50 protein-coding genes and 2 pseudogenes (2 of these 52 running past the window's edge) are annotated in these 115,343 nt (G+C 71.0%); 28 read left to right on the forward strand and 24 right to left on the reverse strand.

The window, feature by feature from the left end; genetic code table 11:
* The 5 genes from ED92_RS32810 to ED92_RS43465 all read right to left on the reverse strand — a co-directional run.
* Positions 1–1,915: the 5' portion of a tetratricopeptide repeat protein gene (locus tag ED92_RS32810; protein ID WP_037345098.1), read on the reverse strand. It extends 533 nt beyond the left edge of the window; only the first 1,915 of its 2,448 coding nucleotides appear in the window; the start codon lies at positions 1,913–1,915; its stop codon lies off the left edge, out of view.
* Between the two features lie 84 nt (positions 1,916–1,999).
* A complete protein-coding gene (locus tag ED92_RS32815; RefSeq protein ID WP_037345100.1) occupies positions 2,000–2,323 on the reverse strand; it encodes a helix-turn-helix transcriptional regulator in 324 nt (107 codons plus the stop codon).
* A gap of 193 nt (positions 2,324–2,516) precedes the next feature.
* Positions 2,517–3,347 carry a peptidase inhibitor family I36 protein gene (locus ED92_RS32820; RefSeq protein ID WP_235213419.1) on the reverse strand — a complete coding sequence of 277 codons (831 nt, stop codon included), beginning with the start codon at positions 3,345–3,347 and terminating at the stop codon, positions 2,517–2,519.
* 158 nt (positions 3,348–3,505) lie between these two features.
* The gene (locus ED92_RS32825) at positions 3,506–4,780 is read right to left on the reverse strand and encodes a threonine/serine exporter family protein (protein ID WP_081975975.1); all 1,275 of its coding nucleotides are present in this window, start codon (positions 4,778–4,780) and stop codon (positions 3,506–3,508) included.
* 96 nt (positions 4,781–4,876) lie between these two features.
* Positions 4,877–5,101, reverse strand: a complete 225-nt coding sequence (locus ED92_RS43465) for a hypothetical protein (RefSeq protein WP_235213420.1) — start codon at positions 5,099–5,101, stop codon at positions 4,877–4,879.
* Positions 5,102–5,765: 664 nt separating this feature from the next.
* Between ED92_RS43465 and ED92_RS32835 the strand changes: the two genes are divergently transcribed.
* The 4 genes from ED92_RS32835 to ED92_RS32850 all read left to right on the forward strand — a co-directional run bounded on the left by ED92_RS32835 (position 5,766) and on the right by ED92_RS32850 (position 11,073).
* Positions 5,766–6,308, forward strand: coding sequence for a hypothetical protein (locus ED92_RS32835; RefSeq protein ID WP_052121003.1), 543 nt, complete (start codon positions 5,766–5,768; stop codon positions 6,306–6,308).
* Positions 6,305–7,414, forward strand: a complete 1,110-nt coding sequence (locus ED92_RS32840; protein WP_037345103.1) for an MAB_1171c family putative transporter — start codon at positions 6,305–6,307, stop codon at positions 7,412–7,414. The genes ED92_RS32835 and ED92_RS32840 overlap by 4 nt, the downstream gene beginning before the upstream one ends.
* 165 nt (positions 7,415–7,579) lie before the next feature.
* Positions 7,580–8,041, forward strand: coding sequence for a helix-turn-helix domain-containing protein (locus tag ED92_RS32845; RefSeq protein ID WP_037345104.1), 462 nt, complete (start codon positions 7,580–7,582; stop codon positions 8,039–8,041).
* A 227-nt stretch (positions 8,042–8,268) separates the two neighbouring features.
* Positions 8,269–11,073: an AAA family ATPase gene (locus tag ED92_RS32850; RefSeq protein WP_161791129.1), complete on the forward strand. Its 2,805-nt coding sequence runs from the start codon at positions 8,269–8,271 to the stop codon at positions 11,071–11,073.
* 57 nt (positions 11,074–11,130) lie between these two features.
* Here ED92_RS32850 and ED92_RS32855 read toward each other — a convergent pair whose 3' ends face one another.
* A complete protein-coding gene (locus ED92_RS32855) occupies positions 11,131–11,946 on the reverse strand; it encodes a class I SAM-dependent methyltransferase (protein WP_037345106.1) in 816 nt (271 codons plus the stop codon).
* Between the two features lie 182 nt (positions 11,947–12,128).
* On the opposite strand from ED92_RS32855, the gene ED92_RS41490 reads away from it, so the two are divergent.
* Positions 12,129–12,818, forward strand: coding sequence for a VC0807 family protein (locus ED92_RS41490; protein WP_052121006.1), 690 nt, complete (start codon positions 12,129–12,131; stop codon positions 12,816–12,818).
* Between the two features lie 108 nt (positions 12,819–12,926).
* Positions 12,927–14,588, forward strand: coding sequence for an NAD(P)/FAD-dependent oxidoreductase (locus ED92_RS32865; protein WP_037345108.1), 1,662 nt, complete (start codon positions 12,927–12,929; stop codon positions 14,586–14,588).
* A 63-nt stretch (positions 14,589–14,651) separates the two neighbouring features.
* On the opposite strand, the gene ED92_RS32870 is transcribed toward ED92_RS32865, so the two are convergent.
* Positions 14,652–15,191 (reverse strand): DUF1453 family protein, encoded by a 540-nt coding sequence (locus tag ED92_RS32870; RefSeq protein WP_037345110.1) that lies wholly within the window; start codon positions 15,189–15,191, stop codon positions 14,652–14,654.
* A gap of 177 nt (positions 15,192–15,368) precedes the next feature.
* Between ED92_RS32870 and ED92_RS32875 the strand changes: the two genes are divergently transcribed.
* Positions 15,369–16,037, forward strand: coding sequence for a response regulator transcription factor (locus ED92_RS32875; RefSeq protein ID WP_037345111.1), 669 nt, complete (start codon positions 15,369–15,371; stop codon positions 16,035–16,037).
* On the opposite strand, the gene ED92_RS32880 is transcribed toward ED92_RS32875, so the two are convergent.
* The gene (locus ED92_RS32880) at positions 16,034–17,173 is read right to left on the reverse strand and encodes a sensor histidine kinase (protein ID WP_052121008.1); all 1,140 of its coding nucleotides are present in this window, start codon (positions 17,171–17,173) and stop codon (positions 16,034–16,036) included. The two genes, ED92_RS32875 and ED92_RS32880, sit on opposite strands and share 4 nt — an antisense overlap.
* A 200-nt stretch (positions 17,174–17,373) precedes the next feature.
* On the opposite strand from ED92_RS32880, the gene ED92_RS32885 reads away from it, so the two are divergent.
* Positions 17,374–18,129, forward strand: coding sequence for a thioesterase II family protein (locus ED92_RS32885; protein ID WP_037345113.1), 756 nt, complete (start codon positions 17,374–17,376; stop codon positions 18,127–18,129).
* Positions 18,130–18,363: 234 nt separating this feature from the next.
* Here ED92_RS32885 and ED92_RS32890 read toward each other — a convergent pair whose 3' ends face one another.
* A complete protein-coding gene (locus tag ED92_RS32890; protein ID WP_037345115.1) occupies positions 18,364–18,852 on the reverse strand; it encodes a DUF1453 family protein in 489 nt (162 codons plus the stop codon).
* Positions 18,853–19,156: 304 nt separating this feature from the next.
* Between ED92_RS32890 and ED92_RS32895 the strand changes: the two genes are divergently transcribed.
* The 11 genes and pseudogenes from ED92_RS32895 to ED92_RS32945 all read left to right on the forward strand — a co-directional run.
* The gene (locus tag ED92_RS32895) at positions 19,157–20,497 is read left to right on the forward strand and encodes a UDP-glucose/GDP-mannose dehydrogenase family protein (RefSeq protein WP_037345116.1); all 1,341 of its coding nucleotides are present in this window, start codon (positions 19,157–19,159) and stop codon (positions 20,495–20,497) included.
* 35 nt (positions 20,498–20,532) lie between these two features.
* Positions 20,533–21,756, forward strand: a complete 1,224-nt coding sequence (locus ED92_RS32900) for a glycosyltransferase (RefSeq protein ID WP_037345117.1) — start codon at positions 20,533–20,535, stop codon at positions 21,754–21,756.
* A 4-nt stretch (positions 21,757–21,760) separates the two neighbouring features.
* Positions 21,761–23,326 carry an AMP-binding protein gene (locus ED92_RS32905; RefSeq protein ID WP_052121010.1) on the forward strand — a complete coding sequence of 522 codons (1,566 nt, stop codon included), beginning with the start codon at positions 21,761–21,763 and terminating at the stop codon, positions 23,324–23,326.
* Positions 23,323–24,531, forward strand: coding sequence for a 5-aminolevulinate synthase (hemA, locus tag ED92_RS32910; protein WP_037345118.1), 1,209 nt, complete (start codon positions 23,323–23,325; stop codon positions 24,529–24,531). Before ED92_RS32905 ends, hemA begins: the two co-directional genes overlap by 4 nt.
* Before the next feature lie 12 nt (positions 24,532–24,543).
* Complete coding sequence (locus ED92_RS32915) at positions 24,544–26,079, forward strand: long-chain fatty acid--CoA ligase (RefSeq protein ID WP_037345119.1); 1,536 nt, start codon at positions 24,544–24,546, stop codon at positions 26,077–26,079.
* A gap of 210 nt (positions 26,080–26,289) precedes the next feature.
* The gene (locus ED92_RS32920; protein ID WP_037345120.1) at positions 26,290–37,812 is read left to right on the forward strand and encodes a type I polyketide synthase; all 11,523 of its coding nucleotides are present in this window, start codon (positions 26,290–26,292) and stop codon (positions 37,810–37,812) included.
* Positions 37,813–37,834: 22 nt separating this feature from the next.
* Positions 37,835–54,985: a type I polyketide synthase gene (locus ED92_RS32925; protein ID WP_052121012.1), complete on the forward strand. Its 17,151-nt coding sequence runs from the start codon at positions 37,835–37,837 to the stop codon at positions 54,983–54,985.
* Between the two features lie 3 nt (positions 54,986–54,988).
* On the forward strand, positions 54,989–60,199 hold the full coding sequence (locus tag ED92_RS32930; RefSeq protein WP_037345122.1) for a type I polyketide synthase: 5,211 nt from the start codon (positions 54,989–54,991) through the stop codon (positions 60,197–60,199).
* Positions 60,200–60,433: 234 nt separating this feature from the next.
* Positions 60,434–70,222, forward strand: coding sequence for a type I polyketide synthase (locus ED92_RS32935; RefSeq protein ID WP_037345124.1), 9,789 nt, complete (start codon positions 60,434–60,436; stop codon positions 70,220–70,222).
* 25 nt (positions 70,223–70,247) lie between these two features.
* Positions 70,248–85,550: a type I polyketide synthase gene (locus ED92_RS32940; RefSeq protein ID WP_052121014.1), complete on the forward strand. Its 15,303-nt coding sequence runs from the start codon at positions 70,248–70,250 to the stop codon at positions 85,548–85,550.
* Between the two features lie 25 nt (positions 85,551–85,575).
* Positions 85,576–91,332 (forward strand): annotated as a pseudogene (locus tag ED92_RS32945) (SDR family NAD(P)-dependent oxidoreductase); the annotation flags it as partial.
* 339 nt (positions 91,333–91,671) lie between these two features.
* On the opposite strand, the gene ED92_RS32950 reads toward ED92_RS32945, so the two are convergent.
* From ED92_RS32950 to ED92_RS32975, 6 genes are all read right to left on the reverse strand, one after another.
* Complete coding sequence (locus ED92_RS32950; protein WP_081975976.1) at positions 91,672–92,595, reverse strand: ACP S-malonyltransferase; 924 nt, start codon at positions 92,593–92,595, stop codon at positions 91,672–91,674.
* A 5-nt stretch (positions 92,596–92,600) separates the two neighbouring features.
* On the reverse strand, positions 92,601–94,031 hold the full coding sequence (locus ED92_RS32955) for a class I adenylate-forming enzyme family protein (RefSeq protein ID WP_037345127.1): 1,431 nt from the start codon (positions 94,029–94,031) through the stop codon (positions 92,601–92,603).
* 16 nt (positions 94,032–94,047) lie between these two features.
* Positions 94,048–94,257, reverse strand: coding sequence for a DUF5988 family protein (locus tag ED92_RS42925; RefSeq protein WP_037345129.1), 210 nt, complete (start codon positions 94,255–94,257; stop codon positions 94,048–94,050).
* A 13-nt stretch (positions 94,258–94,270) separates the two neighbouring features.
* Positions 94,271–95,035, reverse strand: a complete 765-nt coding sequence (locus tag ED92_RS32965; RefSeq protein ID WP_037345130.1) for a thioesterase II family protein — start codon at positions 95,033–95,035, stop codon at positions 94,271–94,273.
* 128 nt (positions 95,036–95,163) lie between these two features.
* Positions 95,164–95,760 carry an NADPH-dependent F420 reductase gene (locus ED92_RS32970; RefSeq protein ID WP_037345132.1) on the reverse strand — a complete coding sequence of 199 codons (597 nt, stop codon included), beginning with the start codon at positions 95,758–95,760 and terminating at the stop codon, positions 95,164–95,166.
* 25 nt (positions 95,761–95,785) lie between these two features.
* Complete coding sequence (locus tag ED92_RS32975; RefSeq protein WP_037345134.1) at positions 95,786–96,595, reverse strand: inositol monophosphatase family protein; 810 nt, start codon at positions 96,593–96,595, stop codon at positions 95,786–95,788.
* Positions 96,596–96,699: 104 nt separating this feature from the next.
* On the opposite strand from ED92_RS32975, the gene ED92_RS32980 reads away from it, so the two are divergent.
* Positions 96,700–97,605: a LysR family transcriptional regulator gene (locus ED92_RS32980; RefSeq protein ID WP_037345136.1), complete on the forward strand. Its 906-nt coding sequence runs from the start codon at positions 96,700–96,702 to the stop codon at positions 97,603–97,605.
* Positions 97,606–97,610: 5 nt separating this feature from the next.
* Here ED92_RS32980 and ED92_RS32985 read toward each other — a convergent pair whose 3' ends face one another.
* The 4 genes from ED92_RS32985 to ED92_RS33000 all read right to left on the reverse strand — a co-directional run bounded on the left by ED92_RS32985 (position 97,611) and on the right by ED92_RS33000 (position 100,641).
* Entirely contained in the window at positions 97,611–98,192 is a 582-nt protein-coding gene (locus tag ED92_RS32985; protein ID WP_037345137.1) for a dihydrofolate reductase family protein, read from the reverse strand.
* Positions 98,193–98,256: 64 nt separating this feature from the next.
* Positions 98,257–99,078: a helix-turn-helix domain-containing protein gene (locus ED92_RS32990; protein WP_037345785.1), complete on the reverse strand. Its 822-nt coding sequence runs from the start codon at positions 99,076–99,078 to the stop codon at positions 98,257–98,259.
* Between the two features lie 58 nt (positions 99,079–99,136).
* Positions 99,137–99,955, reverse strand: coding sequence for a hydrolase (locus tag ED92_RS32995; RefSeq protein ID WP_037345139.1), 819 nt, complete (start codon positions 99,953–99,955; stop codon positions 99,137–99,139).
* Positions 99,956–100,002: 47 nt separating this feature from the next.
* The gene (locus tag ED92_RS33000) at positions 100,003–100,641 is read right to left on the reverse strand and encodes a LysE family translocator (RefSeq protein WP_037345141.1); all 639 of its coding nucleotides are present in this window, start codon (positions 100,639–100,641) and stop codon (positions 100,003–100,005) included.
* Positions 100,642–101,458: 817 nt separating this feature from the next.
* Here ED92_RS33000 and ED92_RS33005 point away from each other — a divergent pair.
* On the forward strand, positions 101,459–102,109 hold the full coding sequence (locus ED92_RS33005; protein WP_037345142.1) for a hypothetical protein: 651 nt from the start codon (positions 101,459–101,461) through the stop codon (positions 102,107–102,109).
* Positions 102,109–102,342: a hypothetical protein gene (locus ED92_RS33010; RefSeq protein WP_037345143.1), complete on the forward strand. Its 234-nt coding sequence runs from the start codon at positions 102,109–102,111 to the stop codon at positions 102,340–102,342. Before ED92_RS33005 ends, ED92_RS33010 begins: the two co-directional genes overlap by 1 nt.
* A 27-nt stretch (positions 102,343–102,369) precedes the next feature.
* Here the strand turns inward: ED92_RS33010 and ED92_RS33015 are convergent, their stop codons facing one another.
* Positions 102,370–103,341, reverse strand: coding sequence for a nuclear transport factor 2 family protein (locus tag ED92_RS33015; protein ID WP_152611077.1), 972 nt, complete (start codon positions 103,339–103,341; stop codon positions 102,370–102,372).
* A 104-nt stretch (positions 103,342–103,445) separates the two neighbouring features.
* Between ED92_RS33015 and ED92_RS33020 the strand changes: the two genes are divergently transcribed.
* Positions 103,446–104,408: a GlxA family transcriptional regulator gene (locus tag ED92_RS33020; protein ID WP_052121018.1), complete on the forward strand. Its 963-nt coding sequence runs from the start codon at positions 103,446–103,448 to the stop codon at positions 104,406–104,408.
* A gap of 18 nt (positions 104,409–104,426) precedes the next feature.
* Complete coding sequence (locus tag ED92_RS33025; protein ID WP_037345146.1) at positions 104,427–105,170, forward strand: DJ-1/PfpI family protein; 744 nt, start codon at positions 104,427–104,429, stop codon at positions 105,168–105,170.
* Here ED92_RS33025 and ED92_RS33030 read toward each other — a convergent pair.
* Both ED92_RS33030 and ED92_RS33035 read right to left on the reverse strand, forming a co-directional pair.
* Positions 105,167–106,393, reverse strand: coding sequence for an FAD-dependent monooxygenase (locus ED92_RS33030; protein ID WP_037345154.1), 1,227 nt, complete (start codon positions 106,391–106,393; stop codon positions 105,167–105,169). The genes ED92_RS33025 and ED92_RS33030 overlap by 4 nt on opposite strands.
* A gap of 31 nt (positions 106,394–106,424) precedes the next feature.
* Entirely contained in the window at positions 106,425–109,415 is a 2,991-nt protein-coding gene (locus ED92_RS33035; protein ID WP_037345156.1) for a BTAD domain-containing putative transcriptional regulator, read from the reverse strand.
* A 671-nt stretch (positions 109,416–110,086) separates the two neighbouring features.
* Between ED92_RS33035 and ED92_RS33040 the strand changes: the two genes are divergently transcribed.
* Both ED92_RS33040 and ED92_RS33045 read left to right on the forward strand, forming a co-directional pair.
* The gene (locus ED92_RS33040) at positions 110,087–111,718 is read left to right on the forward strand and encodes a cytosine permease (RefSeq protein WP_037345157.1); all 1,632 of its coding nucleotides are present in this window, start codon (positions 110,087–110,089) and stop codon (positions 111,716–111,718) included.
* Between the two features lie 87 nt (positions 111,719–111,805).
* Complete coding sequence (locus tag ED92_RS33045) at positions 111,806–113,539, forward strand: sodium:proton antiporter (protein ID WP_037345791.1); 1,734 nt, start codon at positions 111,806–111,808, stop codon at positions 113,537–113,539.
* Between the two features lie 6 nt (positions 113,540–113,545).
* On the opposite strand, the gene ED92_RS43470 is transcribed toward ED92_RS33045, so the two are convergent.
* Positions 113,546–113,776 (reverse strand): hypothetical protein, encoded by a 231-nt coding sequence (locus tag ED92_RS43470; RefSeq protein WP_235213421.1) that lies wholly within the window; start codon positions 113,774–113,776, stop codon positions 113,546–113,548.
* On the opposite strand from ED92_RS43470, the gene ED92_RS43475 reads away from it, so the two are divergent.
* Together ED92_RS43475 and ED92_RS33055 are read left to right on the forward strand one after the other, a co-directional pair.
* Positions 113,754–114,050 carry a hypothetical protein gene (locus ED92_RS43475; protein WP_235213422.1) on the forward strand — a complete coding sequence of 99 codons (297 nt, stop codon included), beginning with the start codon at positions 113,754–113,756 and terminating at the stop codon, positions 114,048–114,050. The two genes, ED92_RS43470 and ED92_RS43475, sit on opposite strands and share 23 nt — an antisense overlap.
* 141 nt (positions 114,051–114,191) lie before the next feature.
* Complete coding sequence (locus tag ED92_RS33055) at positions 114,192–115,289, forward strand: Vms1/Ankzf1 family peptidyl-tRNA hydrolase (RefSeq protein WP_037345159.1); 1,098 nt, start codon at positions 114,192–114,194, stop codon at positions 115,287–115,289.
* A 6-nt stretch (positions 115,290–115,295) separates the two neighbouring features.
* Here the strand turns inward: ED92_RS33055 and ED92_RS43480 are convergent.
* Positions 115,296–115,343: pseudogene (locus ED92_RS43480) on the reverse strand (Prokaryotic metallothionein); it runs 208 nt beyond the window's last position.

Below are 115,343 nucleotides of genomic sequence, written 5' to 3' on the forward strand. Positions count from 1 at the left end.
GGTAGCAGTCGAGAGCGGCGTCCAGCTCACCCCGGCGTTCGTGGACGAAGCCGAGATTGGACAGCGCGCGCCCCTCGTTGAGGCGGTCGCCGTTGTCCCGGGAAACCGTGACCGCCCTGCTCAAGTGGTCCGCCGCGTCGGCGTAGCGGCCCAGTTGCCCGTACACGGTGCCGAGGATGTTCAGTGCGCGACCGGTGACGACCGGGCTCGCGTCGACGTCGAGGCAGCGGGTCAGATGGGTCACCGCCTCGTCGAAATGGCCGAGCCTGGCGCAGATCGCGGCCAGGTCGACGAGTGCCTGCTGGATGCCGATGGCGTCGCCCGCCCGCTGTGCCTCGCTGAGCGCGAGACGGTGCAGTGTGCGCAGCTCGCCGTAGTGACCGTGAACCCGCAGCACCTGCCACAGCACGGTCGAGAGGTCGCGGGCGTAGGTGTCGCCGGTGGCCGACGACTGTTCCGCGATGGCGATCAAGGTGGGCATCTCCGCCGCCAGCCAGGTCGCCGCGTCGTCGGCGTCGGTGAACCTGACGTTCTCGGCGATCGGGGTGAGCAGCGGTCTTCGGTTGGGGTCGCCCGCCCCCATCGACCCGGCCGCGTCGGCCGCCCCGGCCACACAGTGCTCGGCGAGCCGGCGCAGGGCCGCCGATCGCCGCCGCGCCGGTTCCTCGTCGGCGCGGCCGCGCGCGTAATCGCGGACCAGATCGTGGAATTCGAACCGGCCGTCCGCGCGGTGCGCGAGCAGCAGGTGACTGTCGACGAGCGCGTCGAGGAGCCGGCGGGTCTCCGGCGGATCGGTGCCCAGCAGAGCCGACGCGGCGGCGGTGTCCCAGTGCGGGCCGGGGTGGAGCCCGAGCAGACGCAGACCCGAGGCGACGTCGCCGGGCAGCGCGTCGTAGGACCAGGACAGCACGGAGGGCAGGGAGGTGGTCTTCTCTTCGGTGGTCAGTGCGGCGAGCCGGCCCCCGGCCGAACGCATCGAGGCCGCCACGTTCGCCAGGTTCCGGTGGTGCGCGAGCCGTTCACCGACGATGCGCAGGGCGAGTGGCAGGCCGCCGCATCCCGACACCATGTCGGCGAGCGCGGTGCGGTCGGTGAATCTTCGCCCGTCGCCCGCCAACCGGTCGAGCAAGGAGAACGACTCCCGCTCGGTCAGCAACGGCACCGGCACCCGGTGGGCGTCGGCGCTGATCGTCAGCCCATGCAGGGCCGCGCGGCTCGTCACCACCACCGCGCAGCCCGCGTGCCCGGGCAGCAGCGGCCGGACCTGGTCCGCCGAGCGGGCGTTGTCCAGCACGATGAGCACCGAACGGCCGGCCAGCACACTGCGCAGCGACGCGGCCCGGTCGTCGAGGTCGGCGGGCACGTCCGCCACGGGCACGCCGAGCGCGCGCAGGAACGACCGCAGCACCTCTGCCGGATCGACGGGCGCCCCCGGCCCGTACCCACGCAGGTTCGCGAACAGCTGCCCGTCGGGGAAGTCCTGCTTGACGCGGTGCGCCCACTGCACGGCCAACGAGGTCTTGCCGACCCCGGCCATGCCCTCCACCACCGCCACGAGTACACCTGCGCCGGCCCTCTCGCGGTGGAGGGCGTCGAGCGCGTCGATCTCCCGCTGCCGCCCGATGAACGACGTGATGCCCGAAGGGAGTTGCGCGGGCACGGAAACGGCCGCCGTTCTCGGGGACGACACCGCGTCCGGGCAGTAGTGCCGCACGAACCGGCTCGCCTGTTCGCCCTGGAGACCCAGCCCCAGCGCCAGCGCCTCCACCGAATGGCGCCGTGGCCGGGCGACCCGGCCGTGCTCGATGTTGCTGATGCTCCGCACCGTCAACCCGGTGCGTTCCGCCAGCTCCTCTTGCGTCAGCCCGGCATCCCGCCGTGCCTCACCCAGCAGCGAACTCGGCTCACGGTCCATTTCGCGGATGTTAGAGCGGGTGTGACGACGAAAAACGGTGGTTCGGGGAAGACTTTGATCGAAATTGGTCGAAAACGCCGGGGATCAGAGTCTCAAGAGACGGTGTGCCACTGGGGCTGACGTGCCGTCGGCCGTGGCGGACCGCTCCGCCGCTCGTTCGAAGTCGGCGCGGGCCTGACCGGACAGGCCCAGCCCGGCCGCGATGAGCCGGACGGTGTCGCGGCGGGGCCGGTCGACGCGGCCGTGCTCGAGATCCCTGATCGCCCGGACGCTGACCGTCGAGCGGGCGGCGAGAAGCCGCTGGGTCGCGCCGAGGCTGGTCCGGTGGCTGCGCAGCAACCTGCCGAAACGGGCCGGCCCCTCGTCCGCCGGGGTCGTCGTGTCCGGCGCGGGGGCGGCGCCGGACACTTGTCCGAGGTATCGGGGCAGGGTCGGTCCCGTGTGCACGACTTGAGTCACTGGCGTCCTCCGCTTCGCTCAGCGATGCCGCCTCATGGTCGGCAGGCGGCGAGGGGAGGAACAACCGGAAACTTCCCCGAAGAAGTGCCGGTCCACCGGGGAAGCCCGTTCGGCTCAGGCGAGCCGAACGGGCCCGGCGGCGTTATCCGCAGCAGATGTTGTAACCGTGGTTCCGCCAGAACAACGAGGGACTCGGATTGTCGAGAACCGGATCGCCGGTGCTGTCCGACGCGCTCTCGTGCCTGCCCGGCCGGTACTCGACATGCGTGTGCGCGGAGCTCGCACCGCGATACTCCTCGGTGCCGATCTGCCGGCCACGGCCGACGAATTCACCGACCGCGAGCCCGTTCGACGGATTGAGATGCAGGTAGATGATGGTGAAATCCTGATCCCGGTTGTAGATCGCCAACGTGGACAGGCCGCCGCTGCCGTTGCTGCCTTCGGTCTTCCTGATGACCTGGCCCTGGGTCATCGAATACACGGAAACGCCGAAGCCCCGGGCGAAGTCGATACCCTCGTGCCTTCCCGACGTACTCACGTAGCCGTCGAAATAGGAGCTGATACGGCCGGAGTCGCTGTGGTAAAGCCCGGTCTCCAGCCATTCGTTCCCCGGCAGGCCGAGCAGATGACCGACGTTTTCGTTGTACGTCGAGGTCAGGTTTCCTTTGGCGCCGTGCGGGAACGAGTCGATCGGGCCCGTCCAGCCGTTCTTGAAGAAGACGGTGACCACCGCGTCCCGCCGGTTCCACACCGAGGTCGCGTTGTTCCTCACGCACAGGCCCTTTCCCGCCCCCGCGCCGAGGAAGTGATAACAGTCGGCGCCCGTGCCGTAATTGCCGACCGACGCGTCGAAATCGCTGACCGATCCCTGTTGGTTGCTGTTGTAGTAAAAACAGAATTCGCCGTCTTCGCAGACGCCGTTCCGTGCCGTCGCGGCTTGCGCGGCCGGGGTGATCAGGAGAGTGCCACTCAACGCCAATACCATGCCGAACAGTGCGATCATCACTCTTCTCAACGACGTTCCCTTTCCCTTTGAACGCGGCGGATCAGCCAGTGCGCGACGGTACGTACGGGAAGGACGCCAGGGAAGTCGTGAAGGGAAAACTGCCGCTCATTCGGCGACCTTGATCCTCAGTTCAGTTCGGGAGCGCGGCTTTCGGTGCGACGTAGTGCCGCGAGTTGCAGGCCTAGCACGACACCGACGCCGATGGCCGCGGTGGACACGATCGCTTCGGCCACGGCGGTCCACGATCCGGGGACTTGGGCGAAGACCTGCGACAGGCTCAGGTACATCGCGGGTCCCGGCAGGACGGCGCCGGTCAGTCCGGGGATGGTGACGACGGCGGTGGGGACGCGCAGTGTCCTGGCCGCGGTGCCGGCGAGGATGCCGAGCACCGTGGTCGCGAGGAAGATCGCCAGCGGGGTGGCCAGACCGAGCGCCGAATGCCCTACCCAGTTCACCAGGGAGGTGGCGACCCCGGCGCCGCAGGCGAGCGGCCACCACCGGGCGGGCGTGCCCATCAGGATCGCGTTCCCCAGCGACCCGACCAACGCCGTCACCGGCACCAGGGCGAGCGGCAGCGCGGCGAGCTGGACCCGGCCGGCCTCGCCGAGGATGTCGAGACCGTTGGCCACCGACACCACGACCATGACCCCGGAGAGGATCGCGCCGGTGAGCAGCAGGACCGTGACCATGCGCGCGGCCGCCATCAGATGGAAATCGCCGACGGCGTCTTCGACCAGCGAAACCAGGGACAGGATCGGCAGGAGCAGCACGAGGTTGGCCGCGGAGAGGCTCGCGGCTTCGTGTCCGTCGAGCAAACCCAGTGACAGCAACGCGATCGCGGCCACGAGTACGGTGCCCGCCTTGGCGGCGACCTGGAAGAACTCCGCGATGCCGATCAGCCCCAGTGCCCAGCCGACGCGGTTGGCGAGCACGAACAACGCCGCCGCGGCCAGCGCGGCGAGGACGGTGCCGTTCGCCTGCAGGCAGATCATCGCCGCGAGCAGGCAGCCGCCGAGCAAGCTGACGTACCACGGCCAGGTCGGGCCCGCCGCGGAGAGTTCCTCGACCGACCGCTCGGCTTCTTCCGGTGAGATCTCGCCTGTGCCCGCGCGGACGGCGAGCGTTTCCAGATCTCCCATCCGGCCGATGTCGCGCGTGTCGTTCGCCTCGATGCTGCCCAGCAGCACCACCGGCTCGCCGCCGTCGCTCGGGCAGTACTGCACGTGGATGGCCCGCACCGCGACCGAGATCCGCGGATCATCGATGCCACCCGCGCTCGCCAGGCGTCGAACCGTGCGGACGACGACCGCGGTCTCGATGCCCTGACGGAACATCTGCATCGCCACGTCGAGAGCGAAGGTCAGCACACGTCGCGCCCGTGCGCGCTCGTCCTCCGACATGGCGGGAACTGTAAAGGGCCGACCCGCCCAGGAGAGTGATCGCGAGCGGGACGGCCACCCGGCTTGACCCGATCGTGGCACGATCGGCCGGTGCCGTCACCGCGGAGGCTGCCGGTACTTCCGCGTGAACTTGGCCTCGCCGATCCGCACGCGATCGCGTCGTTCGTGCGGCTGCCGGGCGACCAGCCAGTGGATCGGGTCGGGGGAGTCGAGCCGGGCGGCGGCTTCGTTGTACACCTCGTCCCAGTCCGCGCCGACCTTGCCGAGCAGGAACCGGAACAGCGGCGTGTAGTCCAGGCCCCGGCGCGCCCGCCGCCTCATGGACCCGCGTGTCCGATCGGAGGCGAGTTCTCTCTTCGTGTTGCGCTGGTGCCGGTGATCCCCGCCGTGATCATGGTGGACGAGTCTGGCGCGGGTGTTCACACGACGGTACAGCGGTTCCCTCATCGCACCTGCTTTCTTTGTCTCGGCGAGTGTTCACGCGCGCCTTCAAGACTAACGTCAAGAAAGGACTCCCGATGACTTTTCGATTTTCGCGGCCGGCGCGAAGAATTGACGTGTCCAAGCGGTCGAGTGAAGCCGTGGTGTGATTGGCCCTTGTGTTCGACTGGTGGGATCCCGACGTCAAAGGGTCTGTCTGACGCTTCGCAATCGATCGATTACCTAGTGCCAATAGGGACAATGGTGTCCGGACAACGGACGCCCGGTAAGGGGTGGCGGCCCTGTTCCCGCTTTGGAGACGGAGGCTCTTCCTCCTGTTCGCCGTGGGTTCGGCGGCGAATATTTTCCGGAGTTGATCCGTTCAGGTGATGCGCTGACGCGAACTGATCACTCGTGTTAGCCTGCCGCTGGTTGCTCGCGAGGGTCTGGCGTTTCGGATGTGAAGTCCGCGTCATCTGGGGAAGCGAAACAACCGCGGTGCGGCATTTCCTTCTTCGCCACGGGTCTGTGCGGACCCGTGGTATCGAGTGGTCCTGGGGGTCGGGTGAAAGCGATTCATGGTTTCGTCGAGACCATTGCCGCTGAGCGGAAACTTCGTCGTGGCCTGCGTAAAGAATTTGTCAAGTTCGGGATCGACGGGCCGGTCGAAATGTCCGAACTCTGCCGCCGCATCGGGGAAAGCCGAGGTCGGCCGATCAAACTCATCGCGTTCCCGATGGAGGTTCCCGGCCCGTGTGGAGCGTGGCTGAGCGCGTCTTCCGGCGACTACATCGTCTTCCAGTCGGAGACCACCCGAATTCACCAAGAGCACATCATCGCGCATGAGCTGGGTCATATCCTGTCCGGCCACCAGGCCGAACCGGATGAAGAGGAAATATGGTCCCGGTTCATGCCCGACCTCGACCCGGGGGTAATTCGCAGGCTGTTGAAAAGAACGCAGTACGACTCGGTCAGGGAACGGGAGGCCGAGACGATCGCCACCCTCCTGCTCGAACGGTCCGTGGTCGTCCGGCAGCTCGCCGGGCCGGGTTCGTCGCGGACCAGGCGGATGCGGCACGCCCTCGACGAGGCGCGGGGCTGGCTGTGAGCCTGGCCAAGGAGTTCGTGATCGCGGCGCTGGTGTGGTTCTCCTTCCGGCTGGCTCGATCGCCGCGCGACCCGGCGATCTGGGCGCTGGTCGGCTGCCTGGTGCTGCGGTTGCTGACCGCGCCGTCGAGCATGGTGGCACTGCACGAATTCACCGGCGGGGCGCTCGACGTCGCCACCTTCCGCCTGGTCCAGACGATCGCGCTCGACGCCAGCCTGTTCTGCCTGCTGGTCTTCTTCCTGCTCTCCGCCGGCGGCTCACGGCGGCGGGTGACCCTCGACGCCGGGCTGCTGACGCTGGTCTGCGTGACCTTGGCGGTGGCGATGTTCGTGGTCCCGGCCGCGTCCCGCGAGCAGGCCTTCGGGGTCGGTGCGGCGCTGCCGTCGGTGGTGACGGAACCGGGGGTGGCGTTCTTCTACCTGGTCGACGCGGCTTACAGCACCTATGCGACGGTGCAGGCGGCGAGCTGGGCCCTGCGCGACGCCGCGGGGAACCCGCTCCGGGTCCGCTGGGGACTGCGGATCGCCGCCTGCGGCCTGATCGTGCTCGCGGTGACCTCGGTCGCGCGGTTCGGCACGATTCTCGTGCGCTGGTCCGGTGGCGACGTGCCCTCGGCCGTCCCGGTCGTGACGGCCGTGCTGGTCCACCTGGGAATCATCCTGTTCATGGCCGGGATCACCCTGGTCGGGGTGCTCGCCGTGGTCGCCGCGGCCCGGCTGTGGCTGCGGCACCGGCGGCGGTACGAGGATCTGCGTCCCTTGTGGGGGCAACTCCACGACGTCTTCCCCGGCGACGCGCTGTACTCCGGGCAGCGGCACGGGTGGCTGGAGGAACTCGCGTTCTGGCGGATGCACCGCAGGTATTGGCGAAGAGTCGTCGAGATCCGCGACGGACTGGTCCGGCTGAGCCCGTACCTGGCCGACAGTGGTTTCGTCGAAGGCCGGGAACGGGTTTCGCCCGAGGTCTTCCGCGAGGCGCTGGCGCGATTGCGTGCGGGGGAGCGGCCGACCTCGCGTACCGCGGTGGCGGTGGCGCGCCCGGAAGGGCCGGACATCGAGGCCGATGTCGGGGCGCTCGTCACGCTGTCGAAGACCCTGCGCGCCTGATCGCCCGTTTTTTCCTCAGTTGTACGGAACCAGGAGCGACTCATTCACGTCAGTTGATGAAAGGGAGGTGGCCGCCTATACTCCGGTACTCGGGGGGACCTGCACCGCCATACGGCAGCGCGGCACGGGTTCGTGAGGAACTCGGCGGTGTTCTTGGGAGGCAGCATGTCCCGGCAGGACGAACCAGGCCGGAGCCTGGCCGAAAAACTCGACCACCTGTTCGCGCACGTCACCCGGCGCAACGGCAGCGAATTCACCTACGAAGAGGTCGCGTCCGCGATCACCGCCGAAGGTGTGACGATCTCCCAGAGCTACGTTTGGCAGCTGCGCAAGGGAAAGAAGGACAACCCGACGCTCAAGCACCTGCAGGGGCTGGCCGATTTCTTCGGCGTCCCGGTCACGTACTTCTTCAACGAGGGCGTGAGCGATCGGGTGGACCGGCAGCTGGAGTACCTGCGCGCGGAGCAGGCACGGTTGCGTGAGCTGGCCGACACCGACGAGGTCCGGCTGATGGCCATGCGCGCGGGCGAGCTCACGACCGACCGCCGCGAGCTGGTGAAGAACCTGCTGGACGTCGTCTGGCGGGATCAGCAGGCCATGCGGGAGCGTGGGTCCAAACAGGACTGACGCATCCGGCGTCGCCGAATGTGCTTGTCGTGTCTGGGTTTTCGGTTCGTCCACAGTGTCCGTCCACTGAGAAAAACGGACGAACCTCTCATTTGTTCTCTTGGGTCGACACGATAGGGTGAAGTCCTCTAGGCTCCTCGGCAAGAGTTCCTGTGTGGAACGGACGACGTCGGTTCGCCACCGGACTCCACATTGCGGGTTTGCCATGGGGGCGACGAAGAATGCACGTGAAATCATCGAGCAGAGCGGACGGCGACGTCCGTGCGGGGGCGTACCCCCGCGCGGAGCTGCTGGTCCTGCGAGACTTCTTGAAGGAAACCGAACAGGGAAACGCCGTCGCGGCGGTGGTCACCGGGACCGCCGCGAGCGGGAAAAGTGAACTCCTGCACGCATTCGGGCAACAATGCGCTGAAGCGGAAGCAACGGTATTGAGCGCGCTTTGCGTGGAAGCGGAGAAGGATCTTCCGTTGACCGCGCTGTTCCAGCTTTTCCGCGGCCCGGCACTGCCGGAAGACCTGCGCGCGAAGGCCACGGATCTGCTCACGCGAGCCGAGCGGACGGGGCTGACCGGGCGGCCCAGCACGCACCTGATGCTCGACCTGCTGGAGCTCGTACGCGAGCTCGCCGCGCGCCGACCGGTCGTGGTACTCGTCGACGACTTCCACCATGTGGACACCCCGTCGTTGCACTGGCTGATGTTCCTCATGCGCCGCATGCGCACGATGAACGTGCTCATAGTGCTGACGGAGTCGTTGTCCGCCAAGCAGACGTTGCCCTTGCTGGGCGCCGAGTACCTCCGGCTCCCGCACTGCCGCCGGATCCGGCTGAAGCCGCTGGGCCGCGACGAGGTGGCCCGGTTCGTCCCGCCCGGCCAGGACGACACCCTGGTACAGGGCCTGCACGAGCTCAGCGGCGGGAATCCGTTGCTGGCACAGGCACTCCTCGAAGATCTCCGTGCCTCGGGCGTACCCCTCGCGCCCGAGACCCGGCCGATCCCCGGGGATCACTACTGCCAGGCGGTGGCGGCGTGCCTCCAGCGCGGCGACCAGGACACCCGGACCCTCGCCGGGGTCCTCGCGGTGCTGGGCAAGGGCGAAACGGTCTGTCTCGCCGTCCGGGTGGCCGGGATGGACCAGCGCACCGCCGGCCGCGCGATCACCCTCCTGCACCAGGTCGGTCTGCTCGACGCGGGCCGGTTCCGGCATCCGATGACGGTGACCGCGGTGCTGGCCGACGTCCCGGTCCCGGAACGCGCTCGGCTGCACGAACGTGCCGCCGTGCTCCTGCACCACGACGGCGCCAGTGCGCTCGAGGTCGCCCGCCACCTCGTCGCGGCCGACCGGGCCGAGCGGCCGTGGGCGGTGCCCGTGCTGCGCACCGCGGCCGAACTGGCCAAAGTGGACAACCAGACCTCGTTCGCGGTCCAATGCCTGAAACTGGCCTGCCGGTCGTGCGGGGACGAAGCGCTCGAGGTCGAGATGGTGACCCAGCTCGCCGGTCTGGAGTGGCGGAACAACCCGGCCATCGGCGCCGTGCACACCGACCGCCTCTACGAGATCTTCCTCGCCGGGCAACTCCCGGTACGGGCCGCCGCCATCCTGGTGCGGTTCCTGCTGTGGCACGGCCGCACCGGGGAAGCGGGCGAGGTGCTCGACAAACTCGCCGTCATGGAACCTTCGGCCGACGATCGCACCGAAGCGGAACTGCGCATCACCCGGCTGTTCATCCTCTGTTCGTATCCCGTTCTGCGCGACAAGCTGCCCGCCCCGGCCGCGAAGGATCGCGTTCCCGCGCAATCCTTCGACCCCAACGTCCAGGCCGCGATGGCGTTGAGCCGGATCGTCACCAACGGCCCGGACGACGACGCCATCGCCTCGGCCGAGAACGTGCTGAAGAGCATCCAACTCGGCGACACGATGGTCGAATCCGTGCGCAGCGCGCTGTTCGCGCTCATCTACGCCGACCGTCTCGACAAGGCGGTGCCGTGGTGCGAGCTGCTGCAGCAGGAGGCCGCCGACTGCGACGCGCCCAGCTGGCAAGCGGTGTTCGCGGCCGCGAGGGCGGAAATGGCTCTGCGCCAGGGAGATCTGGTGACGGCGGAGAAGCAGGCCAAGGCGGCCTTGACGTTCATCACGCCGCAGAGCTGGGGTGTGGCCGTCGGAGTCCCGCTGGCGACGCTGTGCCTCGCCGCCGTCGGGATGGGCAAATTCGAGGAGGCGGCCGCGCATATCAACCAGCCGGTACCCGCCTCGATGCTGCAGACCCGGTTCGGTCTGCATTACCTGCGCGCCCGCGGCAGGCTCTACCTGGAGACCGACCGGGTGCACGCGGCGCTCGGCGACTTCGTCCTCTGTGGGGAACTCAGCAAGAGCTGGGATTTCGACCTGCCGGTGCTGGTGCCCTGGCGCGGTGACACGGCCGAGGCGTACCTCCGGCTCGGCATGCCGGAGAAGGCCAAGTCCCTTTTGGACGAACAACTCGCGAAACTCGCCGGCTCGACGTCGCACGTGCGGGGAATCTCGTTGCGGCTCAAGGCCAAGATCGCGGAACCGCACAAGCGGCCCGAATTGCTGCGTGAAGCGGTGAAGATCTTCCAGGCGGGCGGTATCCGCCTCGAACTCGCCCGCGCGCTCGGCGATCTCAGCCGCGCGCACTACACCCTCGCCGAGTCGGGCCGTGCGCGCACGGTGGCCCGCCAAGCGTGGCACATCGCGAAGGGTTGCCACGCCGAGGTGATCTGCCGGGATCTGCGTCTCGACGGAACGGCCGACGAGGGGAAGCCGGTCTCCACCACGGCGGACATCGCCGCGTCGGGCGTCGAACGCGAGCTCATCGAATCGCTGAGCGAGGCCGAACGACGGGTCGCCGGGCTGGCCTCCCTCGGGCACACGAACCGGGCGATCGCGAGCAAGCTCTACATCACGGTGAGCACGGTCGAGCAACATCTGACCCGTGTCTATCGCAAGCTGGACGTCAACCGGCGCCGGGATCTCCCGTCTTGGCTCCAGGTCTCGGTCGTCAACAGCGCCTGAACGTGAACGACGAAGGTCTCCTTACCCGGTCGGGTAAGGAGACCTTCGTCGTTTCGTCTACTTGACGGCGGTCACGGCCGCCATCGTGCCCGCCCACCAGTAGGTGCAGTCGGCGGGCGGCTTCAGGCCGCGGACGACCTCCACCCGGAACGAGCTGAAATGGTCGAGCAGGGCACGCTGGTGCGCCCGGCTCAGTGAGTCGATTTCGTTGGTGTAGTAGGAGAAGACGCCGCCGGGGCGAAGGTGGGCGGCGGCGTGCTCGAAGAATTCGGCGGCCAGCACGATGGCCTTCGGGCCCAAGGTCCTGGCGAATTCCCGTTCATCGGTCGGGTAGGTGTCGTAAAGGATCGCGTCGTACTGGCCGAGGCCGCCGAGCACGTCCTGCCAGGCGCCGAGTTCCAGCCGGATATCGCGATCCGGCCACTGGGAACGCCATTTCTCGAACTCGGCCTTCACCTCGGAGTTGATTTCGATCAGGGTGTGCGACCGGACGCCGGCGTCCTGGACGTAGGTGGCCGAAATGCCCATCCCGAAACCGACTTCGAGCAGATCGCCGCCGTTCGCCGCGGCGTTTTCCGCCAGCACCTTCATCAGTGGCCGCTCCCAGTTCTGCATCACCTGCTGGCCCTGGATGAGCAGCTGCGTCGGATCGCTGTAGTCCGCGGTGCTGTCCTGCCAGTTCCGGCGGATCAGCGGCCGGTGCGAGCCTTCGACGAATTCCTGCTGGATGGTGTCGAGGTGTTCCAGATCGCTCGCGAACTCGAACACCGCGCGGCCGAGAAGGAGGTTGCGCTGGCCGGGCCCCTTGGCCCGCAGGAAGTCGTCCCTGACGGGGTCGACCGTTATCTTGAATTCCTTGAAGTTCCGTTGCATTCTGGTATATCTCCTACGGTCACGCGAGTTCCTTTCACCCTCACGGTATCGGTGATCTTGGTGTCGTGCCGAAATGCAGGGGGTGACTTGACCACTGAACGACACTGACGTCGGGAATAGGGGTTCACGAATAGGGGGTGAACTTCTCCGCACGGGTGGTTTCCCCGTGATAGGAACTTCACATGCCGGGGGAAACGAAGAACCAGGAAACCGACGGACGCGGCGCGCGCACGCGCTCCCTCGTCTCGCTGATCGCCGACGTCACCGTGCCGGTCGTCGTCTACTACGTACTGCTCGCCTTCGGGTGGAGCAGCGGCTCCGCCTTGGTGGCGGCCACGATCGCCATCGGCGTCCTCGTGCTCGCCGTCGCGGTGAAGGAACGCAAGGTCGACGGCTTCGGGGTGTTCGTCCTCGTCGTCTGCGCGGTCACCCTGCTGGTCTCCCTGGTGAGCGGGGACGAACGCCTGCTGCTGGCCAAGGATCCCTTCACCAGCGGCCTGGCCGGGATCGCCTTCCTCGGCAGCCTCGCCTTCGGGAAACCGGTGACCTTCTTCATCTCCCGGCGGATCCGGGCGCTGACCCCGGCTCGCCGCGCGGGCTGGGACCGGCTGTACGACACGGAACCCGAGTTCCGCAAACTGCACCGGATCTCGACCGCGGGCTGGGGCGTGGTCCTGGTCGCCGAGTCGGCCGCGCGGCTCGTCCTGATCTACCTGCTGCCCGCGTCGGTGATGGTCGGCCTGTCCACCGCGATCGAACTGACCGCGATCACCGGCGTGGTCGCGTGGACCGTCTGGTACCGGCGGCGCTCCGCCGGCCGCGGCCTGGAAAAGGCGCTTCACACGGCGGATACCGCGCCCGCCGGTGTCTAAAATGGACTAGGGGCGAGTAGGGGAAAGTGAGGGGTTGGTCCCCGCCGGACCCCGTCGTACGTTTCGGTCGAGACAGTGTGGCCCCGATGACCAGGGAGATCCGCCACGATGACCGCAGCCGATTTCGCGCCCCCGCTGACCACTCTCTGCCCCGATTTCCCGTTCGCCTACGACGATTGGCTCGCGCATCCGGCCGGGCTCGGCGAACTGCCACCGGACCGTCTCGGCCAGGAGGTCGCCGTCGTCGGCGGCGGGATAGCGGGTGTGGTCGCGGCCTACGAACTGCTGCGTCTCGGCTTGAAACCGGTGGTCTACGAAGCGGGCCAGATCGGCGGCCGGATGCGCTCGATCCCGTTGGCGGGTGAGGACGGCGCGGTCGCGGAGATGGGCGCGATGCGGTTCCCGCCCTCGGCCACCACCCTGTACCGGTACATCGACGAGGTCGGCCTGGAGACCAAGCCGTTCGCGAACCCGTTGTCCCGCAGCACTTCCACCACGGTGATCAACCTCGACGGCGTGACCTATCGCGCGCGGACCCCGGCGGATCTCCCGTCGGTCTTCCACGAGGTCGACGACGCCTGGCACAAAGCACTGCAAGAACTGGCCGATCTGTCCACCATGCGCGACGCCATCCGGATGCGCGACACCGCCATGGTGAAGGCGATCTGGAACCGGCTGCTGCCCGAACTCGACGACCAGTCCTTCTACGGTTTCCTGGCGCGGTCGACGGCGTTCGCCTCGTTCCGCCATCGCGAGATCTTCGGCCAGGTCGGCTTCGGCACCGGCGGCTGGGACACCGACTTCCCCAATTCCGTGCTGGAGATCCTCCGCGTCATCTACACCGGCGTCGAAGAGGGGCCGCGGCAGATCATCGGCGGTTGCCAGCAACTCCCGCGGCGGCTGTGGCACCACGCGCCCGCCTCGGCACGCTTCTGGCCGGCCGGTACCTCGGTCGCGTCGCTGCATGACGGGTCGCCGCGTCCGGCCGTCCTCGGGTTGCGCCCGGCGGCGGACGGGTTCGCCGTCGAGGACGAAAACGGTGACGTGCGGACCTACCCGGCCGTGGTCTTCACCGCGCAGCACCGGGTGCTGCTCACCAAGATCGCCGGGGTGCGCCCGCTGCTGCCCGCGAACGTGTGGACCGCACTGGAACGCACGCACTACATGGGGGCTTCGAAGTTGTTCGTCCCGGTCGACCGGCCGTTCTGGCACGACGTCGATCCGCGCACCGGTGAGGAACTGATGGGGATGACCCTGACCGACCGGACCCCGCGCAGCGTCTACCTGTTCGACGACGGACCGGACGCGCCGGCCGCGCTGTGCCTTTCCTATACCTGGAACGACGATTCGCTCAAATTCGCCACACTCGGCCCGGCCGAGCGGCTCGAACTCGCGCTCGACGCGCTCGCCGACATCTACCCGGGCGTCGACATCCGCTCCCACATCACCGGCGACCCGGTCACCGTCACCTGGGAGAACGAGCCGAACTTCCAAGGCGCGTTCAAGGCGAACCTGCCGGGGCAGTACCGCTACCAGCGTCGCCTGTTCACCCATTTCCGTCAGGACGACCTTCCCGCCGCCCAGCGCGGCCTCTTCCTCGCCGGTGACGACATCTCGTGGATGGGCGGCTTCGCCGAAGGGGCGGTCACCAGCGCGCTCAACGCGGTGTGGGGGACGCTGCGCCATCTCGGCGGGGCCACCGACCCGCGCAATCCCGGACCCGGCGACGTCTTCGACCACATCGCGCCGATCGAACTGCCCGAGCCCTGAACGGGTCGAGGCCCGGTCCGGCGACTGGGGGATAGTCGACGGACCGGGCAGGCGAGACAGTGCTCAGCTCGCGTAACTGGGGGTTCGCTGAGCCTGCCTGAGTACCTTGGCCCGGTACACCCAGACCCCGGCGGTGCGGAAGATGACCATCGTCAGCGCCATGGTGACGAAGAAGGCGGAGACGCCGCCGGCGTCGATCCCGGTGTCCATCAGGAACTTGCCGAAGTCGGCCGCGAACGAGTGGCTGTGCTCCAGCGTGTAGACGAAGATGAGCCGTCCCACCAGGACCAACAGCCACAGTCCCAAGTAGACCCAGCCCGCCCTGGTGTAGACGGCGGATTTCTCCTGGTCCCACTCGACCTTCGTGCCCTTCAGCAATCCCCAGCCGATCAGGACACCCGCCGCGATGCCGACCAGGCCGGCCAGTGAGTTCGGCGTGGTCAGCTTGAGGTCGTAGAGGACCGCCCAGCCCACCAGCGCGCACGTGAAGAACGGCAGGATCAGGATGACCAGGTGGGCCTTGTGGCGACCGATGTGCGTGAACAGCACCAGCGCCAGCAGTACGCCGCTCAGGATGAGGGCGTTTCGCATGGCTTCACTCATCAAAACTCCTTCGAAAGACTCCCCATCCGGCAGTTCGATGCCGGTTGTCCCGAAATCTAGGGCGAACGGCCGCGCCGATCATCGGCGCGCGGGTGGGAATCCGGTTGGAGATCGGCGTCCACCTCGAGGTGGAGTGCCGTGTGGCGCGGACCGGTGAGGGCAGGAGATGATGCAGACATGGTCGAAGAAGTGCCCCCGGTCCGGATCGTGATCGCCGAAGACCAAGCGGCGGTACGCGAAGGGCTGGCCCTGCTGGTGGGGACGGTCGCGGGGATCACCGTGGTCGGCCAGGCGCCCGACGGCGAGGTCGCCGTGCGGCTGGCCGGGGAACTACGCCCGGACGTCGTGCTGATGGACCTCTCCATGCCCCGGTGCGACGGCGTCGAGGCGACCCGGCGGATCAAGGAACAGCATCCGGAGATCGAGGTCGTCGTGCTCACCACCTACGCCGACGACGACTGGGTGCTGCGCGCCTTGGAGGCCGGAGCGTTGGGATACCTGACGAAATCGGCGAACAAGCACGAAATCGGGCGCGCGGTGCACGCGGCCGCGGCGGGGCAGGCCCTGCTCGACCCGCGGGTGCAGCGGCGAGTGCTCGGCGCCGCCCTCTCGCCCGCGCCCGCTTCGGCGCCGCAGCCCGAGGACGACGCGAAGCTCACGAAACGGGAAGCCCATGTGCTGACGCTGATCGCGGCGGGGCGCAGCAACAAGGAGATCGCCGCGGAACTGTTCGTCAGCGAGACAACGGTCAAGAGCCATATCAACCGGATCTTCGCCAAGACGGGGAGCCGGGATCGGGCGCAGGCCGTCCGTTATGCCTACCAAGCCGGTTACGTGCGGGACTAGCCCGGCACGCGGGCGGTGACGTCCCAGAACCGGCCGTCCGGACCGGTGACCAGGGTGCCGTCGACGAGTTCGATCCGTTCGCGCATCCCGGTCAGGCCGTAGCCCGGCGTGTGCCCGGGGTCCGGTGCGGCGGCGAGGGGGTTGCGGACGTGCAGCCGGACCTCGTCCGGCGGGTACTCCAGTTCGACGCTCACCGCCTCGCCCGCGGCGTGCTTGGCCGCGTTCGTCAGCGCCTCCCGGCAGATCCGCAGCAGCGCGATCGTCTGCGCCGACGGCAGATCGCGGTGCTCGCCCAGCATGGTGAACTCCGCCGGGGTGTCGTGTTCCCGGCCGAAGGTCCGCACCAGTTCGTTCAGCGCGTCCGGCAGGGCGCGGACGTCCTCGCGCAGCGCCGCCACGGCGTCCCGGACGTCGCTGAGCCCTTGGTCGGCGAGACTTCGCGAAAGCGCGAGCGAACGCAGGGCGCCTTCGGTGTCGTCCTCCTCCACCAGCAGGGTGTGCATCACCTCCAGCTGGACCCGCAGCGCGCCGAGGGAATGGGCGACGACGTCGTGGATCTCGCGGGCGATACGGGTGCGCTCGTCGAGCGTCGCGGCCCGGACGCCCCGGGTGTGCGCCAGCCGTTCCTGGTGCAGCAACCGTTCCGCCTGCGCGACCCTGGTCAGATGCCCGCGGCGGGTGAATCCGATGAGGACCACGATGACGACCGCGCCCAGCGCGCCCAGCCACGCCTCCGAAGGGCGGTGGCCGAGCAGGCTGGAGGCCACGATGGCGGCGGCGTCGAAGACCATCAGCGCGATGATCGCGACGGTGTCCGGCTCCAGCCGTGAGGCGAACGCGGCGAGGGTGATGCAGGTCATGATCACGGCGGTGCCGTCGGTGGCGGCGCCGGTGCCGAAGGCCGGGACCGCGCTCGCCGCGGCCAGCGGGAGCAGGGCGGCGCGGGGGAAGCGCTCGCTGATCCCGATCCACAGCAGCCAGCTCGCCGACGACACGGCGTAGAGCACCCACAGCCAGCCGGCGCCCGCCGGGACGGTCGCGGTCATCTGGGTGACGGCCAGCAGCGCCGTCCCGGCCGCGGGCGCGGCCCATCGCCAGCGACGTTCCTCGACCTCTTCGGACACTGCTTCGGTCATACGACGATCGTAGGGCCACCACGACTTTCCGCTCGCGGGCGATCATTCCGAGGGTGGAAATACCGTCACCGTTGGTAGGAGGTCGCTCTCTCGCGGTTGTTTCCGCAGGAAGCGTCCGGCTAGTGTTCGCCGAGGCGAAAGAAAGCGGTCTCTCCGACCCTCCGCCGAACAATTCCCATCCCTTTCGGAGGAATCCTGCGATGACCGCTCCAAGCGGCGATGCCGGGGACTGGGTCCGTGTTTTCCGGCCCGGAGGACCGTCGGTACCGCGTCTGATCTGCCTGCCCGACGCCGGTGCGGCCGCGAATGCGTTCTTCCCGCTTTCCGCCGCGCTCGCGCCGGGGATCGAGGTGCACGCGGCGCAATATCCGGGACGTCAGGATCGGGTCGCGGAACCGTGCGCCGAAGACATCGGGGAATTGGCCGACCGGGTCACCGGGGCGCTCGCGCTCTGGGAAGGCGCGCCGTTCGCGGTGTACGGCCACGGAATGGGCGCGGTCGTCGGTTTCGAGGTGGCCAGGCGACTGGAGCAGGTGCTGACCGGCAGCCCGGTCGCGCTGATCGTGTCCGGTTGCCCGGCCCCGTCCCGGTCCGGCTCGCTCGGGCTCCACCTGCTGCCGGATCAGGACCTCGTGGCCGAGCTGTACTCGCTTCGCGACGCCGGCTCGCCTGGTGCGCGGGACGCGGAGCTGCTCAAGGCCACTTTCCCGGCCATCCGGGCCGATTTCCGGGCGCTGGCCGCCTACCGGCCGGAGCCCGCGCCCGCGCTGCGCTGTCCGGTCACGGTGCTCGTCGGCGACAGCGATCCGACGGTGTCCCTCGACGAGGCGCGCGCCTGGCACGAGTACACCACCGGCCCGTTCGACCTCCAGGTCTTCCCCGGCGGGCACGGTTTCCCGGAGGCGCGGCCCGAGGAGTTCGCCGAGGTGGTCACCGCCGCGGTCCTGCGGCGGTGAAGCGGCATCGTCGTCCGGCACCCGCTGTACCGATCGGCCGCACTCGCGTGATCACAGGCGGTACATCCCGAGTGCGGCCTCCAATCACGCGAGTCACGCCTCCGCTCACGCCGCGCTTGGGTGCCCAGTCCGTGAAGGCCTCCTTGAGGGACCCAGGGTCCTCAAGGAGGCCTTCACGGACTTCGGTTCTAAGCCGCCACTCACGACCCGATGCACCAAGCGTGACGTCCGGGGTCAGCGCTGCGGGCTGCCGCCCGGGATCTTGGCGCCGCCGAGACGGGCGGACAGCACGAGCGTCATCGCCATCAGGTTCGCGCCCAGCGAGAGCAGGATGGTGCCGCCCCCGGAGGTCAGCGTCGCGCCGGCGAAATGCCCGATCACGCCGAGCACGCCGCGGACGAGCAGCAGGCCCACCCAGACGGCGAGGCCGAGCGCGCCGATCCGCTGGTAGACCTTGTCACCGCGCCGCTGCAGCTGCGTCATCGCGCCCATCGCGGCGCCGCCGAGGAGTGAGACCAGCAGGCCCACCCCGAGGAAGACGATGTCGGTCACGCTGATGGTGGTGTCCAGATGCCGCATCTGGATGACCCCGATGGCGACCAGGGTGAGCGGCCCGCCCCAGATTTCCACGTTCTCCAGCGGCTTCCAGCTCATGCGCTGGTAGATCACGTAGACGACGACGGCGATGGCGACCGCGATGTTGATCAGCGTGCTGGTGTCCACTGCGCACTCTCCTCGGCTGTGGGCGACCTGTTCGTTCGGTATCGATCACGAGCGTAGGAGCAGGCACCCGGCGCGGCGACCAACCACGGGTTGACGTCCGGGTGGAATTCCCCGATCCACCCGAACCGGGGATCCGGCGATTAGGGGTGGGCACCGGTCGCTAGGGGTTGTTGGCGCTTCGAGGCCGATCCTACTGTCGGGTTCATCGGCCGGACCGCCAATTCCCGGCCCGATCGGCTCTCGCTTCCGAATCCCCTTTCCCGGAATTCGGAGCCGGATTTCGCCGACTGAAAGGTGTCTCACGTTGCATTCCTACCAAGTGGCCGTCGTCGGCGCCGGATACGTCGGGCTGACCACCGCGGCGTGTCTCGCCTCGCTCGGACACCGGGTCCGGTGCACCGATTCCGATCGCGGCAAATTGGCCCGGCTCCAGCGCGGTGAGGTCGACATCCTGGAAAAGGGCCTGCCCGGTCTGGTCGCCGAGGGAATCGCCGCCGGACGGCTCGGTTTCGTCGAATCGGCCGCGGAGGCCGTCGAGACCGCGGAAGCCGTGTTCCTTTGTGTACCCACCCCGATGGGCGAGGGCGGGATGGCCGATCTGTCGGCCGTCATCGACGTCGCGACCAAGGTCCGCGACGTGCTTTCGCCGGGTTGCGTGCTGGTGAACAAGTCGACCGTGCCGGTCGGGACCGCGGCCAGGGTCGCCGCGCTGCTCGGCCGGGACGACGTCGCGGTGGTGAGCAATCCGGAGTTCCTCCGCGAGGGCACCGCCGTCCACGACTTCCTCAACCCGGACCGGATCGTCGTCGGTTCCGACACCCGCGGCCCGGCGGAACGCGTCGCGGCGCTCTACGCCCGGCTCGGCGCCCCGACGGTGCTGACCGACGCGGCGAGCGCGGAGATGGTCAAGTACGCCGCCAACTGTTTCCTCGCCACGAAACTGTCCTATGTGAACGCCATCGCCGAACTGTGCGAGCGGCTCGACGCCGACATCGGCGACGTCACCGAAGGCATGGGTTACGACCGACGGATCGGCCCGACGTTCCTCTCGCCGGGGCCGGGCTGGGGTGGTTCCTGCCTGCCCAAGGACACCATGGCGCTCAAGCAGGTCGCCGAGGTCGCGGGTTTCGAGTTCGGCCTGCTCGACGAGGTCATCTCCGGGAACGCGAAGCAGGCGTCCCGGGTGGTCGAACGGATCGCCGTGGCCTGCGGGCTGGCCGCGGACGCGGATCTCACCGGCCTGCGGATCGGCCTGCTCGGGCTGACCTTCAAGGCGGGCACCAACGATCTCCGGGATTCCCCGGCACTGAGCGTCGCCCGGCTGCTGGCCGAGCGCGGCGCGGAACTGACCGGATACGACCCCGGCCTCACCGGCGCCGAACCGCCGATCCCCGGCGTCCGGGTCGTCGACGACCCCTACTACATCGCGAAGGACGCGCACGCGCTGGTCCTGCTGACCGATTGGCCGCAGTTCCGTGCCCTGGACTGGCCGCGGATCGCCGGCCTGCTCGAAGGACCGGTCGTCATCGACACCCGCAACCACCTCGACCCCGACGCGCTCAGCCGGTCCGGCATCGCCTGGCGCGGCTTCGGCAGGCCGCCGGTCGACCCGGTGCGCACGCCGTCCCTCGATCCCGTTCCCTGACCGTCCTCAAAGGACAGAAACGAAAGGTGGACCCCATGCGGGTTTTGTGCACCGTGACCGGCTCGCAGGGCCACGCACGGGCGGTGCTGCCCTTGGCCAGGGCGGCGGCGAAGGCGGGCCACGACGTCCTCGTCGTGACCCCGCCGGAACTGGCCGACGTCTTCGAGCCCGGGCTCATGCGGATCGAACCGGTGCTTCCGGGCATGGTCGAGGCCATCGGCCGGATGGTGCAGGAACGTCAGGAGGCCGAAGCGGCCGGGACCCCGCGCCGGGTGCTGGACACACGCGACCAGCTGATCGCCACCGCGAGCGGCCCGCACGTCACCACCGCCTACCAGAAGCTCTACCCCCTGGCCAAGGAGTTCCAGCCCGACATCGTGGTGCGTGACGGCGCGGAGCTGTCCGGCGCGCTGGTCGCCGAGCAGCTCGGCGTCCCGTACATCAGCGCGCCGTCGGGTGCGGGCAACCTGATCGACCCGGCGGGTCTGGTGGAGCCGCTGAACGAACGCCGCCAGGAGCTGGGGCTCGCCGCCGAACCCGACGCCGGGATGGTGCACCGCTACGGCCGTTTCGACTGCCTGCCCGCCGACACCTCGTTCGCCGCCTTCGATCTGCCGACGCCGTTCACCTACCGCCAGCCGTCGGAGGTGGCCACCGGCGAGGTCCTGCCGCCGGAGATCGCCGCGCTGCCCGCGGACCGGCCGCTGGTGCTCGCCTCGGTCGGCACCGCGCTGCCCATGCTCGGCGCGTTCAAGGCGTTCGGCATCGACCCGCCGGAGGAGATGGAAGACCCCGACGTCACGGTGCGCGCCCTGATCGAAGGACTGTCCAGTGTGGACTGTTCGGCGGTGGTGGCGACGGCCGGGTTCCCGATCGGCGACGTCGAGGTCGGTGACAACGTGCTCGTCGTCGAACGGATGCCGCAGCCGCTGCTGCTCGAATGCGCGCAGCTGTTCCTGACGCACGCCGGGTACAACAGCATCCGTGAGGCGCTGCGCGCCGGAGTGCCGATGGCCACGCTGCCGCAGTTCGGCGACCAGCCGCACAACGCGCGCCGTATCGAGGAGCTCGGGTTCGGCAAGCAGATCCCCGCCACCACACCGGAAGCGGTCGCCGAGACCTGCCGCGCGGTGCTGGCCGACACCCGGATCGCGGCCACCGTCGCGCGGGCCCAGCGGCGGAGCCTGACCATGCCGGGCGTGGAGTCCGCCGTGGCCCACCTCGAAGAGCTCGCCGGCCGGGCCGCGGGAACGGAGTAGCGCGGTGCAGATCGACCACTACGTCAGCCAGCTGCTGGACGTGCTTTCCACGCGGCCGGACGAGATCGCGTTGCGCCACGGCGACGAAGCGCTGACCTCGGCGGAACTCGCGGCGGCCATCACCGGTGCCGCCGCCGCGCTGCGCGACCGCGGGACCGGCGAGGGCGGGGTGGTGGCCCTGCTGACCGTGGGGAACAGCCCGGCGACGCTCATCGGCCGGTACGCCGCCAACCTGATCGGCGCCACCGTGGTGCACCTGCGCGGGATCAACGCCGCCGATCCGCTGGACGAACTCCCGGTCGCCACCCAGGTCGAGATCGTCGACGACACCGGCACCACGGTCCTGCTCACCGACGCGGCGAACCTCGACAGGGCCAGGAAGATCCGCGACGACATGGCGGAACCGGCGGCGTTGGCGGCTTTCGGGGACTTCGGTGACGACGTCGCCGACATCACCGGGACCGCGAGCGAGGTCGAGCCGCGAGCCGAGGGCACCGCGGTGCTGACCTACACCAGCGGGACCACCGGCAGGCCCAAGGGCATCGGCCGCGGGTTCGGCGGGCTGGGCGCGGTGGTCACCAAGGCCCGGCACATGACCGAACGCTGCACGATGCTGGTCACCACGCCGCTCAGTCATTCCGTCTCGTCCACAGTGGACGACGCGGTCGCCTCCGGCGGGATGATCGTCCTGCACGAGGGATTCGACGCCGGCGCCGTGCTCGAAGCCGTGGAACGCCACCGGGTCAACCGGGTCTACCTGGCCACCCCGCAGCTCTACGACCTGCTCGACCATCCGGCGCTGGGCACCACCGACCATTCCAGCCTGCGCGAGCTCTACTACGGCGGGAGCCCGGCCTCGCCGGTGCGGCTCTCCCGGGCCGCGGAGGTGTTCGGCGCGAAGCTGATCCAGATCTACGGCACCACCGAAAGCTGGGTGATCGCCGCGCTTTCGCCGGAAGAGCACCTGAAGCCGGAACTGCTCACCACGGTCGGCAAGGCGGTCCCGTTCGTCCAGGTCGGCATCCGCGACCCGCACGTGCGGCACGAGCTGCCCGCCGGGAAGACCGGGGAGATCTGCGTCCGGTCGCCGATGATGATGGACGGCTACTGGAAGCGGCCCGACCTGACCTCGCGGGTCCTCATCGACGGCTGGCTGCACACCGGCGACGTCGGCTACCTCGACGAGAACGGCTACCTGTACCTGGTCGACCGGCTCGCCGACATGATCAAGACCAACGGCATCAAGGTGTACCCGGCCGAGGTCGAGAACGCGCTGCTGGCCCATCCGGACGTCGCGCAGGCCGCGGTGTTCGGGGTCGCCGACGAGGACAACGTCGAGTACATGCACGCGATCGCGGTGCCGCGCCGGGGCAGGGACGTGGATCCCGCCGACCTGGCCGCGCATGTCGCGCGGGCGCTGTCACCGAGCCACGTGCCGGCGGAGATCCGGCTCCGCGCCGAGCTTCCGCTGACCGACGCGGGGAAGCCGGACAAGCTCCGCCTCCGCGAGGAGGCGAAACCCGCCACCAAGTCCAGCCACGCCAAGCCAGAGAGCGAGTTGACGTCATGACCACCTATCTGGAGTCCTTCCAGCGCACCCTGCAGGGCGAAGTGCTGCAGAAACGCGACTTCCTGGAGATCGGGCGGCAGGCGGGCCGGTTCCCGACCGCCAGCCGGTACGAGGAGGCCGAAGCGGTCGCCGAGATCAACGTCTGGTGCAGCAACGACTACCTCGGCATGGGCCAGCACCCGGACGTGCTCTCCGCGATGAAGGAGGCCGTCGAGCGATTCGGCGCCGGGGCGGGCGGGTCGCGCAACATCGCGGGCACTAACCACTACCACGTGGCGCTGGAACGCGAACTGGTCGAACTGCACGGCAAAGAGGACGCGCTGCTGTTCACCTCCGGCTACACCGCCAACGACGGTTCGCTGACCGTGCTGGCGGGCCGCCCCGAGGACTGCATCGTGTTCTCCGACGAGAAGAACCACGCCTCCATCATCGACGGGCTGCGGCACAGCGGCGCGGAGAAGAAGATCTTCCGCCACAACGACGTCGCGCATCTGGCCGAGCTGCTCGCCGCCGCTCCGGCCGACCGGCCGAAGATGATCGTGTTCGAATCGGTCTACTCGATGAACGGCGACGTCGCGCCGCTGGCGGAATTCGCCGCGCTGGCGAAGCAGTACGACGCCATGACCTATGTGGACGAAGTGCACGCCGTCGGGATGTACGGCCCCGAAGGCGCCGGGATCGCCGCGCGCGAGGGGATCGCCGACGAGTTCACCGTCGTGATGGGCACGCTGGCCAAGGGTTTCGGCACCACCGGTGGGTACATCGCCGGGCCCGCCGCGCTGATCGACGCCGTGCGCACGCACTCGCGTTCGTTCATCTTCACCACCGCGCTGCCGCCCGCCGTGGCCGCCGGGGCGCTCGCCGCCGTCCGGCACCTGCGTTCGTCGGAGCGGGAGCGCGAGATCCTCGCCGACAACGCGCAGCTGCTGCACAAACTGCTCGCCGAACGCGGCATCCCGTTCCTTTCGGACGAGTCGCATATCGTGTCGATCCTGGTCGGCGACGACGCGCTCTGCAAGAAGGTGCACGAACTCCTGTTGCAGCGGCACGGGATCTACATCCAGTCGATCAACGCGCCGAGTGTCCCGTTCGGACAGGAGATCCTGCGCACGGCCCCGTCGGCGGTGCACACCGGCAGCGACGTGCAGAAGATGGTCGAGGCGCTGGACCAGATCTGGCTGGATCTCGGTCTGCCCCGCGGCTGAGAGGGGAGTCCGGTGTCCTTGTCCCTCGCGGCCGTCCTCGCCGATTCGGCGGGCAGGCGGCCGGACCACCCCGCGCTCGTGTTCGACGGGGAACCGTTCTCCTACCGGGAACTCTGGGCCGGGGCGAAGAGGTACGCCTCCGCGCTCCGGGACCAGGGGGTCGCCGCCGGCGACCGGGTCGTGCTGCTCCTGCCGAACACGCCGGAGTTCCCGATGGTCTACTTCGGTGCGCTGGCGCTCGGCGCGGTCGTCGTGCCGGTGCACACGTTGCTCGTCGCGGAGGAGATCCACTACATCCTCGGCGACTGCGACGCCAGGGTGCTGATCTGCGGAGCCGCCCTGCTGGAGCAGGGCGGCGAGGCCGCCGACGCGGCCGGTGTCGAAGTCCTGACGATGCTGGAGGACGTCGACACCGGCCGCGTCCGCCTCGACGTCCTCGCCGGGGCGGCCACCGAGATCGAGCGGTACGAACCGCGCGAACCCTCGGACCTCGCGCTGATCCTCTACACCTCGGGGACGACCGGCAAACCCAAGGGCGCGATGCTGACCCATCTGAGCATCGTGCTGAACGTGGCCACCACGATGCTGTCGCCGTTCGACTTCCACGCCGACGACGTGCTGCTCGGCTGCCTGCCGCTGTTCCACACCTTCGGCCAGATCTGCGGGATGGCGACCTGTTTCCGTGCCGGTGCGACGATGGTGCTGATGTCGCGGTTCGACGCGCGTGCCGCGCTGGACCTGATGGTGGAACAGAACTGCTCGCTGTTCATGGGCGTGCCGACGATGTACGTCGCGTTGCTGGAGGCCGCCGAGGACGAACCTCGGCGGCCTAAACTCGACCGGGCCTTCTCCGGCGGTTCGTCGTTGCCCGTGGCGCTCTTGGAGCGGTTCGAGGCCGTGTTCGACTGCCCGATCTACGAGGGGTACGGCCTCACCGAGACCTCGCCCGTGGTGGCCTACAACCAGCGCGCGTGGCCGACCCGCGCGGGCACCGTCGGCAAACCGATCTGGGGCGTGGACGTCGCCATCGCGCGTGCCGAGACCGAAGACCGGATCGAACTCGTGCCGCCGGGCGAGGTCGGCGAAATCGTCGTCCGGGGGCACAACGTGATGGCGGGCTACCTGAACCGCCCCGAGGCGACGGCCGCCGCGATCGTGGACGGCTGGTTCCGCAGCGGCGACCTCGGCTTCCTCGACGACGACGGTTATCTGTCCATTGTGGATCGCAAGAAGGACATGATCCTTCGCGGCGGCTACAACGTGTACCCCCGTGAGATCGAAGAAGTGCTGACCAGGCATCCCGCGATCGCCCAGGTCGCCGTCGTCGGCGTGCCGGACGACCGGTACGGCGAGGAGGTCTGCGCCGTCGTCGTGGCCGCTTCCGATCGGGAACCCGGGCCGGAGCTGGCGGCGGAGCTCGTGGCGTGGAGCAAGAAGCGCGTCGCGGCCTACAAGTATCCGCGGCGGGTGGAGTTCCTGGACGCGATGCCGCTCGGGCCCAGCGGCAAGATCCTCAAGCGGGAGCTGGCGGACCGGCTCGGTCACTGACTCCTGTCCGACCCGCGCGCGACAGTGCCCCGGTCGTGAGTGGCGTTTCGGGTTAGAACCCGAAACGCCACTCACGACCCACTCGCCGTCTTCGGAACCGCCGCGCCGACCCCTGCCTGCACCCCGCGCGCGACGGTGAACAGGGGCACGTAGGGGTGCGAAAGGGGTCCGTTCCCGCACTAGCTTCGGAATCCCATCCTCGAACCCGAAATGCGGACCATGCGAGACGAACTGATTCTGCGAACTCGACGTGTTCGGCCGGACTGGGCCACGGTGCTGGCCGCTTTCGACGAAACCCCGGACGGGGAGCGGCGGCGGGCGCTCGCCGCGCTGGTCGTCGCCGAGACCGAAGCGGTGCTGGAGGCGAAACCGGGCGCGGGGACCGCGGCTCCCGGCACGCCCTTCGCCGAACTCGGGTTCGATTCCCTCGCGGCCGTGGAGCTGCATCGGCGGATCTCGGCGGCCACCGCGCTGGAGCTGCCGGTGACGCTCGTCTTCGACCATCCGACGCCGTCGGCGCTCGCCGGTCACCTGCGTGACCTGCTCGCCGGGGAGGCCGTGGCCGAGGTCGAGGACTACCAGGCGATCGCCGACGACGAACCGATCGCGATCGTCGGCATGGCCTGCCGTTACCCCGGCGGGATCGGTTCGCCGGAAGACCTCTGGCGGCTGGTCACCGAGGGTGGGGACGCGACGTCGGACTTCCCGGCCGACCGCGGCTGGGACGTGGAGTCGCTGTACGACCCCGACCCCGGGGTGCCGGGCAAGACCTACACCCGGCGAGGCGGTTTCCTCGACGGCGCAGGGGAGTTCGACGCGGGGTTCTTCGGGATCTCGCCGCGTGAGGCGCTGGCGATGGATCCGCAGCAGCGGCTCCTGCTGGAGACGTCGTGGGAGGCCTTCGAGCGGGCGGGGATCGATCCCGCCACCTTGCGGGGGAGCGCGACCGGCGTGTTCGTCGGCGCGGAGACCCAGGAATACGGACCGCGTCTCGGTGGTGCGGAAGAAGGCCTCGAAGGCTATCTGCTGACCGGTAACGCGGCGAGTGTCGCGTCCGGCCGCGTCTCGTACGCCTTCGGGTTCGAGGGTCCGACGGTCACCGTGGACACCGCGTGCTCGTCGTCGCTGGTCGCACTGCACCTGGCAGGGCAGGCACTGCGGCTGGGGGAGTGCCCGATCGCGGTGGCAGGCGGCGTCGCGGTGATGTCGAGCCCCGGCGGTTTCCTCGCCTTCAGCCGTCAGCGCGGGCTCGCGCCGGACGGACGCTGCAAGCCGTTCTCCGCCGCGGCGGACGGCACCGGCTGGTCCGAAGGTGTCGGGATGCTGGTGTTGGAACGGCTTTCCGACGCCCGGCGCAACGGGCACCGGGTGCTCGCCGTCGTCCGCGGCACCGCGATCAACTCCGACGGCGCCAGCAACGGCCTCACCGCGCCCAACGGTGCCGCACAGCAGCGGGTGATCCGGCGCGCGCTGGCGAACGCCGGGCTCGCACCGTCCGAAGTGGACGCCGTCGAAGCACACGGCACCGGTACCGTCCTCGGCGACCCGATCGAGGCGCAGGCACTCCTGGCGACCTACGGCCGCGACCGCGAGCGCCCGCTGCTGCTCGGTTCGGTCAAGTCGAACATCGGGCACACCCAGTCGGCCGCCGGGGTGGCCGGGGTGATCAAGATGGTGCAGGCGATGCGGCACGGTGTGCTGCCCAAGACCCTGCACGCCGACGAGCCCACGCCGAAGGTCGCCTGGTCGTCCGGCGCCGTCGAGCTGCTCGGTGAGACGGCCGCCTGGCCGGAGACCGGGGCGCCCCGCCGCGCGGCGGTGTCGTCGTTCGGGATGAGCGGGACCAACGCGCACGCCGTCCTCGAACAGGCCCCCGCCGAGGAAGAGACCGAGCCGGCGCCGGAAGCCTGGTCCACCTGGCTGTTCCCCGTCAGCGGCCGCGACGAGAACGCCTTGCGCCGTCAGGCCGCCCGGCTGCGTGAAGACCTGCCCGGCGACGACCTCCCGGCCGTCGCCGCCGCGCTCGCCACCACCCGCTCCGCCCTGGAGCGGAGGGCCGTGGTGACCGCCGCCGACCGCGAAGGACTGCTGGCCGGGCTGGACGCGCTGGCCGCCGGTGACGCTCTGCCGAACCTGGTCCACGGGACCGCGGCCGGGACGGCGCGGGTCGGGATCGTCTTCAGCGGCCAGGGCAGCCAACGTGCCGGGATGGGCCGCGAACTGTACCGCCGGTTCCCGGTGTTCGCCGCCGCCTTCGACGACGCCTGCGGGCACCTCGACCTGCAACTGGACCGGCCACTGGCCGAGATCGTGTTCGCCGACGAGGGCACTGAGGAAGCCGGGCTGCTGCACCGCACCGAATACGCGCAGTGCGCGCTGTTCGCCGTCGAGGTCGCGCTGTTCCGGCTGTACGAGCACTGGGGCCTGCGCCCCGATTACGTCGCCGGTCACTCGATCGGCGAGCTGGCCGCCGCGCACGTCTCGGGCATGCTCTCGCTGTCCGACGCCGCCGCGCTCGTCGCCGCGCGGGGACGCCTGATGCAGGACACGCGCGAGGGTGGCGCGATGCTCGCTGTGCAGGCGACGGAGGACGAGATCCTGCCGCTGCTGGGCGACCGTCTCGCGATCGCGGCCGTCAACGGCCCGCGGTCGGTGGTCGTCTCCGGCGACGAGGCCGCGGTCGAGGAACTCGCCGCCGCGTTCGCCGGGCGCAAGACCAAACGGCTCAAGGTGAGCCACGCCTTCCACTCGCACCACATGGACGGGATGCTCGACGAATTCCGCCGGTTCGCCGAGATCCTCACCTTCCGGAAACCGGCGATCCCGCTGGTGTCCACTGTGTCCGGTGACCTGATCGCCGAGGCGACGGCACCGGAGTACTGGGTGGAGCACGTGCGCCGCCCGGTGCGGTTCGCCGACAGCGTGCGGCGTCTGGACGAGCTCGGCGTCGACGTGCTCCTGGAGCTCGGCCCGGACGCGGTGCTGACGCCGATGGCCGCCGAGGTCCTCGACGGTGAGGGCCCGGCGCTGGTGCCGAGCCTGCGCGGGTCGCGGCCGGAGGCGGAGGCGCTCGCCGCGTCGCTGGCCGAGCTGTGGGTCCGTGGCGCCGAACCCGGCTGGCGCCAGGTGTTCGGCGAGCACCCGAAGGCCGATTTGCCGACTTATGCCTTCGAGCGGCAGCGATACTGGCTGATCGACCGGGACACCGCCGGGGATCCCGGCGCCTACGGTCTGGGCGACACCGGGCATCCGCTCCTGCGGGCGTCGGTCACCACGGCCGAAGACGGTGCCCTGCTGCTCTCCGGCAGGTTGTCCCCGCTCACCCAGCCCTGGCTCGCCGACCACGTCGTCGGCGGTGACGTGGTGCTGCCGGGTACCGCGCTGCTCGAACTGGCGTTGCGGGCCGCGGAGCTCGCGGGCTCCGGCGGCGTCGACGAACTGACCCTCGAAGTGCCGATGGTGCTTTCCGAAGCGGGCGTTCAGGTTCAGGTGTCGGTCCGGGACGGCAGGCTTCTGATCTTCTTCCGCGACACGGAGGACGAAGAGTGGACGCGGTGCGCTTCGGGCACCCTCGGCGCGGCGGCACCCGCTCCCGATTTCGGGGCGTGGCCGCCCGCCGGTGAGGCTCTCGACCTTTCCGATCTCTACGACCGGCTCGCCGATTCCGGCCTCGATTACGGGCCGGCGTTCCGGTGCCTGCGCGCCGCGTGGCGGTCCGGTGACGACCTCTACGCCGAGGTCGCCGCCGTGCCGGAGACCCAGGGCGGGTTCGGTGTGCATCCGGCGTTGCTGGACGCGGCCCTGCACGTGCTCGAACTCGGTTCCGGGGGAGGTGGTCCCGCGGCGCTGCCGTTCGCGTGGTCCGGCGTGACCCTGCACGCACGCGGCGCCGACGTTCTGCGCGTCAAGCTCGAGAACCACGTCGCGGGTGCCGAAGCCGGGACGTACTCGGTGTCCCTGAAGGTCGCCGACGGCGCGGGCGAACTCGTCGCGTCGGTGGAATCCCTGGCACTGCGACCACTTTCCACCGCGCCCCGTGCGCAAGATGGCGCGCTCTACGGTGTCGACTGGATTCCGCTTCCCGAGACGCCGGGCGCCGCTGAGTACCGGCTCTACCCGGATCTCACCGCCGTCGACGACGTGCCCCCGGTCGTCGCCGTCCGTTGCACCACTCTCGAAACCGTGCTGGACCTCGTGCAGGCATGGCTCGCCGAAGACCGGTTCGCCCCCGCCCGCCTGGCGCTGCTCACCGATGGCGCCGTCGCCACCGAAAACCCCGATCCCGCCGCGGCCGCCGTCTGGGGGCTCGTGCGTTCCGCGCAGGCCGAGCACCCGGACCGGCTGGTACTGGCCGACGTCGCGGGAGAAGACGGACTCGCCGCCGGTCTGGCTTCCGGGGAACCCGAGTTCGCCGTCCGCGACGGCGCGGTGCTGATCCCCAGGCTGACGCGCGTTCCGAGCCCGGCCCCGGCCTCGTTCACCACCGGCGGCACGGTGCTGATCACCGGCGGGACCGGCGGCCTCGCCGGGCTGCTGGCCCGGTATCTGGTCGAGCGGCACGAGGTGCGCAGCCTGCTTCTCGTGAGCCGTCGCGGTACCGCGGGCCCGCTCGTCGACGACCTCACCGCGCTGGGTGCCGACGTCACCGTCGCTGCCTGCGACATCGCCGACCGCGAGGCCGTCGCGGCACTGCTCGCCGAGCATCCGGTGTCGGCGGTCGTTCACGCCGCCGGCGTCCTCGACGACGCGACCATCACGACGCTCGACCACGAGCGGCTGGCGGCCGTCCTGCGGCCGAAGGTCACCGGCGCGCTCGTCCTGGACGAACTCACCCGCGACCTCGACCTGTCGGCGTTCGTGCTGTTCTCGTCGTCCGCGGCCACCTTCGACGGCGCCGGCCAGGCCAACTACGCGGCGGCCAACGCCTTCCTCGAAGCACTCGCCCTTCGCCGCCGTGCGGAAGGCCGCCCCGGCGTCGCACTGGGCTGGGGTCTGTGGTCCACCGGGATGGGCGAACGGCTCGACGAGGCGGGATTGCGCCGGATCGCCCGCTCCGGTCAGCGGGCACTGTCCGAAGTGGACGGACTCGCGTTGTTCGACGCGGCGCTGGCGGCGGACCGGCCGGTGCTGCTGCCGATGCGGATGGACCGTGCCGCGTTGCGCGCCCGCGCCTCCGCCGAAGGTCTTCCGGCAGTCCTCAAGGGACTCGTCCGGGTCACCCGCCCGGCGCCGTCGGCCGCGCAGCGCGGCGGGCTGGACGAGGCCGCTCTGCTCGACCTCGTCCGCACGACGGTCGCCGCCGTCCTGGGGCACCCGGACGCCCACGCGATCGACCCGGACCGCGCGTTCACCGAGGTCGGTTTCGACTCGCTCGCGGCCGTGGAACTGCGCAACCGGCTGATCGCGGCCACCGGGCTGAAGATCGCGCCGACTCTGGTGTTCGATCACCCGAACCCGCGTGCGGTCGCGACGTTCCTCGCCGCCGGATCCGGTCCCGTCCGGGACGACGTGCCCGCTCCGGCCGAAGCCGACGAGCCGATCGCCATCATCGGCATGGCCTGCCGCTATCCGGGCGGGGTGAGCACACCCGACGACCTGTGGCGCCTGGTCGCCGACGGGAACGACGGCATCACCCGGTTCCCCGAGAACCGCGGCTGGGACACCGACGGCGTCTACCACCCCGACGCCGACCACCGCGGCACCACCTACGTGCGCGAGGGTGGTTTCCTGCACGACGCAGGGCAGTTCGATCCGGGCTTCTTCGGGATCTCGCCGCGGGAGGCGCTGGCGATGGACCCGCAGCAGCGGCTGCTGCTGGAGATCTCCCACGAAGCCGTCGAACGGGCCGGGATCGACCCGAAGTCCTTGCGCGGCAGCGGGACCGGTGTGTTCGCCGGGGTGATGTACCACGACTACGCGACGGGGCTGAACCGCGTGCCCGACGACGTCGAGGGCTACCTCGGCAACGGGACCTCGGCCAGCATCCACTCCGGCCGGGTCGCCTACACCTTCGGCCTGGAAGGCCCGGCGGTCACGATCGACACGGCCTGTTCGTCGTCGCTGGTGGCACTGCACCTGGCCGCGCAGGCGTTGCGCCGCGGTGAATGTTCGATGGCGCTGGCGGGCGGGGTGACCGTGATGGCCACGCCCGAGGTCTTCGTGGACTTCAGCCGTCAGCGCGGCCTCGCGCCCGACGGCCGCTGCAAGTCCTTTTCGGACGACGCCGACGGCACGGTGTGGAGCGAAGGTGTCGGGATGCTCCTGGTGGAGCGCCTTTCCGACGCGCGCCGCAACGGTCATCGCGTCCTCGCGATCATGCGGGGGAGCGCGGTCAACCAGGACGGCGCGTCCAACGGCCTCACCGCCCCGAGCGGTCCGTCGCAGCAGCGGGTGATCCGCCGGGCGCTGGCGGACGCCGGCCTCGAACCGTCCGAAGTGGACGCTGTGGAGGCGCATGGCACCGGGACGCCGCTGGGCGACCCCATCGAGGCGCAGGCGGTGCTCGCCACCTACGGCCAGGATCGGGACCGGCCGCTGTGGCTGGGATCGCTGAAGTCCAACCTCGGCCACACCCAGGCCGCGGCCGGCGTCGGCGGGATCATCAAGATGGTGCAGGCGATGCGCCACGGTGTGCTGCCCCGCACGCTCAACCTCGGCACACCGTCGACCAAGGTCGACTGGACGGCCGGGAACGTGTCCCTGCTGGCCGAGCCCGTCGCCTGGCCGGAAACCGGCGGGCCCCGGCGCGCCGCGGTCTCGTCGTTCGGGATCAGCGGGACCAACGCGCACGTCGTCCTGGAGCAGGCGGAGCCGATCGAACAGTCCACTTCGGACACCTCGCCGCTCGGTGGAGACGTGCTGTCGTTCGTCCTGTCCGGAAAGACGTCCGCGGCCTTGGCCGCGCAGGCGGGCCGGCTCGCCGGGCACCTGACCGACGACGTCTCCCTGCCCGCCGTGGCCCGCGCGCTCGCGGTGACCAGGTCCGCGCTGGACCACCGTGCCGTGGTGGTGGCCGGTGACCGCACCGGGTTGACCGCCGGGCTGCGCGCGCTCGCCGACGCCGCTCCCGCGCCCCACGTGGTCGATGGGGTCGCCGAGAGCGGCAAGGCCGTCTTCGTCTTCCCCGGCCAGGGTTCGCAGTGGACCGGGATGGCGGTGGACCTGCTCGGCTCATCAGCCGTCTTCGCCGAAGCGATGGCCGACTGCGAGACCGCTCTGCTGTCCCATGTGGACTGGAAGCTGACGCACGTCCTGTCCGACGCGGCGGCGCTGGAACGGGTGGACGTCGTCCAGCCGGTGCTGTTCGCGGTGATGGTGTCGCTGGCCCGGCTCTGGCGGGCGTGCGGGATCGAACCCGCCGCCGTGGTCGGGCACTCGCAGGGCGAGATTGCGGCCGCGTGTGTCGCGGGCGCGCTGTCTCTGGAAGACGCCGCCCGCGTGGTTTGCCTGCGCAGCAAGGCGATCCTGGCGCTGTCCGGACTGGGCGGGATGGTGTCGGTCGCGGCATCGGAGGACCGCGTCCGGGAACTGCTGCCCGACGGTGTTTCCGTGGCCGTGGTGAACGGCCCGGCCTCCGTCGTCGTGTCCGGTGACGTCGCCGGGCTGGAGGCACTGCTCAAGCGGTGTGAGCTGCTCGACGTGCGGGCGAAGCGGGTTCCGGTGGACTACGCGTCGCACTCGGCTCACGTCGACGCGATCGAACACGAGGTCGTGACGGCGCTGAGCGGAATCACACCGCGCGAGGCCGAACTTCCGATGTATTCGACCGTCACCGGTGAGCCGATCGACACGGCCACCCTTGACGCCGCCTACTGGTTCCGCAATCTCCGGGCCACCGTCCGGTTCGACCAGGCGGTGCGGCGGCTGATCGCGGACGGGTTCCGGTTCTTCGTCGAGACGAGCCCGCATCCGGTGCTGGTCGCCGGGCTGACCGAACTCGTCGAAGAGGCCGCCGTGCCCGCCGTCGCGCTCGCGAGCCTGCGCCGCGACGAGGGCGGGCCGACCCGGTTCGTCACCTCCCTGGCGGAGGCGCACGCCCACGGCCTGAGCCCCGACTGGGCCGCGCTGCTGCCCGAGGCGGGCTGGGTGGATCTGCCGCCCTATGCCTTCCAGCATCAGGAGTTCTGGCTCACCGACGCCGGGGAACCGGGCGACGCCGCCGGATTCGGACTCGGCGCCACCGGGCATCCGCTGCTCACCGCCGCGACCGCGCTGCCGGGTTCCGGTGGGCTCCTGCTCACCGGCCGGATCTCGACGGCCGCGCAGCCGTGGCTGGCCGACCACGCGGTGCAGGGCACCGTGCTGCTGCCGGGTACCGCGTTCGTGGAACTCGCGCTGCAGGCCGGAACCCACGCGGGCTGCGGCCGGATCGACGAGCTGACCCTCGAAGCCCCGTTGCCACTTCCCGAGCAGGGCGGCGTCCGCGTCCAGGTCGTCCTGGGGTCCGAAGTGGACGGACGCCGCGAGGTCACCGTGCACTCCCAGGCCGAATCCGGTGACGACAACTGGGTGCGGCACGCGTCCGGCTTCCTGACTTCGGAGGAGAACCCGGGAGAGGGCCTGACCGACTGGCCGCCCGCCGGCGCGACGAGCGTCGACCTCGACGGCTTCTACGCCGACGCCGAGGACCAGGGGTACGGCTACGGCCCGGCGTTCCAGGGGCTGCGAGCGGCCTGGACCCTGGGTTCCGACGTCTTCGCCGAGGTCGTCCTGCCCGACGCCGAGGGCGCGGACCGGTTCGGTCTGCACCCGGCGTTGCTCGACGCCGCGCTCCACGCCCTCGGCACCGTCCGGTCCGGCGACGGCGCGGAACTGCCGTTCGCGTGGACCGGGGTGACCGTGCACGCCGTCGGCGCCACCGCGCTGCGGGTCCGGCTCGCCGTGGGGGCGGACACCGTCGCGGTGACGGCGGCCGACCCGGCGGGCGCGCCGGTCGCGACCGTCGAAGGCCTGGTCACGCGGCCCGCCGCCCTGGCCGGCTCGCGCCGCCCGGACTCGCTGTTCCGCGTCGGCTGGACGCCGGTGACCACACCGGAAGCCATCGGGACGCCGACCGTCACGGTCCTGCCCGACGGCGATCTGGCCGCCCTCACCGAGGTTCCCGACGTGGTGCTGGTGCCGGTGGGCGCCGAGGACGGCGACCTCACCGAGAGCGTCCATCGCACGACCGCCCGGGTGCTGGACCTGGTCCGGACCTGGCTGGACGACGAGCGGTTCGCCGACGCGCGGCTGGTGTTGCACACCCGCGGCGCGGTCGCCGACGAGGACGTCCGCGACCTCGGGGCCGCGGCGGCCTGGGGCCTGGTCCGGTCCGCGCAGGCCGAGAATCCTGACCGGATCGTCCTCCTCGACAGCGACACCGACCTTCCGCCGGCGTTGCCCGCCGAGGTGCTGGCCACCGGGGAGGCGCAGCTCGCGTGGCGCGACGGGGAACTGCTCGTGCCGAGGCTCGCCAAGGTCTCCGCCGACGGCACGCTGACCCCGCCCGAGGGGCCTTGGGTGCTGGACGCGCCCCGTCGCGGCACGCTGGAAGCGCTCGCGCTCGTCCCGGCGCCCGCCGCGGCCCGGCCACTTGCCGACGGCGAGGTCCGGATCCAGGTCCGGGCCGCCGGGATCAACTTCCGCGACGTGCTCATCACGCTCGACATGTATCCCGAGGACAACGCGGTGATGGGCAGCGAGGGCGCGGGCATCGTCACCGAGGTCGGTCCGGGCGTGACCGGCCTGAAGCCGGGCGACCGGGTCTTCGGCCTGTTCGACGGCGCGTTCGGCCCGGTCGCGATCGCCGACCGGCGGACGGTCACGGAGATGCCCGTGGACTGGACGTTCGCCGAAGCCGCGGCTCTGCCGGTCGTCTTCCTCACCGCCTACTACGGGCTGGTCGACCTCGGCGGGCTCCGGCCGGGGGAGAAGGTGCTGATCCACGGCGCGACCGGCGGTGTCGGCATGGCCGCGGTCCAGCTGGCCCGCCACCTCGGCGCCGAGGTGTTCGCCACGGCGAGCCCCGGCAAGTGGGAAGTGCTGCGGAGCCTCGGGTTCGACGACGAGCACATCGCCTCCTCACGCACGCTGGACTTCGAGGACCGGTTCGGCCGGATGGACGTCGTCCTGGACTCGCTCGCCAAGGAGTTCGTCGACGCGTCGCTGCGGCTGCTGGGCGAGGGCGGGCGGTTCGTCGAGATGGGCAAGACCGACATCCGTGACGCGGACGAGGTCGCGGCCGCCCATCCCGGCGTCACCTACCGCGCGTTCGACCTGCTCGACGCCGGACGGCCGAGGATCGGCGAGATCCTGGCGGAGCTGCTGGAGCTGTTCAGCACCGGGTCGCTCACCGTGCCCCGGCCGACGGTGTGGGACGCGCGCCGCGCGCCCGAGGTGTTCCGGTTCATGAGCCAGGCCAAGCACATCGGCAAGAACGTGCTCACCATCCCGTCCACAATGGACGAAAACGGGACGGTGCTGATCACCGGCGCCACCGGGACACTCGGCGCGCTGGTCGCCCGGCATCTGGTCACCGTGCGCGGAATCCGGCACCTGCTGCTGGTCGGCCGCCGGGGCCGCGCCGCGGCCGGGATGACGGAACTCGAAGCGGAACTGACCGCCGCCGGGGCTTCGGTGACCATCGCCGCCTGTGACGCGGCGGACCGGACGGCGCTGGCCGCGTTGCTCGCCACCGTCCCGCCGGAGCATCCGCTGACCGGGGTGGTGCACGCCGCCGGTGTCCTGGACGACGGCCTCGTCGCCACGCTGACCCCCGAGCGGCTGGCGAAGGTGCTGCGGCCGAAGGTCGACGCCGCGGTCAACCTGCACGAACTGACCCGCGACGCGGATCTCGCCGAGTTCGTCCTGTTCTCCTCGGCCGCCGGTGCGTTCGGTGACGCCGGGCAGGGCAACTACGCCGCCGCCAACAGTTTCCTCGACTCGCTCGCCCGGCACCGTCGTGCGCAGGGGTTGCCCGCGGTCTCGCTCGCGTGGGGTTTCTGGGCCCAGCTGAGCGGGATGACCGGCCACCTGGGCGAGGCGGATCTCGCCCGGCTCAAGCGGTCCGGGATGAGCCCTCTGTCCACTGAGGACGGATTACTGTTGCTGGACGCCGCCCGTGCCGGGTACGAACCGGCGCCGCTGCCGATGCACATCGACCTCGCCGCCCTGCGGGGCGAGGAAGTGCACCCATTGCTGCGGGGGCTGGTGAAGGCGCCGGTGCGCCGGGCCGCCGCGGCCACCGGCACACAGTCCGAGGGACTCGCCGACCGGCTGGCCGGGCTCGCCCCGGCCGCCCGCGGCCGGGCCCTGCTGGACCTGATCCGCGCGAACGTCGCCGCGGTGCTCGGCTTCGGCTCACCGGAGCAGGTCGGGGTCCGGCAGGCCTTCCGGGAGCTCGGGTTCGACTCGCTCAGCGCGGTCGAACTCCGCAACCGGCTCAACGCGGCGACCGGTCTGCGGCTGCCCGCAACGGTCGTGTTCGACCATCCGACGCCCACCGCGCTCGCCGAAATCCTCGGCGACCGGCTGGCACCCGCCGAAGAAGCCGTTGACGACGAGGTCGCCCGTATCGGCGCGGTCCTCGCTTCGGTGCCCGCCGACCGGCTCCGCGAAGCCGGCGTGCTGGACCTGCTGACCCGGCTGGCCGATCCCGGCTACCGCCCCACCGAGTCGCCCGACGGCGCGGACATCGACGAGATGGACGCCGACCGCCTGATCGCACTCGCTTTCGACGCTTCCGACCCCGCCTGACGTGAAACACCCTGGAGCTGCGATGTCCACATCCGAGAACAAGGTCGTCGAGGCCCTGCGGGCGGCGCTGAAGGAAGCCGACCGCCTGCGCGGGGAGAACCGGCGCCTGACCGGCGAGCCCATCGCGATCATCGGCATGGCCTGCCGTTACCCGGGCGGGGTCCGCTCGCCGGAAGAACTGTGGGACCTGGTCGCCGGGGAACGCACCGGCCTCACCGGATTCCCGGTCGACCGCGGCTGGGACCTCGACGGGCTCTACGACCCCGAGCAGGGCAAACCGGGCAAGAGCTATGTCCGGGAAGGCGGCTTCCTGCACGACGCCGCCCGGTTCGACCCCGCGTTCTTCGGTATCTCGCCGCGCGAGGCGCTGGCGATGGACCCGCAGCAGCGGCTGCTGCTGGAGATCTCCTGGGAGGCGATCGAACGCGCGGGGATCGCCCCGGATTCCCTGCGGGGCAGCCGGACCGGCGTGTTCGCGGGGGTCATCCACAACGAGTACTCGGCCATCGCGGGCACGCCGCCCGCGGATCTCGAGCCGTATCTCGGCAACGGGAGTTTCGCGAGCATCGCCTCCGGGCGCGTGTCCTACACCTTCGGGCTCGAAGGCCCGGCGGTCACGGTCGACACGGCGTGTTCGTCTTCGCTGGTGGCGCTGCATCTGGCGGCGCAGGCGCTGCGGCAGGGCGAATGCTCTCTGGCGCTGGCGGGTGGGGTGACCGTGATGGCCAACCCGGCGGCGTTCGTGGACTTCAGCCGTCAGCGCGGGCTCGCGGCTGACGGGCGGATCAAGGCGTTCGCCGAGGCCGCTGACGGCACCGCCTGGGGTGAAGGCGCGGGCATGCTGCTCGTCGAGCGGCTCTCCGACGCCCGCCGCAACGGGCACCGCGTCCTCGCCGTCGTGCGCGGATCCGCGGTGAACCAGGACGGCGCGTCGAACGGGCTCACCGCGCCCAACGGTCTTTCCCAGCAACGGGTCATCCGGCAGGCGCTGGCGAACGCGCGGCTCACACCGTCCGATGTGGACGCAATGGAAGCGCACGGCACGGGGACCCGGCTCGGTGACCCGATCGAGGCGCAGGCTTTGCTGGCCACCTACGGCCAGGATCGGACCACGCCGCTTTGGCTCGGCTCGGTGAAGTCGAACATCGGGCACAGCCAGGCCGCGGCCGGGGTCGCTTCGATCATCAAACTCGTCGAGGCGATGCGGCACGGTGTGCTGCCGAAGACCTTGCACGTCGACGCGCCGACGTCCCATGTGGACTGGTCCGAGGGCGCGGTCTCGCTGCTGACCGAGGCCGAACCGTGGCCGAAGACGGATCGCCCCCGCCGCGCCGCGGTGTCCTCGTTCGGGATCAGCGGGACGAACGCGCACGTCGTCCTCGAACAGCCCGCCGCGGAGGACGAACAGCCGTCCACGCTCGCGGGGCCGGTGCCGTTCGTGCTGTCCGGCAAGACCGAAGCCGCCCTGCGCGAGCAGGTGGCACGCGTGCGGGAACTCGCGCGGGATTCGGACGTCACCGCGGCGGACCTCGCGTTCTCGCTGGCCACCACGCGGACCGCCCTGGAACATCGGGCCGCCGTCGTCGGCACGCTGGACGACCTGCTCACCGCCACTTTGGTGGAAGGGCGGGCGACGGACGGCGGGACGGCGTTCCTGTTCACGGGCCAGGGCAGCCAGCGGCTCGGGATGGGCCGTGAGCTGGCCGAGCGTTTCCCGGTGTTCGCGGAGGTCTTCGACGACGTCTCCTCGCGATTCGAGCGACCGATCAAGGACCTGTCCGCCGAGGAGCTGAACCAGACGGCGAACACGCAGTGCGCGTTGTTCGCGTACGAGGTCGCGCTCTTCCGTCTGGTCGAGAGCTGGGGCGTCCGGCCGGACTTCCTGGCGGGGCATTCCGTCGGGGAGATCGCGGCGGCTCATGCCGCGGGTGTGCTGTCGCTGGACGACGCGGTGACGTTGGTGTCGGCTCGTGGTCGCCTGATGCAGGCATTGCCGACCGGTGGCGCGATGGTGGCTCTTCAGGCGAATGAGGCCGAAGTGACTCCGTTGCTGACGGAGCGGGTGTCGCTGGCCGCGATCAACGGCCCGGAGTCGGTGGTCGTCTCGGGTGACGAAGAAGCCGTCGCCGCGGTGGTTTCCCAGTTCGAGGGGCGCAAGAGCAAGCGCCTTGTGGTGAGCCACGCGTTCCACTCGCCGTTGATGGAGCCGATGCTCGACGACTTCCGCGCGGTGGTGGAGGGCCTGACCTTCGCCGAGCCGCGGATCCCGATCGTGTCCGGCGGCTTGGCTGAAGTGTCCACTTCGGACTATTGGGTCCGGCACGTCCGTGACGCGGTGCGGTTCCACGATTCGGTCGAATTCCTGAAGGCCGAGGGCGTCACCCGGTTCCTGGAGATCGGACCCGACGCCGTCCTGACCGCCATGACCAAGGAAAGCGCCGAGGACGCCGTCGTCCTCCCGGCTTCGCGACGGGATCGCCCCGAGGTGACGACCCTGCTGACGGCGGTCGCCGGACTGCACGTCCATGGGGCCGAGGTCGACTGGGCGCCGCTGTTCGCCGGTGCCCGGCCCGTCGATCTGCCGACGTATCCGTTCCAGTACGAGCACTTCTGGCTCGAATCCGGTGCCGCTCACCGCGACGTCTCCGCCGCCGGGCTGGACGCGTCGCCGCACGCCCTGCTCGCCGCCGCCGTCCGTCCGGCGGGCGAGGACGAGATCCTCCTGACGGGCAGGATCTCGCTGAGCGCACTGCCGTGGCTGGCGGACCACGTCGTCGGCGGAAACGTGCTTCTGCCCGGTACCGCGTTCGCGGAACTCGCGCTCGCGGCCGCCGACGAGGCCGGTTGTGAGGCCGTCGAGGAACTGAACCTGGAAGCGCCGCTGGTGCTGCCCGAGAAGGGCGGCGTCCAGCTGCAGGTCGCGGTCGGGGCCGCGGACGACCAGGGCAGGCGCTCGGTCACCGTGCACGCCCGGCCGGAGGACGACGACCTCTGGGTGCGGCACGCCTCCGGCGTCCTCGGTGCTGCACTGTCCACACAGGACGAGATGACCGAGTGGCCGCCCACGGGAGCGGAGCCTGTCGACCTCGAAGACTTCTATCCGAACCTGGCGGCCGAAGGGCTCGGCTACGGTCGCGCCTTCCAGGGTGTCCGTGCCGTCTGGACCCGCGACGGCGATGTGTTCGCCGAAGTCGAGGTGGACGACACTTCTGGCACCTTCGGGATTCATCCCGCGTTGTTCGACTCCGCCCTGCACGCCATCGGTATCGGAGAGTCGCGGGGGCTGGAGATCCCCTTCGCCTGGTCGGATCTCCGCCTGCACGCCGACGGCGCGACGGTGCTCCGAGTCCGTCTCAGCCCGGCGGGCGACGGCGCCGTCTCCGTCTTCGCGACCGATCCCGCCGGAGCTCCGGTGTTGTCGGTCGGCTCGCTCAGCCTGCGGGCTCCGGTCGCCGCGGCCGCCTCGCTTCCCCGTGACTCGCTGTTCCGTGTCACCTGGACGCCGGTGACGGTGCCCGCCGGGGCCGGGGAACCGCCCGTTGAGTCCTTTGTGGACTTCGCGGACGTCCGGCACGCGACGGCGCACGCCTGGGAGATCGCCGTGGAGCCGGGCGAAGGCCCCGTGGTGTTCCTGACCAGCGGCGCGTTCACCGATCCGGCGCAGGCCGCGGTCTGGGGGCTGGTGCGTTCGGCGCGGGAGGAGTACCCCGGCCGGTTCGTGCTCGTCGACGCCGACGACCCCACCACGCTCACGGACGGCCTGCTGGCCGGCATCGTGGCCTCAGGCGAGACCGAAGCCGTCGTGCGCGAGGGCGAGGTCCGCGTCCCGCGGCTCACCCCGGTGCGCGGGGGTGAAACCGGACCGGGCTGGGATCCGGACGGAACGGTCCTGATCACCGGCGGCACCGGCGCGCTCGCCGCCGAACTCGCCCGTCACCTCGTCACGCGACGCGGTGTGCGGAACCTGATCCTCGCCGGCCGCCGCGGTCCCGCCGCGGAAGGCGCGGACGAGCTGGCCGCCGAACTGGCGGACCTCGGCGCTCAGACACGGATCGTCGCCTGCGACGTCGCGGACCGCGACCAGTTGACGGCGCTGCTCGACGGCGTTTCGCCGGCTGCGGTCGTCCATGCCGCGGGTGTGCTCGACGACGGCCTGCTCGCCGACCTGACCCCGGAGCGGTTCGAAACCGTGTTCAGGTCCAAAGTGGACGGCGCGCTCCTGCTCGACGAACTGGCCGGCGACGCCCACCTCGTGTTCTTCTCCTCCGCGGCAGGTGTGCTCGGCAGCGCGGGGCAGGCGAACTACGCCGCCGCCAACGCCGCCCTGGACGCGGTGGCCGCGCGCCGCCGCGAACGCGGACTGCCCGCGACCTCGCTTGCGTGGGGACTCTGGGAGACCGGCGACGGGATGGCGGGAGCGCTCGCCGGGACCGATCGCGCGCGGATGGCGGGCTCCGGTCTGCTGCCGCTGCCGGTCGGCGACGCCTTGACCTTCTTCGACTTTGCCGTGGGAGCGAAGGAAGCGCTGTTCGTGCCGATGCGGCTCGACGTGCCCGCCCTGCGCACGGGTGTCACGGACGTCCCGCTCCTGCGGGCCTTCGCCGGGAAATCCCGGCGGACCGCGTCGGCCGCCCCCGCCGCGCGGGAACTGCGTGACCGGCTGGCTTCGCTGCCCGTCGAGGAACGGGACCGGGAACTGCTCGCGCTGGTGCGCGGCCAAGTCGCCGACGTGCTCGGCCATCGGGACGCCGGAGCCGTCGAACCGGCCCGCCCGTTCCGGGAACTGGGTTTCGACTCGCTGACCGCGGTGGAACTGCGCAACGGCCTCAACGCCGTTTCCGGGCTCCGGCTGCCCGCGACCGCGGTGTTCGACCACCCCACCCCGAAGGCGCTCGCGGAGTTGCTCGCCGCCGAACTGTTCGGCGTCGCGCCCGACGTCCCAATCCGGCGGTCCGCGACCGTGGCCGACGAGCCGATCGCCATCATCGGCATGGCGTGCCGTTACCCCGGCGGCGTCGCGTCGCCGGAGGACCTCTGGCGGCTGGTCGCGGAGGGCCGCGACGGCATTTCGCTCTTCCCGGCCGACCGCGGCTGGGACGTCGAGGGCCTCTACGACCCGGACCCCGGCAAGGCGGGGAAGAGCTACGTGCGCGAGGGCGGATTCCTCCACGAGGCGGGCGATTTCGACGCCGGTTTCTTCGGGATCTCGCCGCGTGAGGCACTGGGCATGGACCCGCAGCAGCGGCTGCTGCTGGAGGTCTCGTGGGAGGCCTTCGAACGGGCCGGGATCGACCCCGGAACGCTGCGGGGCAGTGACACCGGCGTCTTCGCCGGGCAGATGTACCACGACTACCTCACCGGTGCCACGGTCGTTCCCGACGACGTCGAGGGTTACCTCGGCACCGGCAACTCCGGAAGTGTGCTGTCCGGGCGGGTTTCCTACACCTTCGGCCTCGAAGGCCCGGCCGTCACCGTCGACACCGCGTGTTCGTCGTCGCTGGTGGCCCTGCATCTGGCAGCTCAGGCGCTGCGGCGCGGCGAATGCTCGCTCGCACTGGCCGGCGGGGTGACCGTGATGGCCACCCCGGAGACCTTCGTCGACTTCAGCCGTCAGCGAGGCTTGGCGCCGGACGGCCGCTCGAAGTCCTTTTCGGACGGTGCGGACGGCACGTCCTGGTCCGAAGGCGTCGGCATGCTGCTCGTGGAGCGGCTCTCGGACGCCGAGCGCAACGGGCACCGGATCCTGGCCGTCGTCCGGGGTTCCGCGGTGAACCAGGACGGTGCGTCCAACGGGCTCACCGCGCCGAACGGTCCTTCGCAGCAGCGGGTGATCCGGCGGGCCTTGGCAGACGCGCGTCTGCAACCGTCCGAAGTGGACGCCGTCGAGGCGCACGGGACCGGCACCACGCTGGGCGACCCGATCGAGGCGCAGGCGCTGCTGGCGACCTACGGCCAGGGCCGGGAGGACGCCGCGCTGTGGCTCGGGTCGATCAAGTCGAACATCGGGCACAGCCAGGCCGCCGCCGGGGTGGCGGGCGTGATCAAGATGGTCGAGGCGATGCGCCACGGGGTGCTGCCGAAGACGTTGCACGTCACCGAACCGTCGTCTCATGTGGACTGGACCGCGGGCGCGGTCTCCCTGCTGACCGAGGCGCGTCCCTGGCCGGACGCCGGGCGGCCCCGGCGTGCGGCGGTGTCGTCGTTCGGGATCAGCGGCACCAACGCGCATATCGTCCTGGAGCAGGGGCCCGCTCCGGTGGAGGCCGCCGAATCCGGTGAGGGACCGGCGCCGTTCGTCCTGTCCGCCGGGAGTGAAGCGGCCCTGCACGACCAAGCGTCGCGGTTGAGGGACTTCCTGGCCGAGACACCTGCCGCCTTGTCCGACGTCGCGTTCTCGCTGGCGACCACCCGCGCGGCCTTGGAGCACCGGGCCGCCGTCGTGGCCGCAGACCGGGAAACCCTGCTGGCCGGGCTGGAAAACCTCGCCGTCACCGGTCGCGCGACGGAGGGCCGGGCGGCGTTCCTGTTCACCGGTCAGGGCAGTCAGCGGCTCGGGATGGGTCTTGAGCTGACTGAGCGCTTTCCGGTGTTCGCCGAGGCTTATGACGAGGTGTGTTCCCGCTTTGAGCAGCCGCTCAAGGACTTGTCGGCAGATGAGCTGAACCAGACGGCGAATACGCAGTGTGCGTTGTTCGCTCTTGAAGTGGCGCTGTACCGGCTGGTGGAGAGCTGGGGCATCCGGCCGGACTTCCTGGCGGGGCATTCGGTCGGGGAGATCGCGGCCGCCCACGTCGCGGGCGTGCTTTCCCTCGATGATGCCGCCAAGCTGGTGTCGGCGCGAGGCCGGTTGATGCAGGCCTTGCCCACCGGCGGCGCGATGGTGGCGTTGCAGGCGACCGAAGCCGAGGTGACACCGCTGCTCACCGAGCGGGTGTCGCTGGCGGCGATCAACGGTCCGGAGTCGGTGGTGGTATCGGGTGACGAGGACGCCATTGGCGCGGTGGTCTCTCGGTTCGAGGGACGCAAGAGCAAGCGCCTCACCGTCAGCCATGCGTTCCACTCGCCGCTGATGGAGCCGATGCTGGACGAGTTCCGCGCGATCGTCGACGGTTTGTCGTTCGCGGCGTCGCAGATTCCGATCGTGTCCGGTGGTTTGGCGGAGGTGTCCACTTCGGACTATTGGGTCCGGCATGTCCGTGACACGGTGCGGTTCCACGATTCGGTCAGGTTCCTGGAGGCCGAGGGTGTCACGCGGTTCCTGGAGATCGGCCCGGACGGTGTCCTGACCGCGATGGCCAAGGAAAGCGCCGAGGACGCGGTCGTCGTCCCGGCCCTGCGGCGCGACCGGCCGGAGGTGGAGACGCTGCTGACGGCGGTCGCGGGCCTGCACGCCCACGGCGTGGACGTCGATCTGGCGGCGCTGCTCGGCGGCGGGAAGCTCGTCGACCTGCCCACGTACGCCTTCCAGCACCGCCGTTTCTGGCTGTCCTCGGCAGGCGGCACGGCGGGCGACGTCACCGCAGCCGGGCTCGGCACCACCGACCACCCCCTGCTCGGCGCGGCCGCGGCCCTGCCCGGTGACGGCGGATTCCTGCTCACCGGCCGGTTGTCCGGACACGCCCAGCCGTGGCTGGCCGGACACCGGGTCGGCGGCGTGGTCCTGCTGCCGGGCACCGCGTTCGTCGAGATCGCCCTGCGCGCGGGGGACGAGGCGGGCTGCGGCCACCTCGAAGACCTGACGCTCGAAGCGCCACTCGTCCTGCCCGAGCGCGGCGCGACGCAGCTGTCCGTACTGGTCGGCACGGCCGACGACACCGGGCACCGGACCGTCGAGATCCACTCGCGCCAGGAAGGCGAAGAAGAGTGGCAGCGGCACGCCACCGGTCTGCTTTCCGCCGCTGGAGCCGTCGAACCGGCCGGGTTGACGACCTGGCCGCCGCAGAACGCCGAGGCCTTCCAGGTGGGTGACGTCTACGAGCGCCTCGCCGCCACCGGCCTCGAGTACGGTTCGGCGTTCCGTGGCCTCCGGGCGGCGTGGCGAGCGGGTGAAGACCTGTTCGCTGAGGTCGAACTCCCGGAGGAACACCACGCCGACGCGGCTCGGTTCGGCGTGCATCCGGCGCTGCTCGACGCCGCGCTCCACACTCTCGGTCTCGCGGGCGGCGACGACGGCAGGCGGCTTCCGTTCGCCTGGTCCGGGGTACGCCTGCACGCCGCGGGCGCGACCCGGCTCCGGGTCCGGCTGCGGCCGTCCGGTCCCGACGGGTTCGAGGTCCTGGTCGCCGACGGCACCGGCCGCCCGGTCGTCTCGGCGGAGGAACTGACACTGCGCGAGATCTCGGGCGACGCCTTGGCGCGCAAGGGACACGACTCGCTCTACCGGGTCGGCTGGCGTCCGGTCCCGCTCCCGGAGACCGGCGAAGCCCTGCCCGCGGAGTCCGTTTTCTCCGTGCCACGCGGCGGCGACTCCGCCGAGCGTGTCCACGAGACGACGGCCGCGGTCCTCGGAATCGTCCAGCGGTGGCTCGACGACGAGCCGGACGGTCCGCTCGTCGTCCACACCCGGGGCGCGGTCGCCGCGGTCGACGGCGAAGCGGTCACCGACCTCGCGCACGCCGCGGTCTGGGGACTGGTGCGTGCCGCGCAGTCGGAGAACCCCGGGCGGTTCGTGCTGGTCGACGCCGAGACCTTGCCCGACGGGCGGATCCTGACCGTCGACGAGCCGCAACTCGCTCTACGCGACGGCCGGGCACTCGCGCCGCGGCTTGCCACCACCGCCTCGTCCACGGAACTGACCCCGCCCGAGGGCGCCTGGCGGCTGGACACCACCGGCCGCGGCACCCTGGAGAACCTCACGCTGGTGCCGTCGCCCGAAGCGGTCGCGCCACTGGCCGAGGGCGAGGTGCGGATCGCGGTGCGGGCCGCCGGCCTCAACTTCCGCGACGTCCTGATCGCGCTGGGCATGTACCCGGGCGCGGCCACGCTCGGCAGTGAAGGCGCGGGCGTGATCACCGAGATCGGGCCCGGCGTCACCGGCCTCGACGTCGGCGACCGCGTGTTCGGCCTGATGTCGAACGGCTTCGGGCCCCAGGTCGTCACCGACCACCGGACGCTGGCGAAGATGCCGGAGGACTGGTCGTTCGCCACGGCGGCCTCGGTCCCGATCGTGTTCCTCACCGCCTACTACGGCCTGTTCGACCTCGCGCGGCTCGAAGCGGGGGAGTCGATCCTGGTGCACGCGGCGGCGGGCGGCGTCGGCATGGCGGCCACCCAGCTGGCCCGTCACGCCGGGGCCGAGGTGTTCGGGACCGCCGGTCCGGGCAAGTGGGACACCTTGCGTGCCAACGGTTTCGACGACGCCCACCTCTCGTCCTCCCGTGACCTCGGCTTCGAGGAGAAGTTCCGCGCAGCCACCGCCGGACGCGGGGTCGACGTCGTCCTGAACTCGCTGGCCGGCGACTACGTCGACGCGTCCCTGCGGCTGCTGGCCCCGGGCGGGCGGTTCGCCGAGATGGGCAAGACCGACATCCGCGAACCGGGGGAGACCGGGGTGGAGTACCACCCCTTCGACGTGATCGACGCCGGGCCGGAGCGTATCCACGAGATGCTCGCCGCGCTGCTGGAGCTGTTCGCGGCCGGGGCGCTGACGCCGTTGCCGGTCACCGCGTGGGACGTCCGGCGCGGCCCCGACGCGTTCCGTTTCCTCAGCCAGGCCAAGCACGTCGGCAAGAACGTGCTGACCATGCCCGCCGCCCTCGATCCCGACGGCACCGTGCTCGTCACGGGGGGAACGGGCGCCCTCGGCGCGCTCTTCGCCCGGCATCTGGTGCGCGAACGCGGCGTCCGGCGGCTGCTGCTGACCAGCAGGCGCGGGCACGACGCGCCGGGTGTCTCCGAGTTGGTCGCCGAACTCACCGAGGCGGGCGCGTCGGTGACGGTCGAGGCGTGCGACGCGGCGGATCGCGACGCGCTCGCCGCCGTCCTCGCCGGGATCCCGGCCGGGCATCCGCTGACCGGTGTGGTGCACACGGCGGGTGTCCTCGACGACGGCCTCGTCGGCTCGCTGACCCCGGAGCGGCTGGCGAAGGTGCTGCGGCCGAAGGTCGACGCGGCGCTGAACCTGCACGAACTGACCAAGGGCGCGGATCTCGCCGAGTTCGTCGTCTTCTCGTCGGCGGCCGGGGTCTTCGGCAACGCCGGGCAGGCGAACTACGCCGCGGCGAACGGTTTCCTGGACGCGCTCAGCGTCCGGCGCACCGTGCACGGGCTGCCCGCGCGATCGCTGGCGTGGGGTCTGTGGGCCGAAACGGGCGGGATGGGCGGGACGCTCGGCGAGGCCGAGCTGGCCAGGATGGCCCAGAGCGGTACCGCCGCACTGTCCACACAGGACGGTCTGGAGCTCTTCGACGCCGCGGGCGCGCTGGCGGAACCGGTGCTGGTGCCGATGCGCCTGGACGTCGCCGCGATGGGCGCGGACGGCCTTCCGCCGTTGCTGCGCGGTCTCGCCCGCGGCCCGGTCCGCCGCGCCGCGTCCGCCGGGACCACCGGTGACGCGGACTCGTTGCGGGACCGGCTCCTCGCCGTGCCCGCCGCCGACCGGGGAACCCTGCTGGTCGACCTCGTGCGCACCCATTCCGCGACCGTGCTCGGGCACACCGCGGCGGACGCGGTCGAGGCCACGCGGTCCTTCCAGGAGATCGGGTTCGACTCCCTGACCGCCGTCGAACTGCGCAACCGCCTCACCGCCGCCACCGGGCTGCGGCTGCCGGCGACGCTGATCTTCGACTACCCGACCCCGGAAGCGCTCGCCGCCCACATCGGCGAGGGCGTCCTGGGAGCGCAGGGCGGGCCCGAGACCGGACAGGCGGCGGTGACGGCCGACGAGCCGATCGCGATCGTCGCGATGAGCTGCCGCTTCCCCGGTCACGCCGACACTCCCGAACGGCTCTGGGCCCTGCTGGCCGAGGGCCGGGACGCGCTGGGCGAATTCCCCGCCGACCGGGGCTGGGACCTGGAGCGGCTGTTCGACACCGACCCGGACCGCCGGGGCACCTCCTACACCCGCCAAGGCGCCTTCCTGGAAACCGCCGGGGACTTCGACGCGGGCTTCTTCGGGATCTCGCCGCGTGAGGCGCTGGCGATGGATCCGCAGCAGCGGTTGCTGCTGGAGACGTCGTGGGAGGCGTTCGAACGGGCCGGGATCGATCCGGCCACCCTGCGCGGCAGCCGCACCGGCGTGTTCGCCGGAGTGATGGACAACGAATACGTGTCCGGTTCGGCGGAGGTGCCCGACGGGGTCGAGGGCTACCTGGCCACCGGCACCTCGGCGAGTGTCGCCTCGGGCCGTGTTTCGTACACCTTCGGGCTCGAAGGCCCGGCGGTCACCGTCGACACGGCGTGTTCGTCGTCGCTGGTCGCGCTGCATCTGGCGGCGCAGGCGCTGCGGCAGGGCGAATGCTCGCTGGCCTTGGCCGGCGGGGTGACCGTGATGGCCACGCCGGGCACGTTCGTCGAGTTCAGCCGTCAGCGCGGGTTGGCCGCGGACGGTCGCTGCAAGGCGTTCGCCGACGGCGCCGACGGCACGGGCTGGGGTGAAGGCGCCGGGATGCTGCTCGTGGAGCGGCTTTCCGACGCCCGTCGCCACGGGCATCCGGTGCTCGCGGTGCTGCGGGGCAGCGCGGTCAACCAGGACGGCGCGTCGAACGGCCTCACCGCGCCGAACGGTCCTTCGCAGCAGCGGGTGATCCGGCAGGCTCTCGCGAACGCACGGCTCGAACCGTCCGAAGTGGACGCCGTCGAAGCGCACGGCACCGGGACCACGCTGGGCGACCCGATCGAGGCGCAGGCGTTGCTGGCGACCTACGGCCAGGACCGGGAACGGCCGTTGCTGCTCGGTTCGGTCAAGTCGAACATCGGGCACACGCAAGCTGCGGCGGGCGTCGCCGGGGTGATCAAGATGGTGCTCGCGATGCGGCACGGGACGCTGCCGCGCACGCTGCACGTCGACACGCCGACATCGCGGGTCGACTGGGCGGCGGGCCGGATCGAGCTCGCGACCGAGCCGACCCCGTGGCCGGAGACCGGCGGCCCGCGCCGGGCGGCGGTGTCGTCGTTCGGGATGAGCGGTACCAACGCGCACGTCGTCCTCGAACAGGCCGAGGTGGCCGAGACGCGGGACGAACCGGCATCGGGGCTGCTCGGGGACGTCGTGGCCTGGCCGTTGTCGGCCAAGGAACCCGAGGCCGTGGCCGCGCAGGCGGCACGGCTGAAGTCCTTCCTCGCCGACGAACGTCCGGTGGATGTGGCGCATTCGCTGGCGACCGCGCGGACCACGCTGGAGCATCGGGCCGTCGTCGTCGGCGAAGACCCGATCGCCGGGTTGGCGGCACTGGCCGCGGGTGAGCCGTCGGGTTCGGTCGTGACCGGGACCGCGACCAGCGGGAAACCGGTGTTCGTCTTCCCCGGTCAGGGATCGCAGTGGGCCGGGATGGCGGTGGAACTGCTGGCGTCCGCGCCTGTGTTCGCCGACTCGATGGCCGAGTGTGAAGCGACCTTGCTGTCCTATGTGGACTGGAAGCTCACCGAGGTGCTCTCGGACGCGACCGCGCTGGAGCGGGTCGACGTCGTGCAGCCCGCCTTGTTCGCGGTGATGGTGTCGCTGGCCAGGTTGTGGCGTGCCAGTGGCATCGAGCCTGCCGCCGTGGTCGGGCACTCCCAGGGCGAGATCGCGGCGGCGTGTGTCTCCGGCGCGCTGTCGCTCGACGACGCGACGCGGGTGGTCTGCCTGCGCAGCAAGGCGATCACGGCGCTTTCGGGCCGGGGCGGCATGGTCTCCGTCGCCGCTGCCGAAGACCGGGTCCGCGAACTGCTGCCTGAGGGTGTCTCGCTCGCCGCCGTGAACGGTCCCGCGTCCGTGGTGGTGTCGGGTGACGTCGCCGGTCTGGACGCGCTCATGGCCGCTTGCGAGACGAGCGGGCTGCGCGCGAAGCGGATCCCGGTGGATTACGCGTCGCATTCCGCACATGTCGACGCCATCGAACAGGACGTCCTGACCGCGCTCGACGGGATCGAGCCGCGGGTGCCGGAGATCCCGTTCTACTCGACGGTGGCGGGGGAGCCGCTCGATCCGGTGGTGGACGCGGTGTACTGGTTCCGGAACCTGCGCGGGACCGTCCACTTCGGACAAGCCGTCCGGCGCTTGCTCGACGACGGGTTCCGGTTCTTCGTCGAGACGAGCCCCCATCCGGTCCTGGTCACCGGGATCGCCGACACCGCCGAGGACGCGGGAGAACGCGCCGTCGCGGTCGGCAGCCTGCGCCGGGACGAGGGAGGTCCGCTCCGGTTCCTCACCTCGCTGGCCGAAGCCCATGTCCACGGCCTCAGCCCGGACTGGGCGGCGTTGTTCCCCGGATCCCGTGTCGACCTGCCGACCTACGCCTTCCAGCACGAGCACTACTGGCTGCGGACGCGGACTTCCGCCGACCCGGGGCAGGCCGGTCTGGACGACGGCGGGCATCCGCTGCTCGGGGCCGTCGTCCCGCTGGCCGGCAGCGACGGCCTGGTGGCCACCGGCCGGATCTCGGCGCGGAACCAGACCTGGCTGCCCGATCACGCCGTCGGAGGCGCCCTGCTGCTGCCCGGCGCGGCGCTCGTGGACCTGGCGCTCACGGTGGGGGAGCGCACCGGCTGCGACCGGATCGCCGAACTGACCATCGAGGCACCGCTCGTCCTCGGGGAGTCCGGCAGTGCGCGGCTCCAGGTGACCGTCGGGGCATCCGCTGACGACGGCACCCGCGAGGTCGCCGTGTACTCCCGGGACGAAACCGGTGGCACGGACTGGATCCGGCACGCGACCGGCCTGCTCGCCGCGGACGGGGAAACGTCGGTGGCGGATCTGACCCAGTGGCCGCCCGCGGGAGCCGAACCGATCTCCCTCGACGGCCATTACGAAGGCCTCGCGGAACTGGGCTACGGCTACGGTCCGGCGTTCCGCGGGCTGCGTGCCGCGTGGCGCCGGGGCGACGACGTGTTCGCCGAGATCGCGCTCCCGGAGGACCGGATCGCCGAGGCCGCCGCGTTCGCCCTGCACCCCGCGCTCCTCGACGCCGCCTTGCACGCACTGGGCTTCGGGCTGCTCCCCGACGACGGACAGTTGCGGCTCCCGTTCGCGTGGAACGAGGTCTCGCTGTCGGCCGTCGGAGCGCCGAGCCTGCGCGTCCGGCTTTCCCCCGCCGGGGAGGACGCGGTGACGGTGGACCTCGCCGACACCGCCGGGGCGCCGGTCGCCTCGATCGGCTCCGTGGTGTTCCGGCCGGTGGCCGAGGCGCAGCTCGCCGGTGCCCGGCGGGACCCGGCGGATTCGCTGTTCCAGGTCCAATGGACGGATCTGTCCACAAAGGATGTCATCGCGCCGTCGATCGTCGTACTCGGCGAGGACTGCGCAGACCTCGCGGAGCTCGCCGCGGATCTCGACGCGGGCAGGCCGGAACCCGACGTGGTCGTCACGAACTGCGCCCCCGTCACCGGCGACCTCGCCGAGGGCGCGCACGCCGCCGCGAGGGACGCGCTGGCGCTCGTCCAGAACTGGCTGGCGGACGACCGGTTCTCCGGCGCCAGGCTGGTGTTCCGGACTTCGGGCGCGGTCTCGGTGGCCGCGGACGAACCGGTGTCCGACCCGGCTACCGCGACGGTCTGGGGTCTCGTGCGCACGGCGCAGGAGGAGAATCCCGGCCGGTTCGGTCTTCTCGACACCGACGGCTCCGAGGCTGGGTTGGCCGAGGCGCTCGCGCTCGACGAGCCCCAGCTCGCGGTGCGGGCCGGAACGGTGCTCGGTGCCCGGCTGGTCAAGGCGTCCGCCGACACCGCGCTCGTCCCGCCCTCGGGCAGCCGCGCGTGGACCGTCGACACCCTCGGCGGCGGCACCCTGGAGAACCTGGTGTTGCGGGACCGGCCCGATCTGCTGGCCCCGCTCGCCGAGGGACAGGTCCGCATCGCCGTGCGGTCGGCCGGGCTCAACTTCCGGGACGTCGTGGTGGCCCTCGGGCTCGTCCCCGGGCAGGAAGGCATCGGCGGGGAAGGCGCGGGCGTGGTCACCGAGACCGGCCCCGGCGTCACCGACCTGGCGCCGGGCGACCGCGTACTGGGTATGTTCGACGCGTCGTTCGGCCCGGTCGCCGTCGCCGACCGGAAGCTGATCGCGCCCGTCCCGGACGACTGGTCGTTCACCGAAGCCGCGTCGGCGCCCGTCGCGTTCCTCACCGCGTACGTCGGCCTGGCCGACCTCGGTGAGCTGCGGCCGGGACAGACCGTGCTGATCCACGCCGCCGCCGGTGGCGTCGGGATGGCCGCGGTCCAGCTGGCCCGGCACTTCGGCGCCGAGATCTACGTGACCGCGAGCCCCGCGAAATGGGACACGCTGCGGGCGATGGGCTTCGACGACGACCACATCGCTTCCAGCCGGACCCTCGATTTCGAGGACAAGATCCGCGAAGCCACCGGCGGCCGAGGGGTCGACCTGGTGCTGGACTCGCTGGCCAGGGAGTTCGTCGACGCGTCGCTGCGGCTGGTGCGCGAGGGCGGGCGGTTCGTCGAGATGGGCAAGACCGACATCCGTGACGCGGACGAGGTCGCGGCCGCGCATCCCGGCGTCACCTATCGCGCGTTCGATCTGATCGACTCCGGGCACGACCGGATCCAGGAGATCCTCGGCGAACTCCTGGCCCTGGCGGACAAGGACGTGGTGCGGCCGCTGCCGACCACCGCGTGGGACGTACGGCGCGCCCCCGAGGCGTTCCGGTTCCTCAGCCAGGCCAAGCACACGGGCAAGATCGTGCTGGAACCGCCCGCCGTCCTCGACCCCAAGGGCACGGTGCTGATCACCGGTGGCACCGGCAAGCTGGGCGGTCTGTTCGCCCGGCATCTGGTGACCACGCGCGGCGTCCGGCGGCTGCTGCTCACGAGCAGGCGCGGGCTCGACGCCGAGGGCGCGCGGGAGCTGGTCGCGGACCTGACCGGGCTCGGGGCCACGGTGACCGTCATGGCCTGCGACGTCGCCGATCGCGCCGCCGTCGCCGGACTGCTCGGCTCGGTGCCGCCGGAACATCCGCTGACCGCCGTGGTGCACACCGCCGGTGTGCTCGACGACGGGCTGATCCCGGCGCTGACCCCGGACCGGCTCGACACCGTGTTCCGCCCGAAGGTCGACGCCGCGGCCCACCTGCACGAACTGACCCGCGACCTCGGACTGGCCGCGTTCGTGCTGTTCTCCTCGTCCGCGGCGACGTTCGGCGCCGCCGGACAGGGGAACTACGCGGCGGCCAACGCCTTCCTCGACGCACTCGCCCAGCACCGCCGGGCCGACGGCCTCGCCGGGCAGGCGCTGGCGTGGGGTTTCTGGGCCGAGCGGAGCGCGATGACCGGCCACCTCGACGAGGCGGACGTGGCCAGGATGAAGCGATCCGGGGTCAGCCCACTGTCCTCTGTGGAGGGTCTCGCGCTGTTCGACGCGGCGGGGGAGCGGGACGTCGCGGCGCTGGTGCCCGTGCACCTGGACACCGCCGCGCTCCGAGGCCAGCCCGAAGTGCCCGCCCTGCTGCGTGTTCTCGCGGGCGCTCCGGCAAAGCGGGTCGCGGGAGCGGCCGCCACGAGCGGACCGTCGCTCGCCCAGCGGCTGACGGCACTGCCCGCCGCGGACCGGGAGCCGTTCTTGCTGGACCTGGTGCGCTCGCACGCCGCGGCCGCGCTCGGCCACGCGTCGGTCGCCAAGGTCGGCCCGGAGCTGGCGTTCCGCGACCTCGGCTTCGACTCACTGACCGCGGTCGAGCTGCGCAACCGGCTCGGCGCGGCGACCGGGCTGCGGCTGCCGTCCACGCTGGTCTTCGATCAGCCGAGCCCGGCCGCGCTGGCCCGGCATCTGCTGGCGGAACTGGGCGAACCGGTGGGCGCCGAGCCCGAGGTGGCGGTGCTGGCCGACCTCGACCGGCTGGAGACCGCGCTGGCCGCGGCGGTCACCGACGACGAGACCGCGGACCGGATCACCGACCGGCTGCGCGCGGTGCTCGCCCGGTGGACCGAATCCCGCGGCCCGGCCGGGGACGAGGGTGACGGCGACCTGGCCGACGCCAGCGCCGACGAGCTGTTCGACATCTTGCACAAGGAATTCGGAAGGTCGTGACCCGTGTCGGGCGATGAGAAACTGCTGGAGAACCTGAAGTGGGCGACCGGTGAGCTGCGGCGCGCGCGGCGCAGGCTGGTCGAGCTGGAGGAGGCCGGGCACGAGCCGATCGCCGTCGTCGGGATGAGCTGCCGCTTCCCCGGCGGGGTCCGCTCGCCCGAACAGCTGTGGGACCTGGTCGCCTCCGGGACCGACGCGCTGTCGGAGTTCCCCGGCGACCGGGGCTGGGATTTGGGCGGGCTCTTCGATCCCGACCCCGACACCCCGGGCAAGACCTACGTCTCCGAAGGCGGATTCCTCTACGACGCCGGGGATTTCGACGCCGCGTTCTTCGGGATCTCACCGCGTGAGGCCCAGGCGATGGATCCGCAGCAGCGGCTGCTGCTGGAAGCGGCCTGGGAGGTGCTGGAGCGCGCCGGGATCGACCCGGCGACCCTGCGTGGCAGCCGCACCGGCGTCTTCGCCGGCGTCATCCACAACGACTACACCGGCGTGCTCACCGACATCCCACCGGAGCTGGAGCCCTATCTCGGCAACGGGAACTTCAGCAGCGTCGCCTCCGGCCGCATCGCCTACACGCTCGGTCTCGAGGGGCCGGCGGTCTCGGTCGACACGGCGTGCTCGTCTTCGCTGGTCGCGCTGCACCTCGCCGCGCAGTCTTTACGTCGCGAGGAATGCACGCTCGCCCTCGTCGGCGGGGTGAACGTGATGACCCATCCCGCCGCGTTCGTCGACTTCAGCCGTCAGCGCGGGCTCGCCGCCGACGGCCGCTGCAAGGCCTTCGCTGAGGCTGCCGACGGCACCGGCTGGGGTGAAGGCGTCGGAATGCTGCTGGTGGAACGGCTTTCCGACGCCCAGCGCAACGGCCACCAGATCCTCGCCGTACTGCGGGGCAGCGCCATCAACCAGGACGGCGCGTCGAACGGGCTCACCGCGCCGAACGGTCCCGCTCAGCAACGGGTCATCCGCCAGGCGCTCGCCGACGCCCGGCTCGCGCCGGGGCAGGTGGACGTCGTCGAGGGACACGGCACCGGCACCACGCTGGGCGACCCGATCGAGGCGCAGGCGCTGTTGGCGACCTACGGCCAGGATCGGCAACGCCCGCTGCTGCTGGGTTCCCTCAAATCGAACATCGGCCACACGCAGGCCGCCGCCGGGGTCGGCGGGGTGATCAAGATGGTGCAGGCCATCCGGCACGGCATCGCGCCGCGCACCCTGCACGTCGACGCTCCGTCGTCGCATGTGGACTGGTCGGCGGGCGAGGTCTCACTGCTGACCGGGGAACAGCCGTGGCCGGAGACCGGGGAACCACGCCGGGCCGGGGTCTCGTCGTTCGGGATCAGCGGCACCAACGCGCACGTGATCCTGGAGCAGGCGCCACCCGTCGAAGCAGAGTCTCTTGTGGACACTCGGGTGCTCGATTCCGCCGCTTTGCCGTTCGTGCTCTCCGGTCGCAGTGAAGAGGCTTTGGCCGCCCAGGCGTCGAAGCTGGCGGCACATCTGACAGGCGAGTCCTCGCCGAAGGCCATTGCGCGAGCTCTCGCCGACACGCGGTCGGCGTTGCCGCATCGGGCGGTCGTGCTCGCCGAAGACCTCGGCGAACTGCTCGGCGGCCTGCGTTCCCTCGCCGAGGGCGAACCCGCCGCGCGGGTCCTGACCGGTACCGCCGAGGCGGGTAAGGCTGTTTTCGTGTTCCCGGGTCAGGGTTCGCAGTGGGTGGGGATGGCGGAGGAGTTGTTGTCGTCGGCTCCGGTGTTCGCGGAGTCGATGGCTGAGTGTGAGACGGCTTTGTCGTCCTTTGTGGACTGGAAGTTGTCCGAGGTGTTGTCTGATGCGGCTGCGTTGGAGCGGGTTGATGTGGTGCAGCCGGTGTTGTTCGCGGTGATGGTGTCGTTGGCGCGGTTGTGGCGGGTGTGTGGTGTGGAGCCTGCTGCGGTGGTGGGTCATTCGCAGGGTGAGATCGCTGCGGCGTGTGTGGCGGGTGCGTTGTCGTTGGATGACGCTGCGCGGGTTGTGTGTTTGCGGAGTATGGCGATTTTGGCGTTGTCGGGGCTCGGTGGCATGGTGTCGGTGGCCGCTTCGGAGGATCGTGTCCGGGAGTTGCTGCCGGAGGGTGTGTCGGTGGCAGCCGTGAACGGTCCTGCGGCGGTGGTGGTGTCGGGTGACGTCGCTGGGTTGGAAGCGCTGATCAAGCGATGCGAGCTGCTGGACGTGCGAGCGAAGCGGATCCCGGTGGACTATGCGTCGCATTCGGCGCATGTCGATGCGATCGAGCAGGACGTCTTGGCAGCGTTGGCGGACGTGACACCGCAGGCGCCGGTGATCCCGTTCTATTCGACGGTGACCGATGAGCCTTTGGAATTGGATGCGGCGTACTGGTTCCGGAATCTGCGGGGGACGGTGCAGTTCGCGGCGACGGTGGATCGGTTGCTGGAGGACGGTTTCCGGTTCTTCGTGGAGACGAGTCCGCATCCGGTGTTGGTTCCTGGGATCAGTGAAGATGCTGTGGCGTTGGGGAGTTTGCGTCGGGGTGAGGGTGGTGCGGAGCGGTTCGTCGCGTCGCTCGCCGAAGCCCACACGCAGGGCCTGAGCCCGTCGTGGTCCGCCGTGCTGCCGCCGGCCGAGCGGGTCGACCTGCCGACCTATGCCTTCCAGCGCAAGCGGTTCTGGCTCGAAGCGGGGGCCGCGAGCGGCGACGCGTCGGCGTTCGGGCAGACGGTGGTCGACCACCCGCTGCTCGGCGCCGCCCTGCCGCTCGCGGACGGCGACGGCCTCGTCCTCACCGGCCGGATCTCGCCGGAAACCCAGCCCTGGCTCGCCGATCACGCCGTCCTGGACACCGTGCTCCTGCCGGGTACAGGGTTCGTCGAACTCGCCTTGCGCGCGGGACGCGAGGTGGGCTGCGACAGTATTGACGAACTGACTCTGGAAGCCCCGCTCGTCCTCGACGGGCCTGTGGCGCTGCAGGTCGTGCTCGGGGAGCCCGACGAGCGTGGCCGCCGTGCCGTGTCCGTGCACTCACGGCCGGAGGACTCCGCCGAACCGTGGATCCGCAACGCACAGGGAACGCTGTCCGCGGGCGCGCCCTCGACGGTGTCGCTCGCCGAGTGGCCGCCTCCCGGCGCCTCCGAGGTGCCGGTGTCCGAGCTCTACGACCGTTTCGCCGAACTCGGCCTTGCCTACGGTCCGGTGTTCCAGGGGCTGCGCGCGGCGTGGCGTCAGGGTGACGATGTCTTCGCCGAGGTCGACCTGCCCGCGGGCGAGGAGGCGGACCGCTTCGGCGTGCATCCGGCCTTGCTCGACGCGGCCCTGCACACCCTTGGCCTCGGCGCCCGGGACGAAACCGTGCGCTTGCCGTTCACTTGGTCCGGCGTGACCCTTCACGCCACGGGCGCGGCGAAACTCCGGGTCCGGCTGACCCCGGCCCCCGACGGTGGCTCGCTCACCGTGGCCGACGAGACCGGCGCCCCGGTGCTGACCGTCGGGGAACTGGGCCTGCGCCCGATCTCCCCGGCCCAGCTCGGACGCCACCGGGATTCGCTGTTCCGGCTCGACTGGGTCCCCGCTCCGGTGGGGGCGCCGTCGCCGGAAGAGCCGGTGGTGTGGCGCTGCCCCGAAGGCGAACTGCGGCCGGTCCTGGAGGAGGTCCTGAAGCGGATCCAGGCGGATTCGACGGCCACGACCGTCGTGCTCACGTCGGGCGCGGTGGCGAGTGCGTCGCCGGATCCGGTGACGGCCGCGGTCTGGGGTCTGGTGCGGTCGGCCCAGGCCGAGCATCCGGGCCGGTTCGTGCTGATCGACGCGCGGACCGACGACGAGGTCCGGACCGCGCTGGCGACCGGGGAAGCGCAGGTCGCCGTCCACGACGGCAAACCGCTGGTTCCCCGGCTCGCGCGGGTGGCGGCCGCCGACGCGGGTGAACCGGACTGGACGCCCGACGACGTCGTGCTGATCACCGGTGGCACCGGGCGGCTCGGGCAGGCGCTGGCCCGGCATCTCGCCATCCGGCACGGTGTGCGCGGACTGGTGCTGACCGGGCGGACGGGCACCGGCGCGGAAGACCTGATCGCGGACTTGGCGGAGCGGGGCACCCAGGTCACCGTCACGGCCTGCGACGTCGCGGACCCGGCGGCGGTGCGGGCACTGCTGGCCGCCCATCCGGTGACCGCGGTGGTGCACGCCGCCGCTGTGCTCGACGACGGGCTCGTCGACGGCCTGACCCCCGATCGGCTCGGCACCGTGCTGGCCCCGAAGGCCGACGGCGCCCGCGTGCTGCACGAACTCGCCGGGCCGGTCCGCAAGTTCGTCGTGTTCTCCTCGGCGGCCGGTGTGTTCGGCAACCCGGGGCAAGCGGGCTACGCCGCGGCGAACGCCTACGCCGACGCCCTCATGCTCCAGCGTCGCGCCGACGGGCTGCCGGGTGTGTCCCTCGCCTGGGGTTTCTGGGCGGAACGCAGCAAGCTGACCGGCGAACTCGACGACACCGACGTCCGCCGGATGGCCCGCGCGGGTGTCACCGCGCTGTCCACGGAGGAAGGCCTGGCGCTGTTCGACGCCGCCGTGGCCGGCGCGGACGGGCTGCTCGTCCCCGCCAAAATCGATCTGACCGCTTTCCGGGGCCGCCCGGCCACCGAGATCCCCGCCCTGCTGCGCGGCCTGGTGCGCGTTCCCGCGCGCCGGTCGGGGGAGACGTCGGGCACGGCCGAGGCACTGAAACGCGACCTCGCCGGGAAACCGGAGGCCGAACGTGTCCGGCTGCTGCTGGAGGTGGTGCGGGTCCGGGTGGCGGCCGTGCTCGGGCACGAATCGGCCGACGCGATCGCCGAGGACCGCGGGTTCCTCGAACTGGGCTTCGACTCGCTGACCGCCGTGGAACTGCGCAACCGGCTCGCCGAGGCGACCGGCCTGCGGTTGCCGCCCACGCTCGTCTTCGACCGGCCCAACGCCGGAGCGCTCGCGGCCCACCTGGCGGCCGAACTGGCCACCGAGTCCGCCGGTCCGGGCCTCGACGCCGAACTCGACCGGTTCGCCGCCGCACTGACCGCGGCCGACCCCGGAGAGGCCGAACGGGCCCGGCTCACCGCCCGGCTGCGGGCCCTTCTGGGCACGCTCCAAGGCGGGGAAGACCCGGCCGAGGAAATCGACGGAAAACTCGAATCGGCGGACGACGAGGAAATGTTCGCTTTCATCGATAATGTGCTTAAACCTTCTTGAGTGGTAAGAATGCTTTCTGCATGTCGGCTGGCGCGGGTCGTGAGTGGCGTTTCGGGTTAGAACCCGAAACGCCACTCACGACCCGCTGAACCGGCATCTCGAAAGTGCCCCTGGTCGTCGCCTATTCCCTAAGGGGACGTAGGGGCGGCTAGGGGTTGTCCGCCTCTTCGCAGCTCACCTAGCTTTTCCTCGAGTGGCATTTCGTTTTTCCCGGCGCGAAGAGGTTGGCTACTGATGCTGAACGAGGAGAAGCTGCGCGACTACCTCAAGCGGGTGTCGGCCGACCTGCATCGGACCCAGGCCCGGCTGCGGGAGGCCGAGGCGCGGGAGCACGAGCCGATCGCGATCATCGGGATGGCCTGCCGGTACCCGGGCGGCGTCCGCGGCCCGGAGCAGCTCTGGGACCTCGTGGCCGCGGGCACCGACGCGGTGGGCGGCTTCCCCGCCGACCGGGGCTGGGACGTCGAGGCCCTCTACGACCCCGACCCCGCGCGGCACGGCAAGACCTACACGCGCGAGGGCGGTTTCCTCTACGACGCCCACGAGTTCGACGCCGCGTTCTTCGGTATCAGCCCGCGCGAGGCGCTCACGGTCGACCCGCAGCAGCGTCTGCTGCTGGAGACCGCCTGGGAGGTCTTCGAACGCGCCGGGATCGACCCGCTTTCCGTGCGCGGCAGCCGGACCGGCGTGTTCGCCGGGGTGATGTACAACGACTACGGCTCCAGGCTCGACCCCCGCGCCGAGGAACTGCGCGAGTTCGAGGGCTACCTCGGCAACGGCAGCGCCGGGAGCGTCGCCTCCGGCCGCGTCGCCTACACCTTCGGTCTCGAAGGCCCCGCCGTCACCATCGACACCGCGTGCTCGTCTTCGCTGGTCGCGTTGCACCTCGCCGCCGAGTCGCTCCGGCGCGGGGAATCCACGCTCGCGCTGGCGGGCGGGGTGACCGTGATGGCCTCGCCCGAGACCTTCGTGGAGTTCAGCCGTCAGCGCGGGATGGCGCCCGACGGCCGCTGCAAGCCCTTCGCCGACGCGGCCGACGGCACCGGCTGGGCCGAGGGCGCCGGGATCCTGCTGCTCGAACGGCTTTCCGACGCTCGTCGCCACGGGCATCCGGTCCTTGCCGTGGTGCGCGGTACCGCGGTCAACCAGGACGGCGCGAGCAGCGGGCTCACCGCGCCGAACGGCCCGTCGCAGCAGCGGGTGATCCGGCAGGCCCTCGACAGCGCCGGCCTCGCGCCGCACCAGGTCGACGTCGTCGAGGCGCACGGCACGGGGACGACGCTCGGCGACCCGATCGAGGCGCAGGCCCTGCTTGCCGCGTACGGGCAGGAGCGCGTCCGTCCACTGTGGCTCGGTTCGCTGAAGTCGAACGTCGGGCACACTCAGGCGGCCGCCGGGGTCGGCGGCGTGATCAAGATGGTCCAGGCGATCCGGCACGGGATCGCCCCGATGACCCTGCACGTCGACACCCCGTCGTCCAAAGTGGACTGGGAAGCGGGTGCGGTCGAACTGCTCACCGAAGCCCGCCCGTGGCCGGAGACCGGGGAACCGCGCCGCGCCGGGATCTCGTCCTTCGGGGTCAGCGGCACCAACGCGCACGTCATCGTCGAACAGGCGCCGGAGGCCGAACCCGCCGAGCGTGACGGCGAATCACCGCTCGGCGACGGGGCGACGCCGTTGCTCCTGTCCGCCCGGAGCGCCGAGGCTCTGCGCGCGCAGTCCGCCCGGCTGCGTGAGCACCTTCGCCAGACGGAATCCCTGACCGACACCGCTTTCTCGCTCGCGACGTCCCGTGCCGCGTTGGAGCACCGCGCCGTCGTGGTGGCCGATGCGGAAGCGTCGCTCGACGCCTTGGCTGCCGGGGCGCCCGCGGCGGGGCTGGTCGAAGGTATCGCCCTGCCGCCGGGCAAGGTCGCGTTCGTCTTTCCCGGGCAGGGCTCGCAATGGGCCGGGATGGCGCTGGAGCTCAAAGACTCTTCGCCGGTCTTCCGGGCCGCGCTGCTCGACTGCGAGCGTTCCCTTTCGTCCTTTGTGGACTGGAAGCTCACCGACGTGCTCGGCGACGCGACGGCGCTGGAGCGCGTCGACGTCGTGCAGCCTGCCCTCTTCGCGGTCAACGTGTCGCTGGCGGCGCTGTGGCGGGCGTGCGGGGTTGAACCCGACGCCGTGACCGGGCACAGCCAGGGCGAGATCGCCGCCGCGTACGTGTCCGGCGCGCTGTCGCTGGCCGACGCCGCCAAGGTCGTCGCCTTGCGGGCCAAGGCGATCCTCGCGCTTTCGGGCGCCGGGGGAATGGTGGCGGTCGCCCTCGGCCGCGACGACGTGCTCCCGCGGCTGACGGAATGGGGTGACCGGGTCGCAGTGGCCGCGGTCAACGGACCCGCGTCGGTAGTCGTCTCCGGCGACCCCGAGGCGCTCGACGGCCTCGTCGCCGCCTGCGAGGCGGACGGCGTGCGCGCCCGCCGGATCCCGGTGGACTACGCCTCGCATTCACCGCAGGTGGACGTCCTGCGCGAGGAACTGCTCGACCTGCTCGCCGGCGTCGAACACCGCGCGTCCACCGTGCCGTTCTACTCGGCGGTGACCGGGGAACCCCTCGACACGGCCGGGCTGACCCCCGAGTACTGGTTCCGGAACCTGCGGGCCACCGTCCGGTTCGACCGGTCCGTCCAGCGGCTGCTCGACGACGGTCACCGGTTCTTCGTCGAAGCCAGCGCGCATCCGGTGCTGACCGGCAGCGTCACCGAAACCATCGAGGAACGCGGAGCCCACGCGGTCGCGTTCGGTTCGCTTCGCCGCGACGAGGGCGGCCTCCGCCGGTTCCTGACGTCGCTGGCCGAGGCACACGTACGCGGCCTCCGCCCGGATTGGGCCGCCCTGTGGCCTAGCGCCACCAGGGTCGACCTGCCCACCTACGCCTTCCAGCGGGTGCCGTACTGGCTCGACGCCGCCGTCGCCCGGCAGGGCGGGACGGAGGCCGAACTGCGCTTCTGGGCGGCCGTCGACCAGGCCGACACCGGAGCCCTCGACGCCGCCGTGCCCGCCGGGGAGGGGGCCTGGGACGCGGTGCTTCCCGCGCTTTCGGCCTGGCGCCGTTCCGGCCTCGAAAAGTCCACAGTGGACGGCTGGCGGTACCGGATCGACTGGATCCCGGCCACTGGGGCGGCCGCGGCCACCCTCGACGGGACGTGGCTGCTGGTCGTCCCGCCCGGCCCGGTGCCGCCCGTCGCGGAGGCGCTCACCCGGCTCGGCGCCCGTGTCCTGCTCGCCGGCCTCGATGACGAACTGCCGCACGAGCCGGTCGACGGCGTGCTTTCCCTGCTGGCCCTAGACGAACGGCCGCATGCGGACCATCCGGTGGTACCCGCCGGGCTCGTCGCGACCACGGACCTCGTGCGAAAGCTCGACGGACTCGACGCTCCACTGTGGATCGCCACCACCGGCGCGGTCGCCGTAGGCCGGTCGGAGGTCCCGAACGCGCAGGCCACGGTGTGGGGCCTCGGCCGGGCGATCGGCCTCGAACACCCCGAACGCTGGGGCGGCCTCGTCGACCTTCCGGAGGAACTCGACGAACGCGCCGCGGCCCGGCTCGCCGGAGTGCTCGCGAGTGGCCAGGAGGACCAGGTCGCCGTGCGGTCGTCCGGGGTCTACCTGCGGCGGCTCGTGCGGGCGCCGCTCGGGGACGCCGTCGCGCCGGAATGGCGACCGCGCGGAACCGTCCTGGTCACCGGCGGCACCGGTGCGGTGGCCGCCCATGTCGCGCGGTGGCTCGCCGGGAACGGCGCCGAACACCTGGTGCTCACCAGCAGGCGCGGGGTGGCGGCCGAGGGTGCGGAGGAATTGCGCGAAGAACTCGCCGGACTCGGTGCGCGGGTGACCTTCGCCGCCTGCGACGTCGCCGATCGTGACGCGCTGGCCGCGGTGCTGGCCGAGTATCCGCCGAACGCCGTCGTGCACACGGCGGGGGTCGGGACCACCGCGTCGCTCGCCGAGACCGGCCCGGCGGAACTCGCCGACGCGCTCGCCGCCAAGGCGGGCGGTGCCGCTCACCTCGACGAACTCCTCGAAGGCACCGAACTGGACGCCTTCGTGCTCTTCTCCTCCAACGCGGGTGTCTGGGGTGGCGCCGGACAGGGTGCCTACGGCGCCGCGAACGCCGCGTTGGACGCGCTCGCCGACCGCCGTCGTGCCCGGGGCCTGCCCGCCACCTCGGTGGCTTGGGGCCTGTGGGGCGGCGGCAGCGGGCTGGCCGGTCAGGACGACGTCGACCGCTTGCGCCGTCTCGGGCTGGCCGCGATGGACCCGGCGCTCGCCGTCTCCGCGCTCGTCCAGGTCGTTTCGCACGACGAGACCTTCGTCGCGGTCGCCGACGTCGACTGGGCGCGGTTCGCCCCCGGATTCGCCCTCGCCCGGCCCCGGCCGCTGCTGGACGCGTTGCCCGAGGTCCGCGAGGCGCTGTCCGCCGACACCGCCGGACCGGGCGGCTCCGAATTCGCCGCCGGACTGCTGGCCGCCCCCGAGGCCGACCGGGCCCGTATCGTGCTCGACCTGGTCCGCGCGCAGGCCGCCGCCGTCCTCGGCCACGGTGGCGCCGCCGCCGTCGAGCCGGACCGGGCCTTCCGCGACCTCGGTTTCGATTCCCTGACCGCGGTCGAGGTCCGCGACCGGCTGGCCGCCACCACCGGGCTGCGGCTGCCCGCGACCCTGGTCTTCGACCACCCCTCCGCCTCGGCGCTCGCCGGTCATCTCGTCGCCGAGCTGACCGGCGACGTCACCGGGACCCACGCCGCCCCGGCCGTGGCGGTGACCGACGACGAGCCGATCGCGATCGTCGCGATGAGCTGCCGGTTCCCCGGCGGGATCACGGATCCGGAGAAGTTCTGGGAGTTCGTCGCGGACGGCGGGGATGCGATGGCCGCCTTCCCCGGTGACCGCGGCTGGGACCTCGACGCGCTCTACGACCCGGACCCCGCGCACCTCGGCACCACCTATGCCCGTGAAGGCGGCTTCCTCGACGACGCGGGCGGTTTCGACGCGGCGTTCTTCGGGATCTCGCCGCGTGAGGCGCTGGCGATGGATCCGCAGCAGCGGTTGCTGCTGGAGACGTCGTGGGAGGCGTTCGAACGGGCCGGGATCGACCCGGCGACCCTGCGGGGGAGCGCGACCGGCGTGTTCGTCGGCGCTTCCTTCCAGAACTACGGCTTGGACGCCACCGACGCGCCCGAAGGCACCGAAGGCTACTTCCTCACCGGAACCGCCACCGCGGTCGTCTCCGGGCGCCTCTCCTACACGTTCGGGCTGGAAGGCCCCGCGGTGACGATCGACACCGCGTGCTCGTCTTCGCTGGTGGCACTGCATCTCGCGGCGCAGGCGCTGCGGCGCGGCGAATGTTCGCTGGCGCTGGCGGGCGGCGTGACCGTGATGGCCAACCCCGCCGCGTTCGTGGAGTTCAGCCGTCAGCGCGGGCTCGCGCCGGACGGGCGCTGCAAGGCGTTCGCCGACGCCGCCGACGGCACCGCGTGGTCCGAGGGCGCCGGGATCCTTTTGGTGGAACGGCTTTCCGACGCGCGCCGCCTCGGCCATCCCGTGCTGGCGCTGGTGCGCGGCTCGGCGGTGAACCAGGACGGCGCGTCCAACGGGCTGAGCGCGCCGAACGGGCCGTCTCAGCAACGGGTGATCCGCCAGGCGCTGGCGAACGCCGGTTTCGCACCGTCCGATGTGGACGCGGTCGAGGCACACGGCACCGGAACCAGTCTGGGCGACCCGATCGAGGCGCAGGCCTTGCTCGCCGCGTACGGCGGGGAACGCGAGCACCCGCTGTGGCTCGGTTCGGTCAAGTCGAACCTGGGGCACACGCAGTCGGCGTCGGGTGTGGCGGGTGTGATCAAGATGGTGCAGGCGATCCGGCACGGTGTCCTGCCGCGGACCCTGCACGTCGACGCGCCGACCACGGAGGTGGACTGGACCGCGGGTGACGTCCGGTTGCTCACCGAACCGGTGGACTGGCCGGACACCGGACGTCCGCGCCGGGCGGGTGTCTCCTCCTTCGGGGTCAGCGGGACCAACGTGCACACGCTGATCGAAGAGGTCCCGGAGAGCGCGCCACCGCCCGCCGCCGGGGACACGTGGGTGCCGTGGGTGCTCTCGGCCAAGACCGAGGAAGCGTTGCGAGCTCAGGCTTCCCGACTGCACGCGCGCCTGGAAGAGCACCCCGGGGACGACTCCGACGTCGCGTACACGCTGGCGACCGCCCGGGCGGGACTGGAGGTCCGGGCCGCGGTGACCGGGCCGGACCGGCTGCGCGAACTGGCTCTCCTCGCCGAGGGGACGCCGAGCGCGGCGGTGCTGCGCGGCGCGCTCACCGCCGGGGCTCCGGGGTTCCTGTTCACCGGTCAGGGCAGCCAGAAACCCGGGATGGGCGCCGAACTCGCGGCCCGCTTCCCGGTGTTCGCCGCCGCGTTCGACGAGGTGTGCGCCCATCTGGACCCGCGCCTCGGGCTGTCGCTGCGCGAAGTCCTCGAAACCGAACGAGTGCACGAAACGGCGTTCGCGCAGTGTGCCCTGTTCGCCGTCGAGGTCGCGCTGTTCCGGCTGCTGGAGAGCTGGGGTGTCCGGCCGGCGCTGCTGCTCGGGCATTCGGTCGGCGAGATCGCGGCCGCGCATGTCGCCGGGGTCCTGTCGCTCGCGGACGCGGCCACGATGGTCGAGGCGCGCGGCAGGCTCATGGGTGCCCTGCCGTCCCGCGGCGCGATGATCGCCTTGCAGGCCAACGAAGACGAAGTGACCCCGCTGCTCACCGAGCGCGTGTCGATCGCCGCCGTCAACGGCCCGGAAGCGGTGGTGCTGTCCGGGGACGAGGACGCCGTCACCGCCGTGCTGGACCGGTTCGCGGACCGCAAGAGCAAGCGGCTCGTGGTCAGCCACGCGTTCCACTCGCCGCTGATGGAACCGATGCTCGCGGACTTCCGCCGGGTCGTGTCCGGGCTCTCCTTCAGCGAGCCGCGGATCCCGATCGTGTCCACGGTGACCGGCCGTCCCGATCCCGAAATCGCCTCGCCCGGGTACTGGGTGCGGCACGTCCGCGAGGCGGTGCGGTTCCACGACGCGATCCGGTTCGCCGAAGCCGAGGGCGTGCGCGCCTTCGTCGAACTCGGCCCGGAGGGCGTCCTTTCCGCCATGGCCAAGGACTTCCTCGAAGACACCGTGCTGATCCCGACCCTGCGCGGGGAGCGCCCCGAGGTCGCCGCGCTGGCGACCACGCTCGGCCGCCTGCACGTCCACGGCGTCGGGATCGACTGGGCGGGCGTGTTCAACGGCGTCCAGGCGAACCGGGTCACGCTGCCCACGTATCCCTTCGAGCACCGGCACTTCTGGCTGGCGAGCACCGGCGCGACGGCGGGCGACGCGGCCGCGTTCGGGCTCGGCGAGGCCGGGCACGCGCTGCTCGGCGCCGCCGTCCCGGTACCCGGCGGAAGCGGGATCTCGTTCACCGGAAGGCTTTCGCTGCGGACCCAGCCCTGGCTCGCGGAGCACGTCGTGCTCGGTACGGCTCTGCTGCCCGGCACCGCGTTCGTCGACCTCGCACTGCATGCCGGTGACCGCGCCGGCTGCGGAACCGTCGCCGAGCTGACCCTGGAAGCCCCACTGGCGCTGCCGGAGAGCGGCGACGTCCGGCTGCACGTCACCGTCGGCGAGCCCGGCGAGGACGGCGAGCGCACGATCGAGATCCATTCCCGCCCCGGAGCCGCGGCCGACGACGAACCGTGGACGCGGCACGCCACCGGCCTCCTGGCCACCGGAACCCCGGCTGCCAGCGGGAACCTGGCCAGCTGGCCACCGGAGGGCACCGAGATCCCGGTCGGGGATTTCTACGACCGGCTCGACGGCACCGGTTTCGAGTACGGACCGTTGTTCCAGGGCCTGCGCGCGGCGTGGAAGGCCGGGGACGACGTCTACGCGGAGGTTTCGCTGCCCGAGGACCGCTTCCGTGACGCCGAAGGCTTCGGCGTCCACCCCGCGCTGCTGGACGCCGCGCTGCACGCGTCGAAACTCCGGCTGGAGGGTGACAGCGAGGGACCTTTCCTCCCGTTCACGTGGAAGGGTGTCTCGCTGGCCGCGACCGGGGCGCGGACGTTGCGGGTGCGGCTGTCCTCGCCCGCTGCGGACACGATCTCGCTGCTGCTCACCGATGGCGAAGGCGCTCCGGTGGCCGCGGTCGATTCCCTGGTCTTCCGCCGGATTTCGCCGGAGCAGCTGGGAAACCGGCAGGGGAGCAGCTCGCTGTTCCACGTCGAGTGGACCGAGGTGCCCGCCGAGGAAGTGTCCACAGAGGGCGTCAGGGTCGGCACCGGGGAGTCCTATGTGGACGTCGCTGCCTTGCTTGCCGCCAAGACGCCGGAAGTCGCGCTGCTGGTCTGCCCGTCCGGGGAGACCGCCGAGGCGGTGCACGACGCGACCGCGTGGGCGCTGCGCCAGGTGCGGGACTGGCTCGCAGACGAGCGGCTGGACGCGCATCGGCTCGTCCTGCTGACCGACGGAACCGACCTGGCCCAGGCCGCGGTACGGGGACTGTTCCGGTCGGCCTCGTCCGAACACCCCGGCCGGTTCGGCATCGCCGAGACCACCGGGGATCCGGTCCGGGTGTCGGCCGACGATCCCGAACTGCGGCTGGAGAACGGCGTCGCGTACGCACCGAGGCTGGTCCGCAAGACCGCCGCGGCCGCTCCGGTCGCGCTCGATCCCGGCAAGACGGTGCTGGTCACCGGCGGTACGGGCGCGCTCGGCGCGCTGGTGGCCCGGCATCTGGTGGCCGCGCGCGGCGTGACCCGGCTGCTGCTGGTGTCCCGGCGCGGACTCGAGGCCGATGGTGCCAAGGATCTGGTTGCCGACCTGACGGCCGCGGGTGCCGACGTCACCGTCGAAGCCTGCGACGTCGCCGACCGCGCGGCGCTGGAAGCGGCCCTCGCCGGGCATGAGCTGACCGCCGTCGTGCACACGGCAGGCGTACTCGACGACGGTCTGGTCGATTCGCTGACCCCGGAGCGGCTGGCCAAGGTGCTGCGGCCGAAGGTCGACGCGGCACTGAACCTGCACGAACTCGCGGGTGACGTCGACGAGTTCGTGCTGTTCTCCTCGGCGTCGGCCACGTTCGGCAATCCCGGGCAGGCGAACTACGCCGCGGCCAACGCGTTCCTCGACGAGCTCGCCCGCCACCGCCACGCACAAGGGCTTCCGGCCACGTCGCTCGCCTGGGGACTGTGGGCGACCGACGGCGGCATGACGGGCGAACTGAGCGACACCGACCTGGCCAGGATGGGCCGCACCGGTATCGCCGCGCTGACCCCGGAAGCCGGGCTCGCCCTGTTCGACGCGGCGTCCGGCGCCGGGCCAGTGGTGCTGCCGATGGCGCTGACGCCGTCATCGCTCCGCGATGTGGAACCCGCGGTGCTGCCCCCGTTGCTGCGGGGACTGGTGCGGGCTCCGTCCCGGCGCGCCGCGTCCGCTCCCGCCGGCCCGGCGTTGCAGGACAGGCTTTCGGGCCTGACCGGCGCCGAACGCGACGACGCGGTGCTGGAGGTGGTGCGCGAGCAGGTCGCCGCCGCGCTCGGTCACGCGGGCGCCGGAGCGATCGATCCGGGCAAGGGCTTCGTCGAACTCGGGATGGATTCGCTCAGCGCGGTCGAACTGCGCAACCAGCTGTGCGCGCTGAGCGGGCTGAAACTCTCGACGACGGTGGTGTTCGACCACCCCAACCCGGCCGCGCTCGCCGGGCACCTCGCGGCCGAACTGCCCGCCGAAGGCGTGGCCACCACCGCGTCGGTGCACGCCGGGCTCGACCGGCTCGAAGCGCTGCTGGCCACCGCCGCCCCGGCGAACGGGGACCGCGCCGGGGTCACCGCGCGCCTGCGCACGCTGCTGGCGGCGTGGACCGGCGAGCCCGCCGCCGAGGCCGACGACTCGCTGGAGTCGGCCACCGCGGACGAACTGTTCGACCTGCTCGATCACGAACTCGGCGCGTCCTGAACCGCCTGACCTGGGAGACCCTTCCGTGGCGAACGAAGACAAGTACCTCGACTACCTCAAGCGCGCGACCGCCGACCTGCGGGAGACCCGGCGACGGCTGAAGGAGGCCGAGGACCGCGGCCACGAGCCGATCGCCATCATCGGGATGGCCTGCCGGTTCCCCGGGGGCGTGCGGTCGCCGGAGGATCTGTGGGAGCTGGTCGCCGAGGGTCGCGACGGGATCTCCGGGTTCCCCGCCGACCGCGGCTGGGACCTGTCCGCGCTGTACGACCCGACGGGGGAGAAGCCCGGCACCTCGTACTGCCGCGAGGGCGGTTTCCTCGACGGGGCGGGCGAATTCGACCCGGCCTTCTTCGGGATCTCGCCGAGGGAAGCGCTCGCCATGGACCCTCAGCAGCGGTTGCTGCTGGAGATCTCCTGGGAGACCTTCGAACGCGCGGGTATCGACCCCGGCTCGCTGCGGGGCAGCCGGACCGGGGTGTTCGCCGGGGTGATGTACCACGACTACGTCTCCCGGCTCGCCGCCATCCCGGAGGAACTCGAGGGCTACCTCGGCACCGGGAACTCGGGCAGCGTCGTTTCCGGGCGCGTCGCCTACACTTTCGGGCTTGAGGGCCCGGCGGTGACGATCGACACCGCTTGCTCGTCCTCGCTCGTCGCGCTGCATCTGGCCGCGCAGGCGCTGCGGCAGGGTGAATGCACGATGGCGCTCGCCGGTGGTGTCGCGGTGATGTCCACACCGGACACCTTCGTCGACTTCAGTCGTCAGCGCGGGCTCGCCGCGGACGGCCGCTGCAAGTCCTATTCGGACGGAGCGGACGGCACGTCGTGGGCCGAAGGTGTCGGGATGCTCCTGGTGGAGAAGCTCTCCGACGCGCGGCGGCTCGGCCACGAGGTGCTCGCGGTCGTCAGTGGCAGCGCGGTCAACCAGGACGGGGCGAGCAGCGGGCTCAGCGTGCCGAACGGCCCGTCACAACAGCGGGTCATCCGGCAGGCGCTGGAGAACGCGCGCCTTTCGGCCGGGCAGGTCGACGTCGTGGAGGGTCACGGCACCGGGACCACCCTGGGCGACCCGATCGAGGCGCAGGCGCTGCTCGCCACCTACGGCCGGGAGAAGTCCGCGGACCGGCCGTTGTGGCTGGGCTCGCTGAAGTCGAACATCGGGCACTCCCAGTCCGCCGCCGGGGTCGGCGGCGTGATCAAGATGGTGCAGGCGATCCGGCACGGGATCCTCCCGCGCACCCTGCACGCGGAGGATCCGACGTCCAAAGTGGACTGGTCGGCCGGTGCCGTCGAACTGCTCGCCGAAGCGCGCGAGTGGCCGGAGACCGGGCAGCCGCGCCGCGCGGGCGTGTCCTCGTTCGGCGTCAGCGGCACCAACGCGCACACCATCATCGAGCAAGCCCCCGAGAGCGAAGAAGTCGCGGGTGTGCCGCCCATCGGCGCCGTGCCCGCGGTCCTGTCCGGCAAGACCGCGGACGCGCTGCGCGATCAGGTCGTGCGGTTGCGCTCGCACGTCCTCGCCCGGCCGGAGCTGAGCGTCGCCGATGTCGCCGCTTCGCTCGCCACCACCCGCGTCCTGCACGAGCACCGGGGCGCGATCGTCGCGGCCGACCGGGATCAGCTGCTCGCGGGGCTGGACATCCTCGCCGCCGGCGCCACCACCGCCGGGGTCGCCCACGGCGTCGCCGCCGACGGCCGGACGGCGTTCCTGTTCACCGGCCAGGGCAGCCAGCGCCGCGGGATGGGCCGGGAGCTGGCCGAGCGGTTCCCGGTGTTCGCCGAGGCCTACGACGACGTCTGTGCCCGGTTCGAGCGGCCGATCAAGGAACTGTCCACCGAGGAACTGAACCAGACGGCGAACACGCAGTGCGCGTTGTTCGCCTTCGAGGTGGCGCTGTTCCGGCTGGTGGAGAGCTGGGGTGTCGAACCCGATTTCCTGGCGGGCCACTCGATCGGCGAGATCGCGGCCGCTCATGTCGCCGGCGTGTTCAGCCTCGATGACGCTGTGAAACTGGTGTCGGCACGCGGCCGGTTGATGCAGGCGTTGCCCACCGGTGGCGCCATGGTGGCCTTGCAGGCGACCGAGGCCGAGGTCGTCCCCCTGTTGACGGACCGGGTGTCGCTGGCCGCGATCAACGGCCCGGAGTCGGTGGTCCTCTCCGGCGACGAAGACGCCGTGACCGCTGTGGTGTCCCGCTTCGACGGCCGCAAACACAAGCGACTCGCCGTGAGTCACGCGTTCCATTCGCCGTTGATGGATCCGATGCTCGACGACTTCCGCGCGGTCGCGGAGAGCCTGTCGTATGCGGCGCCGAGGATTCCGATCGTCTCCGGCAGTTTGGCCGAAGTGTCCACTTCGGACTATTGGATCCGGCATGTCCGTGACGCGGTGCGGTTCCACGATTCGGTCAAGTTCCTGGAGGCCGAGGGGGTCACGCGGTTCCTGGAGATCGGCCCGGACGCCGTCCTCACCGCGATGGCCCAGGAGAGCACCGAGGACGCGGTCGTCGTCGCGGCCACGCGCCGCAACCGGGCGGAGGACGTCACCCTGCTCGCCGCGGTCTCCACGCTGCACGTCCACGGGGCATCCGTCGACTGGACGCCGCTGCTCGCCGGGGGCCGCCGCGTCGACCTGCCCACCTACGCCTTCCAGCACCGTCGTTTCTGGCTGGACGGCCCGCTGAACGCCGAGGGCGACGCGGCGAGCCTTGGCCTCGGCGCCACCGATCACCCGCTGCTCGGCGCCGTCGTCACGATGGCCGACGCGCACGGCGTCCTGCTCACCGGGCGGCTTTCCCTCGCGGCGCAGCCGTGGCTGGCCGGGCACGTGGTCGCGGGGCATGTCCTGCTGCCGGGTACCGCCTTCGTCGACCTCGTGCTGCACGCCGGGGACAAGGTCGACTGCGGGGTCGTGGAGGAACTGACCCTGCGGGAACCGCTCGTCCTGCCCGAACACGACGCGCTCAGCCTGCAACTGGTCGTCGGCGCGCCGGACGAGACCGGCAGGCGCACGGTCGGCGTCCACTCGCGTCCTGAGGCCGCCGACGCCGAATGGTCGTGCCACGCGACCGGTGTCCTCGCCCCCGGCTTCCCCGACACCGACTTCAGCCTCGCCGTTTGGCCGCCCGAAGGCGCCGAACCGGTCGCGATCGACGGGCTCTACGGCGCGCTCGCCGAGGTCGGCCTCGACTACGGGCCCGCCTTCCAGTGCGTCCGTGCCGCCTGGACCCACGAATCGGCCGTCTACGCCGAAATCGAGCTCGCCGACGCCGAGAAGCCCGACGCGGCCCGGTTCGGGATCCATCCGGCCCTGCTCGACTCGGCCCTGCACGCCGCCGGCCTCGGCGCGCTGGACGCCACCGAGGCGCGGCTCCCGTTCTCGTGGTCCGGCGTGAGCCTGAGGGCTTTCGGGGCGACGACGATCCGCGTGCGCCTGACCCCGGCTGGACCGGACACGATCGCACTCGCCGTCGTGGATCCGGAGGGACGGCCGGTGTTCACCGCCGGCGGCCTCCTCGTCCGCGCGGTCCCGTCCGGCGCCCTCACCTCGCGAAACCCGGTGCGCGACGCGTTGTTCCGGGTGGACTGGCAGCCGCTCACCATCCCCGCCGAGGCCGCCGCGGAGCACGTCGTCGCCTCGTTCACCGGGTACACCGGCGACCTGCTCGGCGACGCCCACGCGGCCGCGCTCCGCGCGCTCGAACTGGTGCGCGCCGACGACGGCGGGCCGAAACTCGTCTTCCTGACCAGCGGCGCTGTCGGGGACGCCGTGCCGCATCCGGCGCAGGCCACCGTCTGGGGTCTCGTCCGCACCGCGCAGGAAGAGTTCCCGGACCGGTTCGTCCTCCTCGACAGCGACACCGAGCCGACGCCCGAACTCGTCGCGGCCGCCGTCGCCACCGGCGAACCCGAACTCCTGCTCCGCGAGGGCGTCCTGTCCGGTGCCCGGCTCGTCCGCGCCCCGCGTTCCTCCGCCGAGCCCGGCGACATCGACGGGACGGTGCTCGTCACCGGTGGCACCGGCGCGCTCGGCGCGGATCTCGCCCGGCACCTCGTCCGGTCGCGTGGTGTCCGGCGGCTGCTGCTCACCAGCCGTCGCGGTGCGGCGGCGCCCGGCGCGGACACCCTCACCCGCGAGCTGACCGCGCTCGGCGCCGACGTCCGGATCGAAGCCTGCGACGCCGCCGACCGGGACGCGCTCGCCGCCCTGCTGGCCGATCAGCCGATCACCCTCGCCGTGCACGCGGCGGGTGTCCTGGACGACGGACTTCTCGTTGACCTGTCCCCGGAGCGCCTCACCGCCGTCCTGAGGTCCAAAGTGGACGCCGCCGTGCATCTGCACGAACTGCTCGGCGACACCGAACTCGTCCTGTTCTCCTCCGCCGCCGGGGTGTTCGGCAACGAAGGGCAGGCGAACTACGCCGCCGCGAACGCCTTCCTCGACGCCCTCGCCCGGCATCGCCACGCGAACGGACAGCCCGGCACGGCGCTGGCCTGGGGGATGTGGGCCGCCGGAATGGGCGACGCGCTCACCGCCCGCCCCGGCTTCCCCGCACTGTCCACAGAGGACGGGATGGCGCTCTTCGACGCCGCGACGGCGCTCGACGACGCCGCGCTCGTCCCGATCCGGCTCGATCTGCCCGCGTTGCGCGCGCGGCTCGGCGGTGACGTGCCGCCGTTGTTCCGCGGCCTGATCCGGCCCGCCCGCCGCGCCGCCGTCACCGGTTCGGCGGGTGCGCTCGCCGACCGGCTGGCCGCGCTCACCCCGGCCGAACGGAGCCGGGAACTGCTGGAGATCGTGCGGACGCACGTCGCCATCGTGCTGGGCCACCTCGGTTCGGAGGCGATCGACGCCGGGAAACCGTTCCAGGAGCTCGGTTTCGACTCGCTGGCGGCGGTCGAACTGCGCAACCGGCTGACCGAGGTCACCGGCCTGCGACTGGCCGCGACCCTCGTCTTCGACTACCCGACCCCGCTCGTGCTCGCCGAACACCTGCTGGAGGGGCTCGCCGGGGGTGGGCTCGCCGAGGCGCCGGACGTGCCGGTGCGCACCGGTCCGGTCGACGAGCCGATCGCGATCATCGGCATGGCCTGCCGCTACCCGGGCGGTGTCACCTCCCCGGAAGAGCTGTGGGACCTGGTGGCCGCCGGCCGGGACGGCGTTTCGGAGTTCCCGGTCAACCGGGGCTGGGAAGACGTCTACGACGCGGACCCCGGCAAGGTGGGCAAGAGCTACGCCCGCGAGGGCGGATTCCTGCACGACGCGGGCGAATTCGACGCGGCGTTCTTCGGGATCTCGCCGCGGGAGGCGCTGGCGATGGATCCGCAACAGCGGTTGCTGCTGGAGACGTCGTGGGAGGTCTTCGAGCGCGCCGGGATCGATCCGCACGCGGTGCGGGGCAGCAAGACCGGTGTCTTCGCCGGGGTGATGTACCACGACTACGCGGCGCGGCTGAACTCCGTGCCGGAAGACGTCGAAGGCTACCTCGGCACGGGGAACTCGGGCAGTGTGATCTCGGGAAGGCTGGCCTACACCTTCGGGCTGGAAGGCCCCGCGGTCAGCATCGACACGGCCTGCTCGTCGTCGCTGGTCGCCATGCACCTCGCCGGACAGGCGTTGCGGCAGGGCGAATGTTCGCTCGCTCTCGCGGGCGGTGTGACCGTGATGGCGACGCCGAACACCTTCGTCGAGTTCAGCCGCCAGCGTGGGATGGCCGTCGACGGCCGGTGCAAATCCTTCGCCGAGGCCGCGGACGGCACCGGCTGGGGCGAGGGCGTCGGCATGCTCCTGCTGGAGCGCCTTTCGGACGCCCGCCGCAACGGTCACCGGGTGCTGGCCGTGGTTCGCGGCTCGGCGGTGAACCAGGACGGCGCGTCGAACGGGCTCACAGCGCCGAACGGGCCGTCGCAGCAGCGGGTGATCCGTCAGGCTTTGGCGCAGGCGGGGTTGCAACCGTCCGATGTGGACGCTGTCGAGGCGCACGGCACGGGAACGACTCTTGGTGATCCGATCGAGGCGCAGGCTCTGCTGGCCACGTACGGGCAGGATCGTGAAGAGCCGTTGTGGCTTGGGTCGGTGAAGTCGAACCTCGGTCACACCCAGGCCGCCGCCGGGGTGGCGGGCGTGATCAAGATGGTCGAGGCGATGCGGCACGGCGTCCTGCCCAAGACGCTGCACGTCGACGAGCCCTCGTCTCATGTGGACTGGACCGATGGCGCGGTGTCCCTGGTGACGGAGTCGCGGGAGTGGCCGGACACCGGTCGTCCGCGTCGGGCCGGGGTGTCGTCGTTCGGGATCAGCGGGACCAACGCGCACACCATCATCGAGGCCGTCGAGCCGGATCCCCAGCCGTCCGGAAACCCGGATGTCCCGCCGTGGCCGCTGTCCGGCAAGACCGAGGAAGCGTTGCGAGCGCAGGCGGCCCGCCTCCACGGCCACCTGCTGGCCACTCCCGAGGTGACCGCGGCGGACGTCGCACTCGCGCTCACGGCGCGGGCGGACTTGGAGCATCGGGCGGCGCTCGTGGCCGGCGACCGCGACGGTCTCCTCGCCGCGCTCGACGCGCTCGCGCACGGCGAGACCACCGAGGGGATCGTGCGGGGAATCGCCCGGCACACCGGACGGACGGCGTTCCTGTTCACCGGTCAAGGCAGTCAGCGGCTCGGGATGGGCGTTGAGCTGGCTGAGCGTTTCCCGGTGTTCGCCGAGGTTTATGACGAGGTGTGTTCCCGCTTCGAGCAGCCGCTCAGGGACTTGTCGGCTGAGGAGCTGAACCAGACCGCCAATACACAGTGTGCGTTGTTCGCCCTCGAGGTGGCGCTGTTCCGGCTGGTGGAAAGCTGGGGTGTCCGGCCGGACTTCCTGGCCGGGCATTCGGTCGGTGAGATCGCGGCCGCTCACGTGGCGGGTGTGCTGTCCCTCGACGATGCGGTGACGCTGGTGTCGGCGCGCGGCCGGTTGATGCAGGCGCTGCCCACGGGCGGCGCGATGGTGGCGCTGAGGGCGACCGAAGCGGAGGTGACCCCGCTGCTGACGGAGCGGGTGTCGATCGCCGCTATCAACGGCCCGGAGTCGGTGGTCGTCTCGGGTGACGAGGACGCCGTCGCCGCTGTGATCTCTCAGTTCGAGGGCCGCAAGCACAAGCGACTTACCGTGAGTCACGCGTTCCATTCGCCGTTGATGGAACCGATGCTGGACGAGTTCCGCGAGGTCGTCGACGGCTTGTCGTTCGCGGCACCGCGGATCCCGATCGTCTCCGGTGGTTTGGCGGAGGTGTCCACTTCGGACTATTGGGTCCGGCATGTGCGCGACGCGGTGCGGTTCCACGATTCGGTCAAGTTCCTGGAGGCCGAGGGCGTCACGCGGTTCCTCGAGATCGGGCCGGACGGCGTGCTCACCGCGATGGCGCAGGACAGCCTGGAGGACGCGGTCGTCGTCCCCGCCCTGCGGCGCGACAAGCCCGAGGGCACGACCCTGCTGACGGCGGTCGCCGGTCTGCACGTCCACGGTGCCGACGTCGACTGGAGCCCGTTGTCCGCCGGGGCCCGGCGGGTGGATCTGCCCACGTATGCCTTCCAGCGCACGGAGTTCTGGCTCGACGCGGGCGTCGCTGCGGGCGATCTGACCGCGGCGGGACTGGCCGACGCGGGGCACCCGCTGCTCGGTGGCGCGGTGACCCTGCCGGACTCCGGCGGGACCGTCTTCACCGGCAGGCTGTCGCTCGCGGCCCAGCCCTGGCTCGCCGACCACGCCGTCGGGGAGACCGTGCTCCTGCCCGGTACCGCGTTCGTCGATCTGGCGCTCGCCGCCGGACGACGGCGCGGCGCCGTCGTCCTCGACGAACTCACCCTGGAGAGCCCGCTGGTCCTGCCGGAGCGCGACGGTGTCGAACTGCGCGTGTGGGTCCGCGAACCGGACGACACCGGCGCTTGCGCGGTCAGCGTGCACTCCCGTGCCGACGACGAGCCCTGGATCCGCCACGCGGTCGGAACACTGACCGAGGACACCGGCGCCACGCCCGCCGACCTCACCTCGTGGCCGCCCGCCGCGGAGGAGACCGACGTCGACGGGCTCTACGACGCGCTCGCCGACGCGGGCCTGAACTACGGCCCGGTCTTCCAAGGCGTCCGCGCGGCCTGGCTCGACGGCACCACGGTGTACGCCGAGATCGACCTCGACGAACGCCACCACGGCGACGCCGCGCGCTTCGGCCTGCACCCGGCCCTGCTGGACGCGGCCCTGCACACAGCCGGACTCGGCGCGCTGAGCACCGCAGGCGGGGCACGGCTGCCCTTCCTGTGGTCGGGAGTCTCGCTTACCGGCCTCGGCGCCACGAGCCTGCGAGTCCGGCTCACCGGGACCGGCGACACGCTCTCCCTGACGATCGCGGATGGATCAGGCGCGCCGGTGGCGACCGTCGCCGGGCTGACCGTCCGCCAGGTCGACCCCGCCGCGTTCGGGGGTGGCGGCGACTCGCTGTTCCGGGTGGAGTGGGTCCCGGTCCGCCTCCGTGCCGCGGAGGCCGCACCCGTCATGGTTGTCCGGTCCGAAGTGGACAGTGTGGCGAACGTGCACGACGCGACCGCGCAAACGCTTGCGGCGCTCCAATCCTGGCTCGCCGACGAAGACAACGCCGACACCACCCTGGTCGTGCTGACCAGCGGAGCCGTATCGGTGGCGGGGGAGGACACGCGTGATCTCGCCCGCGCCGCCGTCTGGGGGCTGGTGCGGTCGGCGCAGTCCGAGCATCCGGGCCGGTTCGTGCTCATCGACACCGACACCGACACGGCAGACCTGGCCGGGGCCGTCGCCACCGGCGAGACGCAGCTCGCCGTCCGCGACGGGAAGCTGTGGGCGCCGCGTCTGGTGAAGAGCGTGCCCTCCGGTACGGCACCGCATTTCGACCCGGAAGGGACCGTCCTGCTCACCGGGGCCACCGGCGCGCTGGGCCGATCGCTGGCCCGTCATCTGGTCTCCGCACACGGGGTGCGGCACCTTCTGCTGGTCAGCCGCAGCGGCGCGGCCGCCTCCGGTGCCACCGACCTGTTGGCGGAACTGACCGGGCTCGGCGCCTCCGCGGTCCTGGAGTCCTGCGACGTAGCCGACCGCGAAGCCCTCGCGGAGCTGCTGGCCGGGATCGACCCCGAGCATCCGCTCACCGCGGTGGTGCACGCGGCCGGCGTCCTAGACGACGGTCTGATCGACAGCCTGACCCTCGAACGGTTCGACGCCGTCCTGCGGCCCAAGGCCGACGCGGCGCTGAACCTGCACGAACTGGCGGGCGACGTCGACGAGTTCGTGCTGTTCTCCTCGGCGGCGGGCACGTTCGGCAACGCCGGACAGGCGAACTACGCCGCGGCGAACGCCTTCCTGGACGCCCTGGCACAGCACCGGCTGGCCAACGGGCTCCCGGCCCGGTCCCTGGCCTGGGGCCTGTGGGACACCGACGACGGGATGGACGCCTCTGCCGCCGTCGCCAGGCTGACCGGTTCCGGGCTCACCACCGAAGAAGGGCTGCGCCTGTTCGACACCGCTGGTGACGGCGTCGTCCTGCCGATGAAGCTCGACCTTGCCGCGCTCCGCGCCGAACTCGGCTCCGACGTGCCGTCCCTGCTGCGCGGTCTGATCAAGGCTCCCGCGCGGCGCTCCGCCGGCGCGTCGGCGTGGAAACGTCAGCTCGCGGGACTGTCCGAAGAGGACCGTGACGCACGTCTGCTCGAACTCGTGCGGACACAGGTCGCCGCGGTGCTGGGCTACTCCGGCCCGGAGGACGTGCCGTCGGACCGGGCGTTCACCGAACTCGGCTTCGATTCGCTCACGTCGGTGGACCTGCGGAACCGGCTGAACTCCGCGACCGGTCTGCGCCTGCCCGCCACCCTCGTGTTCGACCACCCGAACTCCGACGCGGTCGTCGCCCGGCTGCAGGAGGAACTGTCCGGCACCACGGTCGCGGCCGCCGTCGTCACCACGGCGCCGGTGGACGAACCGATCGCCATCGTCGGCATGGCCTGCCGGTTCCCCGGCGGTGTCCGCTCACCGGAAGACCTCTGGCGGCTGGTCAGCGAAGGCCGCGACGGCATCACCCCGTTCCCGGCGGACCGGGGCTGGGACGTCGAAGGTCTGTACGACCCCGAGGCAAGCAGGCCCGGCACCTCTTGCACTCGCTACGGCGGATTCCTGCACGACGCCGGGGACTTCGACCCAGGGTTCTTCGGGATCTCGCCGCGTGAGGCGCTGGCGATGGACCCGCAGCAGCGCTTGCTGCTGGAGACGTCCTGGGAGGCCTTCGAACGGGCCGGGATCGACCCGGCCACCCTGCGTGGTTCCGCGACCGGCGTCTTCGCCGGGGCGATGTACCACGACTACGTTTCGCGGCTCACCGAGATCCCGGCCGATCTGGAGGGCTACCTCGGCACCGGGAACTCGGGCAGCGTGATCTCGGGACGCCTCGCCTACGCCTTCGGGCTGGAAGGCCCGGCGGTCAGCATCGACACGGCGTGTTCGTCCTCACTGGTCGCGATGCATCTCGCGGCGCAGGCGCTGCGGCAGGGCGAATGCGGCCTGGCGCTGGCCGGTGGTGTCGCGGTGATGTCCACTCCGGACACTTTCATCGAGTTCAGCCGTCAGCGCGGGATGGCGCCGGACGGCCGGATCAAGGCGTTCTCCGAGACCGCGGACGGCACGGCGTGGGGCGAGGGCGTCGGCATGCTGCTGCTGGAGCGCCTTTCGGACGCCCGCCGCAACGGCCACCAGGTGCTGGCTGTCCTGCGTGGCACGGCGGTGAACCAGGACGGCGCGTCGAACGGGCTCACCGCGCCGAACGGACCGTCGCAGCAACGAGTGATCCGTCAGGCTCTGGCACAGGCCGGATTGCAACCGTCCGATGTGGACGCCGTCGAGGCGCACGGAACCGGGACCACTCTCGGCGACCCGATCGAGGCGCAAGCCCTGCTCGCCACGTACGGGCAGGATCGCGAAGAGCCGCTCTGGCTGGGTTCGGTGAAGTCCAATCTCGGTCACACCCAGGCTGCAGCCGGGGTGGCGAGCGTGATCAAGATGGTCGAGGCGATGCGGCACGGCGTGCTGCCCAAGACGCTGCACGTAGACGAGCCGTCGTCCCATGTGGACTGGACGGAAGGCGCCGTCTCCCTGCTCACCGAATCGCGGGAGTGGCCGGACACCGGTCGTCCGCGGCGCGCCGGGGTGTCGTCGTTCGGGATCAGCGGGACCAACTCGCATGTCGTCCTGGAAGCGGACGGCGCCGGGGACATGGCACCGGCCGACCAGCCGGATGTACTCGCCTTCCCGTTGTCCGCCAAGACGCCGGACGCTCTGCGCGGGCAGGCCGCCAGGTTGCGTGCCCGGTTGCTGACCGGATCCGCGCCCGAGCTCGCCGACGTCGCGCAAACGCTTGCCACACGGGGACTTTTCGAGCACCGGGCGGTGGTCACCGCGGGCGACCGCGACGGACTGCTCGACGCGCTCGCCGCGCTGGCCGGGGGAGAACCAGGCGGCTTCGTCACCGGCGTCGCGAAACCGGGCGGGAAACTCGCGTTCCTCTTCACCGGTCAGGGCAGCCAGCGTGCCGGGATGGCCGACGAACTGTCGGCCGCGTTCCCCGTCTTCGCGCAAGCCTTCGACGAGATCTGCGACTGTTTCGACGCTCTGCTGGACCGTCCGCTGCGCGAGGCGCTCGCCGGGGACCTGGTCGACCGCACCGAATACACCCAGTGCGCGATGTTCGCCGTCGAGGTCGCGCTGTTCCGGCTCGTCGAAAGCCGCGGCGTCCGGCCGGACTTCCTGGCCGGGCATTCGATCGGGGAACTGGCGGCGGCCCACGTCGCCGGGGTCTGGACGCTGGAGGACGCCTGCACCGTGGTCGCCGCGCGCGGCAGGCTCATGCAGGCGCTGCCCGCGGGCGGCGCGATGATCGCCGTCCAGGCCACCGAAGAGGAGGTCCGGCCGCTGATCGACGACGAGACCGTGTCGATCGCCGCGATCAACGGTCCGGTGTCGGTCGTCGTGTCCGGCGAAGAGGCCGCCGTGACCGCGCTGGCCGCCGGGTTCGCCGAACGCGGCCGCAAGACCAAGCGGCTCACCGTGAGCCACGCGTTCCACTCGCCGCTCATGGACGGGATGCTCGGCGAATTCCGCGCCGTACTCGACGGCGTCCACGCCGCCGAACCGCGGATCCCGCTGGTGTCCACGCTGACCGGTGAGCCGCTGACCGGCGACCAGGCGCGATCGAGCGAGTACTGGGTCCGGCATGTGCGGGAAGCGGTCCGGTTCCGCGACGCGATCCGGACCCTGGAGGCCCACGGCGTCCGGCGCTATCTGGAGCTCGGCCCGGACGCGCCGCTGACCGCTCTCGGTGAGCACTGCGTCACGAACGAGTCCACAGTGGACGCTCCGCTGTTCGTGCCGTCACTGCGTGACGGCCGGTCCGACGTCGAGTCGTTCGTCACCGCGCTCGCGCGGTTGCACGTCGACGGCGTCCGGGTCGACTGGGCGAAGGCGCTCCCCGGCCGGAAGATCGATCTGCCCACCTACGCCTTCCAGCGCGAGCGGTTCTGGCTGCGGCCCGTCGCGCCCGCGGTGGGTGACGTCACCGGGCTGGGGCAGTCGCCCGCCGGGCATCCGCTGCTCGGCGCGGCGATCGAGGCGCCGGACAGCGACGCGGTGCTGTTCACCGGCAGGCTGTCGGTGCAGGAGCAGCCGTGGCTGGCCGACCACGTCGTCGCCGGGACGACGCTCCTGCCGGGTACGGCGTTCGTCGAGCTCGCGTTGCGGGCCGGGGAGCTGACCGGCTGCGCGGCCGTCGACGAACTGACCCTGGAAGCACCGCTGGTGCTGCCGGACCACGGTGGCACGGCGCTGCGGATCGTCGCCGCCGCGCCGGACGAGACCGGCAGGCGCGCGCTGGACGTCTACTCCCGCCCCGACGACGGCGACTGGGTCCGCCACGCCACCGGGACCGTGTCGCCTCTGGCTGCGGGTGCGCCGTTCGATCTGTCGGCCTGGGCGGCCGCCGATGCCGAGACCGTCGAAACCGACGGCCTCTACGACGGATTGGCCGCCGCCGGGCTCGAGTACGGCCCGGTCTTCCAGGGACTTCGCTCCGCCCGCAGGCGAGGGGAGGACATCTGGGCCGAGGTCGACCTCCCCGAGGACACCACGACCGAAGGCTTCGGCCTGCATCCGGCGTTGCTCGACGCCGCCTTGCACGCCCTGGGCTTCGCCGAAGGGGGTGAGCAGGAGGCCGACGTGGCGGCGGGCCGCGTGCGGCTGCCGTTCGCCTGGTCCGGCGTCCGGCTCCACGCCTCCGGTGCGCGTGCCCTGCGGGTCCGGCTGTCGCCGGCGGGGGAGAACGCGGTCTCCCTGGCCGCGGCGGACGAGACCGGCAGGCTGGTGGCCACAGTGGACGCTTTGACGCTGCGCCCGGTCTCGCTGGAGCAACTCGGCGGGCGGCAGGGCAGCCACGAGTCGCTGTTCGGTCTGGAGTGGGCGCCGGTTCCGCTCGACCCCACCGCCGCCGTGGCCGCGAGCTGGGCGGTCGTCGGTGTCGACGACTACAAACTCGACGCCGCGCTCACCGCCGCCGGCTATCGCGGGCAGGTCCACGCGAATCTGGCCGAGGTGATCGATCGGGTGCCCGAGCTGGTCTTCGTGTCCTGCGCGCCGGACCACCGCCAAGGGCTGGCCGCCGCCGCGCACACCGCCGCACAGCGGGCGCTGGAGCTGGTCCGTACGTGGCTGGCCGAGGACCGGTTCGCCGGTTCCCGGCTGGTGCTGGTCACCGGTGGCGCCGTCGACGAACCGGCGCAGGCGGTGATCTGGGGCCTGGTCCGCTCGGCGCAGTCCGAGCACCCCGGCCGGTTCGTGCTGGTCGACCTCGACGAACAGGACGCGTCGTATCGCGTGCTGTTGCCCGCCCTCGCCTCCGGCGAACCGCAGCTGGAGTTGCGCGAGGGAACGGTGAAGGCACCGCGGCTGGTCAAACCGGCCGTGACGCCGGTCGAAGGCGAGGCGCGGACCGATGGGGCCGTGCTGATCACCGGCGGCACCGGCGCGCTCGGCGCGGCACTGGCCCGGCATCTGGTCACCGCGCACGGGAAGACCCGGCTGGTGCTCGCCGGCCGCCGCGGCCCGGACGCGCCGGGCGCGGGCGAACTGGCCGACGAACTGCGGGGTCTGGGCGCCGAGGTCGCCGTGGTCGCTTGCGATGCGGCCGATCGTGAAGCGCTGCGACGTCTTCTGGCCGAGCATCCGGTGACCGGGGTCGTGCACGCCGCCGGTGTCCTCGACGACGTCGTCCTCGACGGTCTCACCCCGGAACGGCTCGACGCCGTCCTGCGGCCGAAGATCGACGCCGCGGTGAACCTGCACGAACTGGTGGGAGACGTCGACGAGTTCGTGCTGTTCTCCTCCGCGGCGGGCACCTTCGGCAATCCGGGGCAGGCGAACTACGCGGCGGCCAACGCGTTCCTCGACGCGCTCGCCCGGTATCGCCGTGCGCACGGGCTGCCGGCGACCTCGCTCGCCTGGGGACTCTGGGCCGGCGACGGGATGGCGGGCGGCATGTCCGGACGCGATCTGGAACGGATGACGGCCTCCGGCGCGGGCGCACTGTCCACAGAGGAGGGACTGGCGCTGTTCGACCTCGCGGTGACGGCGACCGAACCGGTGCTGTTGCCGATGCGGCTGGACCTCGCCGCGGTGCGGGCGGGCCTCGGCACCGACGTCCCGCCGCTGCTGCGCGGCCTGATCCGCGGTACCGGCAAACGCGCCGAGACCGCCGGTTCGCCGACCGGGGACGCGCTCAAGGCGGAGCTGGCCGGGATGACCGGGGAGGAACGTGCCGCGGCACTGCTGAACCTCGTCGCCACGCACGTCGCCGGTGTGCTCGGGCACGCCGGTCCCGAGCAGGTCGACCCGGACAAGGCGTTCACCGAACTCGGGTTCGACTCGCTCGCCGCGGTCGAACTGCGCAACCGGGTCAACGAGGCCACCGGTCTCCGGCTGCCGGCCACGCTGGTCTTCGACCATCCGACCACCGCCGCGGTGGCGGAACTGGTCGGCGCGGAGATCGTCGTGGACGACGCGCCACCGCCGCTGGGGGTGCTCGCGGAACTCGACCGGCTGGAGGCCGCGTTCGCCGGGGGAAGCCCGGACGACGCGATCCGCGGCAAGGTCAAGGACCGGCTGCGCGCCCTGCTCGCGGCCTGCGATCCGGGCGAGGGCACCGAATCCGTGGCGGATCGGCTCGAAGACGCCTCGGACGACGAAATGTTCGAATTCATCGGCAAGGAACTCGGGATCTCCTGACTTGGGGGCGGAAATGAAAGACACCGAGGACAAACTCCGGTACTTCCTCAAGCAGGTCACCGCGGATCTCCACGAGACCCGGAAGCGCCTGAAGGAGACCGAAGCCGCGGGCAGCGAACCGATCGCCATCGTCGGGATGGCCTGCCGCTATCCCGGCGGCATCACCTCGCCCGAGGATCTGTGGCGGATGGTCGAAACCGGTGGCGACGGGATCAGCGGATTCCCGGTCGACCGCGGGTGGGATCTCGAAGCGCTGTACGACCCGGACCCGGACAAGCAGGGGACGAGTTACGTTTCGCAGGGCGGTTTCCTGCACGACGTCGCCGAGTTCGACCCGGCGTTCTTCGGGATCTCGCCACGCGAGGCGCTGGCGATGGATCCGCAGCAGCGGCTCCTGCTGGAGACGTCGTGGGAGGCCATCGAGCGGGCGGGTATCGATCCGGGCTCGCTGAAGGGCAGCCGGACCGGGGTGTTCGCCGGGCTGATGTACCACGACTACGTCTCCGGGCTGACCGAGATCCCCGACGAGGTCGGCGGCTACCTCGGCACCGGGAACTCCGGCAGCATCGCCTCCGGGCGGGTGTCGTACACCTTCGGGTTCGAAGGCCCGGCGCTCACCGTGGACACCGCGTGCTCGTCGTCGCTGGTGACGCTGCATCTCGCGGCACAGGCGCTGCGGCGGGGCGAGTGCGACCTCGCGCTGTCCGGCGGCGTGACGGTGATGTTCACCCCCGGGACGTTCGTGGAGTTCAGCCGTCAGCGCGGGATGGCACCGGACGGCCGCTGCAAACCGTTCGCCGAAGAGGCGGACGGCACCGGCTGGTCCGAGGGTGTCGGGATGCTGCTGGTGGAACGGCTTTCCGACGCGCGGCGCAACGGCCATCCGGTACTGGCGGTCCTGCGCGGTTCGGCGGTGAACCAGGACGGCGCGTCGAATGGCCTGACCGCCCCGAACGGCCCGTCCCAGCAGCGGGTGATCCGCGAGGCGCTCGCCGACGCCCGGCTGACGACGGCGGACGTCGACGTCGTCGAGGCGCACGGAACCGGCACCACACTGGGCGACCCGATCGAGGCGCAGGCGTTGCTCGCGACCTACGGCAAGGGCAGGCCGTCGGATCGGCCGCTGTGGCTGGGGTCGATCAAGTCGAATCTCGGGCACACGCAGGCCGCCGCCGGGGTCGCCGGGATCATCAAGATGGTGCAGGCACTGCGAAGTGGGACCCTGCCGCGCAGCCTGCACGCGGAGACCCCTTCGTCGCATGTGGACTGGAGCGCGGGCGCGGTCTCGTTGCTGGACGAAGCGCGGCCGTGGCCGGAACTCGACCGTCCTCGGCGAGCCGCGGTGTCGTCGTTCGGTATCAGCGGTACCAACGCGCACGTCGTCCTCGAAGCTGCCCCGGCCGCTGAGGAAAGTGAGGCTCAGCAGCCGGTGGTGACCGGTGCGACGCCGTGGCTGCTGTCTGCGCGGACGCCGGAGGCTCTGCGGGCGAAAGCTGCTCAGCTTCGATCCTTTGTGGATCTTCCGGGCGCCGCCGCCACGCTGGCCGCGCGGCCGCTGTTCGGGCACCGGGCGGCCATCGTCGGTGATCCGAGTGCCGCGCTCGACGCGCTCGCCGCCGGAGAGCCGTCGAGCCTGCTGATCGAAGGTACGGCGCAGTCGGGTAAGGCTGTTTTCGTGTTTCCGGGTCAGGGTTCGCAGTGGGTGGGGATGGCGGAGGAGTTGTTGTCGTCTGCTCCGGTGTTCGCGGAGTCGATGGCTGAGTGTGAGACGGCTTTGTCGTCCTTTGTGGACTGGAATTTGTTCGATGTGCTCTCTGATGCGGCTGCGTTGGAGCGGGTTGATGTGGTGCAGCCTGTCTTGTTCGCCGTGATGGTCTCACTGGCGCGCCTGTGGCGGGCGTGTGGAGTCGAACCCGCGGCCGTGGTGGGACATTCGCAGGGCGAGATCGCTGCGGCGTGTGTGGCTGGTGCGTTGTCGTTGGATGATGCTGCGCGGGTTGTGTGTTTGCGGAGTAAGGCGATTCTGGCGTTGTCGGGGCTCGGTGGCATGGTGTCGGTTGCTGCCTCGGAGAATCGTGTTCGGGAGTTGCTGCCGGAGGGTGTGTCGGTGGCAGCCGTGAACGGTCCTGCGGCGGTGGTGGTGTCCGGTGATGTCGCGGGCTTGGAGGCGTTGGTCAAGCGGTGTGAGTTGCTGGACGTGCGCGCTAAGCGGATCCCGGTGGATTACGCCTCGCATTCGGCTCATGTCGATGCGATCGAGCGGGATGTGGTGTCGGCGTTGGCGGGTATTTCGCCGCAGGCGCCGGTGATTCCGTTCTATTCGACGGTGACCGATGAGCCTCTTGAATTGGATGCGGCGTACTGGTTCCGGAATCTGCGGGGAACGGTGCAGTTCGCGGCGACGGTGGATCGGTTGCTGAAGGATGGTTTCCGGTTCTTCGTGGAGACGAGTCCGCATCCGGTTCTGGTCCCGGGAATCAGCGAAGATGCTGTGGCGTTGGGGAGTTTGCGTCGGGGTGAGGGTGGTGCGGAGCGCTTCGTCGCGTCACTGGCCGAAGCCCATGTGCACGGCCTGAGCCCGGCGTGGTCTTCGATCCTTCCCTCGGCGGACTGGGTCGATCTGCCGACGTATCCGTTCCAGCGCAAGCGGTTCTGGCTGGAAGCCGGGACCGTCGCCGGGGACGCGTCGGCGTTCGGGCAGACGGTGGTGGACCACCCGCTGCTCGGCGCGGTCGTCGCGGTCCCCGGGACCGGCGGGCTGCTGTACACCGGCCGGATCTCGCTGGAAACGCATCCCTGGCTCGCCGACCACGCCGTGGCCGGGACCGTGCTCGTGCCCGGGACCGCGTTCGTGGAGCTCACGCTGGCCGCCGGCGTCCAGGTGGACTGCACGATGCTCGACGAATTGACCCTCGAAGCCCCACTCGTGCTCGAAGAAGGCACCGACGTCCGGCTCTCGGTCGAAGTCGGTGACGCGGACGTCGACGGCCGTCGCGAGGTCGGCGTGTACTCCCGCCGCGGCGACGAACCCTGGACCCGGCACGCCAACGGCGTCCTGTTGCCCGAAACGGACGGCGTGCCCACCCCGCTCGCGGAATGGCCGCCCGCCGGGGCGGAACGCGTCGGCGTCGAGGCACTGTACGACGAACTCGCGGACGCGGGCCTCGAATACGGCCCCGCGTTCCAAGGACTTCGCGCCGCCTGGCGTCGCGAGAACGAGGTCTTCGCCGAAATCGACCTTCCCGAAGCCCAGACCGGCGACGCTCCGGCCTTCGGCCTGCATCCCGCGTTGCTGGACGGCGCGCTCCACGGGATCGCGCTGGGTGTGCTTCCCGATGCCGAGGGGCTTCGGCTCCCGTTCGCGTTCTCCGGGGTCCGGCTGTGGTCGCGGGGTGCGACGGCACTGCGGGTGCGGCTGCGCCCGGCCGCGGACGGGGTCGAGCTGACCGTCGCCGACGCCGAAGGCCTGCCGGTCGCCGACGTGGACGGTCTGCTGCTGCGGCCGGTGTCGGTGTCCGGTCTCGGTGGATATCGCGAGTCCCTGTTCGGCCTGGACTGGGTGCCCGCGGGCGCGACCGAGCCGCACGACGCGACGGTGTGGCACTGCGAATCCGGGGATCTCCGCACCGTGCTGGGGGCGGCACTCGAACGCGTCCGGACGTGGCTCGACGAACCGGGGGACGGTCCGCTCGTGGTGGCCACCCGAGGTGGGATCGCGACCGAACGCCCGGATCCGGTGGCGGCCGCGGTATGGGGGCTCGTGCGCTCGGCGCAGTCGGAGCACCCCGGGCGGTTCGTGCTCGTGGACGGAGACGTCCCGGCCGCGCTGCCCGCCGGGGAGGCGCAGGTCGTGGTTCGCGACGGGGTCGGCTTCGTCCCGAGGCTCGTCCGCGTCCCCGAGCCCGGCCCGGCGCGGCCGTGGAGCGACGGCGACGTCGTGCTGATCACCGGCGGCACCGGCCTCCTCGGCGCGGCCGTCGCGAAACATCTGGTGGTGACGCACGGCGTCCGTTCGCTGGTGCTGCTCAGCCGTTCCGGTGCTTCCGCGCCCGGCGCGGCGGCACTGGCGGACGAACTCACCGGGCTGGGCGCCGAGGTCCGGATCCTCGCGTGCGACGCGGCCGACCGGGAGGCGCTGAGCCAGGTGCTGGCCGCGCATCCGGTGACCGGTGTCGTGCACGCCGCCGGTGTCCTCGACGACGGGCTGATCACCGCGCAGACCCCCGAACGGCTCGACCGGGTGCTCGCGCCGAAGGTGGACGCCGCGGTGAACCTGCACGAACTCCTGCCCGACGCCGCGCCGTTCGTGATGTTCTCCTCGGCTGCCGGGGTCTTCGGAAATCCGGGGCAGTCCGGTTACGCCGCGGCCAACGCGTTCGTGGACGCGCTGGTGGAACGCCGCCGGGCGGAAGGCGCCGCCGCGACGTCACTGGCGTGGGGCCTGTGGGCGACCACAAGTGCCATGACCGATTCCGCCGACGTCGAGCGGATGGCGAGGGCCGGTCTCGCCGGACTGTCCACAGAGGAGGGTCTGGAGCTGTTCGACGCCGCGCTCGCCACCGGGCGGACGCTGACCGTCCCGATACGGCTCGACCTCGCCGCGCTCCGCGCCGAGGACGTCCCGCCGTTGCTGAGCGGACTCGTCCGCGCCCGCGCCCGGCGGGCGCCCGACGGCGGCGGCGCGTTCCGCGCGCGGCTCGCCGGACTCGACGCGGACGGCCGGGACGCGGAGATCCTGGAACTGGTGCGTGGTCAGGTCGCGGCCGTGCTCGGCCACGACGGTGCCGGCGCCATCGACGCCGACGTCGCCTTCCTCGAACTCGGCTTCGACTCGCTCACCGCCGTCGACCTGCGCAACCGGCTGGCGGCGTCGACCGGCCTGCGGCTCCCGCCGTCGCTGGTCTTCGACCACCCGACGCCGCTCGCCGTCGCGGAACGGATCTCCGGTGACTTCTCGGCCGCCGACCGGCAGCCCGAGACACCGCCCGCGGCAACGGACTTCTTCGGCGCGATGTTCGCCCGCGCGGTCGAACTCGGCGAGGTCGCGCAGTTCGTCGGGCTGGCCGCGCAGGCGTCGCGCTACCGGCCGTCGTTCACCGTCGAAACCGCGCGGGAACAGAACCTGCAACCGGTCCGGCTCGCGAAAGGCCCGTCCGGCCCCGAACTCGTCTGCGTCCCCTCCCTCCTGGTCGGCTCGGGCGCGCACGAATACGCGCGGTTCGCGGCGTCTTTCCGGGACGTGCAGGACGTTTCTGTCGTTCCGGTGCCCGGTTTCGGGCACGGGCAGCCGCTGCCGGACTCGATCGAGGCGGTCCTCCACGCACAGGCGGACGCCATCCTCCGCGAAGGCGGCGACCCGGTGGTCCTGGTGGCCCACTCCTCGGGCGGTCCGCTCGCCCACGCGCTGGCGAGGCATCTGGAGGAAGTGGGCGCCGCGCCCCGCGCGCTCGTGCTGATCGACGTCTACCCGCAGGACGAACACGCGCTGGACGGCATCCGCGACCGGCTCGCCGACGGCCTCGGGGACGACACGCGGCTCACCGCGATGGGTGCTTACCTGCGGCTGTTCGCCGACCACGTGCCCGCGGCGACCGGTGTGCCGACCTTGCTGGTGCGGGCCTCGGAGCCGCTCGAGGCGTGGCGTGACCGAGCCGGATGGCAGTCCGACTGGGCTTTGCCGCATGACACGGTGGACGTCGAGGGGGATCACTTCACGATGCTGGAGCGGCATGCGGGGACGACCGCCGAGGCCGTGCGGGAATGGCTGGGGCGGCTGCCGTAGCGGTCTCGCCGTGGTCCGTGAAGGCCTCCTTGAGGGACCCAGAGTCCCTCAAGGAGGCCTTCACGGACTGGCGTGTCGTCACATACGCACCAGTAGTAACAGCGACTGCGCGTGAAGGCCCCCTTTCCTCGGCTGAGCCGAGGGAAGGGGGCCTTCACGCGCTGGGGAGTCCGGTGGTGGGGGCTGAAGGCTCCCTTCGCCGCGTCTTATGCGAGGAAAGGAGCCTTCGCCCGCTGCACGGTCGAGCGTGGAGGTGTGTTCGTACGACCCCGGCCAACATGCCAAGTGGGGAGGATTCCGGACGCTGAATGTCCGAAATCCTCCCCACTCACTGAAACCTTAGGCGCGGCTCCGCGGCTTCAAAGCCATCGCCGGCGTCACCGTCCGCACCTCGAAGTTCGCCACCGTGCTGTCCACCCGGTGGAAGAGATTGTCCGGACCGGAGAAGCACAACGACGTCACGCCCTGCTCCCGCAAGGTCGCGACCATCGACGGCCAGTCGATCGGCCGGTCGAAGGTGTCGAGCAGCATCCGGCGCACTCCCACCGCCGAGTCCAGGAGCGCACCGTCCTGGTCCGCGACCACCGGCAGTTCGGGGTCGCGAAGGGTGAAGCCGGACAGCACCTCCTCCTCGGCACGACGGCGCAAACCGCCGAAGTAGGTGGAGTGCACGGGCGGGCGCATGGTGTGCATCGAGTAGCCGCCGATCGCCCGGACTCGCGCCTTCACCCGCTCCAAATCCTTCTCCCGCAACGAAAGCAAGTAGAAGCCCTTGTCGATGACACCTGAAACGTCGTGGAACTCGTCCTTCAGCTCGGCAAGGACCTCGGCGAAACCCTCTTCCGGAGTCCGGACGAAACAGTGGGTTACGACGTCCGAGTAGTCGCTTTCGAAGTAGGACACCTCGCACCGCGAAAGCTCCGCGGTGAGCCGGACGGTCTCCTCGAACGACAGCACACCCGTGTACGAGGTCAACGCCTTCTGGCCGAAACTGGGACCGGCGCAGATCTCGGGTTTCACCCCGAGGGCGTCTTCGGCCCACTCCGCGAGGGAAAGACACGTCAGCATGAAGACGACCTGCGCGGCCTCGTCGTACACATCGACGTCTTCGCGGGCCGGGCCGAGCAGGCGACGGCCGAGGACGTCCTCGGCCGTCGCGAGCCGTTCCCGCGCCTTCCGGTTGATCATCAGGAACCGGCTCACGTCCCCGGATTTCGTCGGGGCCATTCCCGGGAAGATCAGGGCGGTGCGTTCGTCGGTCACGTCGCTCAGCCGGCTTTCGGTGAACTGGCCGATTCGGCGAGCGCCAGCTCCGTCATCCGCTTCTTGTCGGGTTTTCCGTTGCGGTTCAGCGGAAAACGGTCGACGACCCGGATGCGGTCCGGTAGCTCGAACTCCGGCAGCACCTCGGCGATACGCGTACGCCAGTGCCTGCCGTCGTGGCCGAGCGGGTCTTCGACGAAGAACGCCAGCTGGCAGCCGCGCCGTTCGTCCGGCAGCGCGATGATCTTGACCGGGACCAGTGCTTCGGTGACCTTGTGCTCGATGATCTCCGGGTAGAGCGTGTGTCCCTTGCGGTGCACGGCGAACTTGCGGCCCACCACGAACAGATTGTCGTTCTCGTCCAGGTAACCGAAGTCGCCGGTGTGCCGCCAGCCCTGCTCCGCCGGCTCCAGCGAGCCGTCCGCGGCGAGATAGCCCGCCATCATGTCGGGACAGTGCATCACGATCTCGCCGGTCTGCCCGGCGGGCAGCGAGTTGCCTTCGTCGTCGAGGATCCGCAGTTCGTGCCCGGGAAGCGCGCGGCCGCAGCCGATCGGGTTCTCCGGCGTCGCGAACGCGAGGTTGCCCAGTTCCGTGCTGCCGTAGCTGTCCAGCAACGGGAGGCCGAACCACGCGACGTAGTCTTCGCTGAGTGTCGAGCCCAGGGGAGCGGCACCGCTGCAGAACATCCGCACGCCCGCGAGATCGAGGCCGTAGCGGGGATTGCGCTTCACGATGTTGAGGATGCTCTGGTACGTCGACGGCGTGCCGTCGGTCACGGTCACCCCGCACTGGCCCGCCATCCGCAGCGCGCGGTCGATCCGCCGGTACGGCGCCACCACGAGCGAGCAGCGCACCAGCCACGCGATCAGCACCATCGACAGGCCGTACTGGTGGGAAAAGGGCAGCATCGGCATCAGCACGTCACCCGAGTGGTGGCCGACCTGGTCGGCGTTGCGCTGGAGGTTCTTGAGGAACCGTCCGCCGTTCTTGACCACGCCCTTGGGCACTCCGGTCGATCCGGAGGAGTACATGATCAGCCCGTCCGGCAGCTCGCACCACGGCTCCACCCGCAGCTCCGGATCGCGGGTGGCCTGGGACGCCCCGGCGACGAGCAATTCGTAGAGCAGGGTGTGCGGGCCGTCGGTGACCAACGGCGCGTCCTCGTCGACCAGGCTGATCTTGACCCCGGCCTGGTTGCAGACCCGCTGGGTTTCGGCGGCGTTCTCCTGCTGGTCGACGAGCACGATGCTCGCGCCGACATGCATCAGGGCCAGCAGGGTCGTCACGTAGGCGGCCGAGTTCCCGGCCTTCAGCATCACCCTGGTCGCGGGTGTCACGCCACGCTCCCGGAGGGACTCCGCCACCCCCAGCGCGCTGTGTTCGAGTTCGTCGAACGTCTGCAAGGAATCGAGGGCGAAGAGTCTCGCGGACATGGGATTCCCCTTTCTCTCACTCGGCGATCTTGGTGCGGCCAGACCACCGGAAGACGGCGACGACCTCATGACCGTCCTTTTGGAATTCCCCGTCATGGGAAAAGTGCTCGTAGCCTCCGTCGACGCAGATCTTCAAGTCCTGGTCGAGGTCCTCGACCTTCTGGTAGGACTCCAGATCCGCCGAACGCGCGCGGGATCCGGTGGGATCGATTCTGATGTGCACCACGGAAGGGCTCCTTTCACTGGGTGACGCGGAGGTCGGAAGGGCGCAAGGCGTCCGAGATGGCCCCGATCACGGCCGGGGCGTGGGTGTTCAGATAGAAATGCCCGCCGGGATACGTGGTCAGGGTGAACCGCCCGGACGTGTGCGTGGCCCAGTCGCGGACTTCCTCGACGGTCGCCTTCGGGTCGTTTTCGCCGACGTGGGCGTGAATCGGGGTCCGCAGTAGGGGCCCCGGCGTGTATCGGTAGGTCTCCGCGGCGGTGTAGTCCGTACGGATCGAGGGCAGCACCATTTCGAGGATCGCCTCGTCCTCGAAGATCTGGGCGTCGGTGCCGCCGAGTTCCTTCACGGCCGCGATGAGTCCCGCGTCGTCGCGCCGGTGGACCGTCTCGTCGCGAGCGCGGCTGGGCGCCACGCGGCCGGAGACGAACAACGCGTGGGGCCGCACGTCACCGGCTTCGAGGCGGCGGGCGACCTCGAAGCCGAGTGACGCGCCCATGCTGTGACCGAAAAGGACGGTCGGCCGGTCCAGCCACGGCAGGAGCGCCTCGGTGACACCGTCGGCCAGTTCGGCGATGGTGGAGAGCCCCGGTTCGTGACGCCGGTCCTGACGTCCGGGGTACTGGATCGCGAGTACGTCGGCGGCGGGGCTCAACGCCCTGGAAACCGGGAAGAAATAGCTCGCGGAACCTCCCGCGTGCGGGAAACAGACTAGACGGAAGGGCGCTTCGTCCGCGGGATGGAACCTGCGTACCCAGAGTCCTTCGTCGTTGCCTGCCACCCGGCCACCTCCTGCGTCGGCGACGGGCGGATCGCCCGTCCCACCGAGCGTGCGGGCGGCCGGTCCGGCCGGACAACCCCTACCGACCCGGCGTGGCCCCTATCGCGCCTCCTGAACGACCAGGGCGATCAGCGGGCGATGGAGACGGCGAAGGGGGTGAAACCGTTGCGGCGCAGGACATGGGGGACGACGAGAACCATGGCTTCGGTCGCGCGGGCGGTGGTGATGTCGCCGAGGTCCGCGATCCAGCCGGGATCCCAGCCCAGGTCGCCGAGAAGTCCCGCGACGGTTTTCTTGGCCTGTTCGTCGTTTCCGGACAGATAGGCGGTGGGCGGCGTGGTCAGCGCACCGGGGTCGGTCATGACCGTGAACAGCATGGTGTTGAGGGTCTTGACGACCTGGGTCCCGGGCAGGGCCGCCTGGAGTTGCTCGGCGAGGCTGCCGCCGGGGTAGCACAGATCCCCGGGCAGACCGTCTGCCGCGTCGTGGGTGGCGTTGGAGACGTCGACGAGGATCTTGCCCGCGAGTTCGGCTCGCAGCGCGGTGAGCCGCTCCAGTGTGGTGTCTCCGGGGGTCGCGTTGATGACGATGTCCGCGCCGCTGGCGACGGTGGCGTGATCACCGCTCCCGCGGCGGCCGAGAGTGACCTGGTGGCCCGATGCGGCCAGCGCGCGGGCGAGATTGGTGCCGACGCGGCCGGCGCCCAGGATGCCGATGGTGGTCATGGCGTGGTGCTCCCTTGTGGACTGGTCAGAGCGGGGAAAGGACGTCGAGCGCGGCGGCGTGGACGCGGGGAGCGGCGGCGAGGAAGTCGCGGCTGCCCGCGTTCCAGGGCTTGCCGTCCAGGTCGGTGACGGTGCCTCCGGCCTCGGCGACCAGGAGGGCGCCGGCGACGAGACCGGAACGGACGTCGGAGAACTGCCAGAAGGCGTCCATGCGCCCGGCGGCGACGTGGATGAGTTGCAGGGTCGCCGGAACGGACACGCGCACGACGAGGCCGGCGGTGAGCATGGCGGTCACCGATTCGCCGATCCGGCGGAAGGTGCCGGCGCTCTCGCCGGGCCTGGCCTGCCCGGTGCCGATCAGCGCGGCATCCAGGTCGGCCTTGGCGGAGACGGTCAGGGGGCGGCCGTCGAGATGGGCGCCGCCACCGGCGGTGGCCGTGTACGTGTCGCCGCTCAGCGGAAGATGCACGACGGTGAGGATGGGCTGGTTGTCGCGCACCAGGGTGGCGGTGACGGCCCAGTCCGGCATGCCGTGGACGTGATTGATGTTGCCTTCGGCCGGATCGACGACCCACCACTCGCCGGGCGGGAGCGCTCCGCCCGCGAGTTCGTCCTCCACCCACTGGGAACCCGGCCTCGCCGCCAGCAGCGGCTCACGCATGACGGCGAGAACCGCTTCGTCGTTCGCATGGATCTCGCCGACGACCTCCGCCAGGGTCACGCCCCGGGCGTGGGTCGTGTAGCGCTCCCGCAAGGTCTTTCCCGCGTCCTTCACGATGGCGGTCACCGCGGGCAGCAAGGTCGTCCGGAGGTCGGTGGGCATGGCTGTGCTCATGGCGTACTCCTTGGGATTCGGGCTCTTTCGGCCCCGTGATTCCCAAAGTAGAGAGCGCGACCATTAACGACAAGTGCATGTTCCGCACTTGTACAGTTACCACCATGCAACTGGATTTGAACCTGCTCACCGCGCTCGACGCCCTGCTGGAAGAGGGGAGCGTGGCCGGCGCCGCGGCTCGGCTTCACGTCACCGCACCGGCGATGAGCCGCTCGCTGGGCCGCATCCGCAAAGCGACCGGCGACGAGATCCTGGTCCGCACCGGACGCCACATGACCCCCACCACCCGCGCGGTGGCCATGCGCACCGAGGTCCACGCCCTGGTACGGCAGGCACACCAGTTGCTGTCGGCTCAGGCGGAACTCGACCTGGCGACGCTGGAGCGGGTGTTCACGGTCCGCTGGCACGACGCCCTCACCGCCGCCTGCGGAACCGCGCTGATCGCCGCGGTGCACCGCCAGGCCCCCGGTGTCCGGCTGCGTCTCACCGCCGAACCCGGCGACGACACCCCCGAGCTGCGTCGCGGCGAGGTCGATCTCGCCTCCGGCACCGGCCCGTCGTCTCTGCCCGACATCCGCCACCACCTCGTCGGCCACGACCGGCTCGCCGTCGCCGTCCGGCCGGGTCACCCGCTCGCCGGACTATCCGTGACCGCCGAGACCTACGCGGCGGCCGAACACCTCACCGTCTCCCGGCGCGGACGTCTGCACGACCGGATCGACGACGCCCTCGCCACCCTCGGCCACGAGCGCCGTGTCATCGCCTCCGCCCCCACCACGGCCACCGCGCTGCAGCTCGCCCGTGACACCGACCTCGTGGTCACCCTGCCCGACGCGGTCACCCGGGCCGCCCGGCAGCAACTCGGCTTGATCACCCTGCCGCTACCGCTGCGAATGCCCGACGTCCCCCTGCACCTGCTCTGGCATCAGCGGCACCACAACGACCCCGCACACGCCTGGCTGCGCGAAACGGCCACTGAAATCCTTCAAGACCTGCTCGCTCCGGCCTGATCCCGTCAGCGGCGCACCCGGTAGCGCAGGTGAAGCACTCGGTTGCCCTGAAGCACCGCCTCGGGATCTTCCAGCAGGTGCTGCGCTTGGACCGACCCGAAGAAGCGCCTCCCGGACCCGAACACGACGGGTACGACGTCCATGCGCACCTCGTCGACCAGGCCCGCGGCGAGCGCCTGGCCGCCGACGTCGCCGGCCGCGACCTCGACGACGCGGTCACCCGCGAGCTCCTGCGCCTTGGCGACGGCCGCCTCGACGCCGTCGACGAAATGGAACGGCGCGTCGGAGTCCCAGCCCTCGGGCGCGGGCCGATGCGTCACGACGACCACGTGGTCGATCCCGCTCGGTGGCTTCCCGTCCCAGCCGTCGGTCAGGTCGAAGACGCGGCGGCCGGCGATCGTCACCCCGATCTCGTCCCAGTACCGCCGGGTGTAGTCGTAGGACGCTCGCGACACCTTGAGCACGCCGCTCTCGTCCAGCGGGACGTCACCGCCGGTCAACCAGTCGAACAGCGGTCCGGGCTGGTCGTTCTCGTCCGCGACGAAACCGTCCACCGACACCGAGCCGTACATGACCACCTTGCCCACGGGCTCTCCTTTGCTTCGAGGGCCCCGAAACTAGCGCGCCGTGAGCCGCCGCGCTTGTAAGAAATCAATCGGCGGGCAGAGGCCAGCTGTCGAGCACATGGCCGGGATGTTCGCGGTGGAACCGTCGCCGGACCTCGAGGTAGCGGGTCGGCGTGAGCCCGGTGAACGCCCGGAACTCGTGGCCGAAGTGGGCCTGGTCGAAATATCCGGCGTCATGGGCGAGCTCGCCCCAGTCGATCGGTTCGGTGGGGTCGATCCCGAACACGGTGGCGGTGAAACGATAGGTGCGGGCGAGCCGCTTCGGTGTGACGCCGATGAGTTCCTTGAACCGCTGTGCCAGATGGGTGCCGCTGACCCCGGCCGCCGCGCTCAGGTCGCCGATCGCCACCGCCCCGCCGGTCGTCGCGATGGCGCCGCTCATCCGGCGGACCAGCTCCAGGCCGGAGGGCTCGCGGAGCCGTCGCCTCAGCTCATCCTCGAGCAGCGTCAGCATCTCGTGCGGTCCGGGCGCCGAGGCCAGCCGGTCCCGCAGCTCGGCGACGGCGGACCGTCCCCAAACCTGCTCCAGCGTCACCGGCCGGTCGCACAGTTCGGCCGCGGGCATCGGCAGGAACGACGACGGCCCCCACGGCTTGAAGTGCACGCCGACGGACCGGCTCCGACGGGGGTAGCCGAACTCGTACGCGCGGGTGGGCATGGTGATCACGCAGCCGTCGGCGTACCCGGCCGTCTCGATGTCGGCGCCGGCGCGGATGCGGAACGGCGCCCCGAGGTTGACGATGAGCAGCGCCGAGGGCGACGGCGGCAACGTCAGCCGGGCGTAGGGCGGCGCGCCCTCCAGGTAGTAGAGGTCGTCGATCAGCCCGTCCAGGGGCGGACGCGGCACTCTGGCCAGGTACTCCACGCGTCAAGCATCGCCGACGTCCGCCGGTAGCGCATTCGTTTCAGCCGAGATGGTCGTTCGCGCCACTGACCCAAGCGACGTAGCGCTCGGCCGAGCGTCGCACCGCGGCTTTCGCGTCAGCCTGCAGAGTGGCGCCCGTCAGCGCGTAGAGCCGATCGAACTCGTAGGGCTCCAGCCGGTCCAGGAGTCGCTCGACCAGCCCGGCCGAGAGCGGGATCTGATTGGGATAGCTGCGCATGAAGGTCACCCAGCCCGCCGCGGCCACCGGCACGATGGTGTCGCCCACCAGCAGCGAGCCGCCGTTCGCGGCGACGTGGGCGACCGCGGCGCCGGGGAAGTGGCCGCCCGCTTCGACGAGCGTGACGCCGGGAAGGATCTCTTCGGTACCACGCCATTCGCGGATCACCGGATCTTCGCGCCGCACCCACCGCCGGTCGGCGGCGTGCACGAGGACCGGCACGTTCCCGAGGTGATGGCTCAGGCTCACCTGCGAGCCGTACATATGCGGATGGCTCGCCACGATCGCGGCCGCCCCGCCGAGTTCGGCGATCTTGCCGAGCAGGGGCTCGTCGAGCGCGTTCGGCGGATCCCACAGCAGGTTGCCCTGATCGGTCTGGACGACGTGAGTCCATTGGCCGATCGAGAACTCCGGCTCGCGGTGCAGGCGGTGGATGCCCGGCTCCGGCTGCTCGTGGACCAGCTTGTGCGGATCCGCGGCGAGCTCTTCGGCCGTGGTCCAGGATTGGCCGGAAGCGCGGACGTACTGACGTTCGTCCGCGCAGATCCGGCAGATCCCGGCCGGAGGCGCGGCGGTGTCGGGGTGCTCGACGCCGCAGGTCGCACAGATCCAGATCGTCATGAGTCCAGCATGGAATCTCCAGTTCGCTGGAGGTCAAGACGTCCGGTCTACTCCTTGCGGCCGCTGACGGCCAAGCCGACGCCGAGCCCGACCATCGTGAGCCCGGCCGCGCCGCCGACCAGGTCCAGGCGCCGCGCCGAGCGGGCGAACCAGGACCGGACCGCTCCCGCCGCCACGCCCCAGACGGAATCCATCGCCAGGGCGATCGTGGCGAACACCGCGCCGAGGACCACCATCTGAAGGCCGGCCTGTCCGGCGGAGGGGTCGACGAACTGCGGCAGGATCGCCGCGAAGAACACCACGGTCTTGGGATTGGTGACGCCGACGATGAATCCCTGCAGCAGCGTGCGCCCGCCGCTGATCGGGGCCGCTTGCGCCTCGAAGGCCTCCCGCAGCGCCCGGCGGTGCCGGATCGCCTGGACACCGAGGTAGATCAGGTAGGCGGCACCGGCGAATTTGATCACGGTGTAGATCACGGCGGAGGCCTGGATGACGGCGCCCACCCCGATGGCGACGGCCGTGGCGGCGACGAAGCTGCCGAGCGCACCGCCGACCACGGTCACCAGCGCGGTCCGCCGTCCGTACGCCAGGGCGCGGCTGATCGCGAACAGCACGGCGGGGCCGGGGATGAGGATCAGGACGAACGACGCGAGCGCGAAGGCGGCGAGGCGATCAGGCGACGGCATAGGGCCACGCTAGCCGAGCCGGGCCAGATCCGGTCACGATCTCCGGGGTTCTTGAGCTGGCTTGCTTGCCCGGTCTGTTGCCGGGAAATGGCGACGGGGTCAGGCAGGCGGTTGCGTTGTCGGGGCGGTTCGCACTGTGGTCGGCTGTGCGTTGTCGGGAAACGGCGACGGGGTCAGGCATGCAGGCAAAGTTATCGATCAGCACGTGGCGTGTTGCCGGGAAGTGGCGACGGTTCGGAGGTGGTTGTGCGTGGTCGGTTTTGCGGTTCGGGCTGGCCAGTCCGTTGTCGGAAACTGGCGACGTGGCTCGGTGTCGTGAGGTGTTTTCCCGGCCGGTTGCCGGAAAACGGCAACGGGCTCAGGCAGCTGATTGTGCTGTCAGGGCGGTTCGCAACGTGGCTGGCTGTGCGTTGCCGGGAACGGCGACGGGATAAGGCACGCAAGCAAAGTTGTCGGGCGGTCCGCGGCGTGTTGCCGAGAAGTGGCGGCGGTGGTTGTGGGTGGTCGGTTCTGCGGTTCGGGCTGGCCAGTCCGTTGTCGGAAACTGGCGACGCGGCTCGGCTTTGGCGAGGTGATTTCCCGGCCGGTTGCCGGAAAACGGCGACTTCGACCTCGATCTACGGAAGCTACAAGCACAAGCCGGAGTCGACATCTTGTGCGGGTTCCTCACCGACATCGGGCGAGAGCTGGGAAAGCCGGTCCTCATGACATCGGAAGCCCGGCCGATCCGGAGCAAGACCGGGTCGTGTTGCTGGCCGAACCGCTGTAAACAGGCAACAGGCGTCTTTCCTCGACACTGATCGGCTATCTTGCGGGCGTGGATATTCAGGTGATCGAGGGCGCGTTGGTCGAGGTACCGACGGACACCGCGACGGGGATGGACCGGCGTGCGTTCGGGGAGTTCGTCGGCCCGCGGGGCGAGTTGGCCTCGTACGCGTTCGGCTGGACCACCGGTGCGGATCCGCACGCCGCTCGCCTGTCGATCGGGATCGGCGCGGGCAACCCCGGTGGCGGAACCTTCCACGCCGTCGTCTTCCAGCACGAGGACGGACACGCGTTCTCGTTGACCAGTGACCCGTTCGAACGGGTACCGCAGGGCGGGCCGGACCTCACCGCGGACGAGTCACGCGCCCACGAGGACCTGCCGTTCGTCTGGGCGGTCGCCGACGAGGTCATGCGGCGCGATCGGCGGGCCTGGTGGATGCGGCACTGGCTTCTGCGCACCCTGTGCGTCCAAACTCGCGAGGTGTTCGAGCGCCGCGAGCCGTTTTTGCTTGTGCGGCATGACGCCGACGACGACATGTGGCAGCTCGTCGGCGCTTCCGACGCGGACGGCGAAACTGGCAAGGTCGGGCATCTGCACCACGCCATCGACGAAGACCCGACCCTGATCGACGTCCTCGACCTGCCACCCGGCGGCAGCGCGACACGAACGGGCGCCGGAAGTCCTTGGACCGGACGCGCCTAGTGTTCGTCGAGATCGTCTTCGTGGGGCTGCCGATCGACCGTGACGAGGTCGAGGAGGCGTTGGAATCGGAATTCGAGGTCACCGGCGCGGGCAGCGGCATGGGTCGTTGTCATCTCGATGTTGAAATCGTGGAGGGTGCGGACACGACCGCGGCTCTGGAGCGGCTGCGGGCGGTGTTGTCCGACCTGGGGGTCGCGGACTGTGCGACCTTGAACGTGACTCCTTCCGCATAGACCGCGCCGGCCGACCACCTCTGACGGCTAACCGAAGATCCGGGCCCGCAGTTCTTTCACCGTCTGCCCCGAAGCGATCAGGTCCAGGGTGTCGAAATGCAGCGACCAGGCCGTGCTGGTCGCGGTCTTCACGGTCCGTTCGACCAGGCTGAAGGAGATCGGGCGCGGGTCGGAGCCGCCCAGCGCCACCGCGGTGCCGACCCACTCCCGGTATTCGGTGCCGTCCGCGGACACGGTGGCGCGCGGCTCGAGCGCGACGTCACGGACCGCGCCGAACAACCGGTCCAGGTATGCGGTCATGGCCCGGCGGCCGGAGATCGGCTCGGTCAGGCCGGGGCCCAGCAGGGTCGCCGTACCGTCCACGCCGGCGACCAGGATCCCCGCCGCTTCCCGGTTCCACGCCAGTTGCCGGATCCGCGGCGGCAAGGGGACCGCCGGGGCCGGATCGGTCGCCGACGCGGTGATCCCCTCGAAGAGGTTCCGGAGCGGGTTCGCCGGATCCTCCACCGGACGGAACATGGTGACCTGGTCCCAGAACCGCCTGCCGTCCTGCACCCGCGCCGGATCCTTGCCCGCCGCGGGATCGCCGAGGACGAGCCGGTGCATCGTCTTGAACGAGACCGGTTTCCCCTTGACGGTGCCGGTGTTCAGCGCCTCGATGAAGACGATCCTGCCGTCGGGGTCGGAAGTGACGGTCTCCGGAACGAAGACGTAGTCCGGCGCCAGCTTCAGCACGCCCTCGATCTGGCTTCTGATGCCCGCCCAGTCCCGGGGTGTCTCGAGCCCGCTGTCCCACAAACGCGCCGTCCCGTCCTGGACGAACAGGTTCATGTACGCGTCGACATTCCGGGCGTTTCTTCCCCAGGCACGGTAGGCGTCCATGAACCGCTCCACGTTCGCCGGTTGCCCGGCAAGGGATTCGGCGTTCGCCGGGGGCGCGAGAACGACAAAGGACAGAACGGCCGCCGCGAGGGCGGGCAAGAGTCGTGAAACCTTCATGGCCGAAGGATCATCGAGACGGGAGCCCCTGTCGATTACGTCCGAGGTAAGCGGGCCGCGGGTAGATTCTCCGTGTGGGGGTTGAAAAGGAAACGGTGCGCAGGGTGGTGATCGTCGCCTTCGACGACGCCCAGATCCTCGATGTCGCCTGTCCCAGCGGGGCGCTGGAGATCGCGAACTCGCACGGCGCGGCGCCACCGTATGTCGTCGAGCTGGCGACGGTTCAGGGGCGGACGACACGGAGTTCGTCGGGGATCATGCTCGCGGGTGCCCGGCGGCTCGCCGAGGTGTCCGGGCGGGTGGACACGGTGATCGTGGTCGGTGGCGCGGGAACGGGCGCGGCCGCGGCGGACGAGCGCTTGCTGACGCAGGTGCGGCGGCTGGCCGGACGGAGCAGGCGGATCGCCTCGGTGTGCACGGGTGCCTTCGTGCTGGCGGCCGCCGGGTTGCTCGACGACCGGCGGGTCACGACGCATTGGGGATACGGCGAGCTGCTCGCCGCCACCTTCCCGGCGGTGAAGGTCGATCCGGCTCCGCTCTACATCCGCGACGGCAACGTGTTCACCTCGGCCGGGGTCATCAGTGCGCTGGATCTCACGCTCGCGCTGATCGAGGACGACTGCGGTCCGACGCTGGCCCGCGAGGTCGCCCGCGAACTGGTGACCTATCTGCACCGCCCGGGCGATCAGGCCCAGATCAGCACGTTCCTGGCCGTCCCGCCGCCGGGCAACCGGGTCGTGCGCGACCTCTTGGGGTACATCGCCGCGCATCTCGCCGAAGACCTGAGCCCGCCGGCGCTGGCGGCCCGCGCCGGGGTCACCACGCGGCACCTCACCCGGCTGTTCACCGCCCAGCTGGGCAGCACCCCGGCCCGCACCGTGCGGACGGCGCGGACCGAAGCCGCCGCCCAGCTGGTGCGGTCCACCGCGTTGCCGCTGGCCGCGGTCGCGCGGCGATGCGGATTCGCCTCGGCGGAGACCCTGCGGACGGCTTTCCGCCAGTACTACGGGATCAGCGGGGACACACTTCGCAGGATGACGGACATGCCCCGCCCGATCGGCGCCTGAGCTCCCCAGAATCGCGGCATGGACAGTGCGAAGACCACCCGCAGGACAGTATTGGCCGGAGTCGCGGCAGCCGCGGCGTTCGGCCTCGGCACCGGCACGGCTCAGGCGGAGACCAAGGGACCGAAGATCGGCATCCTGCTCTACGACGGGTTCAGCCTGCTGGATCCGACCGGACCGGCCGAGGTCCTGTCCCGGCTGCCCGGCGCCACGGTGACGATGATCGCCCAGGAACGCGGCCCGGTGCGCACGGACACCCGTGACGTCGCGGTGCTGGCGGAACGTTCGGTGGCCGAGGTGCACCGCCTGGACGTGGTGCTGGTCCCGGGTGCGGGCAACCGCGGCACGGGCGCCGCCATGAAGAACCCGGTCCTGCTCGACTGGATCCGCCGGATCCATCGGCACACGACGTGGACGACGTCGGTGTGCACGGGATCCTTGATCCTCGGCGCGGCCGGACTGCTCCGCGAGCGGGCCACGACGTACTGGGCCTCAGCGGACTATCTGGAGAAGACCTTCGGCGTGCGTTACGTGCCCGAGCGCTACGTTCAGGTCGGCAAGGTCGTCACCGCGGCGGGCGTGTCCGCCGGGATCGACCTCGCCTTCCATCTCGCGTCCCTTTTGGCCGGTGAAGAGATCGCGCGCGGTATCCAGCTCGCCGTCGAATACGACCCGCAACCGCCTTTCGACTCGGGCGACGCCGCGAAGGCGAGCCCGGAACTCAAGGCGCTCGCGCTGAAACTGCTCGCGGATTCGCAGGTCTAACGGGGGCCGTCCGAGACCGGGCGCTCGGTGTAATCCTTCAGCACCAACGCGTTCGCCGCTTCCCGGATCGGGCGGGCCATCTGCTCCAGGACCCGGTTGCGGCCGGGGAGATAGGGCATCAGCTTGATCATCCGGGTGTTGAACCACGCGAACGCCCGCGACTGCGGGATGATCCCGCGCAGCGCGGTCTTCGCCAGGGCTTGGTTCTTCTCGACGTACGGACGCATTTCCGTTTCGTAGCGGGACAATGCCGCCGTGAAGTCGTCCGAAGCCGCCAGCTCGCCCGCCAGGACGTACGCGCCGACGAGGGCCAGGCTCGTGCCCTGCCCCGAGGCGGGCGACGGGCAATAGCCCGCGTCACCGAGGAGGGTGACGCGCCCGGCCGAAAACCGGTCCATGCGGATCTGGCACACCGGGTCGAAGTAGAAGTCGCCCGCCTCGCGCATGGCGTCGAGCAACGCCGGGATCTCCCAGCCCAGTTCGGCGAACTGGCGGGCGACGAGGTTCTTCTGGCTTTCGACGTCCCGCCGGTCGTAGGGCAACGGCGGGGCGCTGAACCAGAACGCGGCCTTGGCGTCGTCGGCACGCGCGGTGCTGTAGACGTTGACCATCTTGCCGGGCGCGGCCGAGTGCAGCAGTTCCCAGCGGTCGAGTTCGAAGGTGTTGGGCACGGTGGAGATCGAGATGTAGGCGTCGAATCGGTGCAGGAAGTCTTCTTCCGGCCCGAAAGCGAGCGCGCGGACGCCGGAGTGCAGCCCGTCGGCGCCGACGACCAGGTCGAACCGGCGCGGGGCTCCGTGCGCGAACGTCACGTCGACGCCGTCGGAACGCTGTGCCAGCCCGGTGATCCAGTCGCCGAAGACGTACTCGGTGTCCTCCCGGGTGGCGTCGTAGAGGATCTTCGCCAGGTCGCCGCGGAGGATTTCGGTGTCGTCGCCGTGGCGGAAGCCGAAAGTGTCGGCGTCGAGCGTGGCGAGCTGCTTGCCTCGTTTGTTCACGAACGCGGCGCCTCGCATGTCGGTGCTCGCCGCGTGCACCTCGTCGAGCAGGCCCATCCGGCGGACGACGTCGACGGCGACGCCGCGGATGTCGACCTTGTAGCCGCCTTCACGCGGGCTCGGGGCCCGCTCGACGACGGTGGCGCTGAAGCCGTGGTGGTGCAGCCACCAGGCGAGGGTGGGCCCGGCGACGCCGGCACCGGAGATCAGGATGTTCTTCGTCATGTCCGGCAGCGTGGACGTACCCGCTCACCGGTCACGAACCGAGCGCGAACCGCCGCTGACCGAGTTCGTGGATCGCCTGGTCAGGAGGCATTTCCCGGCCCCGGGCGAACGCGTCGGAGTAGGCATCGGCGCCGATGCGGGCCCGGACGCGGTCCATCACTCCGTCGACGTCGGCGTCCCCGGCGACGGGCGCGCCGCGCAGCCCGACCGCCACGCCGAGCAGGAACGCCGCCCGCTCGTCCTCGTCACGCGCGGCGAGGACCCCGGCCAGTCCTTCGATCGCCTGGGCCGCGCCGGGCAGATTCGCGTATTCCAGCGCGGTCGCGAGCGCTTCCTGGTGCAGTTCGGTCGCCGCGTCGAGGTCGCCGGCGGCGGCCATCGTCCAGCCGAAGCCGGTGTGGAGCCGGATCCGTGTCTCGCCGCCGGTCACCGGGCCGGTGTCCAGGCCGAGCGCGGCGGTGTACCAGCGCCGGGCCGTCACCAGGTCGCCCTGGCGACGGGCGATCTCGCCCAGCCCGCCTCGGGCCCGCGCGAGCGTCAGCGGGTTGCCGCGCGCTTGGTCGGCGGCGGCTTCGTAGTCGGCTTTCGCGGCCTTGGTGTCACCCGCGCGCAGGACGCCGTCGGCGCGGCGGCAGAGCAGATCGGCGGCGTCTTCGAAGGAACCGAGTTCCGCGGCCAGACGCACGGATTCGTCCATCAGCTCGCGGAACCGGACGTGATCGCCGCGCCAGTCCGCGAACTCGGCGAGCTTCTCCAGTGTGCTCGCCGCGCCCCAGCGGTCACCCAGTTCGCGGAACCCGGCCAGTGACGCGGAGAAGTGTTCTTCAGCGTCGGCGATCCGGCCGTTGTACTGCGCGCCGAGGCCGTCGCTGATCCGCGCGAACGCCCGCGACCAGCGATCGTCGCCGATGAGCGCGGCGAGCCGTTCCCCCTCTTTCGCCTTGGGGTGCGGGGAAAACGCCCACAGCAGGAACAGGTACGGGTAGCGCAGCGGGCCGTCGAGCCGCCGCAGGATCGATTCGATCCCGACGTCGGCGGCCGACGCGTGGACCAGGCCGAGGACGTATTCCTCGGTCAGCCCCGGCGGCGGTTCGGGGCCGATGGCGGCGAGTGCGGCGTCCGCGAACGGTGTCGCCTCGCCGCGCAACCCACGCAGCCACCAGTACCAGGTCAGGGCCGCGATGAGCCGCAGGGCGAGGTCCGGGGCGGCGGTCACGCTCCAGCGCAAGGCGGCGTGCAGTTCGGCGTGCTCGGCGCTCAGTGCTTCCAGCGCCACCAGCTGGTCCGCGCCGCGCAGCTTCGGTTCGGACATGAGGGCGAGACCGAGGAAGTATTCGGCGTGTTCGGCGCGCCGGTCCTCGCCGTGCTCGGCGCAGAACGCGCGGATGGTCTCCAGCATCCGGTACCGGCCGCCGTCGAACTCGACGAAGGACTTCTCTACCAGCCCGGCCAGCACGCCTTCCGCGTCGGGCACGGCGCAGACGCGTTCGACGGCGTCGAGCCTCGCGCCACCGGCGAACACCGCGAACCGGCCGGCGAGCCGCCGTTCTCGCGGATCGAGCAGGTCCCAGCTCCACTCGACGACGCCGCGCAGCGTCCGGTGCCGCGGTTCGGCGGTCCGCTCGCCGCGGGACAGCAGCCCGAACCGGTCGCCGAGCCGGGCGGCGACATCGGCGGCGGACAGGGTCCGCAACCGCGCGGCGGCGAGCTCGATCGCCAGCGGCAGACCGTCGAGCTCGGCGCAGATCCGGGTCACGGCGGCCGGATCCGGCGTTTGCCCGGGAGCGACCGCCGCGGCCCGCTCGGTGAACATCCGGGCGGCGACGCCCGCGGGCAGGGGACCGACCGGTACCAGCGTTTCGCCGGTCAGGCCCAGCGCTTCGCGGCTCGTGACGAGCACCCGCAGACCAGGGCACTCCGACAGCAGGCGCCGCACCAGCCGCGCGGCTTCTTCGACGACGTGTTCACAGTTGTCGAGGACGAGCAGCGGCGACCGGTCGGCGAGCCCGGCGACCAGGCGGTCGGCGGGCTCCGAAACCGCTCCCGGCGTCAGGACGCCTTGTTCGCGCAGGCCCAGGGCGGCGAGGACGGCGGGCGCGACCTCGGTCGCCGCGGCGAGTTCGACGAAGCAGACTTCGCCGTCCTGCAAGGAAGTCGCTTCGACGGCGAGCCGTGTCTTGCCCGCTCCGCCGGGCCCCGTGAGCGTGACGAGCCGCGTGGTCCCGAGCGCGGCGACGAGCCGGCCGAGTTCGTCGCGGCCGACGAATCCCGTGAGCGGCACGGGAACCCGGCGGGCCGGTGACCCTCGCAGGACGGCGGCGTGCGCGTCGGCGAGCTCCGCGGACGGGTCGGCGCCCAGTTCGTCGGCGAGGCGGCTGCGGGCCTCGGCGAATACGGCGAGCGCCTCGGCGGACCGGCCGCTGCCATGCAGGGCGCGGACGAGCTGGGCGGTGAGCCGTTCCCGCAGGGGATGTTCCCGCGCGAGCTCACGGAGTTCGGCGACGAGCTTTTCGTGCTGTGCCAAGGCAAGCCCGGCTTCGACGCGGTCCTCGATCGCGGCCAGCCGCAGCTCGGCGAGCCGGGCCGCGCGCGGTGGGTCGGCGAGCCCGTCGAGAGCGGGCCCGCGCCACAGCGCCAGGGCTTCGGTGAAGAGCGCGAGCTTCATGGCCGCCTCGGCGGTCTCGCGCGCCTGGGCCGTGAGGCGTTCGAAACGGTGGAGGTCGACGTCCTGCGGATCCACGGCCAGCCGGTATCCGGCGGGGGTGAACTCGACGAGCCCGTCGGGCGCGCCGCCGTCCTTCAGCCGCCGCCGGAGCCGGGAGACCTGGGACTGCAGGGCTTCGGCGGCGCCCTCGGGCGGATCGTCGCCGTGCAGGCCGTCGATCAGCCGGTCGGCGCCGACGATCCGCCCGGCGTCGAGCGCGAGGAGGGCGAGCAGACCCCGAAGCTGCGGCCCGCCGAGCGCGATGGGTGTCCCGTCGGGACGGCGGGCTTCGACCGGCCCGAGGATGGCGAACTGCACGCCGACGATTCTGGCCCACTCCGGCTGGTCGTGAGCGGGGACTCGGGGATTTGGGCGCTTCGGGCGGGGTCGTGAGTGGCGTTTCGGGTTCTAACCCGAAACGCCACTCACGACCCCGCGCTCGACCATCGCTGGCCCGCCCACGAACACGACACGCGTGATCAGACGGACGACTCGTGACGGGACCCGGCCGCGCTGATGTCGCGAAAGCCACTTTCGGGACATCAGACGTCCCGAAAGTGGCTTTCGGGACACACCACCTTTGCCTTACCCCCTCAACCGCCTTTATCACTCGCGACTCCCTCTGAAATCTCTCATACAGGCATGAACTGGACACCTGGCCGACGCGGAATGTCCCTTGTGGACACTTTCTGAAGGTCGCCATGACTGGGAAACCGTGCAGCTGGGTGTCAATCAGACATTTCGCCCTCTAAGGTTGTCGCTCTAGGGCGGCCGTGGCCGCTGACGTTGCGAAAGCCACTTTCGCAACCTCCAACGTTGCGAAAGTGGCTTTCGCAACACGCCGCCTTCGCCCTACCCGCCTTGTTAACGGCCGCGCGAACATCCGGCAACACACGGAAACCCGGCCGTCACAACCGGGCGGACGGGCGGAAACGAGGCGTTCGTACCTTCTGGCTCCCGTCCCCGGTGCCCTGGAGGAGACCTCGGTCATGACCATCGAAGAATCGGAGACCCGTGCCGCGCCCGCCGGCCTCGGCGCGACGAAGGAAACCCTCGAGGACTACACCCTCCGATTCGCGCCGAGGACGTACCGTCGCTGGACACCGGCGGTGGTCGGCGCTTCCGCGCTGGGCGGGATCGCCTACATGGCGGACTTCTCGATCGGCGCCGGTATCGGCCTGACCCACGGCACGGGCAACGCGCTGCTGGCGATCGCCCTGGCGGCGGTGATCATCTTCGTGACCGGGTTCCCGCTGGCCTACTACGCCGCCCGGTACAACATCGACCTCGACCTGATCACCCGTGGTTCCGGTTTCGGCTACTACGGTTCGGTGCTCACCAGCGTCATCTTCGCCAGCTTCACCTTCATCTTCTTCGCGCTCGAAGGCTCGATCATGGCGCAGGGCCTGAAGTACGCGATATCGCTGCCGTTGTGGCTCGGCTACCTCGTGTCCACCCTGGTGATCATCCCGTTGGTCATCTACGGCATGAAGGTACTGGCGAAACTGCAGAGCTGGACGAATCCGCTGTGGCTGCTGCTGATGGTGGCCCCGCTGGTGTTCCTCGTCGTGAAGGATCCCGGTTCGGTCCAGCGGTGGCTGTCCTACGAAGGCGAGGGCGGCGCCGGGCTGAGCACGGCCGCGATCATGCTCGGTGCCGGAGTGTGCCTTTCCCTCATGGGGCAGATCGGCGAGCAGGTCGACTACCTGCGTTTCATGCCGCCGCGCACGGCGGAGAACCGGCGCGCCTGGTGGACCTCGATGGTGCTGGCCGGGCCGGGATGGGTGTTCTTCGGCGCGATCAAGCAGGCGATCGGCGTGTTCATGGCGGTCTACATCCTGGACGCGGTGGGCAAGGCGGCCGCCGTCGAGCCGATCGAGCAGTTCACCGGCGTGTTCACCGAAGTCATGCCGTCGTGGCTGGTGGTACCGCTGGCCTTGGTCCTGGTGGTGCTCAGCCAGGTCAAGATCAATGTCACCAACGCCTATTCCGGGTCGCTGGCGTGGACGAACTCCTTCACCCGGATCACGAAACGCTATCCGGGCAGGCTGGTGTTCGTGCTGGTGAACCTGGCCATCGCGCTGACCCTGATGGAGGCGGACATGTTCAGCTTCCTCAACGGCATCCTGAGCTTCTACTCGAACTGCGCGATGGCGTGGGTGGTCACCGTCGCCACCGACATCGCGATCAACAAGTTCGTGCTCGGGCTCTCGCCGAAACAACCGGAGTTCCGGCGCGGCATGCTGTTCGCGGTCAACCCGGTCGGTGTCGTCGCTTTCCTGGGTTCCTCGCTCCTGTCGATCTCCGTCTACTTCGGACTCTTCGGCGCCGGCATCCGGCCGTACTCCCCGCTGGTCGCGGTGGTGGTCGCGATCGTGCTGACCCCGCTGATGGCGGTGCTCACCCGCGGGCGTTTCTACCTACGCCGCACCGATGACGGCATCACCGAGCCGATCCTGGACGAAGACGGCAATCCGAGCGGCACCCACTACGACTGCGAGGTCTGCGGAGAGGCCTATGAGCGCCCCGACATGACGGCGTCCGCGACCGGCGGGACGATCTGCTCGTTGTGCCTGAGCACGGACCGGGAAGGACACCACATCCTTCCCGCCGGGCCCTGATCGAGGGCGTCGACTTGCGGGTCCGGTGACCTCGTGTCACCAATGGACACGGCAAGCCACTGACCGGCGAGAGGACACGTGAACCCGGTGAACCTGACCCTCGTCGTCGTCCTCGGTGTCGTCAGCATCGTCCTGGTGGCCGCGTTCTCCGAGCGGCTCAACGTGGCCGCTCCGCTGAGCCTCGTGGTGGCCGGTATCGGGCTGAGCTTCCTGCCCGGCGTCCCGCATCCCGAGGTCGAGCCCGAGCTGATCCTCGCCGGAGTGCTCCCGCCGCTGCTGTATTCGGCGGCGGTGAACATGCCGGTGGTCGATTTCCGGCGGAACATCCGGCCGATCACCGGTCTCGCGGTGCTGCTCGTGGTGGGGACGACCCTGGGCGCGGGCTGGCTGTTCCACGAGCTGATCCCGGACATCGGCTGGCCCGCCGCGTTCGCGCTCGGCGCGGTCATCAGCCCGACCGACGCCGTCGCGGCGACGTCCGTGGGGCGTCGGCTCGGCCTCCCGCCCCGGCTGCTGACCGTGCTCGAAGGCGAAGGGCTGGTCAACGACGCCTCCGCGCTCGTGCTGCTGCGGTCGGCCGTCGCCGCGGTCGCCGGGTCGGTGTCCGTCTGGGGCATCGTGGGGGAGTTCTTCTTCGCGGTCGTCGTGGCGGTCGGGATCGGATTGCTCGTCGGGATCGTCAACGTCCGGGTGCGCGCGTTGCTGGGCAACGCCGTGCTCAACACCGCGATCTCGTTCGTGGTCCCCTTCATCGCGTTCCTGCCCGCCGAAGAGGCCGGAGCCTCGGGAGTGCTCGCGGTCGTCGTCGCCGGCCTGGTGACCGGTCATCTCGCCCCGCGGCATCTGCGCGCGACGGACCGGCTCGCCGAGGCCGTCAACTGGCGCACCGCGGCCTTCCTGCTGGAAAGCGCGATGTTCCTGCTCATGGGACTCAGCGTCAAAACCCTCATCGACGAGGTGCACAAGGACGGTTCGAGCGTGTGGCGCGCACTCGCCATCGGACTGGCCGCGTCGGCACTTGTCATCGTCGCGCGCATCGTCTTCGTCGGGCCGTTGGTCGGCGGCCTGTACCGCGAGCAGCGGAAGGCCGCGCGGTTCAAGCCCCGATTGGAGACGACACAGGCGGTGCTGCGGGGTGACGAGTCGAATCCCGCCGTCACCGAACGGCTGGACAAGGCGTCACCGAGGCGGGTGGCGCATTTCCGGAAACGGCTCGACCGCGCCGCCGCCGACGTCGAGTTCCGGCTCACCGAGACCTTGGGCTGGCGCGGTGGGGTGGTGCTCGGCTGGGCGGGGATGCGCGGCGCGATCACCCTCGCGGCGGCGCAGACCCTGCCGCAGGACACGCCGGACCGCGCCCTGCTGGTCCTGATCGCCTACGTGGTGGCGACCACGACGCTGCTGGTCCAGGGCATGACGCTGCCGGCGGTCATCCGCGCGGCGCGCGTGCCGTCGGAGGACCCGGGCCGGTTGCGGCGCGAATACGTCCGGCTCACCACCGAACTGGCCGACGCGGCGAAGTCCCTTTTGGACGATCCCGACCTGGAGGATCCGGGCAACGGGCCCTTCGGCGACCGGGTCGTGGACCGGGTGCGCTCGGACGTGCGCGTCCCACCCGCCTCACCGGGCGACCGCCCGGCCCCGGAACAGATCGAGCAGTACCTGCGGCTGCGCTTGCGGGTCCTGACCGAACAATCCGAACGTCTCCAGCACGCCCGGTCGAGCGGCGCATACAGCTCCGAGGCGCTGAGCCGGGCCCAGACCGCCCTCGACGTCGAGATGGCCCGGCTCGAACAGCTGGCGGACCGGCCGGTCTCCTGATCGCGGTCAGCTCTCGGTCTTGACGTACAGCCGCACGGTTCCGCCGCGGTGCGTGCGGAAGTAGTTCTGGAGTTGCGCGCTGCTCGCGACGCATCCGGCACTGGTGAAATCGTTCTCGCCCGTGCGCGGGAGTACGACGGAGCACTGCGCGAGATAGCTGAATTTGTCCGGCCACAGCACGAAGAACGTCGCGGATCCGGAACCCGTGCCGCCGTTGTTGCGGAAAACCGCGCTCATCGAGCAGGCGTTTTCGTTGCACGGCCCGTTCCACTGCGAGGAACGCACCTGGAAATCGGGCCGCGCCGGTGGCGTCGTCCGGACCGCCTGTTCCGTCGTGGTCCGGGTCGTGCGAGGTGTGCTCGTCACCGCGAGCGGCCGGGAAGCCGTGGTCTGGCTCGACGGGACGGCGCGAGGGGAAGACGAGCATCTCGCGCCATCCCAGGACGGCGCGTTCCCCGCTGGTGAGAGGCGGTGTTTCGTTCCCGCTTCCCAAGTCGCGCCGAAGCGATGAACAAGCACCCCAACAGCGTCCGGGCCCTCCAGCGCCGCGCGATGCTCTGCCCGATCGACGCGTTCTCGGGCAAGGGTGATTCACCCGCCTTCTCTCGGGTACCCGAAGATCGGAAGCGGAACCGACGAGACAGGAGACATCGTGCAAAGCTCAACGCTCCGGGACGTCACCGTCCGAGAAGGACCGTTCGCGTCGGTCTACTTCGACAACTCGCACGACACCGAGGACGCCGCCGCGCGATTGGAGCTGCGCTGGCGTTCGCTCCGCAAACGGCTGGCCGACGAGGGTGCGCGGGAGCCGACGCTCACCGCCCTCGACGCCGCGGTGGCCGCCGCCCCGCCTTCGGAGGGCAAGGCGGGCCGGGCCCTGATCGCGGAGGGGGACGAGGTCGTACTCGACGAGGAACTCGTGGAGCCGCCGCTCCGTGAGGTCGCCCGTGTCGCGCCGCAGCCGTATCTTCTCCCGCTCCTGCGGCTCGCCCCGGCCGTCGTGCCGCACGTCGTCGTGGTCGCGGACCGGACGGGGGCCGATCTGTTCGCGTCGGGTGAGGACGGTGCCGAACAGCGGACCGTCCAGGGCGAGGACCATCCGGTGCACAAGGTGCGCGGTGGCGGCTCGGCCTACTGGAATATCCAGCATCGGGTGGAGGCCGTGGCCGAACGCAACGCCGCGGAAGTCGCGCAGGAGGCGGTGAAGCTCGCCGATTCCGTCGGCGCCGAAGTGCTGGTGCTCGCGGGCGAGGTGCAGGCGCGAGCGCAGGTACGCGACGAACTCGCCCCGCGCGGTAAGGAGAAGGTCGTCGAGCTGGAGGAAGGCGGCCGGGCTGATGGAAGTGGCCCGCAGGCCCTCGAAGCCGAGGTACACCGGGTGCTGACCGAACACGCCGAACGCGGCCGCCAAGACGTGATCGACCGCTTCCGTGCCGAACAGGGTCGCGAGGGCGGCCTGGCGGCGGACGGGCTCGCGCGGACGACGGCCGCCCTGCGTTCGGGTGCCGTCGAGACGTTGCTGATCGACGTCGATTCGTTGGCGGATCGCCTGGTCTGGGTCTCCGGCGAGCCGACCCAGGTCGCGGCCGCGAAGGAGGATCTCGAACTCTCCGGCGCGGAGACGCTGACCGAGTGCCGCGCGGACGAAGCGCTTCCGGTGGCCGTGCTGGCCGAAGGCGCGGACATCGTCCCCGTCAGTGGTGAGGGTCTGATGGAGGGCGTCGGTGCGGTTCTTCGGTTCGCGGTCTGACCCGGCTCAGGACGTCGCGACGGCGTCGCGTGCCTTGTCTCCGCCGACGACCGA

The sequence above is a fragment of the Amycolatopsis sp. MJM2582 genome (assembly GCF_000754115.1).
GTDB lineage: Bacteria > Actinomycetota > Actinomycetes > Mycobacteriales > Pseudonocardiaceae > Amycolatopsis > Amycolatopsis japonica.

Coding starts and splice junctions, on each gene's coding strand:
- ED92_RS32825 (WP_081975975.1), bottom strand. CDS start 4,780: ATGTCGGAGGACGAGCGCGCACGGGCGCGACGTGTGCTGACCTTCGCT.
- ED92_RS43465 (WP_235213420.1), bottom strand. CDS start 5,101: ATGAGGCGGCGGGCGCGCCGGGGCCTGGACTACACGCCGCTGTTCCGG.
- ED92_RS32845 (WP_037345104.1), top strand. CDS start 7,580: ATGTCCCGGCAGGACGAACCAGGCCGGAGCCTGGCCGAAAAACTCGAC.
- ED92_RS32855 (WP_037345106.1), bottom strand. CDS start 11,946: ATGCAACGGAACTTCAAGGAATTCAAGATAACGGTCGACCCCGTCAGG.
- ED92_RS41490 (WP_052121006.1), top strand. CDS start 12,129: ATGCCGGGGGAAACGAAGAACCAGGAAACCGACGGACGCGGCGCGCGC.
- ED92_RS32865 (WP_037345108.1), top strand. CDS start 12,927: ATGACCGCAGCCGATTTCGCGCCCCCGCTGACCACTCTCTGCCCCGAT.
- ED92_RS32870 (WP_037345110.1), bottom strand. CDS start 15,191: ATGAGTGAAGCCATGCGAAACGCCCTCATCCTGAGCGGCGTACTGCTG.
- ED92_RS32875 (WP_037345111.1), top strand. CDS start 15,369: ATGGTCGAAGAAGTGCCCCCGGTCCGGATCGTGATCGCCGAAGACCAA.
- ED92_RS32880 (WP_052121008.1), bottom strand. CDS start 17,173: ATGACCGAAGCAGTGTCCGAAGAGGTCGAGGAACGTCGCTGGCGATGG.
- ED92_RS32885 (WP_037345113.1), top strand. CDS start 17,374: ATGACCGCTCCAAGCGGCGATGCCGGGGACTGGGTCCGTGTTTTCCGG.
- ED92_RS32900 (WP_037345117.1), top strand. CDS start 20,533: ATGCGGGTTTTGTGCACCGTGACCGGCTCGCAGGGCCACGCACGGGCG.
- hemA (WP_037345118.1), top strand. CDS start 23,323: ATGACCACCTATCTGGAGTCCTTCCAGCGCACCCTGCAGGGCGAAGTG.
- ED92_RS32920 (WP_037345120.1), top strand. CDS start 26,290: ATGCGGACCATGCGAGACGAACTGATTCTGCGAACTCGACGTGTTCGG.
- ED92_RS32925 (WP_052121012.1), top strand. CDS start 37,835: ATGTCCACATCCGAGAACAAGGTCGTCGAGGCCCTGCGGGCGGCGCTG.
- ED92_RS32935 (WP_037345124.1), top strand. CDS start 60,434: ATGCTGAACGAGGAGAAGCTGCGCGACTACCTCAAGCGGGTGTCGGCC.
- ED92_RS32955 (WP_037345127.1), bottom strand. CDS start 94,031: ATGTCCGCGAGACTCTTCGCCCTCGATTCCTTGCAGACGTTCGACGAA.
- ED92_RS32970 (WP_037345132.1), bottom strand. CDS start 95,760: ATGACCACCATCGGCATCCTGGGCGCCGGCCGCGTCGGCACCAATCTC.
- ED92_RS32975 (WP_037345134.1), bottom strand. CDS start 96,595: ATGAGCACAGCCATGCCCACCGACCTCCGGACGACCTTGCTGCCCGCG.
- ED92_RS32980 (WP_037345136.1), top strand. CDS start 96,700: ATGCAACTGGATTTGAACCTGCTCACCGCGCTCGACGCCCTGCTGGAA.
- ED92_RS32995 (WP_037345139.1), bottom strand. CDS start 99,955: ATGACGATCTGGATCTGTGCGACCTGCGGCGTCGAGCACCCCGACACC.
- ED92_RS33000 (WP_037345141.1), bottom strand. CDS start 100,641: ATGCCGTCGCCTGATCGCCTCGCCGCCTTCGCGCTCGCGTCGTTCGTC.
- ED92_RS33015 (WP_152611077.1), bottom strand. CDS start 103,341: ATGAAGGTTTCACGACTCTTGCCCGCCCTCGCGGCGGCCGTTCTGTCC.
- ED92_RS33025 (WP_037345146.1), top strand. CDS start 104,427: ATGGACAGTGCGAAGACCACCCGCAGGACAGTATTGGCCGGAGTCGCG.
- ED92_RS33030 (WP_037345154.1), bottom strand. CDS start 106,393: ATGACGAAGAACATCCTGATCTCCGGTGCCGGCGTCGCCGGGCCCACC.
- ED92_RS33040 (WP_037345157.1), top strand. CDS start 110,087: ATGACCATCGAAGAATCGGAGACCCGTGCCGCGCCCGCCGGCCTCGGC.
- ED92_RS43470 (WP_235213421.1), bottom strand. CDS start 113,776: ATGAGCGCGGTTTTCCGCAACAACGGCGGCACGGGTTCCGGATCCGCG.